The organism is Paenibacillus plantarum (assembly GCF_013141695.1).
GTDB classification, from domain to species: Bacteria; Bacillota; Bacilli; order Paenibacillales; family NBRC-103111; genus Paenibacillus_E; species Paenibacillus_E plantarum.
In genome coordinates, this window is record NZ_WHNY01000082.1 from 115,343 (window position 1) to 214,609 (window position 99,267).

Annotated in this window: 80 protein-coding genes, 1 riboswitch and 1 other annotated feature (1 of these 82 running past the window's edge); of the genes, 13 read left to right on the forward strand and 67 right to left on the reverse strand. The window is 44.7% G+C overall.

Going from position 1 to position 99,267, the window contains the following annotated elements; all coding sequences use genetic code 11:
* From GC096_RS33795 to GC096_RS33850, 12 genes are all read right to left on the reverse strand, one after another.
* On the reverse strand, positions 1-158 hold the 5' portion of the coding sequence (locus tag GC096_RS33795; protein WP_171636748.1) for a VOC family protein. It extends 199 nt beyond the left edge of the window; only the first 158 of its 357 coding nucleotides appear in the window; it begins with the start codon at positions 156-158; its stop codon lies beyond the left edge, outside the window.
* A gap of 136 nt (positions 159-294) precedes the next feature.
* Positions 295-849 carry a dihydrofolate reductase family protein gene (locus tag GC096_RS33800; protein ID WP_171636750.1) on the reverse strand — a complete coding sequence of 185 codons (555 nt, stop codon included), beginning with the start codon at positions 847-849 and terminating at the stop codon, positions 295-297.
* 122 nt (positions 850-971) lie between these two features.
* On the reverse strand, positions 972-1,133 hold the full coding sequence (locus GC096_RS33805; protein WP_171636752.1) for a hypothetical protein: 162 nt from the start codon (positions 1,131-1,133) through the stop codon (positions 972-974).
* 504 nt (positions 1,134-1,637) lie between these two features.
* Positions 1,638-2,381, reverse strand: coding sequence for an LbetaH domain-containing protein (locus tag GC096_RS33810; RefSeq protein WP_312886402.1), 744 nt, complete (start codon positions 2,379-2,381; stop codon positions 1,638-1,640).
* 167 nt (positions 2,382-2,548) lie between these two features.
* Complete coding sequence (locus GC096_RS33815) at positions 2,549-3,532, reverse strand: SGNH/GDSL hydrolase family protein (RefSeq protein ID WP_171636754.1); 984 nt, start codon at positions 3,530-3,532, stop codon at positions 2,549-2,551.
* A gap of 19 nt (positions 3,533-3,551) precedes the next feature.
* Complete coding sequence (locus GC096_RS33820) at positions 3,552-4,952, reverse strand: sulfatase family protein (RefSeq protein ID WP_171636756.1); 1,401 nt, start codon at positions 4,950-4,952, stop codon at positions 3,552-3,554.
* An 80-nt stretch (positions 4,953-5,032) separates the two neighbouring features.
* Positions 5,033-6,679 carry an ABC transporter substrate-binding protein gene (locus GC096_RS33825; protein WP_171636765.1) on the reverse strand — a complete coding sequence of 549 codons (1,647 nt, stop codon included), beginning with the start codon at positions 6,677-6,679 and terminating at the stop codon, positions 5,033-5,035.
* A gap of 14 nt (positions 6,680-6,693) precedes the next feature.
* Positions 6,694-7,587, reverse strand: a complete 894-nt coding sequence (locus GC096_RS33830) for a carbohydrate ABC transporter permease (RefSeq protein ID WP_171636767.1) — start codon at positions 7,585-7,587, stop codon at positions 6,694-6,696.
* A gap of 13 nt (positions 7,588-7,600) precedes the next feature.
* Positions 7,601-8,575, reverse strand: coding sequence for an ABC transporter permease (locus GC096_RS33835; protein ID WP_171636769.1), 975 nt, complete (start codon positions 8,573-8,575; stop codon positions 7,601-7,603).
* A 95-nt stretch (positions 8,576-8,670) separates the two neighbouring features.
* Positions 8,671-10,476: a cache domain-containing sensor histidine kinase gene (locus GC096_RS33840; RefSeq protein ID WP_171636771.1), complete on the reverse strand. Its 1,806-nt coding sequence runs from the start codon at positions 10,474-10,476 to the stop codon at positions 8,671-8,673.
* Complete coding sequence (locus GC096_RS33845; RefSeq protein ID WP_171636773.1) at positions 10,476-11,498, reverse strand: response regulator transcription factor; 1,023 nt, start codon at positions 11,496-11,498, stop codon at positions 10,476-10,478. Before GC096_RS33845 ends, GC096_RS33840 begins: the two co-directional genes overlap by 1 nt.
* Positions 11,499-11,757: 259 nt before the next feature.
* Entirely contained in the window at positions 11,758-12,678 is a 921-nt protein-coding gene (locus GC096_RS33850; RefSeq protein ID WP_171636775.1) for an NHL repeat-containing protein, read from the reverse strand.
* A 207-nt stretch (positions 12,679-12,885) separates the two neighbouring features.
* On the opposite strand from GC096_RS33850, the gene GC096_RS33855 reads away from it, so the two are divergent.
* Positions 12,886-13,941, forward strand: a complete 1,056-nt coding sequence (locus GC096_RS33855; RefSeq protein WP_171636777.1) for an LLM class flavin-dependent oxidoreductase — start codon at positions 12,886-12,888, stop codon at positions 13,939-13,941.
* 368 nt (positions 13,942-14,309) lie between these two features.
* Here the strand turns inward: GC096_RS33855 and GC096_RS33860 are convergent, their stop codons facing one another.
* The 10 genes from GC096_RS33860 to GC096_RS33905 form a co-directional block, all read right to left on the reverse strand.
* Complete coding sequence (locus tag GC096_RS33860) at positions 14,310-17,534, reverse strand: ATP-binding protein (RefSeq protein WP_171636779.1); 3,225 nt, start codon at positions 17,532-17,534, stop codon at positions 14,310-14,312.
* On the reverse strand, positions 17,531-18,202 hold the full coding sequence (locus GC096_RS39410; protein ID WP_312886404.1) for a response regulator: 672 nt from the start codon (positions 18,200-18,202) through the stop codon (positions 17,531-17,533). Before GC096_RS39410 ends, GC096_RS33860 begins: the two co-directional genes overlap by 4 nt.
* Before the next feature lie 138 nt (positions 18,203-18,340).
* Positions 18,341-27,031: a fibronectin type III domain-containing protein gene (locus tag GC096_RS33870; protein WP_171636781.1), complete on the reverse strand. Its 8,691-nt coding sequence runs from the start codon at positions 27,029-27,031 to the stop codon at positions 18,341-18,343.
* 253 nt (positions 27,032-27,284) lie between these two features.
* Positions 27,285-28,217, reverse strand: a complete 933-nt coding sequence (locus GC096_RS33875) for a D-2-hydroxyacid dehydrogenase (protein WP_171636783.1) — start codon at positions 28,215-28,217, stop codon at positions 27,285-27,287.
* Positions 28,218-28,606: 389 nt separating this feature from the next.
* The gene (locus GC096_RS33880; protein ID WP_171636785.1) at positions 28,607-29,674 is read right to left on the reverse strand and encodes a metallophosphoesterase family protein; all 1,068 of its coding nucleotides are present in this window, start codon (positions 29,672-29,674) and stop codon (positions 28,607-28,609) included.
* 94 nt (positions 29,675-29,768) lie between these two features.
* On the reverse strand, positions 29,769-30,368 hold the full coding sequence (locus GC096_RS33885) for an ABC transporter ATP-binding protein (RefSeq protein WP_171636787.1): 600 nt from the start codon (positions 30,366-30,368) through the stop codon (positions 29,769-29,771).
* The gene (locus GC096_RS33890) at positions 30,358-31,275 is read right to left on the reverse strand and encodes an oligopeptide/dipeptide ABC transporter ATP-binding protein (RefSeq protein ID WP_171636790.1); all 918 of its coding nucleotides are present in this window, start codon (positions 31,273-31,275) and stop codon (positions 30,358-30,360) included. Before GC096_RS33890 ends, GC096_RS33885 begins: the two co-directional genes overlap by 11 nt.
* Positions 31,276-31,306: 31 nt before the next feature.
* Positions 31,307-32,164 carry an ABC transporter permease gene (locus tag GC096_RS33895; protein WP_171636792.1) on the reverse strand — a complete coding sequence of 286 codons (858 nt, stop codon included), beginning with the start codon at positions 32,162-32,164 and terminating at the stop codon, positions 31,307-31,309.
* Positions 32,161-33,153, reverse strand: coding sequence for an ABC transporter permease (locus tag GC096_RS33900; protein ID WP_171636794.1), 993 nt, complete (start codon positions 33,151-33,153; stop codon positions 32,161-32,163). Before GC096_RS33900 ends, GC096_RS33895 begins: the two co-directional genes overlap by 4 nt.
* Complete coding sequence (locus tag GC096_RS33905) at positions 33,141-34,718, reverse strand: ABC transporter substrate-binding protein (protein WP_171636923.1); 1,578 nt, start codon at positions 34,716-34,718, stop codon at positions 33,141-33,143. Before GC096_RS33905 ends, GC096_RS33900 begins: the two co-directional genes overlap by 13 nt.
* A gap of 217 nt (positions 34,719-34,935) precedes the next feature.
* Between GC096_RS33905 and GC096_RS33910 the strand changes: the two genes are divergently transcribed.
* A complete protein-coding gene (locus GC096_RS33910) occupies positions 34,936-35,373 on the forward strand; it encodes a DUF6376 family protein (RefSeq protein WP_171636796.1) in 438 nt (145 codons plus the stop codon).
* A 115-nt stretch (positions 35,374-35,488) separates the two neighbouring features.
* Here GC096_RS33910 and GC096_RS33915 read toward each other — a convergent pair whose 3' ends face one another.
* From GC096_RS33915 to GC096_RS33945, 7 genes are all read right to left on the reverse strand, one after another.
* Complete coding sequence (locus GC096_RS33915; protein WP_171636798.1) at positions 35,489-35,926, reverse strand: SRPBCC family protein; 438 nt, start codon at positions 35,924-35,926, stop codon at positions 35,489-35,491.
* Between the two features lie 5 nt (positions 35,927-35,931).
* On the reverse strand, positions 35,932-36,429 hold the full coding sequence (locus GC096_RS33920) for a MerR family transcriptional regulator (protein ID WP_171636800.1): 498 nt from the start codon (positions 36,427-36,429) through the stop codon (positions 35,932-35,934).
* A gap of 139 nt (positions 36,430-36,568) precedes the next feature.
* On the reverse strand, positions 36,569-37,087 hold the full coding sequence (locus tag GC096_RS33925) for an SRPBCC family protein (RefSeq protein ID WP_171636802.1): 519 nt from the start codon (positions 37,085-37,087) through the stop codon (positions 36,569-36,571).
* A gap of 52 nt (positions 37,088-37,139) precedes the next feature.
* Entirely contained in the window at positions 37,140-37,478 is a 339-nt protein-coding gene (locus GC096_RS33930; protein ID WP_171636925.1) for an ArsR/SmtB family transcription factor, read from the reverse strand.
* Between the two features lie 157 nt (positions 37,479-37,635).
* On the reverse strand, positions 37,636-40,803 hold the full coding sequence (locus GC096_RS33935) for an ATP-binding cassette domain-containing protein (RefSeq protein ID WP_171636811.1): 3,168 nt from the start codon (positions 40,801-40,803) through the stop codon (positions 37,636-37,638).
* Between the two features lie 124 nt (positions 40,804-40,927).
* Entirely contained in the window at positions 40,928-41,455 is a 528-nt protein-coding gene (locus GC096_RS33940) for a DinB family protein (protein WP_171636813.1), read from the reverse strand.
* 16 nt (positions 41,456-41,471) lie between these two features.
* On the reverse strand, positions 41,472-42,206 hold the full coding sequence (locus GC096_RS33945; protein WP_171636815.1) for an MBL fold metallo-hydrolase: 735 nt from the start codon (positions 42,204-42,206) through the stop codon (positions 41,472-41,474).
* Between the two features lie 250 nt (positions 42,207-42,456).
* On the opposite strand from GC096_RS33945, the gene GC096_RS33950 reads away from it, so the two are divergent.
* Genes GC096_RS33950 through GC096_RS33960 form a run of 3 tightly spaced genes read left to right on the forward strand, consistent with a single transcriptional unit; the run spans position 42,457 to position 46,312 of the window.
* Positions 42,457-44,055 (forward strand): spore germination protein, encoded by a 1,599-nt coding sequence (locus GC096_RS33950; RefSeq protein WP_376769547.1) that lies wholly within the window; start codon positions 42,457-42,459, stop codon positions 44,053-44,055.
* Positions 44,052-45,230, forward strand: coding sequence for a Ger(x)C family spore germination protein (locus GC096_RS33955; RefSeq protein ID WP_171636817.1), 1,179 nt, complete (start codon positions 44,052-44,054; stop codon positions 45,228-45,230). Before GC096_RS33950 ends, GC096_RS33955 begins: the two co-directional genes overlap by 4 nt.
* Complete coding sequence (locus tag GC096_RS33960) at positions 45,227-46,312, forward strand: GerAB/ArcD/ProY family transporter (RefSeq protein WP_171636819.1); 1,086 nt, start codon at positions 45,227-45,229, stop codon at positions 46,310-46,312. Before GC096_RS33955 ends, GC096_RS33960 begins: the two co-directional genes overlap by 4 nt.
* 33 nt (positions 46,313-46,345) lie before the next feature.
* On the opposite strand, the gene GC096_RS33965 is transcribed toward GC096_RS33960, so the two are convergent.
* The 10 genes from GC096_RS33965 to GC096_RS34010 form a co-directional block, all read right to left on the reverse strand.
* Positions 46,346-46,951: a class I SAM-dependent methyltransferase gene (locus GC096_RS33965; protein WP_216626348.1), complete on the reverse strand. Its 606-nt coding sequence runs from the start codon at positions 46,949-46,951 to the stop codon at positions 46,346-46,348.
* Between the two features lie 180 nt (positions 46,952-47,131).
* Positions 47,132-47,839, reverse strand: a complete 708-nt coding sequence (locus tag GC096_RS33970) for a DNA alkylation repair protein (protein ID WP_171636929.1) — start codon at positions 47,837-47,839, stop codon at positions 47,132-47,134.
* 103 nt (positions 47,840-47,942) lie between these two features.
* Complete coding sequence (locus GC096_RS33975) at positions 47,943-48,416, reverse strand: MarR family winged helix-turn-helix transcriptional regulator (RefSeq protein ID WP_171636823.1); 474 nt, start codon at positions 48,414-48,416, stop codon at positions 47,943-47,945.
* 12 nt (positions 48,417-48,428) lie between these two features.
* A complete protein-coding gene (locus GC096_RS33980; RefSeq protein ID WP_171636832.1) occupies positions 48,429-49,202 on the reverse strand; it encodes a pirin family protein in 774 nt (257 codons plus the stop codon).
* Between the two features lie 157 nt (positions 49,203-49,359).
* Positions 49,360-50,496 (reverse strand): NAD(P)H-dependent flavin oxidoreductase, encoded by a 1,137-nt coding sequence (locus GC096_RS33985; protein ID WP_246303154.1) that lies wholly within the window; start codon positions 50,494-50,496, stop codon positions 49,360-49,362.
* Positions 50,462-50,695, reverse strand: coding sequence for a tautomerase family protein (locus GC096_RS33990; RefSeq protein ID WP_171636836.1), 234 nt, complete (start codon positions 50,693-50,695; stop codon positions 50,462-50,464). Before GC096_RS33990 ends, GC096_RS33985 begins: the two co-directional genes overlap by 35 nt.
* 112 nt (positions 50,696-50,807) lie before the next feature.
* Positions 50,808-51,350 (reverse strand): NAD(P)H-dependent oxidoreductase, encoded by a 543-nt coding sequence (locus GC096_RS33995; protein ID WP_171636838.1) that lies wholly within the window; start codon positions 51,348-51,350, stop codon positions 50,808-50,810.
* A 58-nt stretch (positions 51,351-51,408) separates the two neighbouring features.
* Positions 51,409-51,732: an NIPSNAP family protein gene (locus GC096_RS34000; RefSeq protein WP_171636840.1), complete on the reverse strand. Its 324-nt coding sequence runs from the start codon at positions 51,730-51,732 to the stop codon at positions 51,409-51,411.
* A gap of 98 nt (positions 51,733-51,830) precedes the next feature.
* Complete coding sequence (locus GC096_RS34005) at positions 51,831-51,995, reverse strand: hypothetical protein (RefSeq protein ID WP_171636842.1); 165 nt, start codon at positions 51,993-51,995, stop codon at positions 51,831-51,833.
* A 106-nt stretch (positions 51,996-52,101) separates the two neighbouring features.
* Positions 52,102-52,680: a TetR/AcrR family transcriptional regulator gene (locus GC096_RS34010; protein ID WP_171636844.1), complete on the reverse strand. Its 579-nt coding sequence runs from the start codon at positions 52,678-52,680 to the stop codon at positions 52,102-52,104.
* Positions 52,681-52,819: 139 nt separating this feature from the next.
* Here GC096_RS34010 and GC096_RS34015 point away from each other — a divergent pair, with 139 nt between their 5' ends.
* Together GC096_RS34015 and GC096_RS34020 are read left to right on the forward strand one after the other, a co-directional pair.
* The gene (locus tag GC096_RS34015) at positions 52,820-54,205 is read left to right on the forward strand and encodes a catalase (protein ID WP_171636846.1); all 1,386 of its coding nucleotides are present in this window, start codon (positions 52,820-52,822) and stop codon (positions 54,203-54,205) included.
* Positions 54,206-54,473: 268 nt separating this feature from the next.
* Entirely contained in the window at positions 54,474-55,568 is a 1,095-nt protein-coding gene (locus GC096_RS34020) for a phosphodiester glycosidase family protein (protein WP_216626349.1), read from the forward strand.
* Between the two features lie 61 nt (positions 55,569-55,629).
* On the opposite strand, the gene GC096_RS34025 is transcribed toward GC096_RS34020, so the two are convergent.
* The 3 genes from GC096_RS34025 to GC096_RS34035 all read right to left on the reverse strand — a co-directional run bounded on the left by GC096_RS34025 (position 55,630) and on the right by GC096_RS34035 (position 60,636).
* Entirely contained in the window at positions 55,630-56,073 is a 444-nt protein-coding gene (locus tag GC096_RS34025) for a cell wall hydrolase (protein WP_171636849.1), read from the reverse strand.
* 86 nt (positions 56,074-56,159) lie between these two features.
* Positions 56,160-59,240, reverse strand: coding sequence for an isoleucine--tRNA ligase (ileS, locus tag GC096_RS34030; RefSeq protein ID WP_171636851.1), 3,081 nt, complete (start codon positions 59,238-59,240; stop codon positions 56,160-56,162).
* 83 nt (positions 59,241-59,323) lie between these two features.
* Positions 59,324-59,580: a binding site (T-box leader), on the reverse strand.
* Positions 59,581-59,634: 54 nt separating this feature from the next.
* On the reverse strand, positions 59,635-60,636 hold the full coding sequence (locus GC096_RS34035; RefSeq protein ID WP_171636853.1) for a glycoside hydrolase family 130 protein: 1,002 nt from the start codon (positions 60,634-60,636) through the stop codon (positions 59,635-59,637).
* A gap of 108 nt (positions 60,637-60,744) precedes the next feature.
* Here GC096_RS34035 and GC096_RS34040 point away from each other — a divergent pair, with 108 nt between their 5' ends.
* Positions 60,745-61,611 carry an AraC family transcriptional regulator gene (locus GC096_RS34040; protein ID WP_171636854.1) on the forward strand — a complete coding sequence of 289 codons (867 nt, stop codon included), beginning with the start codon at positions 60,745-60,747 and terminating at the stop codon, positions 61,609-61,611.
* A 401-nt stretch (positions 61,612-62,012) separates the two neighbouring features.
* Here the strand turns inward: GC096_RS34040 and GC096_RS34045 are convergent, their stop codons facing one another.
* The 12 genes from GC096_RS34045 to GC096_RS34100 all read right to left on the reverse strand — a co-directional run bounded on the left by GC096_RS34045 (position 62,013) and on the right by GC096_RS34100 (position 74,467).
* Positions 62,013-63,224, reverse strand: coding sequence for a VWA domain-containing protein (locus tag GC096_RS34045; protein ID WP_171636856.1), 1,212 nt, complete (start codon positions 63,222-63,224; stop codon positions 62,013-62,015).
* A gap of 3 nt (positions 63,225-63,227) precedes the next feature.
* Positions 63,228-65,594 (reverse strand): DUF5682 family protein, encoded by a 2,367-nt coding sequence (locus GC096_RS34050; protein ID WP_171636858.1) that lies wholly within the window; start codon positions 65,592-65,594, stop codon positions 63,228-63,230.
* A complete protein-coding gene (locus GC096_RS34055; protein ID WP_171636933.1) occupies positions 65,552-66,643 on the reverse strand; it encodes an ATP-binding protein in 1,092 nt (363 codons plus the stop codon). The genes GC096_RS34050 and GC096_RS34055 overlap by 43 nt, the downstream gene beginning before the upstream one ends.
* Complete coding sequence (locus tag GC096_RS34060; protein ID WP_171636860.1) at positions 66,619-67,308, reverse strand: hypothetical protein; 690 nt, start codon at positions 67,306-67,308, stop codon at positions 66,619-66,621. The genes GC096_RS34055 and GC096_RS34060 overlap by 25 nt, the downstream gene beginning before the upstream one ends.
* Positions 67,232-68,458 (reverse strand): HEAT repeat domain-containing protein, encoded by a 1,227-nt coding sequence (locus tag GC096_RS34065; RefSeq protein WP_171636862.1) that lies wholly within the window; start codon positions 68,456-68,458, stop codon positions 67,232-67,234. Before GC096_RS34065 ends, GC096_RS34060 begins: the two co-directional genes overlap by 77 nt.
* A 24-nt stretch (positions 68,459-68,482) precedes the next feature.
* Positions 68,483-69,919, reverse strand: coding sequence for an SWIM zinc finger family protein (locus GC096_RS34070; RefSeq protein ID WP_171636864.1), 1,437 nt, complete (start codon positions 69,917-69,919; stop codon positions 68,483-68,485).
* Between the two features lie 151 nt (positions 69,920-70,070).
* A complete protein-coding gene (locus tag GC096_RS34075) occupies positions 70,071-70,601 on the reverse strand; it encodes a hypothetical protein (RefSeq protein WP_171636866.1) in 531 nt (176 codons plus the stop codon).
* Positions 70,602-70,679: 78 nt separating this feature from the next.
* Entirely contained in the window at positions 70,680-71,639 is a 960-nt protein-coding gene (locus tag GC096_RS34080; RefSeq protein WP_246303156.1) for a D-2-hydroxyacid dehydrogenase family protein, read from the reverse strand.
* 18 nt (positions 71,640-71,657) lie between these two features.
* On the reverse strand, positions 71,658-72,641 hold the full coding sequence (locus GC096_RS34085; protein ID WP_171636868.1) for a glycoside hydrolase family 43 protein: 984 nt from the start codon (positions 72,639-72,641) through the stop codon (positions 71,658-71,660).
* A gap of 6 nt (positions 72,642-72,647) precedes the next feature.
* Positions 72,648-73,157, reverse strand: a complete 510-nt coding sequence (locus tag GC096_RS34090) for a GrpB family protein (protein ID WP_171636870.1) — start codon at positions 73,155-73,157, stop codon at positions 72,648-72,650.
* 43 nt (positions 73,158-73,200) lie between these two features.
* A complete protein-coding gene (locus tag GC096_RS34095; RefSeq protein WP_171636872.1) occupies positions 73,201-73,995 on the reverse strand; it encodes a Nif3-like dinuclear metal center hexameric protein in 795 nt (264 codons plus the stop codon).
* A gap of 43 nt (positions 73,996-74,038) precedes the next feature.
* Positions 74,039-74,467, reverse strand: a complete 429-nt coding sequence (locus GC096_RS34100) for a GNAT family N-acetyltransferase (RefSeq protein ID WP_171636874.1) — start codon at positions 74,465-74,467, stop codon at positions 74,039-74,041.
* A gap of 257 nt (positions 74,468-74,724) precedes the next feature.
* Here GC096_RS34100 and GC096_RS34105 point away from each other — a divergent pair, with 257 nt between their 5' ends.
* Complete coding sequence (locus tag GC096_RS34105) at positions 74,725-75,774, forward strand: rod shape-determining protein (protein ID WP_171636875.1); 1,050 nt, start codon at positions 74,725-74,727, stop codon at positions 75,772-75,774.
* 80 nt (positions 75,775-75,854) lie between these two features.
* Here GC096_RS34105 and GC096_RS34110 read toward each other — a convergent pair whose 3' ends face one another.
* The 6 genes from GC096_RS34110 to icmF all read right to left on the reverse strand — a co-directional run bounded on the left by GC096_RS34110 (position 75,855) and on the right by icmF (position 86,176).
* Positions 75,855-77,249 carry a sensor histidine kinase gene (locus tag GC096_RS34110; protein ID WP_171636877.1) on the reverse strand — a complete coding sequence of 465 codons (1,395 nt, stop codon included), beginning with the start codon at positions 77,247-77,249 and terminating at the stop codon, positions 75,855-75,857.
* 223 nt (positions 77,250-77,472) lie between these two features.
* Positions 77,473-78,453 carry a sensor domain-containing protein gene (locus GC096_RS34115; RefSeq protein ID WP_312886408.1) on the reverse strand — a complete coding sequence of 327 codons (981 nt, stop codon included), beginning with the start codon at positions 78,451-78,453 and terminating at the stop codon, positions 77,473-77,475.
* 120 nt (positions 78,454-78,573) lie between these two features.
* A complete protein-coding gene (locus GC096_RS34120; RefSeq protein ID WP_171636879.1) occupies positions 78,574-80,262 on the reverse strand; it encodes a methyl-accepting chemotaxis protein in 1,689 nt (562 codons plus the stop codon).
* 68 nt (positions 80,263-80,330) lie between these two features.
* Positions 80,331-80,428: riboswitch (guanidine-I (ykkC/yxkD leader) on the reverse strand.
* Between the two features lie 90 nt (positions 80,429-80,518).
* On the reverse strand, positions 80,519-81,418 hold the full coding sequence (locus GC096_RS34125; RefSeq protein ID WP_171636881.1) for a polysaccharide deacetylase family protein: 900 nt from the start codon (positions 81,416-81,418) through the stop codon (positions 80,519-80,521).
* A 624-nt stretch (positions 81,419-82,042) separates the two neighbouring features.
* Positions 82,043-82,810, reverse strand: a complete 768-nt coding sequence (locus GC096_RS34130; RefSeq protein ID WP_216626351.1) for a sugar phosphate isomerase/epimerase family protein — start codon at positions 82,808-82,810, stop codon at positions 82,043-82,045.
* Positions 82,811-82,900: 90 nt separating this feature from the next.
* Positions 82,901-86,176 (reverse strand): fused isobutyryl-CoA mutase/GTPase IcmF, encoded by a 3,276-nt coding sequence (gene icmF / locus GC096_RS34135; protein WP_171636883.1) that lies wholly within the window; start codon positions 86,174-86,176, stop codon positions 82,901-82,903.
* Positions 86,177-86,351: 175 nt separating this feature from the next.
* On the opposite strand from icmF, the gene GC096_RS34140 reads away from it, so the two are divergent.
* A complete protein-coding gene (locus GC096_RS34140; RefSeq protein ID WP_171636885.1) occupies positions 86,352-87,791 on the forward strand; it encodes a sigma-54 interaction domain-containing protein in 1,440 nt (479 codons plus the stop codon).
* 121 nt (positions 87,792-87,912) lie between these two features.
* The gene (gene kamA, locus GC096_RS34145) at positions 87,913-89,310 is read left to right on the forward strand and encodes a lysine 2,3-aminomutase (RefSeq protein ID WP_171636887.1); all 1,398 of its coding nucleotides are present in this window, start codon (positions 87,913-87,915) and stop codon (positions 89,308-89,310) included.
* Positions 89,311-89,677: 367 nt separating this feature from the next.
* On the opposite strand, the gene GC096_RS34150 is transcribed toward kamA, so the two are convergent.
* From GC096_RS34150 to GC096_RS34170, 5 genes are read right to left on the reverse strand one after another with little or no spacing between them, the layout of a single operon-like run.
* Positions 89,678-90,946: a peptidase gene (locus GC096_RS34150; protein ID WP_171636944.1), complete on the reverse strand. Its 1,269-nt coding sequence runs from the start codon at positions 90,944-90,946 to the stop codon at positions 89,678-89,680.
* A 55-nt stretch (positions 90,947-91,001) separates the two neighbouring features.
* Positions 91,002-91,664 carry a 3-oxoacid CoA-transferase subunit B gene (locus GC096_RS34155; protein ID WP_171636889.1) on the reverse strand — a complete coding sequence of 221 codons (663 nt, stop codon included), beginning with the start codon at positions 91,662-91,664 and terminating at the stop codon, positions 91,002-91,004.
* Complete coding sequence (locus GC096_RS34160; RefSeq protein WP_171636946.1) at positions 91,631-92,362, reverse strand: CoA transferase subunit A; 732 nt, start codon at positions 92,360-92,362, stop codon at positions 91,631-91,633. Before GC096_RS34160 ends, GC096_RS34155 begins: the two co-directional genes overlap by 34 nt.
* Positions 92,362-93,714, reverse strand: coding sequence for an aspartate aminotransferase family protein (locus tag GC096_RS34165; protein ID WP_171636891.1), 1,353 nt, complete (start codon positions 93,712-93,714; stop codon positions 92,362-92,364). Before GC096_RS34165 ends, GC096_RS34160 begins: the two co-directional genes overlap by 1 nt.
* Positions 93,715-93,746: 32 nt before the next feature.
* A complete protein-coding gene (locus GC096_RS34170) occupies positions 93,747-94,010 on the reverse strand; it encodes a YokU family protein (protein ID WP_171636893.1) in 264 nt (87 codons plus the stop codon).
* A gap of 186 nt (positions 94,011-94,196) precedes the next feature.
* Here GC096_RS34170 and ablB point away from each other — a divergent pair, with 186 nt between their 5' ends.
* Positions 94,197-95,054, forward strand: a complete 858-nt coding sequence (gene ablB / locus GC096_RS34175; protein WP_171636895.1) for a putative beta-lysine N-acetyltransferase — start codon at positions 94,197-94,199, stop codon at positions 95,052-95,054.
* Positions 95,055-95,082: 28 nt separating this feature from the next.
* Here the strand turns inward: ablB and rpoN are convergent, their stop codons facing one another.
* A complete protein-coding gene (rpoN, locus tag GC096_RS34180; RefSeq protein ID WP_171636897.1) occupies positions 95,083-96,408 on the reverse strand; it encodes an RNA polymerase factor sigma-54 in 1,326 nt (441 codons plus the stop codon).
* A gap of 455 nt (positions 96,409-96,863) precedes the next feature.
* Between rpoN and GC096_RS34185 the strand changes: the two genes are divergently transcribed.
* Positions 96,864-97,901, forward strand: coding sequence for a stalk domain-containing protein (locus GC096_RS34185; RefSeq protein WP_171636899.1), 1,038 nt, complete (start codon positions 96,864-96,866; stop codon positions 97,899-97,901).
* 369 nt (positions 97,902-98,270) lie between these two features.
* Here GC096_RS34185 and GC096_RS34190 read toward each other — a convergent pair whose 3' ends face one another.
* The gene (locus GC096_RS34190; protein WP_171636901.1) at positions 98,271-98,981 is read right to left on the reverse strand and encodes an AAA family ATPase; all 711 of its coding nucleotides are present in this window, start codon (positions 98,979-98,981) and stop codon (positions 98,271-98,273) included.
* Positions 98,982-99,267 lie beyond the last annotated feature (286 nt).

Here is a 99,267-nt window from a genome sequence, read left to right on the forward strand (position 1 = left end):
CCCTTTCCTTCGATTAATAAGTAACTATTCCCAAATTCTAAAAATGACAAATCATCTTTTTGTAATCGTAATGTTAATCCAATTTGATGTACATAATAATCCACTGCCTTCTCATAATTCTCAGTAAATAAAATGATACCCGATTCTTTGATTTTCATTGGTTTTTCCTCCTTTAAAATAGGGCTGTTCACAATTATTATACTTACTATACGTTTATGTTTATAAAGTAGCAAGTAAATTCTAGAAAATAGAAAATAGACCCTCAGAAATAACTGAGAGTCTACATTTTTTTAATTATTTTTCATTCCAATGATAGATGAGATTCACAACGCCAGATGAGAACGTTCTTGTATTCACTAGTTGTAAATTCAACCTCTGTTTAATATCAACGAATAACGGCTTACCTTCTCCCAGAATAACGGGATGAACAGACAATCTAAACTCATCAACAAGTCCTAATTGGATAAAAGTTGTAATGAGACTTGCTCCGCCATATAGCCAAATATCTTTGCCAGGCTTATTCTTTAAATTCATTACTTCTTCTAAAATATTATCATTGATGTAGATAGCTTTATGATCAGTACCTTTATGTGTCTTGGAAAACACATATTTATGTTTACTATGAACTAAGCTCCACAATTCTTTATCAGCATCCGCATGATCTAAATCTGGGCTATATTGTCCCCATAAATCATAGCTTTTCCGGCCATACAAGATGGTATCAATTTGGTTTAGGAAATCGACAAACCCCATTTCAGGATCCATCACGCACCAATCAACTTCTCCATTTTTCCCTTCGATAAACCCATCTAACGTTACTGCCAAATCTAAAATTATTTTCCGTTTCAAGAGTAGTTGCTCCTTTCGTCGATCTACAACAAGTATAAACCTTGAATATGTCACCTTATGTCATAATAAAAAAGCCACGTTATCCGCGGCTTTGATTGAGATATTGTTATTCTGAAAAATCGTTAAACTTTCTTTATGCTGTAAAAACCAAAACGTTCAATTTCCTCAAGAGCTTTACGACCAAATGACTCGACTAGCTCATCGGCTCGGATTTTGGTTCCTCCCAGTGTTATCCCGTCCCAGCGTACAATTCGACCGTCTTTAACTAAAAAATAATCATCCATAGTAGTACCTCCAGAATTAAGATTTTGGGATTTGCTGTATGCTTAGATATGTAGAGCAAGAAGTTGCCTATCCATATTTTAGCACAAATTCATAAGGAATCATAAATAACATTCAGGGAGCCAGAAACTCTGCGTTTACTATGAGCGTGAACACTTCTTACTTATTTTACCACATATGAATAGATGGATTTTATGCAGTTAAATTTCAGGATATTTCGATCAAACACAAAATAAATGGATAACCTGAAGTTAATTTTAACCATTCAACCTAATTTGAACAAAATAAACAGTTTTACCTACATGTTTTACAGTTAAATCGAATCTTCGAGGAAATTCCGCTTAAATAGCTGTACCTTTTCCAGTTAATTGAAGATTCTTACCACGCGAACAGGCCAATCCAAACTTCACTTACAACGTATGATCAAAGACTAACTGCCGAGCACTTAGGTAGCTCTACCCAATTAGAAAAGAGCTGCCAACGGGCAGCCCTTTCGCTATTTAGCATCATTTTTTCAACAAAAAATTCCGCTCAAAGGCGACGCCACAGGAACACCGCTCTGTACCAAATAGTAGATGGTAAGAATGAGGGAACTCCCCATTTACACGTTGTACTTCACGAGCGAATTCAACTTGATCTTTCGGCACTCTGCGCAGAGAGTCAGCTTTAGCTTGCGTATCCACATGCGCTCCAGGTGGAACGAATCGATTAGGCGCAATCTTCACTCCGCCGGTAACTACGGAATCCATTGATATCACTGACCCATGCCCTATAGAGGCATTAAATATGATAGATTTGAATCCTACGAATACCTTTTCCCCAATATAACTAGGACCATGAATGAGGGCCCCATGAGCAATGGAGACGCTGTTAGCGATATAGATCGAATACTTTTTGTTATCGACCAAGATATATTCGTGAGCGAGTCCGTGCAGGACGACCCCGTCTTGAATATTCGTATTCTCGCCGACATAAAAAGGCGTACCTTCATCTGCACGTAAAGTGGCATTTGGTGCGATGTAGACATTTTTACTAAGCGTTACATCGCCAACAACACTGGAATACTGGCTAATAAAAGCCGTGTTATTAATGATCGGGAACCGTTGTTCGGGGGTGAAGGTCGTAATTGGATTCGGACTGATGAAGCGAGCAAATAAGTTTACGGGTCCGCGAGGTAAATCGCCGGTAGATTTCTTAATTTTAATCTTATTCATGAATACAGGTTTCCAAAGATTTTTGACCTTAGTCATATGCTCACTCCTAGGAGAATTATCCGTGTCTTACATTACACTATTCAGGATATAGGCGAACGTCACAGTTCCGTACAATTACGTTACAAAAAAATCCCTTAATGCCGGGTAACGTGCATCCGGTTCATTAAGGGATATTTGAATACATGTATATGCAGCTATCTTACTTACATACGCCTATCTTTTAATTTTCCTAGTACATGATTAGCCATTATTTTATAGCCTTCTGCATTCGGATGCAGCTGGTCTGGAAGGTGGTCGACAAAAGCTTCTCCCATGATTTCCAAGCCGTCTACATACGTAAGGTTTGAGTCCCCATAAGAAGTTAGGATATTCACCGCTTCTTGGATCTCCTTCCTCATTGTAACCAAGTTCATCCCAACTACGTTGTCGTCAGTTTCCCTATGAGGACAATAAATAGGAGAAAATAAATAAATAGGCGTATAGAGATGCTTTTCCCTAATGATCGACACCATGCCAAAGATCGCAGAACGAAAAGTCCGGATATTTAAACTGTTGCCACCCATCACATTAATACCGAGACACAAGGAAATGACGTCAGCTGGAAGGTCACGAATGACGCGAGCAACCATGGGTTCCAAATGACATTGTCCAGCGAATCCCAAGCAGGTCAGATCCCAGCTTCTATGGCGTGCAACGATGGCCGGCCACGTATGAGCTGGACTTTCAGCAGTGGTGCATTGTGTGATGGAGCTGCCGTATGTAACCCACCTTGGTTGATTGCTAGGTGCGAGCTCAGCCGTTGCCCCCACATCAATCTTGAGTGATTTCACAGTGACGACAGCATATTGCGGAAAATATAAGTCAACTCGCTTCATACTGCCTGGTAAGTTTGAAAATAAACAGAGGTCATCACCAGCTAGGAGAGTCTTGGTTCCGATGTATTCATCGTCAATGACGATGTCAAATTGTCTATCTTGATCCGTAGATGCGACGTGCAACTCCACTGACGTGGAGTCGGTTAGAAAAGCAAGTCTTACACCCGCTGCTTCTCCTGCTTTCTCCACTAATTTAGAAGCAAATAAGCGGAGCTGATCGTGAGGTAAACGCCAAGGTTGAAGTCCGTTTTCATTCGTTTCAATGGAAACAGCACCCCGAAACCAAGCGTTATTGATTTCAATTGTTTGCATGTTCATTTCACCTTTCAATTTATACGAGAACTGGAATCACGGGCTTATTTTGCAAAATATCACTGGAAGCATGCATCCAATCTCCTAATTCAGAGGCAAGCCGTTCGATGTGCTCGGCATACTGAGGCTCTGCCGACAAGTCATGCATTTCCCATGGATCGTCTTGTAGATCGAACAATTGGATTCGTTCCGTCCCTGTGTTGGTAATTGGCGAGCGATAATATCGGATCAACTTCCATCGACCATCCGTTACCATTCGCTGCAAATCTCGATAAACGGAGCCTACGATTCCGCGAACACCAACGCTTTCTCCAGAGAAGATGGGATGCAGACTTATGCCTTCGGTTTCCTCTGGTAGATCGACCTCACATAGTCCGGCAACTGTCGGGAAAATATCGATATTACTGGCCAGCGCATGCACTTGGTTGCCTTGCGGCACACCTGGGCCTCGGAAAAGAAGCGGGATGCGCACGCTATGTTCGTAAAGGTTCTGTTTGCCCATCAGTCCGTGTTGCCCGACTGCCAAGCCATGGTCCGCTGTATACACGATGAGCGTATTGTCATAGATGCCCTTCGTTTTCAACGCTTCGATGACCCTACCAATTTGCGCGTCCATGTGGCTAATCATCGCGTAATAATCGGCCATATGCTGCCGAATTTCGTCCTCGTCCCTCGGCCACCCCGCAAGCTTCTCGTCCCGTACGACCATATCCCCTGTATCGAATGGATGTTCTCGCATAAAGTTCGGAGGCAACGTTATATCAGACTTATCGTACATACTTGCATACGGCTCAGGCGCGGTTCGCGGATCATGCGGTGCTGTATAAGCGACATACAGGAAAAATGGCTGCTTTTCCTCATAATCCTCGATAAAGTTGACGGCTGCGTTGGTAAACAACTCAGTAGAGAATGTATCTTCCATGTATTCCTGTTCCTTCAGATACATCCCAGTCGGGTCATAATCAAACACAGGAACATGGGTATGATCGCTCATCCCGTGAAAGTGCAGCTTATCTCCCCCTTCGAAACTCCGTGCAAGGCTTGCCTTGTCGTTGTGCCATTTGCCGACCGCATGTGTACGATACCCGGCATCGCGCATTGTCTGCGGCATGAGCCGAACATCCGAGCGAATTACGCTCGAATGTTCACGGTTTGTCATATCCTTGCCAATCGTCGCCCGGAAGAGCGGAATACCGGTATGAACGCATGCTCTGCTCGGCGCGCAAACCGCTCCGGTTAGAGCACCGAATATATGTGTATTCCGACATGCTGTCCCGCTGGCTACCAGCGAATCCAGCACAGGCGTCTGCACGGCTTCATTGCCGTAGGCTCCGATAGCTTCACCACGATGATCGTCCGCTATAAGAAATACGACATGAGGTCGTTCAGCTAAATCCGTCTTAATCTTTTTCTCTTTCATGTTAAACACGCTCTCCCTTGCCACATCATTCTGTATGATCTGGATGTGATCTATTTCTATTTCTATTTCTATTTCTATTTCTATTTCTTAGCTTTAAATTGGGTATAAGCTTGTTGGTAAATTTCCAAGTAGCGTTTAATATTCATTTTGTCCAACGTGCTTAAGTAGTTGTTCCACTCTTTCTCAACGTCTAGTGAGCCTGTAACTGTTTTGGCAAAAAATTCAGTTCTGTAATCGGTCAATGTCTTCTCAAGCGTAGAAAGTTCCTCGGCTTGTTCGTTGGTGAAGAACAATGGCGGTACAATCTTGCTCGGATTCATTCCAAAAGGTTCGTATTTCTTCGTTTCATTATATAAAATAAGTTCAAGTGAATTTTTCGGATCCGCCGCCACGCTCAAGCGTAACTCGTTCGTACGCAGTGAAGGTCCTGCTTGCGCCCAATGTATGTTTTGCAGCTTGCCAAACGATACGATCGGTTTCCATACCGCTTGCTTCCCGTTAACGCCAAGCTCACCTTGAGCAGGACGCACCCACTCTTGATCAGGACGTCCCTGAGTACTGCGGAGTGTCGCTTCTTCCGAAAGCAGCAAGTCAGCCATACGGAATGCGGCAGCCGGATTTTTCGCTTTATTCGTAATGACGTATTGTCCTGCAGAAACCGCATAAGGATTGTAGGCCGTAGAACGTATCCCCGTCGGCCCTTTGAGCGGAGGAACGGAGACGTAATCTTTGAATCTCGCGTTATCGACTTCGACGAATACCGTCTGATTTTGTGATGCAATGGCTCCCAGAATTGGAATTTCCGGGTTCATCCCCATTTGTTTCAGCTGATTTCTATCTTGCGTAAACGTTTGCGGGGAAATTAAGCCCTCGGCGAACATTTTATTCATATACTTCAAAGCTTCTTTCCATTCCGGTTGATTATAGGCAACTTGGACCTTGCCATCCTTCACAAAGCGCAGGTTGAAATCCTTCTCGATAAAAGCGCTGGGTAGAAATAAATCTAACGTAGAGGATGGTCCATTCGTTGCACCAACAAGTGGAATCTCATCTGCTTTACCGTTTCCATTCGGATCTTTTTCTTTAAAAGCTTTGAGTACTTGATAAAACTCTTCCGTCGTTTCTGGCATTTTTAATCCAAGTTTATCAAGCCAAGGTTTATAAATCCACATTTTCTGACCAAGTGAGCAATGGTAACAATCATTGACCTGTGGAACCGAATAAATTTTACCGTCAGGCATCGTAATCAGATCTTTCACATAGGTAACTTGTTCGAACATCTTTTTCATTTCAACACCATATTTGTCGATGTAGGGATTCAGCGGAATAAAGACACCGTCCTTCCCATAAATCGATTGCTGAATCGGCGATACACTCATGTTAAGCAGCACGTCTGGGTAATCACCACTTGCGAGTGAAACGTTGAGCTTCTCTGCAAATGTTTTTTCCGGAGCCACTTCCCAATCAATATGAATGTTCGTTTTCTCTTCTAACCACTTGGTGAACTCGTTTGTTGCGAAGTTTTCGACAATGCTGGAGCCTTTGACCATCACTTTGAGTGTTGTCTTTTCTTTCGTGATCGGGAATTGGCCCGCTGGTGTTACTTGATCATCGACGATGGCTTCCGTCTGCTTGGCAGCCTCCTTCGATCCGCTGTCCGAACATGCGCTTAGAAGTACTAATGACGTTGCCGTAATTGCTACTAAAGCTTTTAACCCTCTTTTCATGTAAAAACCTCCCTTTAGCCTTTTAATGAACCAATCATCATGCCTTTGACAAAATGCCTTTGTATGAATGGATAGATGATGAGCACGGGCAGCGTAGACACGACGATAAGGGAAAACTTCAACAACTCCCGCAGTCCATCTTTTGCAGCCTGATCTGCAAGGTCGGTTATCATCGACGCATCGACCTCGTTTTGCACCAAAATATCCCTTAACACCAATTGAATCGGGTACAACTCTTGATGTTTCAAATAGAGCAATGCGTTAAAGTATTGGTTCCAATGCCCTACAGCATAGAACAAGGAAATGACTGCTATGATAGGGCCTGACAAGGGAAGTACGATCTTTCGTACAAATGTAAAATCACTACAGCCATCCATTTGAGAGGCTTCAAGCAATTCTTCGGGAATGGTCGTTTGAAAATACGTGCGGGCAATGATCATATTCATCACACCGAGCGCTCCTGGAATAATTAATGACCACCTTGTGTCGATCATACCAAGCTCTTTCACAACCAGATAAGACGGGATCAATCCCCCTGAAAACATCATGGTGAATACGAACAACGCCATGACGGCATTACGTGGCATAAAATCTTTTCGCGAAAGCGGATATGCCGCAATGAGTGTAAACAGGACATTGATGGTTGTTCCCACCACGGTATAAAATACGGAATTCAAGAAGCTCGACATGATCAAGCGATGCTTAAATACTGCTTCATAACCCGCTAGCGTCGGCTCAATCGGATACAACCAGACTTTGCCGGAAATAACCGCGGTGGATGAGCTGAAGGAAGCACTGACAATGTAAATCAACGGATAAAGTATCGTAATAGTAAAAATAAATAGGATGATGTAATTCAGAATTGTAAAAAGTCTGTCATCTGCACTTTCCTTAATGCTTCCCGTCATTGACGCGCCTCCTTTACCACAGACTGGTTTGCCCTAATTGTCTAGCTATTCGATTAACGAGAACGAGCAGGATCAAATTAATGACCGATTTAAACAACCCAATGGCAGATGAATAGGAATAATTGATTGCGGTTGATGCCAAACCGACTTTGTACACAAAAGTATCGATGACCTCCGATGAGCTCATATTCAGCGGATTCTGCAACAGCAACACTTTTTCGAAGCCGATGTCTAACACATGGCCGGTGTTCATGATGAGCAGAATGACCGCAACCGGCAGAATACCGGGCAAGTCGACGTGCCACATTCGCCGTACTTTATTGGCGCCATCTACAACAGCTGCCTCATGGAGCGAAGGATCGACGGCTGCAAGCGCTGCCAAGTAAATGATGCAGGAGAATCCAACATTTTGCCAAATACCGGACCAGACAAATACATGTGAAAACCACTCGGGTATACCCATGAAATTGATGGTAGGTAGTCCGAAATACTTCATAATCTTCTGGATCAGGCCAACTCGAGGATCCATCATTTGCAAAATGATACCTACCATGACAACGACAGAGATAAAATGCGGCGCATAGGTGATCATTTGTACGGATTTTTTAAAGAAACGAGAATTAACGTAATTCAAGGAAAGCGCGAGTATGATGGGGAACGGAAACCCTGCAAGTAAACTATAGAGGCTGAGAACGACCGTGTTTTTCATAATCCGCACAAATTCATACGAATGAAAAAAACGATCAAAATGCTTCAGCCCAACCCAATCACTGCCCCATACCCCTTTTGTCGGAATATAATTTTTGAACGCAATCAAAGCACCATACATCGGCACGTATTTGAAAATGATCAAATAAATAATCGGCAGCAGCATTAGCACGTAGAGCTGCCAATGGTTGGATGCATTTTTTTTAAGCCTAAACAAGTAATTTTCCTTTTTCAAGACAACCGTAGATCGTGTGTCACTTTTACTAGCCGATATGTCCATAAATCCCTCCCTATTCGATGACCATAACTCGGTATGTGTAATGTACTTCTGTATACAGCATACAAAAAGCAAGGTGCGCCAAGCATTGTGTTGATTTACACTGCTATGACTTTTTTTGCACTGGAGGTTGGCATGTGAATCGTAACTTTCGTGCCGCTCCCCTGCTCGCTTTGTACAGAAAGTCCATACTGCTGCCCGAAAACCATCTGAATTCGGTTATGCACATTGAGCAGTCCGATGCTGCCTTCGGATATGGGTTGCGTATCCACCAGCTTCTCCTGTCGGCTATTCAGGAGTCGTGTGTTTAATTGCAGTAGGGATTCGGCTTCGATACCGCAGCCATTATCTTGAACGATGACATAAAAATCCCTATCATTCTTCCAAGCGTCAATAATGATTGTGTGCTTATCCTCGATCCCATAGGGGAACGCATGCTTAAATACATTTTCGACCAAGGGTTGCAGCGTCAAGCGAACCATGCTGTCCAGTAAATAATCCGTAGAGATCCGAACATCAATCTCGAATTCGCGCTGATTGCGATATTTCATAATCGACATGAAGTACAGAATGTGTTTGAGCTCATTCGCTACCGTAATTTCCTCCAAGTCAGTACGGATAGAATATCGCAGCATATACGACAGAGAACGAACAATGTCTTTGATTTCGCTGGATTTTTGGATGACAGCATAGCAAATAATAATTTCCAACGTGTTGTACAAAAAATGCGGGTTAATCTGTAATTGCAGGGATTGAAACTCAGCCTGCTGCCGTTTCATCATATTGTCTTGATTGCGCAGTTCGGTCTCGTAAACCCGCTCAACCAACTCTTCCAGCCGAGAGACCATCGTATTATAGCTGATGATTAGCTGGTCCATTTCATCTAAGCTCCCAGTGAGAGGTACTCGTGTCCATAGACCTTTTGCCGTCTGGCGCATGCCATTCTCCAGTAGTCGAACAGGACGAACAATCGATTGACCGAATCGATAAGCTAGGAATGTGGCCAAAAACAAAGTAATGATACCTACAATTAATATCGTTTGCCGCAGGTCGGAAATGGGCTGTCGCTGTTCAGAAATGGACATGCTTGCCACTAACGTCCAACCGGAGTAGTCGGATTTTCTGCTGAAGAAAACTCGCCCCGGTTCCCCGGGCAATTCAAATACTTGATCTGTTTTGGCTTCAACCGTATTGAAATGCATACCATCGAGCTGTTTCCCGATTCGGTTCGAATCCGGATGATACAGTATTTTCCCACGATCGTTAACGATAAAAAAATACCCCGAGTTCCCGAGTTTAATACCCTTCCAGAGCGTGTTTAACTCCCCAATTTTGAGCTCAAAACCCATGATTCCTTTAAATAAGGTAGATGAGGTTCGATCTGCCAATTTGCGAATGAGTGTGAGATGACCGTCTAGAAATCCGGAATCTTTGATCGTCAGCTTCCCGTTAATCGTATCGTCATCCTTCATCTGTTCCACATATTCATCAAAACCCTTGTAATTAAAAGGAACAATGTGAGCATTGAAATCCGTTGCTTGGAACCCGTTATAACCGACGATGTATGTCATCGAGATTTCTGGATTGTTAATGAGGACGGGTTGAAATACTCCCTTCATCGCTATTTCGGAAGAATAAAACCCTGAAGTAGCATGGTAGGGAAGATCTAGTGCTTCTTTCACTACAGGTGAGATTAAAATTGAAAGTGTAGCCCTCTCATAGCTTTTCAGAAATAGATCGGTTTCATGTAGGACATTATCAACGATTTGAGTCAACAGCCCTTCATACTGGTTCTCCAGTTCGTTGGACGATCGCCAATAGCCGGTAACCCCCACCGTCACCAAAGCTAACGTGATAATAATGACGAAGTAGATGTAAACCTTGCGAACAAGTCTGCTATTCATTACTTGATCCCGAGCAGTCCGCGATATTCGGTGGGGGAATATCCAGTTGCCTTTTTGAATACGCGTGTAAAATGTGGGTAGCTCTCATATCCGACCTCGGCTACAATGTCGATAATTTTGTAATGGGGTACGGCTAGAAGTTGTTTGGCTCGATCAATTCGTTTGCGCATCCGGTGTTGCACGAAAGTTTCATTCGTATGTTTCTTAAAATAATGGCTGAAATAGGTCGGCGTTAGTCCTAACTTCCCTGCAACTTTCTCCAGTGAAAGCTCATCCTCGAATAGATGCTCATCAATATATTGAATCGCTGCCTCTAGTACATCAATTCTCTCATGATTGCGATATTCGCTCAGCCGCTGAATCCAGCTTCTTATTTCCGCCTGAAACCTTTCGTACGTAATCGTGATGACTGTATGCTCCTCTACAAACGGTTTCACTTCAACCCTGTATGCCCCTCTGGCATTCAGTTTCTTGTGAAGTAACTTCACAGCGTCGGATACCCGTAAGTGTTGTTGGAGCTCCGTATCAACATCGAACAACCCCCGTTTGCCCTCATCAAGCAATTCATCGACCCTTATTTTGTCCATCATCCAAATCGCTTCTTCTAATTGATCGATCCATTGTTCAAAATGAGTAAAGGAAATAAGTGCAGCTTCCCGCATGGAAAGCATTTTATCCAATATTGGAAAAAGCTCGATTTCAGTAATTGGCTTCAACAAATATTCTTGTACACCGTAGGACATGCATTTTTGCGCATAGGCAAAATCTCCATATCCAGAAAGCACGACTACTTTGGTTGATAACTTTAGTTGCTGTATATGTCGGCATAGCTCTAGCCCGTCCATCCGAGGCATTCGTATATCTGTTAACACTACATCAGGAGGGTTAGCCATAATTTTCGACAAGGCGGACTCGCCATCCGTAAATATGTCGATTTCATTAAATCGTTTATATTCCTCAATCAACGTTTTGAGGCCAACTCCGATAATTGGTTCATCGTCAACAATGCAGATTCTAGCCATTCGATTGCCCCCTCGTGTTTCATAAATGAAAACCCTCGATCGCCTCTGACAAGAGGGCACTAGTTAATTATGTTCCGATATCCTATTGTCTGAATACCCATCAAAATATGAACAGCATCATCAAAATCGAAACTTTGAACCTTTACTTATCCGATTGGGTAAGCAAAATACAGACTGACGTCACCATTTGATGGTTCTGCAAATAGAAAAAAAGACTGCCTCAATCCAGGCAGCCTTACTTAAATTCTGTTATATGTCGTTATACACGACGCAACTTCGTTATACGACCATCGATAATCCACTCGGCCACATAGACATCTCCCAGTGAATCTACACAGACGCCATGAGGTGAACTAAAGCGGTTATCCCGATAATATTCCTTGGGTAAATTAGGCCAACCTTGCTGTTTGTAGGCTAATTGATCTTCTCCAAGATGAGCGACAAGTGAATCATCCTCCGAGTTGAAGACAGTCACCCTACTATGTAAGTCGGGGAAGAACATGAGACCCTCATGAAAATAGAAGGAGCAAGGCATATCCATATCGTTGTCGATAAAACGCTTGAAATCTCCACTCAGTGTGAATACTTGAATGCGATGATTCCCTCGATCCGCAACATAGAGCTCAGGTTCGCTGCCCGTGAGTTTAACGGAAATGCCATGCGGGCATTTCATTAAACCAGGTTCACTTCCTGTTCCACCCCAAGAGTGGATATGGTCTCCTTGGGCATTATACTGATGAATCCAATGCTGACCGTAGCCGTCCGTCACATAAATGTCGCCATTTGGTGCAACAGCCAGATCAGTTGGCTTGTATTTTTTTTCATCAGAGTAAACGTCACCTAGATCAGGCGGAGTCAAACGAAGTACGACTTCACCGTTAAGTGTTGTTTTTACTACTGTCCCAAGTCCACAATCCGTCATGTACAAATATTCAGCGTCATGCTCTTTATGGAGGTATAAACCGTGTGCATTGTCCTCTATACCTTCAACAGTCCACGATTTGACCCATTCGCCTGAACGACTGAATACCGACATATTCGGCACGCCTGTATGAAGTACGTAAATATTGTCTTCCGAATCGGCAACAATGCCATGCGTATAACCAAAAGTCTGACCTTCTGGAAGACGTCCCCACCCATTTACCACTTCTGTTCGAAACATGCGATTTCCTGTTTGCATACTTAACCTCCTGAGCGATACGTGAATTTGATAGACAACAAGTATAATCAGACATCACTTTGTGTCTTTTGTAAAGCTTTTTCGAGTTTACGGTAAGAAAGCGATGAGAGAAGATTGAATTTGAAGCGCTTTGTAACTTGCTTACTTTTCTTGAGTTACATTATATATTATAGTATAATAGAGTTAACCTGAAAGGAGCGATTTAATATGTCCAACCAAACAACTTCAACTTTTGAAATAGGAATAAGCACATTTCTCGAGGCTGCTCCAAGAGCTAATGGCATCACACATGCGGAAAGGCTCCGTCAAGCGGTAGAGGAAATAAATTTGGCCGATCAAGTTGGCCTAGACGTTTATGCCATTGGTGAACATCATCGAGCAGATTATGCGAGCTCAGCACCGGCCGTTATTCTGGCGGCAGCTGCTTCAACAACCAAACGAATTCGTCTTTCGAGCGCCGTAACCGTGTTATCTTCGGATGATCCAGTTCGTGTTTATCAGGCGTTCTCCACCTTGGACGGATTATCCAACGGACGTGCAGAAATTATGGCGGGCCGCGGATCTTTTATCGAATCTTTCCCGCTTTTTGGATACGACTTGAACCACTATGACAGCTTATTTGAGGAAAAACTGGAGCTTTTGCTCGCAATCCGCGAATCAGAGAAAGTAAACTGGAAAGGCGGTCATCGCGCTGGTATCAATAACTTAGGCGTTTACCCGCGAGCTGTACAAGAGCCGTTACCCGTATGGATCGGAACTGGAGGTAATCCAGATTCCGCGATTCGCGCTGGCATATTAGGACTGCCTGTCGTCTTTGCGATTATTGGCGGCATGCCGGAGAGGTTCGCTTCGCTAGTCAACCTGTACAAGGAATCGGCTGCTAAAGCAGGTCACGATGTAAGCAATCTGCAAATCGCGACGCATTCGCATGGCTTCATTTCTGATACAAGTGAGAAAGCGGCCGACTTGTTCTACCCAGCAACGGAAGCCATGATGAACACGATTGGCCGTGAGCGCGGCTGGTCGCCCTACACGCGTGACACGTTCGATGCCGCACGAAGCCTTCGCGGTGCACTGTACGTCGGCGATCCCGAGTATGTAGCGGAGAAAATCATATTGCTCCGCAAGAACCTCGGTATAACGCGCTTCCTCTTGCATGCGGACGTCAGCACCCTGCCGCATCATGAATTGCTGCGCACGATTGAGCTGCTGGGCACGAAAGTCGCGCCTATCGTTCGTAAGGAACTAGAGCGCGAGGTATAAGTATAACAAATAGGATTCCCAAAGCCATGTATGTGGCGGGGAATCCTTTTTTTTGCTTGATGCCGATTTCTAGTGAGCTATTCGATTATTTAGACTAGCTCGCCCCCGCAGGCGCCAGTTTCTTGCGAGATAGTCGATTTTTTCGACTATCTCCCACCGCAGGCGCCGTTTTCCACCGAGTTAGTCGATTTTTTCGACTATCTCCCCCCCGCCGGTGCCGTTTTCCACCGAGTTAGTCGATTTTTTCGACTATCTCACCCCCGCAGGCGCTGTTTTCTCTTGAGATAGTCGATTTTTTCGACTATCTCCCCCAGCAGGCGCAGTTTTCTCTCGAGATAGTCGATTTTTTCGACTATCTCACTTCCCTTCTACTTGACTCCTACAACTGGCAACTCAATGACTAACAAACACCCGCCTGTACCCTGCTCCTCATCCCCGGATATCCGTAGACTGCCCCCCAATTGCGTGATTCGCTCCATCATCGACTGCAGACCGAAGCCCAAGGCAGTCGCCTCATAGCGCTCTCCGTCGTTCCATAGCGAGAAGATCAGCTTGTCATCACTAGTATTCAGCTTAAACTGGAAACTAGTACAGCGGCCGTGGCGAATTCCGTTGGTGAGTCCTTCTTTGAGCGCGTGGTAGATCGCTTTCTTGTGCATGGAGCTTAGCGGCGGAAGCGGTGAAATGGCATGATCGACTTTCATCCCAGCCACGTCCTCCGTTTGTGCTAGCAACTGCTTAAGCGCAGGTTCCAGCTGGAAATCCGCTCCTTGCTGCTTCAAAGTACGGACAGACTCACGAATATCGTCCAGCCCTTTACGGACCAGCTGCTGTGAAAGCGCCAGCTTATCGTTGCCGCGGGGATCGCCGCGTTCGAGCAGCATTTTGGCAGCCTCCATCTGTACGATGGAGGTGGTTAGCGTGTGTCCGACATGATCATGAATTTCTTGGGCGAGCAGGTTCCGCTCTTCCATTAGCGTCAATTCATTTAGCGTCTCAGCCGTTTCGCGGACGGACTCACGAAGGCGATTCGTCGTAAACTCCAGTTCGGAGGTACGCTCCTGAACCATCCGTTCTAACTCTAACGTGAAGCGTGACAGCTTCAGTTGAATCCCAACACGAGCCAGCAACTCATGACGCGTAAACGGTTTGACGATGTAATCATTTGCCCCGGCATCAAAACCTTCCAGTAGATCGACCAGTCGTCCTTTGGCCGTTAGCAGGATGATCGGCAAGGTGCTTTCGTCATATCGTTCGCGAAGACTACGACAAATGTCATAACCGTTCATATCAGGCAGCAGCACATCCAGCAGCAGGAGATCAGGCACCTGCTGTTCGATAAGCGCCAACGCCTCTTCCCCATTGGCCGCCTTCAGCAATCGTAGAGTAGATCCGCTCAAATAATTGTCCAACACCTGAAGATTAACAGGCTCGTCATCCACAAGCAGCACCGTAGCGGAAGGCAACGGGTTTCGCAGCAGTGGCACTGGGAAATTCCCTGCCTCATTCGGAGACCACTCCACAGCAGCGGCTGCTGCCACCTCCCATGCGGGCGACGAATCGAGTACGGGCAGCAGGAAGCGACTTTCTGAAACAGCAATTTCCGATTCTTGCCGCCAAATTGGAATTGTAAAGCTGGCTGTCGTTCCGCTCCCTTCCACCGCATCCAAGTGAAACTGCCCGCCATGCATGGTGATTAATTTATGCGAGATGGTCAGTCCAAGTCCCGTCCCTCCCCTTCTTGCGCCAGATTCTGCCTGTTCAAAAGGAGCAAGAACGGTAGTCAGTTTGGCTTTGGGAATACCAATGCCTGTATCTATGATCGAAACTTCTACAAACTCACCTACTTGTTTCGCGGTTACAGACACCTCGCCGGTATCTGTAAATTTCACTGCGTTTCCGATCAAGTTGTACAATATTTGCTGCAACCGATTCGCGTCAGCACTTACGAGAGGAAGATCCGCTGGAAATTCTCTCACGAGCTGAATTCCTTTCGTTGCTGCTTGCGGCTCGAAAGCAGCAAGAACGAGCGAAACCGTGTCCGGCAATGGCAGGGAAACCAAGTCTAATGCGATATCCTGATGGTTAAGTTTGGACAAGTCGAGTAAATCATGAATAAGTCTCGACAGTCGTTTGCCGCTGGACACGACGAGCTCCAGGTTTGTTTGAACCTTGGGTTGCAGATCACCCGCAACACCATCGAGCAGGGATTCCGTCAGTCCGATAATGCCCTGCAACGGTGTTCGGAGCTCATGGGACGTATTAGCCAGAAAGTCGTCCTTCAACCGATCGAGTTCTTGAAGCCGGCTATTTTGAACTTGAAGGCGTTCAGAAATAACTTGATTTTGCACAAAAACGCTTCGTAATCTTGTAATAAAAACCATGCCTAAGGATAGGACAAAAATGAATACGCCGAAAATCCCGATATTTTCAATCCAATAAATATAATAATAAGGAGCATGCTCATAAGCAAATTTACCGAATAGCGGGAAGATGTACGTAGCGTAATTCAAACACAATCCTAGCGTTATCGCACCTATCCCCATGATTAGCCACGCGGCTTCCCCATCCCGCTGTTTATAGAAAATACGCATCATAGGAATGGCAAGAAATGGGATAATGATGGCCAGAACGATAAGGTACATAAGGCTGAATCTGGAAACCCACGGTTCATGTACATAAGCAATAAGGATACAAACCATAGCAAAAAGCGTTAGCAGATAACGGCTTATACGGAAACGTCTATGAAGGCTAGCTTCTGTCAATCTTTCGAAAATACCGACAACAGCGACCATTCCGACTGGGATACAGACACTGTAATAGTAGGTGATGTGTGACCAGTCCCCGTAGATCTGCAGTGTATAGGTAAGCGCTAGGCAAGCAAACCCACAAGTGAAATTAAGCAGTGAGAAATAGGCGTACAACACATCGCGGTGCATGACGAAAACACCCAAGGAGACCACGCTTAGAAATAAAAAACACGCAATAAGTGCCCATTTTATTGTATCAATTCGTATAAGTTCTATTAGGTTATCCTGGGCCTCCACAATTCTCATAGGTAGATACATGCCCATTGCCATAGTTCCGTAGGAATTTCCTTGGGGGATAATCCGAATTTGCAGCCATTTGCCAGTTGCATCATCAGGCAGCGGAACCTGCTTCCAGATGAAGATGGATTTCGTCTTGGTCTCCTGGAGATCTGCATTGATGGAGGCAATTTTGTGTTGATCCACGAAGGCTTCAAAAGACTTCGTATCTTGAATATTCAACTGAGCATCGCGCAGCGACGCAACGGCACTTGGAAGTCGCACACGAACCCAGAATTCAGCCATATTCGTTTGTCCTTCTGGGGTCGATGCTAGCTGTAAATAAGATTTCCAGTCGGATTCTGCATCCTGTAGTTGATTATCCACAATCGGCAGCTCCCCCAAATGAGCCTGCCATTGGCTCATACCTGGCAATACTTTCGGAGGGAGTACCTGCAGGCGTGAGAATCCGTCATTCACAAAGTAAGTGGCGCCAACCGAGCAAAGTATACTTAACAACAAGAATAGGAGGACACCTGTGAAACGGTTCGGAGAACGCCTATTCAACTATCCCCACCACCCAGCAACTGGCGTAAAGTCAATATGGCCACAGTCCGGTCATTCGTTCCAATTTTGGCATAGATGGCACTCACATAGTTCTTGATCGTTCCTTCACTCATGAACATCCCTGCCGCTATTTCCCGGTTCGTTTTGCCCTCCAACATCCAACGCGCAACTTCCTGTTCCTTGTCGGATAAGGTGATACCATCTGCGATCGCACGTACCGAATGCTTCATGCCTTGAATCGAAGCCGAAGCGGAAGACAAACGTGCCGCTAATTTGCCTGCAATGACGGAAGGCAGCAGAAAGTGGCCCAACACCGCATCGCGTATAGATTGTGCAAGCTTCTCACCAGGGATGTCCTTGAGCAAGAAGCCTGTAGCTCCCCCAGCAAGCGCTTCAATAATATAATCGTCATCGGCAAAAGTGGTAAGTATCAGCACCAATGTATCTGGATGTTCGGCTCGGATGTGCCGGGTGCACGCAATACCATTCATCACCGGCATCTGAATATCCATGAGCACGACGTTCGGGGATAACGTTTTGACAAGTTGAAGCGCTTCTGCGCCATCTTTGGCCATACCTACCACATGGATATCTTCTTGCAGGCTGAGAATGGTTTGCAACCCATCCCGCATTAATGTTTGATCATCGGCTATTACGACTGATATCACTGGATCTACTCCCTGCCTTGTTGGAATCTGCTTTCTTATCGAGTGAACCACACAAATCCATATTTTTCAATAAAAAGGTTGTTTAATTGTTCGGAGAGAAAAAACCGTCAAGGCCAGCAGCCCTAACGGTTTCTTAGATCACCATTTATATTGCAAGCATTGCTTTACTTTGGCCGCAGCTTCAAGCTTAACGGATGGTTTGAATAGATCTTTCAAGTTTTTACGCAAATCATCAAATTTGCCTTTAATGGCTGACTTAGAAAGATCGGTGAAATCGAGCTGTACCGGTCCTGCACCTAGCTTGGCTATGAGGGATCCTTCCCCTTCTTTGCATGGATCCCATGCTTTGAAATATTTGGCCCCTAACTCACCCTTGATAGGGCCATATTGTGCTTTAGCAGCAGCTTCGAATGAAGAGCCGCCTTTGGAGAGGTCCTCGAACGGATCAACTTCCAATCCGCCGCCTGCACCAACACCGGCTTCCACACAGGCGGATACGCCATCTTCTGTCGCACATACCTTGCCGCCAATGCCAACACCGGCATATGCGGATGCTCCGATACAGAATAAACCACAAGGATCACGCAATACGATCGGGTTGTTACTGACATAGGCGTAGACGTTCGACTCCCCGCTGTCCAGCAGAATCGGATCACGTGCTGTCCACCTAGCGGAGACAGGGTCATAATCTCTGGCTCCGAAGTGCACAAGCCCGACAGCTCGATCCTCGAGTCCTCCTGCGAAGCCAATCTTCAGCTCGAAGCCGGGATTAGAGTCACTTAGCAATACACCGAAGGAGCTATAATGAAGTTTTTTGACAGAATCACCTTCCTCATTCAAAACTTCTCTCGGTGTGCCTACATTGTCCGTCATCACATAGTAGCGCTGACTGTCATGTTCCAAGCCGATGAGTAAACCCTCATCGTTATAGAAATAAGTCGTTAATACACCATTCTTATCAATGGAACCCGTCAGCATATGGATGAATTCTGGATGGCCATACAAGTATTTCTCCGTATCGCCGCCACCTTCCCGCGCTGTCCGTCGACCTATTGCATCATAAGCATAGCGGTACGTATTGCCAGTGACAGTCGCTTCCAAGAGTTCCCCACGTATACCATAACGATAGGTGTCCCCTCCTCGATTCGTCAGGAAACCGTCGGTATCAAAAGCATACCCAACTGAGCCTACGGTCTGGAGCTGCCCAATTGTATCATAACTACTCATTTCTAATGCCGAGCCATTCACCTGTTTACTAATACGATTCTTACTGATGTCGTAAGAGTAAACTTCGTTATAGGTACCGTCTGTACCGGTTTTGAGTGAAGCCAACATTTGTCCGTCCGCATCGTAGTCATAATGGGTTTGATTCGCTGCACCTCCGGTGAAAGTTTGCTTTTCATCAGAGAGAAGTCCTCGTGTGTCATACGTAAACTCGCTGCTAGAGTGGAGCTGCCCTCTCCATAAATAGCTGCGTTGCTCAAGTTTTCCTAGGTCATCGTAGCTATTCAGAATCTGGAATGAGCCGTCTGTGATTGAACTTATAAGGCCGCTGGTTTCATGAGTAAATTGGAACGGACCGAACTTGGTCATCTGTTCATCGCGATCCCAGCCGATCTGGGTATTTTGAACGACCGTCTTCGGCTGTCCGTAGACCTCCTCCGTAACCGTAGTGCGGATGTTCGTGATGTTCGTCACATTGGCACCAGTATCAAAGCTATAATCGAAGGTGGCGTTCGCTACGCCTTGCAGCACCATTTGCAAAACCTCACCCCCACCATACGTGTAGCCGACAGATTGCCTCAGATCGGGATCCCCTGCCTGCTCGCTGACCATCTGTGTGACGCGGTCGGTTGCGTCTCCGTACACAAAAGATCGGTTCAAATCAGGATCATTCATGCTCTGGATTCGCTTGCTGCCACCAGACTCAAATCCATAATCTAGCGCGCGCCCGCTGGCAAGAATCGCCTTGTCAACGAAACCAGCTGCATCGTGTGTCAGTGTAAGCCAAGGCTGCCCACCTTCCGGTGTAAACGTGTTGAATTGATTCAAATTATTATACTGTTGCTTGTAAATGGTTCCGTCAGGCAGCGTCGTTTGCGCAGGATTACCATTCTTATCATAATCTTTGTAATATGTCTTACCACTAGGTTGTTTGATCATCGTTAGGAAGCCAGCCTCATTATACCCATATTCTTTCCGATTGCCTGTTTCATCTGTCTCCGAAACCAGCTCTCCGCCAGGATTATAGGCATACGTGATGGAATGGGTGCCTTGCGAGATCGTCTGAAAGCGTCCATGCTCATCATACGTGTAAATGACCGACAACAATGACTGATTCGGATAGTCAACTCGATCAATTGTACCTGTGTCGTTCAAATGAGATACCTTCACTAGACCTTCCGCAGATGTCTCCACATAAGTTCTTGCTGTCGCATCATATTTCACGGAAGACGACGCACCATTGACCACATAAGTTTGTGTTAAGGAAGTAAAACGTCCTTGATTGTCTCTCTCCACAGCTCGCGTCTCCGAATAGGTTACAACGCGCCCATCTGGTGTGGTAATTTTCATCTGATTGAGTATGGGTGCATCCATGCCGTAACGAGGATCACTTTCGAGCTTTTGCGTGACCTTCGTGCCATCCGTATAGGTCATTTCCTTGGATCCGTCAGCTTTATTAACCACAACAGACTTGGCACCGCCAGGCTCGGTTATCGTACGAGTGGTTTGGCTGCCAACTCTGCGGGTCTCATAAACGGTCTGGCGGTTCGCAGCATCGGTGAATGTGACGGAAAGTCCGTCGCTTAGTTCTGTGCGTGTTAAGGTTTTTACCCCTCCAGTAGGTGTATTCGCCTGAATAAGGTAACCTTTGTCATCATAGAGATAGTCAGATTTATGCCGGTTCGGATCAGTAAATGAAGTCAGCAATCCTTTCGTGGTATACGTCATATCATATTGATAGCCCAGCTTTCCACTTACAGTTATTAGTTGACCTAGCCCATTGACCGTCAGTTCCGTACGCTGCCCGCCTGGTGCAACAATTGCAGTAGGTTTGCCAGAAGCATCCCTCACGATCGTCGTCCGATTTCCGCTGCCGTCATCTAGCTGTATCAATCGCCCCTCTGTATCATAGCCGAAGCTTTGCATCACTTTGCCTGTTAAGGCATGAACAGTCTCCGTATGACGACCGTTCACGGTATCAATCTGGGTCAACGTTATTCCGTCATCGTTAGGAATGCTGGTCTTATTCACGTCAGCTCCAATTCGGAAGAAGTTAGGTGTGATTCCACGTTGGTCATACGTTCTAAACATCGGATTCCCCTTCTGGTCCACACCAATTAACTTCACGTTAGTAAGCGAAAGGTTATTTCTTTTCACAAAGGCCATAGCATCCGTCTGATCAACAAGATGAACAATTTTGTCTGGCGTTATTTGGAAAAGGGGACCTAATGTCGTGCCGACGCCATCTACCTGCATGTAGATGTTTTCCTGTCCGTCTACAAATATCTCTCGTGTTAAGAATCGCGAGTCGGTTGCGGACCTGCCATCTGAGATGACGGGATCGAACTTGCCCATGCTTGCATCTCCGGCGATCAGCTCCAGCGATCCGTCTTTGGTTATTTTGCGAATACGGCTCTTTACTCCCCAGTAGTCATACATGTGATCTAGCACATAGAGCGTGCCATTTGGACTCGAAATCAACCTTCCGTACCCGATATTCGCTGGTGTAGCCGGACCGGTGTCAGGGCCATATCCCGTCCTGCCTGCGTGGTATACATAACCACTTGCGTCGAGCTTATAGTATTGAATTGTCGTGATAGTACTGCTTGGATGGCTGCCTTCAAAATACAAATTACCTTCGCTATCCGTCGCAAATGCGCTAAAGTCCCCGCCTCCAGTTTCGGTTCCCTTGGTTCCGTCTGGAATAACGGCTGAACCATAAGATCCCTTGCCGACAACACGCTTCCAATCGGAATCGTTAGGTCCTTTTTTATATATGCCTTCATACAAATAGGACAGATATAAGGTGCCATCCGGGCTCACTGTAAAAGCTTTGGGAAAGCCCTGTGAGGGGAACGTTGCCACTTTGAGCGATACATTGTCTGGTGTTACTCGTACAATCGACAATTCATTCAGTACACTATTGTTTCTTACTAAAAAATAAAAATCCGAACCAACAATGGCATACAAAGATTGATCTACATAGTATTGTTGCTGCCCCATCTGTGGGGAGAGCGGATTGAATTGACCGCTGTCCTTCTTCTCGGTTTGCCCATCTCCATTAAGCAGTTTCTTCGTTGTATTATCAAAAATATGATGCGTATCCAAACTCCAGCCAGCAACACCTTGCTGTTCGTAAGGATTTATAGGCGAGCTTATTATCCCTTCATACGATCTCGTGACCATAATTTCCGAACTGCTTCGAGAACCGATACCCCCTCCAACAGATGGAAGTCTTGCCCAGCTCATTGCAAAGCCTTCAGCTGTTGGGTAATAAACAGCTTTATAGCGGTAACTCACCGTTACTTGATAAGGATGATCTCCGATAAGCTTGCGCCCGTATCCATCGACTCCGTCCCATTTGAACGTATACCACTGATTGAGTGTTAATGGCAGCGACTCATAGACTGATTTGCCCGCCACTTGGATGCTGACCGAAATGCCTTGTATGGATGCCGGCATCGGTGTTGATCCTGTCACTGGGAATTGGATCGTTGAACGCTCCTCATAACCTTCCGTCCGTTCACTTTGGTAACGGAGCGTATATGGCGTCCCGGGTATGGCTATCGTCTCTCCAAGTGATTGATCCTGACAACCGATGATAGAGCCAGGTTGCTTGCAGGGCTCTTCTCTTGGATCGGGTTGAGACGATTTCTTAGGTATCGGATTCGGCGGAGCGATTGCGTCACCAGGAGGTCCATAAGGCCAGTTATGATCCCATGGTGTGAAATGAGGAATGGGTACGCGCCATAAACTTTGACCTTCCGTGTATAAAGTGGCTAGCTTCTGCAATTCTTCTGCCGTGATCTTGAAGGTACTTAGCTTCGTCACATTATCAGCAGCACCATCCCCGTCCGTATCAACCTGCGCACTGCCTGCTTCAATTCCAACAATCTGAATAATAACACCGTTCTGTGCTGGCACCCAGATCCCCGCCTTGCGATCATAATACGCATTAGGAACGGAAGTACCTACAGGGAACTCAAGAAAATTATCAACGTAGTGATACAAAGGTTGGTTAAAAGTAACCTCGGTCGCCCCCGCCGCCACGGCTTCGTCCGCTGACAGCTCGACCGCATAGGTGTAGCCGACATTCTGCGGCAGAACGCCCGGCATCGCTTCCAGTCCTCTGTTGCCGACCGTATATTCCGTCGCTCGGAAATGGATCTGCGGAAGTGGTTGAACCGTTCCATCCGGCAGTGTCATCGTGGCTGTTGTACCCTTCGGCACAACAATTGTCGATGTTCGCTCGCCATCTTCATCTTGGACCGTAGTCCCACGAGCTACTTGGGTGTCAGTCGCGTTCGTAAGGTTTAATTCCGTCACTTTGTCATCGTAGGCAAGCAGCACCACATCGTCCAAACTGGTATAGGTGCCCCATGTCAGTTGCTCCGGACGTTGGGCTAGCAGATAACTGGGCTTGCTGAACTGGACTGTAAGCAAGCCTGTTCCGTTGACAACTAAATCATAGGCGCCATCTACTCGGCTTAACGTTTGACCATATTCTGGGTGATTCAGGATGCTCACTTTCACTCCGCTTAGTGGGAGACCATCCGCATCAAGTACTTTACCGCGCAACACAGCCGAAACATCGGAACGAATCGCACCTGGGATAACCCCTGCTTGCACGGCATTGTTGCCTGTATACAGAAATTGTGTTTGCTCAGCGAAAGAAGGTAATCTCGTCAGCGGAATATCTGGAGCTGCGGAAGCAGGATCCTCAGGAACGGCTTGCTTATTCGGCGTAAGGTTGATCGCTGCCGATTTGGCGGATTCATTGCCATTGCTATCATAGGAGGAAACGGCGAAGTTGTAAGTCGTTCCGTCCGTTAAACCTGTAACGGTAAAGACAGTCAACTTCTTGGCATCGCCTCTCATCTGCCAAGTATCGCCGTTGTCCGTTGATGAATAGATCTTGTAGCCCGCTAAATCGTTCTCACTGTTCGCATGCCAGATGAGTGATGTACTGCCGTCGACAGCGCTACCATTCAGACCGACGGGTGCAGCAGGTGCTGACTGATCAGCGCTGATTGGCGTGGCCGTCACAAATGCGGATTTGGCCGATTCATTGCCTGCATAGTCGAGTGCTGTTACAGCAAACGTGTATGCTTTACGGTTGGTTAACCCTGTCGCTTGATAGGTTGTTGCATATCCAGTTGAGACACCGCTACGCCAAGTCGCTGCGCCATCCTCGGAAACATAAAGCTTATACCCCGCCAAATCTTCTTCCTCATTCGGTGACCATGTCAGTTGAATTTTGGTATCACCAACGGATGCAGTGAGCCCCACAGGTGGAGCGGGAAATTCGGTATCGGGCTCCTCTTGTGGCGTGAGTGAGACGATATTGGATTTCTCTGACTCATTATCGTGAACATCATAAGCAGTAATGGCAAAGCTGTACGTGACGCCATAGCTTAAGTTCGTGAACGTGTACGAAGACAGATACGGATAAATTTGACCTTCATGAATCCAGTTACTCCCATCATCATCTGAAACGTAGAGGTTATATCCAGCAAGATCAACTTCGGTATTCGTTTGCCAAACTAAGTCCACCCGATCTTGACTAGTCGCACCTGCAAAACCTGCTGGTACAGCAGGAGGCGTCGTATCAGGCGTTTCCGCTCCTCCTGGGGTCAGTTCAAGAAATGTGCCTTCCGATTCTTGGCCGTCACGGTTATAAGCAGTTAGCTTAAATTGATAGGGCTGACCATTGGTTAAGCCTCCCCAAGTTAACGTCGTATTGTTCGTCGCATCCCACTCTTCGTAATAGGATGCTCCTTCATCGTCGGCCGATGTGATTACGATCTTATAGCCTACGGTAACTGAATCGGTATTGGGATGCCAGGTTAAGTAAACTTCGCTATCGCCAGCCGTGCCCACAAATCCTGCTGGCTTTGAAGGATTCTGTAGGCTGGGCTGCACGGCGTGTGGCATTGATTTTGCCGACTCATTTCCAGTCTTGTCATATGAGGATACAGCATAAGTATACACGGTACCATTTACTAAGCCTGTCGCTACATAGGATGCCGTAGTAATGGCATTAGCTGCAAGTGACCACGTTACTCCCGCATCTAAGGAGACATAAACCTTATAGCCTGCTAGATCAGATTCCGTATTCGCTATCCAACTTAGCGTAGCCTGCTGGTCGCTCGGCACTACTTGAAAGCCTGTTGGTATGGCCGGTGCTGTCACATCTGTTGATCCACCACCCTGAGAGACGCCACCACCACCTGGGCTGCCGCCTGAGTAGCCTCCTACTGGACTAACAGTTCCGTCCAGTGCAGATAACCGGCCAATTTCAGCTAGTTGGCCTACGCCTGGCGCATTTACCTCTTGTTGTACATGGACGAGACGGCAAGCACATTCGTGTTTCTCGGTGTCTTCCTTCCCTTGATCAAGGACCTTCAAGATATCTTGAAGTGCGCCATTTGTGAGAAGAGAATTCGCTGTTCCAGCTTGATCCGTGTATGATTTCCAATCTTCCAACGTGAGCAAAGATAATTGGTATGTACGATTTGGCTGCACGTAAGCTTTGAAAGTCCCATCTGTTCCCGTTACTGCGAAGAATGTAGGGTTCGTTGTGAAAGTCACGATAACCCCCTGTAGAGGTTCAGCGTTCTTCCCCACTACCTTGCCCGAAAGGCTTGCAGCCTGAGCTGTTTGCACATCAACGAGTTGGCTTGGTGTGTTTAGATCCACAACTTGATAGGCTACCTCGCCGCTATCGCTAGTCGCGTTGATATCGTATGCTCCGAAAGGCAGCTTAACATCGAATACGCCAGAAGTGTTCGTCGTTCCGGCTGCTAGAAGAGCTCGCTTGCCTTTGGCATGAATCTGAACAAGGGCTCCTTGGAGGAGCTTTCCATCAGGTTTTTTTACCGAAAGTTTTAATATACCAACAGGTTTAACCTCCAACAGTTTCCAAGCGCGATGCAGCATGACAGCTGCTTCAGCTCTCGTTACCTGATTGTAAGGACGAAAAGTATGATCTTCATATCCTCTAACAATGGCCGCCTTGCTCATGGCCCCAACAGCTAGCGTAGCCCATGCAGGGATAATTGACTGATCAGCAAAATCTGATGCATACGTCGCATCTAACTTTAATACGCGCTGCAACATAGCGGCAATTTCAATCCGGGAGATCGACGCTTTAGGACGGAATGTACCATCCTCATACCCCTCGATCAGTCCGAATCCGGCTGCTTTGACAATCTCTTTGCGATGTACTTGATCTTCAATGTCCTTGAAAATCGGATTATCGTTCTTCTGTGTAGTATCCAAACCACTGAACTCGGCAACATGCAGAAGCCAGACAGCTGCATCAGCACGTGTTAGCGGTGTACTTGACTCGAAGGCACTGCTTCCGGATTGTTTATCCACTATGCCTTTACTAAGAAGCTCCTCTATCTCTGCTTTGGCCCACACCGGAAGAAGATCTTCATCTGGGGGAGTTAGAGGCGTTGGGGTTGCATCTGTAGATGTGGTTGCAGCCTGCAGCACCTCATCCCCCATTTCAGCGTGCATCACGCCAGGCAAAGTCGTTTGAAGCAGAACAAACAAGCTGAGCACCATCGCCCAATTTCGATACCACTTACGCATTCTCATTTGAAACCTCCTGACCTTGTATCACTTCTCCCTTCATTATGAAGTTGCATACAGGCACGGAGTAGAGACTAATTACATAAAAATCCCAGTGACTCGTCATCATTCTACGAATGACAAGTCATACGTTCTGCCTCTACGCGTCATGTTGCTTCTCGACTCAAGTAACTGGAGACCCCAACTATATATAGGAATTCTTTTCCCGCCAACGGCAAAAAGAGCCCTAAATGGGCTCTATAACGTGTTGCATAAAAAACTAATAACCTCGTTGTACATCCACCGATTGGCTAACTCGTTTTTGTCCACTATCCATTTCACCAAGCACGGCGAGCAATCCCTCAATTGCTTCATCCACCCCAGTAACCGCAGAAATATGAGGCGTAATGACCACGTTCGGATGAGCCCACAACGGCGATTGTAGGGACAGAGGTTCCTCCCTAAATACATCAAGAACAGCTCTACGCACCTGTCCCAGTTCAATCGCTTCCAGTAGTGCGTTCTCATCCACCGAAGCGCCCCTACCAACATTAATAAAGCCAGTATCCTGCATGAAGGAAAATAAGCGTCTTTCAAATAATCGTTCCGTGCTTGGGGTTAAGGGTAACGTGTTTATGACCCAATCGGCCTGAGGTAACACATGGTCCACTTCGGTAATCGGAAGGACATTGTTAAAATGACGGTTCGCTGCGCCGCTTCGAGATATTCCATATACGTTTACTCCAAAATTGCTAAGCATCCGCGCCACTTCCTCGCCAATCGTACCTGTTCCGAAAATGACGATATTCAATTCACACAGCAGCTTCTGCTGTGAAGGCAGCCATTGCCTTTGGGACTGAGCATGCTGGAATGTATCATGACGTTGTAAATCGGCAAGTAGATAGCTTAAGCAATATTCCCCTATTTTCCGCCCAAAACTGCCGACCGTACGCGTTAACACGACATCTTTTTTCCATTCGCGATCCAATAAAAAAGCATCAACGCCAGCTCCAAGCGCATGAATCCACTGCAATTTACCGAAATGAAACGACTCCGTCGGTTTAAAGGCCACATAACCATCCGCCCAGTCGAAGTGATTCGGACATACTTCCGTCTCTGGAAGAAATAGATACTCCCTCTTCGTGTCCATTGAAGCAAGCGTTTCAAGCTCTTTATACATTCGCCCGGTCACTAATATTCGTTTGATATCCAACTACAATGCCTCCTCAGAATCCGTAAAACTACGCGATAGTAACTAATTGTACCACGGTAGATAAATAAGTTGAAAATGTCGTTTCGTATTCACTGGCGCTTTTAGCCTGTTTATTTGGATTAACTGGAAAACATACATCTATTTAAAGGGAATTCCCTCTGAAATTTGATTTAGCTGTAAAATATGTAGTTAAAACTTCCACTTTTGTGCCTTTCGAGTAAAATGTATAAAATTACCTGTAGCTTATCCATCTAATCTGATTTCCGACGAGAAATCCCCAAATTTAAGTGTAGGAAATCCATCTATTCGCGCGGAGCACGGGATAATATAAAAAGACATGCCCCATGTGCATGTCCTTTCCCCTAAATGTCATTTATATGGTCATACAACTATGCTTGTTTGGCATGAACCATAGGTACGGTGTATGTTGCCGATTCGATCCAGGTCTTATCGGAAAATTCCCGGCCACGAACCACCACTTCGTTGTTGTAGATTTGAACATACATGCCTTGCGCACAATTGGGATTGTCCGCGCTGCGCGTTTTGCCGACAGAGGCATTATTGAACCAATGAAAGGTGTTCTGTGTATTATAGTGATTTTCCGTTGCAAAGTTACGATGAGTATGCCCGGACAAAACAAAAACATTCTTATAAGGTGCTAAGATTGCCCGGAACTCTTTGGCTCGGAGTAATTGAGGTGGTTTCCCTTCCGTATCCGGTGCTGGCAGCGGTTGATGGATGAAGACGAAAGCTGGCTTTCCATCTTCATGCGTTTTCATAATATTGTCGAGCCAGGCAAGCTGCTCATCCGAATACCATGCGCCTTCTCCTACCTCAGGTTTCTCCTGCACATAGGTCTCTTGGGACATCATAATCAGATGTACATCATTCATCCAAACATCCTTGTAAGGCTTATCTTTGTAACCGAAAAACTTCATGAAGCGTTCACGGGACACCGCATCCGTTTTCCCGTTGGGCACGGTTTCAGCGGACCAATCTCCCTTACTGCTTATCCAAATGTCGTAATAGTCGTGGTTGCCCATATTCGCGTAGAGTGCCGGTAATTTGTAGTTGTCTAATACTTTTCGGAAAAGCTTGTAATCTTGATCCCGGCCTACATCCGTGATATCTCCGCCGAAAACGATCGTATCTACGGGCGACTCAAAGTGAGTGATATCTTTCAATGCCGAATGAAGCTTATCGATAATCGTAGTGGTGCCATTGTTGGAAATATGCACATCGCTAAGTAGGAAAAATGAGAGCAATAAACGATTATTACTGGAGTCCACCGAAACTGGATGTGCGGATACTTGCGGGATTATATGCTCCTGCGAGACATCCGTCACCGCTACTTTCGTATCAGATCCCTTTAATGATTGTTTGAGCAGTGCACCGACACCCGTTAATGCGAATGCGGTTGCAAGCAATCTTTTAATAAACTGTCTACGCGATAACATGAACCTTCCCCCCAGAGGATAAATCATCTATGTCATTTACTAATTTAATTTTATCATATTGTCGTCATAAATTTAGTAAAACATTAGAGATTTTTTAACTCTGCCACTCCACTACTCTACTGCATAATCTATTCACTAATTGATGCTCATGACTAATGACCAGTATACTTGTATGATTTCGCTCAGCCCATTTCAGCACCGACTGCCAAATTTGTGCTTGCGTAATGGCATCGAGCATGGTAGTCATTTCATCTGCGATCAAATAACGAGTGCCGGATCCGAGCGCCCTAGCAACGCATATTCTCTGCAATTCTCCACCCGATAGTTCGCTAGGGTAGCGATTTAACCACGCATCCTCAATGGCTAGCTCCGATAACATATGTTCGTCAATTTTGCCCGACTCTTCTAATGTTCTCCGCAGCTTCCATTTGGGGTTCACCGCCTGTTCAGGATGCTGAAGAACTACTTGCACAGGATTTCGTACACCAGAATGTATCGAACCGCCGTCTAGAAGAACATGACCTTCCGTGGGTTGAAGGTGTCCCGCAAGTAATTTACCAAGCGTAGATTTGCCGCAACCACTTGGCCCGACAAGTCCGACAACCTCGCCAGCTTCCATACGAATAGTCATTTGCTGCAAAACCCATGCCCCTTTGTTATAACGATAGCCAAGTGATTTCCCCTCAAGTGGCATGCAAGCACCTCACTTCTCCGTTCCTCAGTGTACGCGGCTCTGGTGAAGACTCTTCACATTCGATTGTTGCTGACGAACAACGCGGAGCAAACACGCACCCCTTCGGTAATGCATCCGGTAATGGTTGAGAGCCAGGGATAGCAACAAATTGTTGACCTGGGAGTGCTTTCCATAACGCCTTTGTATAGGGATGTCGCAGTCTCTCCCCGTTTTCCGTAAAATCGCTGCGCTGCGCAATTTCCACAACCGTTCCCGCATATAACACGGCAATTCTATCCGCTACAGTTAAAGCAGCCTCGATATCATGTGTGATCAGCATCATCGCGCAGCCGTCCTCCGCCAATTGACGGAAACGATTCAATGTCTCCGTCATTGCAAAAGTATCAAGTCCAGGTGTTGGCTCATCGGCGATGAACAATCTAGCTCCGCTAACCGTTGCGGTTGAGACAAGAATTTTACGAGCCATGCCACCGGATAACTGGAAAGGAAACCATTTTGCCACATAATCAGCGAGGTTATACTTGTTAAAAGCCTTCCGCCTAAGTGCTACCGGGTCACCTTGACGAACGGATTGCTCCACCTGCTCGCCGACGCGTATCAATGGATCCAAATACTGAACAGATTGCGGGATGAGCGCGATTTCTTTCCCACGTATCCGTCTCTGTCTATCTGGGGTCAATTCTTCTCCCTTAAATTGGATGGTACCAGATACCTGGGCATTATTTGGAAGAATGCCTAATATGGCATGTGCGAGTAGACTTTTACCAGAACCGCTGGAACCTACAACGGCTAGAATCTCATACGCTGCAACAGATAGATGAAGATTATGTATCGTTTCAGTGTGCACCTGTCGCAGGCGGCGATCAAGCCGATTAAATCGGATAGAAAGCTTGCTAATTTCTAGCATAAGCGACCTCCTCTCACGTCGATGTCCGTGCTTATTTATCATGCGTCTGTTGTGGGTTCACGAATTGTTTTAAATTTTCGCCTAGCATAGCAAATGTCCGTACCATTATTAATAAGCACAAGCCAGGAAACAAGGCTAACCACCACAGACCTGAAGATAAATAACGCATGGATTCTGATAAAATGATACCAATTGCAGGCTCATGGGGCGATAGCCCCATCCCGAGAAAGGTAATCGAGGCTTCATGTAGGATGGCATGTGGAACAACTAGAATGATTCCCACCAATATTTGTGGAACTAGATGAGGAATGATATGCCTTGTTGCGATCCACCACCGGGATTTGCCGAAATTACGAGAGATAACAACATAAGGAGCCGTTTGAATCTGCATAACCTCAGCGCGAATAACCCTCGACAAGGCTGGCCAATGCGTCAATGCGACGCCAATGATAATGCCTTTGGCCCCTCCACCTAGCACAAATGAAATCAAGAGCAGTGTTACTAAATGAGGCACACTAAGGAATAAATCAGTCACCCAATTAATGAAACGATTCACAACTTGACCCAAGACGGCTGCTGCAATTCCCATCATACTGGCAATCACAACACTTGAAATACCGGCAGTTAGCCCTACTTTCAGACTGAGGAGTAATCCTTTCATAGTCCGGGTAAACATATCCCTGCCTAGCCAGTCCGTCCCGAAAAGGTGCGTGGTGGATGGCTCTAAATTACGCTGCGTCAAATTAGTGGCTAAACCCGAGGCATCAAGCCACATTGACATAGCGATCAAAGTTAGTAATAGGAACACAGCAATCATCGTTGAAATGTATAATCTCAGTCGATGATGAAGCTTGGGAAGCACCATTCCGACGCGCATAAGTTGCTTCATGAACGACTTCCCTCCTTCATCCTCGGATCAATAAAACGATAACTTAGGTCAGCCATTGCATTTCCACAGTACACAAATAGTGCACTAAATAATACAACGCCCATTAACAAAGGGATGTCTCCTCGAAGCCCTGCTTCTACAGCAGCCTGTCCCAATCCAGGATAAGAAAATACTTGTTCAGCTAAGACAGCTCCACCGAATAGCTCGCTGAATGACGCAAATTGCAGTGTAATAGCTGGCAAAGCCACATTCCTTAGCCCATGCCTCCAAAAGATGGTGAATCCCTGCTCTCCGCGGGCTCTGGCAAACAACCAGTATTCCTTTTCCGTGACATCGATTAGCTTTTCTCTTGTATGCAGTGCAATTGCTGCGATCCCTGTCACGCTAAGTGTCAGCACAGGCAGGATCATATGTCGAATTCGATCTATGAATTGAACCTGATCTGCTGTGGTGCCAGCAGGAACGGCAAGTCCTACGGGTAGGATGCCGAGCCATACCGCAAACACAAGCATAAATAGCAAGCCAACCCAGAACGTTGGTGTCGAGGAAAGTGTGTAGCAGTACCATCGGATACCTTTATCAACCCATGTATTCCGATTCATTGCGGCTAATACGCCAGATACGAATCCGATCAGTCCAGACAACAGCCATGCTGCCCCCATGAGTGCGAGAGATGCGGCGAACCGTTCACCGATCACCTCCAGCACTGGCCGACGGTAAATCATAGATGTGCCTAAATCACCACTCACCACAGCGCTCAACCAATGCCAATACCGTAGGAGTGGCGGATCATTTAGCCCCCAATATTGCACAATGGCTTCACGCTGTTCTGCACTAACCTTCATCATATCCGCGCCAACATACGCTTGAATGGGATCAATGGGAGAGAAGTGAACGAGCATAAATGAAATGGCGCTCACAGCAAGCAACAGCAGTAATAAACCTAGTCCTTTACGAAGGATAAATGGAAAAAGTTTTAAGAGTTCCATCGCCATTCCTCAATGTTATCGGTAACAGGCCAACCATGACCATGCGGATGAATCTTTTGTTTACCGATATCGAGACCAGTTTTAACCAAATAGAGATGATCTAGATTCACTAACCATGCCCATGGTGCATCGCCGTTGGCGCTCAAACCCGTTTCACCATCCCATTGTGCCTTTTTCCAAAATGCCCACGCATCCTTCTCGTTCGTTGCCCGTAATGCTTGTGTCATATAGTTTTCAACCTTCGGATTGTTGTAATATCCAGGATTGTAGTATTCTACACCGCCAAATTTATTACTGTATACATTGTACATTTCGAGAGGATCATGGCTGCCCCAGCCAAAAAGCACTGGACTCGCATGCATTTGTTTCTCCATCTCGTCCCAGCTTTTCCCTTCTGCTTTAACCTGAATACCTAATGGTTTCAACATATCGGCAGCAGCAATGGCAAGCGATTGACGAGTCACATCACTAGATGGGTAAAGCAGATTGAAAGTTGCCTTTAATGCCCCTTTTTCAACAATGCCATCATTGTCCGTATCTTTCCATCCGTTATCAGCAAGCAGCTTTTTCGCTGCATTCATGTCTGCATCTGCGATAACTGACTCTTGGTTGAACCATGGAAGACCGTCGTTCAGCGTATAGGCTGGTGTACCATGACCCTCTAGGATACCTTGTACTAGGCTTTTTCTGTCAATCGCGATATTAATAGCCTTACGTATGGCTGAATCGGCCGTAACATCATTACCAATTGGATAGCCTTCTTTCGTTTTACCGCCTGATTTCACATAAGGAAACATAATGCCACGATTGTCGACAGTTCTGGCAGCTTTCAATTCCATTCCGCTTACTGCCTGTTTGCTAAATGCTGCTGGAATGGCAGCCATGTCAACGGTTCCCGCCTTCGCAGCAGCGAAAGCAGCATCCTCACCGAGGAATAAGAACGTGATTTTCTGGAAAAATGGTTTGTTCCCGTAATAATCTGGATTGGCTTCAACGATTAATTGCTGACCTTTATCCCATTGAATTAATTTGTACGGCCCTGAGCCAATCGGTTTAAGTGCATAATCCTTACCATGTGCATGTTTCGGGACGATACCTGTTGCAACAAGCATTTGTGCAAATGTGGATTGAGGTTCTTTGAGCATAAACGTAACTGTCGTTTCATCGGAAACTTCTACAGTCTTTAAGTTACTCAAATCGATGGACGAACCGCTTGCTGAAGCCGCTTGGTACGTATATTGCACATCTGCTGCTGTCAAAGGTTTACCATCGCTGAACTTGGCGTCTTTACGCAACTTAACCGTCCAAACCATGCCATCCTGACTTACCTCATACCCTGTAGCCAAATCATTGACAATATTCAAATCTTTGTCTCGTTTGAGCAGGGTGCTTTGGAATAAAGGTGATCCGTAACGCCCCCACCCTGTAGTCGGATCAAATCCTGCCTCGGGCTCCCCCCCAATGGCTAGAACAATCTCTTTCTTGGCCCTTTCAGCCACTGGCTGAGGCTTTTGTTTCGTACAAGCAGTTACCAAAGTTAATACGGTTAATACAATCAGAATCATGGATAAACGATGCTTCAAATGAGTCACTCCCTCAATGTTCACGTGTGCAGTGTTACGATTTGGTAAAATTGTAACACACATTACGTTGAAAATGAACTTATTTTTCCAATATTCTTATACGCCCATTTAAGCTTGAAACCCGCTTTCTAGAAAAACGTAATAAACAACAAGAGTAGTTGATTTATCCATATAACGAACCGTAAGGGAGAGCAAAAAGATGAAGAAATTGATGTTACTAATTTTAGTTGTATCCACCCTTCAATTGAGTGCCTGTACATTCGTAGAAAAAGTAAATAGTTCCGTGGATTACGCAAATCAAGCTACTGAACACATCAATAAATTAAGTACTTTTGCCCAACAAGCACCTCAAATGATGAAAGATGCGGCTCTGAATCCAGAGACGAAGCAAGCACTCGAAAATCAATTAATCGGGATAAAAACAGACATCGAACAATTTAATCTGAAGAGTGTCCCAACGATAGCAAAGGATATTCATCAACAATTGGTTGATAAGAATAAAGTGTTGCTGGATGAGATCAATAACGTGTTAGTCAATGGTCATCTGGCACTTGATAAACTTCAAAATTCACAAATACTCTCGACGATTAGTGATATAAGCATTTTTATCAATCGAATTCAAAATTTAGTTTCGTAAGAACTTCACACTTGTGTGAAGTTTTTTCTTTATGAATGAACGCAATAAAACCGGCCTCTCGGCCGGTCTGTGTCATCGTTGAATGCAATTTATGGCGTAACATAATGCTAGTCTATTAATTTTCCAACTGCTTGCCCAGATTGTCCAACATGATTGCTGTCCCATGTTCGCGTTGTTCAGGTGTATCATGGCCATCTAGGAAGACGCCTTGTTCAGTGAATATCAACTTGGTCCCCGTACCTTCAGGCTTGAACTCGACAGTTGTCACAGAAATCGACATCCGCTTCTCCCCCATATCCAATGTGTAACTATAAACAATGCGCTCGTTCGGAACAATGTCTTGATACGTCGCATCGAAGGTGAATATGGGGCCACCTGGAGGACCTCCCTGACTCATTTCCTTACCACCAACCCGGAAGTCAAATTCATCCGCTTTGGAAAACCACAACTCTTTCAGTTTGGGATCCTCCCAAGTAGCAAAAACACGTGTCGGCGAGGCTTTATAGATGCGTTCGACGACGAAGGTGTTATGTATGGCAATTCGTTCGTTCATGCTTGTCAGCTCCCTTGTTTTGATTCATCGGATTTTCCGTCTAAGAGTTCGCCTAGCAGATCTAGGCGGCGTTCCCACGACAACCGACGCTCAATGATCACTTTTTCATGACTCTTCTTCATGGTTTCCAGTAATTTGGTAAAAGCATCTACCGTCACAGGTTCTTTCAACGACATGAGATTGGATACGTACTCCAGTTCGAGCAACAGATTCTGTTCCATCCGAATATTTTCTTTCAGTCGGGCGATTTGTAGCGAAACAATCTCCAGCGGACTGAATTGCTCGCCTGTTAGCACGGACTTAACCTCATCTAATGATAATCCGAGCTCTTTTAACGATAAAATTTGCTGCAGCCGCGACAGATCAGCCTCATTGTACAATCGATGTCCCGATTCGGAATGTGCCGAAGGCGAGAACAAACTAATCTGATCGTAAAATCGCAATGTTCGTATCGTGAGTCCTGTTAGTTTCGCAAGCTCTCCCACTTTCCAAAGCTGCTTCATAATCATCTCCTTTAGGCTGTGCTAGCTCTTTACCGGTAACTATACTATAAAACATGACGTAACGTCATGTTCAAGTGTTATAGACATTTTTTTCACAACCACAAAGAAAAGGCCGCAAATTAGCGGCCTCACCCATTAATTATGCATTTTTTTGAATGGACTCCAGATGTTCACCAAGTCTGTTCCAAGTATCCGTGATCCCTTCCATCATACCCATATCCAGCACCTGTTGTAGGCTTTCAGCTGATGCGTATTCTCCGCGGTTGATGAGCTTAGTACCTGTTTCTGTTTCGATGAAGGTCAATGTTACGCGCGTTGATGGCATATTTTCCGCTTCATTGCCTTCCGCATCGGAGAAAAAGTCCACGTACACAATTTTCTCTGGTACAACGATCTCGCTGTAAACTGCCTTGCCCCATGATTCCATACCATAGTAATCGCCTTGATTCTTGTCTTCACACTTCATGCAATAATGCCAAACCCCACCGACACGGAAATCAACATGACATACCGGAAGTGCCCAACCTCTCGGACCCCACCAATGCTTCAGATGTTCTGCTTGTGTGAACGCCTGGAATACCAGCTCACGAGGGGCATTGAATTCACGCTCAAGAATTAGAACTTTGTCCTCTACCGTGGAAACCATTTGATTTGTCATTTTTAACTTCCTCCTTGAAATTTCTTTATTAGTTTAAAATAATCCCGATCAATCAGTCTTGCTGTTCATTCTGCAAATTCTTGTCCTGAAGCTTCTGTAAATAGTCATCTAGTCGGTTATACCGCTCCTCCCAGATGACGCGGTAGTTCTCCAGCCAGTCGTTCAGCTCTCGAAATGGATCAGGCAGCAGCTTGTAAATACGACGATTTGCATCCACCCTTACCTCGACGATGGCAGCCTCACTAAGTACACGCAAATGCTTGGATACTTGAGGCTGACGCAGTTGAAGCCGTTCCGCGATTTCACCTACAGTGAGTGGCCGTTCACGCAAAAGATCAACAATCCTCATGCGGTTAGGCTCTGCCAATGCACTCATGACGTTAGGATCCATGCTCATCATCCGTCCTCTTGCTGTAAATACATGCGTTTCTTGTTCGTGTGTAACAGTTATTGTCTTCCTGAATTCAATATACCACATGAGGAATATTCTCGCAAGTGAATATTGAAATTTAATGAAAAGCGCTAACCCGAAGGTCAGCGCATATTACTCACTTCAAGCTATGATACACAGCCATCATATCTTGTTTGTTCAATTCACGAATACGATTGTAGATCGGTATATCTGCAACGGACTCTGTCACTTTACTTGCATCAACAACATCACTTACTTTGCCAGTAAGCCATGTTTGCACGGTTATGCCCTCGACGACTTCTTTGCGTCCCTCATCATTGATGCCACTTACATAACAACTCACACAAGGTACCGACAATTTCTGTACGCCATCATGGAGACCATCTTCGGAAATGACTCGCTTACCGCCACAGAATGCGCATGGATGACTGGCTTTGATCTTATTAATTTGAGTAACAATCTTATTATAACCAAAGGCTTCATAGACATAAGTCAGTTTTTTATATTTTCCATTGGTGAAATATTTATCAATGATGGTTTCTTTTGTTTCCGTAATATCGGCAAAATCACAGATGGTTATCAAGTTTTTGGAGCTGATCGCATCAAGATTACCTTTAATCTTGTCCCAGAAAGGCACTGCATTTTGTAAAACCACTTCATATCCCACAAAGCTAGCAAGCTCCAGCTCGTACATTTTAAGCGCAACTTGCGTTTCTCTAGGCAGTAAAGAGACATCTTCTGAAAGTGCAAGGTCACCGCCAACAATGGATTTTAACTTTTCTAATTCAGGCAAATTGCCTACGCTTTGTATAACCTGGTCCAGCGGCTGCTGAATAATTTCGCGAATATCCGCGCCATTAAATTTCAATTTTTTATGATGATTTAATACGGTTCCATGACATACGGGGCAGGTAATCATTTCTCTAGAGGCTTTCATTGCCTCTTTAATCGTAAGATTTTTCGAAATAACCATATAACGTCCAAGGATAAGATTAAAACCTTCCCATGTTCTCGATGCCTTACCCGCTTTATCATAAAATGACTTTTCCCAATATCCATACAGGAATGTATTCTTTTCGGCTTCTGTCATCTCATTATAGCTTTTACTTATATCTTGACCGAGTTCATTCTTGATCTCTTCGAAAAGGAAGTGCAGCTTCGCATGCTGATAATATTTCAGGACATCCATCACTTCAGGTAATAATAAGCCATCCCAGAATGGTACTGTTTTATCTTGAATGAGAACATCTAAATCGAATCTTTCGATCACACGACGACCCGAGCAGCATGGACAATGATTGTCTTGATAATAGAAATCAAAGCTTCTAGTATCTTTATTGGTCGGATGAGAAGCTACGATATGGTTGATCAGCCCGCCGATTTCATAGAGAAAGCTATACTGACTATACAGGTGTCGTTCAAGATCAATCGCGATCACAGGGGCAATTTTGTCAGATTCGTATTCACCATAGATTAAGCGAGCCATGGAAGATAGGCTTTTCAGGATACCACCTTTATAGATGTTTTCTGCCTGTTTAAAATAGTTAATCTGATTTTCTTGTAGGTATTGAATACCTTGTTGCTGCTTCAGAACGGAAGAAATATGCAAAGAGGCTGCATGATCTTCCCTATTTTTAAGACGATAGTATTCCTCATGTGGGACAACATCAAGGTATCTAATCGGTTCTGGTAGTCTTTTGCCAAAATCAACGATAAAATCCGAACTTTCCATCATATAGGCGTTATGTTCGATCATCAGGATGGAGACAGATTCATCTTCCAGAATGACCCTCACACTGTCGATGAATTGGTTTAATATATTTTGAGATAAACCTTTCGAAGGTTCGTCAAAAATAAACAGCGTATGTGGGTTTCTTGAATTCGCAAACAACTCCGATACTAAATGAACACATTGAAATTCACCTGTAGATAACGATTGTGTTTTTCTTTCTAATGTCAGATAGCCAAGTCCGAGTTTATTCAATAAGCTCAATCGTTTGCGAGCGATATCTTCGTTTGGCAGTTCTTCAATAATATCTTCGATCGAACGTTGGAAAATATCATCCTCTGTCTCTTCGTTATATTTGGTGAGTTTCTTCTTGATATCAAGGAACGTAGCAACGGTTGACCGGCTCGTGATCGATTGGTTGCGATCTTGCCCGACCATAACCAGTTTATCTTTGGGATAACGTTTCTGAAAATCTTTGGACATGCACTCATGCACAAGTGTTGATTTCCCGCAACCTGACTCGCCAGTAAAAGTGACTAATCTGTTCTTAGGAATTTGAATTTCGGCCATTTGAATATTCCGACAGTGCAGGTCCTGAAACTGATAATAATCAGTTGGCACTGCCTGATTTTGTTCCCATAGGATTGGTTTTGGACGAGGTGATTCTTCGACGATTTTCCCGCCATATTTCCCACTACCCGGTCCAAAGAACAATTGCTCATCTGTTGTATCTAGCACCGTATCAGAATGATCAATGAGCCAAATTTGATTCTTATAACCTAATTGCTTAATTTGCTCTAAAATTTTCAAAAGCGTTTCATGGTCAAGACCAACGGAGATTTCATCAATAATAATGACGGTATTTTCACTGGTAGCCATGAATTCAGCCAAATAATGACGTGTTAATTCACCGCCTGATAATGTCCCCATAATGCGATTTAATGTTAAGTATCCGATATTCATATTGATCAAATTTTGGAGAATATGTTGTTTTGCTTCACTAATATGTAGTTCCTCGGCTAGAGAAAGGATGGTTTCGATGCTTAAGCTATTGATATCAGAGATGCTATGTGGTTGATTCCTTAACTCTAATTTATGTTGCTCAACTTCTGAGCTGTAGCGCTTCCCCTTACACCTGGAACACTCCACATTTTGTGTTGTGCTGCGCCCTTTGCAATCCGGGCACCACCCTAAAGGGTTATTAAAGGAAAAAACTTCTGGAGATAGATTGAATTGTTCGGCCATACGATCGCGAATCTCTTTGAAAACGCCCGTATGTGTGCCAATGGTTGAACGAGGATTGGATGAAATCGATGATTTTCCGAGAAAAAGGACTAATGGCATGTCCTCCATCTTGATGGCGCTGAAATTCGTTTCCATAATCTCTGGAAATAAATACTGATATTCAGCTTTCGGCAATAAGGAAACGAGACGTTTCTTGGATTCTTCCCCGATGGTCTGACAGAAAGTTGTTTTACCCGATCCAGATAAACCAGCAATTCCTAATGATTTGTCTACGGGTATTGTTGCATCTAATTTGTTAATGTTGTTCGAAATTAATTGATTGATTTGCATGAGTACATCCTTTCTCTTGGTTATGCGTATTGCTTCCATATTAGCACATTCCCTGTATTGTGATGCAACTACTGAGCTGTATCTGTCCGCGGCTCTCTATCCCAAATAAAAAAATCCGCCATCATCAGCGGATTACTCTTTTCTTGATCAAATTAATCTGACCTCTATGATTGATTTCATCTTCGAACACATGAAACCACATAAAATAATGATTCGCTTGTTTCTTATACCAGAACTCTTCTTCTTGGTATAACCAATCGTCATCCACCGTTTTAAATAATTCGAATGTGCGATTTCTGACTTCATTTAGCTTATCTACATAATAGGCCAACTCATTTCCTTTAATCTTTTCCCGCCCTTCTGCACCTAGATTCACAGCGGGTCCCCAGATGGCCATATCTTCATCATTCAATTCTCTTTTTTCAAAGGTTTCCAATTGATAGGCGTATTCGACCGCCGCGAAATGCAGTAACAAAGCACCAATTGAATTACTTTCCTCATCTAAAAGAAAATCCAATTCCTGTACGGTTAAATTTTTGACGGATTGTAGTGTCGTATGTCTGGCATAGTTCATCATTGACAATAAGCGGCTAATCTGCGGCGTATAACCAGGTATGTCCGTAATGAGATAAATCTGATTCAAATTTAACATGCGTTTCCTCCTAATTTTATAAGACGACTTGTAAGCCGAGATCAGCTAAAACAACTTCACCTTTATACATCAAAGCTGCTTCTTCTCTCAGTACCTGAATATCTCCGAAGTGAGGCAAGTGGGTTAAAAGTAATTTCTTTACGCCAGCCTTCGTTGCAAGTTCCCCTGCTTCAACTGCATTCATATGACCATACTTAGCAGCATCAAAATTGGCATAGAATGAAGCTTCTGTGATAAGTAGATCCGCATCTTTCAAGTATGGGACTAATGTTTCATCGTAACGTGTGTCGGCCGTATACACCAAACTTTTCCCCTTATAGGAAATTTTCACGCCTAAGCAATATACATCATGATCCGTTCGAAAGAAAGTCAATGTTAAGCCATCGTCGAATGTTACGATCGTATCTTGGTTAATTTCTTGTTCAATTGTTCCTTTCATTACAGGAATTGTCCATTTGTCGTTTGAATCCTTAGCAACGAATAAACGCAAGGGTGTATCACGTTGTTTTAAATCCATATCAATTAAACAAGCATACTGAAGAGAACCTAAGTCTGCCATGTGATCGAAATGATTATGTGAAACAAATACAGCTGTTAATTCATGAAGTCCCATGTAATTCTGTAAGACGGACAATACACCGCTGCCACAATCGAGCAAGATTTTATGATTACCTATTTCTAAAAGAAAGCCTGCAGTTGCTTCTCCACGCTTCGGATAAGCGCCCCATCTACCAATAACTCTAATTTTCATTGGTGATTCCTCCACTTTTTCATTACTGTTAACCCATGAAAAAGGATCTGCTTAATGTAGCAACTCCTTTAACACTCAACTTGTTCGATAGGAAGAACTGTTTTTCCTGCATAGCTAGTAATCACCTAATTTCACTGCAGAACTTCGAGCGGGATTTAAGTCGCTACGCTAATTCACCTTTTCCATAATATGCATAATCCGATATCGATTGCGGGAAGATACTAATGATAGCCTGTATAATCCCCTGCTCATCGTGAAGCAAATGTTGTTAAGGAGATGGAATGACATATCTACTGCACCTAACTCAAATTCTAACCTTACATCTCCTGAACATGCACAAAATGAAGCAATTAGTAAATCTCTAGAAACAAATGAACGCCTCATCCGACATATATTTAAAAATTGTTATGATATTGTGTTTCGTCATGTGCAAATCTTCGGGAAAGTCCCTGTTTTATGCGTATATTTGGATGGTTTGGTAGATACCAAATCGTTGGATAGCAATTTGCTAAAACCATGGATGCTAGAAAATCTGCCACCAGAATTAGAGGAATTGAATCCAGTAGATTGGATACTCGAACAACAGTTGGTTTCCATCGCCAAAACAAAGACAACAATGACAATGGACGATATTGTTCAAGGTATCTTATCCGCGAGTGTAGTCATTCTGTCAGATGGACAAGACAAAGCTGTTATTGCTGAGTTGGCAGGTTTTGAGAAGAGAGCGATTGAGGAGCCCACAGGGGAGACTACCCTCCGGGGGCCTAGAGAAGGCTTTACAGAAACTATTTCTGTGAACACAAGCCTTCTTCGAAGAAAAATTCATAGCACCAAGCTAAAAATGGAGTCCTTGACGGTTGGCAATCTTTCCAAAACCACGATTGTCATTGCTTACATTGAAGGTATCGCACTGGAATCAATTATTGAAGAGGTTCGTAACCGAATCGCTCAAATTGATATTGATACCGTCCTTGGTGGGAATTTTATTGAGGAGTTTATTGAAGACCACCCTTTCACCTTATTCCCACAAGTGCAGAATACCGAACGCCCAGATATTGTAGCCGCCTGTCTAGCAGAAAGAAAAGTTGCAATTTTCATTGATGGCTCGCCTTTTGTACTGATTGTTCCCTGTACCTTATGGAATGCCTTTCAGTCCGCCGATGATTATTACGAGCGATTTATTTACGCTACTCTCATCCGTTGGTTACGCATGTTGTTGATTATAACATCCATGTTCTTACCTTCTATTTATGTAGCCATCACAACGTTTCATCCACAATTGTTACCTACTAACTTCTTACTCAGTATCACTTCTGCTCGTGAAGGGGTGCCCTTTCCTGCTGTCATTGAAGCTTTGTTGATGGAATTATTATTTGAGGGATTACGCGAAGCTGGTATTCGAATGCCGAGGCCGGTTGGTTCAGCAGTTAGTATCGTTGGAGCGCTAGTTATTGGTCAAGCCGCCGTTCAGGCAGGGATTGTTTCAGCTCCGATGGTCATTGTTGTTTCGCTGACGGGGATTGCCTCTCTAATTACCCCAAGATACAGTATGGGAATGCCATTTCGAGTGCTGCGCTTTCCTATGCTCATTTCCTCAGGGATCCTAGGACTATACGGCGTTACCATGGCGTCTGTCTTCCTGCTTATTCATCTTACAAATCTGGAGTCATTCGGCATCCCTTACTTAAGCCCGATAGCTCCTTTAACGAAGAGTGAATTAATAGATGTTTTGATCCGCGCACCAAGATGGCGCATGAATACATTACCCATGTCCAATTCAACGACAACTAAATTGCGATTTCGCAAAGGTCAACGAAGAAACGGGAACCAAGGAGATGAAGTGAAATGAAAGTTCGCCTGTCAACTCGCTTTATGTTGGTGCTTGTTATCCCTCTTACTACAGGGTGTTGGGACCGTGAGGAGCTTTCAGACAGAGCTTTCAATCTTGCAGCATCGGCTGATATTACCAAAGACGGGACATATTTAACGGCCGGTCAATTCATTGTTCCCTCCAGAGTAGGCCAAGGTACAACAGGCGGCAGCGGTGGTGATAAACCGTTCTTTATCGAGACTGGTACAGGTAAAAGTACGATGGAAGCTATTCAAAAAACACGGCAAAAGCTTTCTCGCATCATTACTCGAGGGCATCGACATAATTATTACATCGGGGAGGATCTGGCGAAGAATGGTATCCATGACATGCTGGATGCGTTTTCTCGCGATCCTAGTAATCGCATTCGTTTAGACATTTGGGTGGTCAAAGGTAATACAGGCTTGGAAGCTTTGCAAGTTCCCTATCCCCTTGAGAAAATTCCATCCGTCTCATCTGTCAAAATACATAAAGCAGTTGGCGGTACAACCGGTACGTCATATCTCGATTTTATGAAAGCTGCAAGTACCGAAGGAAGCAGCCCCACTTTGCCAGTAGTAGATATCGTACAGGGAACTTCTCCTCAAAAAACGATTCGATTTTATGGTCGCGCCATTTTTAACCACGATTATAAATTAGTTGGTTATTTAAATTTTGTCGAGGGCGCATATCGGCAGTGGATTCGCAGGCGAATTTCTTACTTTGATTTAACGGAAGATATCCCCGAAGCGAATGGGAATGTGGGGGTCATTCTTACCAAGTTTGGAAGTAGCATGAAGAGCAGTGTATTGCCGAATAACAAGGTGAAGATGGACATAGAGCTAACTGGCGTAGGCCATGTTGGTGAGAATAATACAAATTGGGACCTTAGTGAGCAGCACAATCTGATGCTTGTTCAGCAAACAATTAATATGAAAACCAGTGATCATGTCCGGGATATGATCACGAAAGTTCAAAAACAATTTGGTACAGATGTATTAGACTTTAATCAAACCTTGAATCGTCAGCATCCCCGTGAATGGAACCAATTAAGGGGACAATGGGATACTATTTTTCCCGATATAGAAGTCAATGTTCATGTACGTATAAGGCTAAAATACATTGGTTTAGTTGGTCCATCACTCCAATTGAAGGAAAGTGAAATTAAGAAATGAAAATCTCCGGATATCAACTATTTTGGCTGATTTTCTCCATGGAATTTGGGATGACTGCACTTTTTACGATCTCGACCCCTGTGTTTCTTGCCAAACAAGATGCCTGGATTTCAATGATCATCGCAACTTTGATTTGTTTATTTACGACATTCATTGCTGTCAAATTAAGCCTCCTTTACCCTGAGCAAACCTTTATTCAGTACACACAGACGATTCTTGGAAAATGGTTAGGAAAAATCATACTGCTTCCTTACTTTGTCATGTGGATATCCGTAACCGGAATCATACTTAGAGAGTATGCGGATTTTGTATACCTTGCCTTGTTTAGCAGCACCCCTCTTTGGATTGTTATTCTCATCATGCTAGGTGCTATTGTATATGTGACTTATAGTGGTGGTCTTAGAAGTATTAGTCGTAGCGCTGAAATCATCGGTCCGATTAGTGCGTTAGGCTGTATAGTCATCCTCCTATTTAGCTTTAAGGACTGGGACTGGTATAATCTGCTGCCAGTGTATGCCAACTCGGGAGTTATCCCCATTGTGAAAGCAAGCTTTACACCTGCCTCCTTCCTTAGTGAATCTTTTATGGTGGTTATGTTAATAGCCTTTATGACCAAGCCTAAGCGAGCAATGATCTCATCTTTGTTGGGAGTTGCAGCTGCTTCTATCGCCGTTCTTGCCATGGTCTTGGTTGTGATTCTAGTCTTTGGTCCACATTTATCGGCTAAATTTATTTATCCGCTCTATTCCGCTATGTCCTATATTTCAGTCATGGATTTCATTCAGAACGTTGATGTTTTGGCTGTTTTATTATGGATTGTCGGAATTTTCATTAAACTATCCCTCTATGTATTCATAACCAGTTATGGTACCGCGCAATTATTTCATATGAAAAAATGGCAACATGCCATTTGGTGGATTGCGCCGATTGTATTTGTAATTTCCCTGCTGCCGCGAAACACGAACGACTCCATGCATTATGCGAAGTTTTGGCTTGCCGTGATATTTCCTATTAATCTTATTGGGATGCCCTTGCTATTATGGTTTATTGGCATCATACGAAAGAAAAGTACGCTGAGGTAGTGAACGGTGATTGTAAGTCGATTATTTCGAGTTCTACTCCAGTGGTTTGTCCCAAGAAAGACTATAACGGAAGTAGAAACGTCGTCGCACCCTCGCTCCAGGAAGTATCTCCTGTGCAACTTGGCGAATCTCCTTAATGGTTTCTTTAGGAGCGGTAATTCGAACATTAGGGTTGCTGGCCCCGCCATGAAATCGATCCATGATACGGATAGGAAGCAGCACTAGTCCTGAGACAACCAAATCCATTAGTGATTTGTCATCTGCTAAACCGATAATGAGAAGTCGTCCTCCGGGTGCGAGAACTTGGCGCATTTGTTGCAGTGCGCTTCTCAGATCCATATGATGCAAAGTCGCAACACAGATAACAGTAGCATATCGTTCCTCTTGATAAGGGGCTGACAAAGCAAGGAAGTCACCGTTCATGAGCACCACATTCTCGATCGCAGCAAGTCGCGTTTGTGCAAGTTCGATCGCCGTATTATCGGGGTCGATTCCAATAACTTGTTGTACGAATGGCGCGAGGCGTTGAAGCAATAATCCGTCACCACACCCGATGTCGAGAACACGTCCTCCACGTAGCTTTGCGTCTGTAATCAACTCATCATGAAAAGCTGTATTGTGATTCCAATAAGTATCCATTGCTAGCTTCACTCCCATATACGATCGTCCGTAGACTCCAATAGTTTACCTAATGGGTTTGGTAAATCTCCCCATAATAATAGACGAATATTCGGTCATTCTGTTCAAAAACTAAAAAAGCCCGTGAGTTACACGGACTTGTCCCTATACTTAAAATGTAAATTTACATTTTCGCACTCTTTAACACCTTACATGCTTACGTTTAAATCCAATTCGAGTTTTATCTAAAGCTTTTTGAATATTTTCCGAAGCACTCAGAAATTTACTTTTCGTCTTGTCCTGAATGATTTCAACAGGTCCAACTGCCTTTGCAGTTTCAAACGCCTTATCATGCAACGGGATATAGGATACTGCAACTGTGTACAGGAAATTATTCATCGCATATTTCGCTCTTTCAGGTGCAGTATGAATCGTATTTTTCACCAAGTCAAGCATATCGGATATTTTAGTTTCGTCGAATTCAGTGTCTTTTCGATTCCCCAGAAGCCAACAGTAGCAACTCCATCCCGCTGACATTCTCAATTCCTCGCCGCTCGCGATCCATGTATCCGCAACTTCCTGCGCAATATCTGCTTCAGACAACGTTACAGCCACGACATAATCAGACAACATATAGAAATATGCTGCATCGATCCAACGATCATAATCTGCTACGGTCATTGCTTTGGGGTCTGCGATGATGCCGGCAAAGTACATAGCGTCGTAATTCCCAGTTGCGTAGAGTTCTTCCGCTAATGGTTGATTGATTTTGATTTGCTTGAAGAGCGGCTTCATCGCACCTGTTGCTACGCCAAATACCGGCTCATGAGCACCATTCGATACGTACATTTTTTTCATACGTTCCTTACCCAGAGCTTCAAGCTCTTGCATAACTACTTCTGTATTCATAATGGTTGCTGTCATAATGACTCCTCCCATATTCATCATTTATGTTGTAATCATAACTATTCTTTGGGCATCGAGCAAGGATCGCTTAGTTATCCGAAGTTACTCAGCATTTTTTCGTTTGTCCGTCTTGCGCATTCTTAATCCCATACCCTATCTTCTTAAGCAACTCAATAAGTTGGAGCTTTTCTTCATCCGTTACATATGACAAATTGTTGGAAATAGTTTGTACATGCTTAGGGAAAATCGTATCAAAGTACTCGCGTCCATCCTCAGTTAATACCACATTCGTTTTACGTCGATCGCCTGGAATAGGAAGTCGTTCCACGAACCTCTTCTTTTCCAACTTATCTACCACATACGTAATACTTCCGCTTGGAATTGAGAAAGTATCACTTATTTTCTGAATGGGGTGCGGACCTTTATTGTAGAGAAACTCAAGAATTTGAAAGGTTTCCCTACTGAGGCCATAGCTGTCTATGTCGCTTTCTAGGCTACCATACAGTACGTTCACCATGTTTTTCAGTACGCGAGTAACCCTTAAATCAAGTGCTATACCTTCAGCGTCGCGCTCAGTCATTCTTCAACCACCTTATCTAGCTTTGTTATACAAAGGATAATCGACTTCGGTAGGAACTTCAATTAGAATTATCCGAAGTGTCTCTCCAACCGCTTGAATATTGATGTCCTCTTCTTGGTCCGTTTTAACTATAGCAAAGTCTTTATTCACAAATTGGATGGACTCTTGTCCCGGTATGATAAAGGAGCCACCGTTCCCTCTAATAGACAGACCACCAAGCGTACGGTTCGGTAAAAGCCGGTGAACATACGTCGCACCTGCCTCCACTTCAACATCAAACATACGTGCATCTGCAACGAGTTGGTTGACAGGTGATCCTTCACCCAGAATGAATTTCACCTTAACGCCATCCTGCTCTGTTTGAGTGAACTCCGCGTGCTTGAACAATGAATAGGTTGGCTCTCTTCGCACTGCTTCATTCAAGAAAGGCTCAAGCCATATTTGAAAGCTTTCAAATCCTGCTTCGACGCTCTCAGCATGATGCATTCCCGAGCCCGCTTGCATGAGTTGAATATCACCTGGTTGAAGTATGCTCTCCGTACCAAGTGTGTCTCGGTGAAAGCCTTGACCAGAAATGCCATAAGAAAGAATCTCAAATCCTTGGTGAGGATGGAAACCAATCCCTCCTGCCGACTCTGCCTTTCCCCAAGCCCAATAGAATAGCGGACCCAATCTAACCGTAACAGCCCCTTGGCCCGAGAAACCTATTGGTTTCTGTGCCATTATTTTTCCTCCATCAAATTCTTCTTTCCCTTGTTGTTCTGGTCCTAATATTTGTATATTCATATGAATTGCTCCTTACCTCTTAGGTATAATTTTAAATAGATATAATATCCTATAATTATTCAATCTAATAATATTTAATATAATCCTATTGCAATTATCAGTCAACAGTAAAAAATAAGCAGAAATACCTCTTATGAGGATTCCTGCCTACTTACATTCAAGAATTTTTGATTTGGGAGAGAATCGTTTGCGCCTGCTGAATGGTTTCAAGTAAGATACTCCCCGCACTTTGTCCTGCAGTAAGCAACCGCAAACCTTGCCCTGCCCATAATGACATATACTCGGAATTATGTTGCTTTGCAGCAGAATTTCGAATATCTCTTGTAGCCGTATTTTGGGTCGGAAAAGGAAGCGGTTCTACCCCGTTCTGATCCCAAACTTTAATAAATTCGTTCGTGACACCTCTTGCAGGTCGACCTGAAAATACCTTCGTGATTACGGTGCTTTCCTCCGTACTAGCAAGCAGTTTGTTTTGATAAGCGATATGGGCTCCCGATTCCATCGAAGTCAAGAATCGCGTACCCATCTGAACCCCCTGTGCTCCGAGCACCAGCGCGGCAACTAATCCACGACCATCCATAATCCCGCCTGCCGCAATTACGGGTACCTGAACATGTGTAACAATTTGCGGCACTAACGCCATAGTGCCTATGTTCGCGCCCATGGGGCGATTCGCAATCTCAAATGTACCGCGGTGACCACCAGCTTCACTTCCCTGAGCCACAATCGCATCACATCCGGCTTGTTCAGCAAGAATCGCTTCATCGACGGTAGTCACCATCGTCACGATTCGAATCCCTGCCGCTTTAGCTTGCTCTGTCATATGAGGTGGAAGTACGCCGAAAGCCGTACTGATCACTGGCACTTTTTCTTCTAGCAGAACGGCGAATTGCTGCTCAAAATGATCGGGTGTCTTCACCTCTTCTGCCACAACCTGCGGTATGCCGAGTTTAGCTCTCATCACATTCAGTTCCTGTTGAACTTCCGGTATTCTCGTATTATCATCTTGAGCACGAGTAACAAATAAATTTACGCCGAATGGCGAGTTCGTTAACTTCCGAATGTCTTGAATGGCCGTACGAATCGCTTCAGGCTCCATATAGGCGGCACCGAGTGTCCCCAATCCACCTGCGTTCGATACGGCAGCTGTTAAGCTGACCGTACCTGGCCCACCTGCCATGCCGGCTAAGAAGATGGGATAACGAATATCAAATATGCGGCAAAGTGCTGTATTCAGATAAATGATCTTCTGCCTCCTATCACTTGTGAGAGGATCGCTGATTGCGGTATTCAAGTGCTGGTAATCCGCCCCATCCCCAATTGTCCAACTCAACTTCTTCAATAATAACATGAGTTGATTCCAATGGCTTGTTAAGCACGTTTAGGAGAAGCTCACTGACACCTTTAATAAGTGCCGCTTTTTCTTCAGCCGTAACAGACGATTGCTCTGGGGTGGTTCCCTCACGGGTTACTTTAATCGTAACAACTGGCATAGAGATTGACCTCCTTGGAATAAGTATTCCACATCGTTTATCTATCTATTGAAAGGTAAACTATTGACGCTAGTGCACGTCACATCCATAAATACGTCAATTAGTAAATCACTCATTGGGTAACTAGAACCGGCTTTACAGTTTGAATATGATGAATGTAATCCTTGCTGCTTTGTGCTAACCGCTCATCGGTAACCGTTGAAGTATCGTTTAGTGCAAAGTGAGGCAGATAGGAAGCGCTGATAAATTGGGCAAGTGCTTCCATCGGACGTAATATTTCTTGTAGTGTAAAACGATTAGAGCCTGTAGGCTGATATGAAGCTTCCGTGCCGTATGTCGAAATCGCTACACCGATTTCTTTGCCTGCTGTTTTACTGCCATCTGGACCATAAGCCCACCCATATTGTAGGACGTTATCGAACCACTTTTTAAGTAAAGAAGGCGTACTGTACCAATAAAGCGGATATTGGAAAATAACCCGGTCATGTGCTTCAATTAGCTGTTGTTCTTTGGCAACATCGATATTTTCGTCTGGATATTCTTTATATAATTCATGAATTGTGAACTCACCTTGTTTTTGTAAAGCTTCCAGCCAAGCTTTATTCCAGTTAGATTCCTCGATATTTGGATGAGTAATGATGACTAATGTTTTCATAGTTAGTTTGCTCCATTTCTAATTATATTCGTATTTGCTGACAGCGTTTTGTCCTGGTTCATTTGTTTTCGAAAAAAGCTGCGGTTTTCATAAATATACTCTCTTGATTGTTAAGATAAGGCCCATCCAGTTCTGAAATCCGTTTCACTTTAATCCATTCCGGATCGTTGCGGAAACGTTCATAGTTATCATTGCGGGTTTCCATATTGTCATGTTCAACAACATAATAGAGCCGATTATTAGCGTCATTGATATCTTCCCAATACTGCGTAATCTTCATGCCATGTTTCAAAAATAATTCGATCACATGATCTCTGAATCTTTCATGAAGAACCTGCATTTTGCCGGGATTAACATGATAAATTCGCAGTTCATACAACATGTTTTCTCACCTCCTCACTAAAGTAATAGCCTACAAACATCAAAATTCTTACCATTGTCCAGCGTTTTGGCCGCCATCGACATGCAGAATCTCTCCGGTTACGAAGTTGGCAGATTCCAGATAAACAATCGCGTCAACAATTTCTCCTGGTGCAACTGGCCAGTGCCTGCCTTCAGCATTTCGGTCACAGCCACTGAGTTACATGGAAGAATCCAGTCATGCCAATCCGATAGCAACGGCTCTTCCAATACCGCTACTTGCACCTCTAATGACGACTGCTTTATTTTGAAAACTCATATCAACAACTCCTCTTATTAATTCTACCTACTAAAAGGTAGATAATTATCAAAAAATAATCCGCCTTCTTTTTCAAGTTAAAGCGGATATTAGACCATCGGCAATCTTATCATACTTGCTTACATCTTGAAAACTTCTCGACAATAATTGTGCCCCTTGAAGTGCTGCCAGAAATTGGTGAGCTTGTGCATCCGCGGCGCCTTCAAAATTCAACTGATCTTCACGTCGCCCTTCATCAAGCACGCGTTCCAACCACTCTAGATTGGCAGCGAAGAATTGGGTTAACCCGCTCTGCACTCTGCCTGATAAAGTTGCCAGATCAGTCGATAGCATGACACTTAGGCAAGCACAGTAATCTTGAACTGGACCACTGTAGAGTAAGATGAATTTGCGCAACTTCTCTACATTGTTCGGCGTCTCAGCATCTATTCCAGCAACAAATACTTTGAAATTTTGGAGATAACGTGCAATCAGAGCTTCTCCCAGGTCCTCCTTATTCGGGAAGTAGTAATGAATACTGGCATTGCGTATGCCTACTTTTTCTGCAATATGCGAATAGCTGAATCCGTTAAACCCATATTGCTGAACAAACGCTTGGGCTGTGTCCAGAATAAGTTCTGAAGTGTTTTTATTGTTGTTGGTTTTGGTCATGTCGCCATTCTACCTTTTAGTAGATAGTATGTCAACCTAGGAATTTTACAGTTTGATCTTCCCAAGTGGTGTTTGGCATAATTGTTGGTTTTCCAGCATAACGATCTAAATCAGTGATATGTGTTCAGGAGGTTGAATCATGGAAGATAATCGAGGATTGCCCCAGAAGCCTAATCATCAGAACGGTGTTTCTCAATGGTCAGAAGACGCACCTGCGAAATTTCATTCCCAAACCGTAGGTAATCAAGGACCTGTCCTGGAACAAGATAGTGTCTTACATGAAACTTTAGAGACTTTCATACATACTAAGATTCTTGAAAGACCTGTCCATGTGAAAGGTTGTGGAGCTTTTGGCTACTTTCAGACCGTGAATTCAATGGCTCCCTATACGAAGCTTCACTTTCTACAAAAACCGGGCCAACAAGTTCCTGTCACGGTCCGATTTTCCCTGGCTGTAAGTAATAAAGGTACCCCGGATACGTCCCGAAATGTGCGCGGTTTCTCAACGAAATTTTACACTGATCAAGGGGTATTCGATTTGTTATGTAATCATATCCCTGTCTTCTCTGTTCGGGATGCCATTCGATTTCCAGAGTCGATTAAAGCCTTTCTGCCATCACCAGTTAACAATCTGATCGATCCTGAACGCTTCTGGAGCTTCATCGCCCGTGCGCCAGAAGCCACTCATTTCCTTGTTCAATTATACTCGGATGCTGGAACCATCAAGAGTCTTCGTCATATTCCAGGTCATAGCGTTAATACATATGTCTGGCGAAACGAGCAAGGCATTCGTACGTTTGTGAAATATCATTGGTACCCATTAGCAGGTATACAAGTTATTGATAGCCGCGAAGCAGCGCAATTAGCTAGTGAAAATCCTGATTATGCGAGTAAGGACCTCTTTGATACGCTGGCAGCAGGCAAAACTGTCGAATACGGGCTGTATGTTCAGTTGATGGATCCGAGTGAAGGTGCCAATCTCCCCTACGATGCACTAGACGATACTAAAGTTTGGGATGAAAGGCAATTTCCGATGATGCCAGTTGGCAGGCTCGTATTAAACCGCAATCCAGATAACTTTATGGAGCAAGTCGAGAAAATCGCCTTTTCTCCAGCGAATCTTCTGGAAGGTGCCGAACTATCGGACGATAAAATGCTCCAAGGTCGTACGAATATTTATTGGGATTCACAGCGGCATCGCTTAGGATCTGATTTCCGAAAGATCCCCATTAATCATCAGCAGAACTGGACGCCACGTTCACTTGAGACCAGTGGCGAAGGTAGATTTGTTGAAGGCCGACTTGTTCGATCCGATATACCTAATCCAGATAATTTCTCGCAAGCGGGACAGTATTATAATGCCCTCCCTCCTATCCAACAGGAACATTTGGTGGAGAACCTTGCTGCCGATCTAGCTACTATTTCTACTGACATACAACGTATTGTTCTTACATACCTATTCCAAGCGTCTCAAGAAATGGCAAACAAGGTTTCTCAGCGAATTCAGTTTCTTAACAAAGGTTAATTCTACGAATTTGGCTGCCCTTCCGGGTGGCCATTTGTGTTTCCACTTCTCAAATTGATGAATAATTTGGTAGGTTTGGTTCTATTTACACGATATAAAAATGAAGATTTTAAGCTTATTTTCATCTTTGCTACAGATTCATTTTGTATACTTATACTAGCTTTGTACTATATACGAGGATGCTTCAATACCTTAATTTTCAGATCGTCACGCAAGGAATATAGGTTTAATCGTATTTAAAATTATTAGAAAGTAGGCACTTATTATCATGAAGCTAGCGGGTATTACTTACAAACATGAACAAAGCGTGAGCTGGCTGAAACGTTCCATATTCATTTGTATAATTATTGTATTTCTATCTGTAAGCTTTCTGTTCTTAACTCCCCCAGGATCGAAAATTCGCCTGTTTCTTGCGGATACCTTTATTGCTACCCAACATCGGGAGTGGGCATGGATTTTTGTAGGTGTGAAGAAACGGGATGAAATGATTCAAAATGTCCAGCAAATGAGTGAAAATAACGCCATTGAGAAGCAAGATTTGAATGCTATCACGATTCAGAAACAGGATGGCAAGGTCATAGATGTTGAAGATATCGCAGGACGTGGCTGGGTCGGCAAAAAAATGGTGGTATACGATCCGAGAGCAATTCGTGTCGTTGTGCCAAGTAAAGTGGGTCAAGGGGAAACGATTAGTTCGATGGTGAATCGTACAGGGGCGCTTGCAGGTATTAATGGTGGAGGCTTCGATGACCCCCAAGGCCTAGGAAATGGGTTCGCTCCCATTGGGGTTATTATGTCTGGAGGTAAGATTCTGTATACAAGCGTTGATGGTACTGTACCTCAACAAGTCGTCGCGTTTGACCATACGGGGAAATTAATTATTGGAAAATATTCGATTGATGAGCTCTTAGCCTTGCATGTGACGGACGCTGTTTCTTTCTATCCGCGCATCATTGCAAATGGTAAAGCACTCCCCATCGTTGGAGATGGTCTGAACCCGCGGACAGCCATTGGTCAACGCGCAGATGGCGTTATTGTAATGATCGTCATTGATGGACGTCAGACCAAAAGTATCGGCGCTTCTTTAAAAGATGTCCAAGACCTTTTACTGAAAGAAGGTTGTGTTAATGCCGGTTTCTTAGACGGAGGTGCTTCCTCTGAAATGGTCGTCGGGCGTGATCTCATCACGCATCCATCAAGCCGATATGGCGAAAGAAGGCTGCCTTCAGGACTCCTTATTTTTGAACACCCGGATCAGGTGAATGTTGTAAATGTATGGGAAGGTGTGAGCGATATTGATCCTGGTGGTGCTTATGATAATCCAGGTTACCTTGCGGAACACAATCAATTAAATAATAAATAACAATAAAAAGAGCTGCCCATTGGCAGCTCTTTCTTCTCGTTTAACGATTCTATTCGTACTATTAAAACGTATTGTAAACATTTTGACATTCTTTGGCGGTCGGCTCATAAAAACAGTGCTTCTTGTAGCGGCCTGCTATCGGCTGATTATACCAGGTATCTGGACAAGGTCCAGGATTGTCGAACGTTCCCGGTCGAAAATACCAAAGTGAAAATTTACCTGGCCAAGCCCGCTCCCCATCCACAGCTCTTTGTGCAATGCGACGCTCTCTTTCTCTTGCATTTTGATAATACAACCCGTGCTGCAACGCTTCAAACGCATGCGGTTGGTTGATCATTTGGGGAATTGTCCGGAGATTTTTGAAATCGGAGCAATTCGCTCTTATTCGATTAATGCCAACATTTCCAACAAGAAACATACCCGTTTCGCCTTCGGTCTCAGCTTCAGCCCGAAGCAACCTTGCCAACATGTCGATATCCTGCTTTCTAGCTTTCACGACTGCCATTCGCTCACCTCAATTGAGTATATGTCTAGACCCATCATATTGTAGGTGAAGTGGAAATGTGACACTTAACTATTCATACATTCTTTTTACACGATAAGTAAACTGAACTTGCTCTCTCCATACGAAACGGTTTCCATGTTGGGCTCAGTTGCATATCGAACACTATTTAGCAGCACATGTTCATGTAGAACATGGTCAAACCGTTCTAAAGCAGTTTGTAACTCTGCGTCTACAGCTAGAACCAGATCGATGCGTTTTTCGATCGGGAGTCCTATCTTTTTGCGATAATCTTGAATTGCTCGAATGACCTCTCTAACTAACCCTTCCTGTTCTAACTCTTCCGTCATTGTCGTGTTTAAGGCAACCGTCATTTGGTAACCTGATACGGAAGCATAACCTTCATTCGCTTGTTTCTCGATAAGTAAATCCTCAAGCAGAATGTGCAGCTCTTCGCCATCAATCATCATATCCAGGAAGCCGTTGTCCATCACTGCTTTTGCTTCTAGAGCTGATAGCTGCTTCAACTGAGCTTGCACGGGTCCCACGAATTTCCCGAACTTTTTACCTGCAGCTTTCAAGTTTAACTTGAAAGTAAACCGTACGAAGCCGACATCACTCGATACGATATGGATCGATTTCACATTGATCTCATCTTGGATGATATCTTCAAAACCGCCAATATTACGCGCACCGTCAAACGAAACGTATAACTCCGAAAGCGGCATCCGAGTCTTGATTCCCGTTTCATTCCGGATATTGCGAGCCAATTCCACGATTTGCCTCACGGTTTCCATCTCATTCTCCAATGATACATCGTATAACGTTTCGTCCATTTTCGGATAATCGGTAAGATGCACACTCCCCTTGCCTCCCAAATTCGCATAGAGATCATCTGCAATAAGTGGTGTGTAGGGAGCAATCAGTTGTGCGAGTGTTAGCAGAACATGACGTAAGGTTTGATAAGCAGCAATTTTATCTTCGGTCCATTCGCTTCCCCAGAACCGATCTCGCGAGCGTCGGATATACCAATTGCTCAGTTCATCTACGAACGTTTCAATTTGCTTCGCCGGGTTTAAGAAATCATTGATTTCTAGTCCTTTTACAACATGTTGCAAAGTACTGTTCAATCTAGATAGAATCCATCGATCTAACACATTCACGGAAGTTATCTGCGGATGGTTATCTGGTTGATATTGATCAATTTGTGCATACAACGCATAGAAAGCATGTGTATTGTTGATCGTATCAATGACTTTGGATTTAGCCTCGGCGACAATCTGCTTAGAAAATTTCTTGCTGCTCCAGGGTGCGCTATCGGATAACAAGGCCCATCGGAATGCATCGGTGCCGAATTCGTTGATGATTTCCCAAGGATCTATCCCATTGCCCTTGCTCTTGGACATTTTTTGTCCATTCTCATCCAGAACATGCCCTGTAGATAAGACGGATTTATACGGGATTTGCCCATTATAAAGGGTAGAGACTGCCAGCAAGCTGAAAAACCAGCCGCGCGTCTGATCGATCCCCTCGCAGATCATATCCGCGGGATACTGCTCTTGAAACAGTTCTTTGTTCTCAAATGGCTGATGATACTGGGCAAATGGCATGGAGCCGCTATCGAACCAGACGTCAATGACTTCCGAGGTTCTATGCATGGTACCGCCGCAAGCGCAGCGCAGCTTCACCTGATCCACGTACGGCTTATGCAGCTCAAGGCTTTCCTCGATCTGATCAATTGATTTATCACGTAGGTCCTTGTGGCTGTGAGGTGCATATTCTGCTTTGCATTCTTCGCAGATCCAAACGTTGAGTGGCGTACCCCAATAGCGATTCCTGCTGATATTCCAATCGACAAGTTCTTCTAAGAATTTCCCAAACCGACCTTCCCGCAGATGCGAAGGATACCATGTGATTTGACTGTTGTTCGCAATTAACTGATCTTTAATAGCCGTTGTTTGGATGAACCAACTCTCCGTCGCATAATAGAGAAGCGGCGATTTACAGCGCCAGCAGAATGGATAGCTATGCTCATAACGTTCCTTCGAAAACAACAGACCACGCTCAGATAAGTTTTTAACGATATCAATATCGCAATCCTTCACAAAACGACCGGCAAAATCGATGACCTGATCGACGTAACGACCTCTAGCATCCACCACATTTACGAAATCCAATTCATGTTGGCGTACGGTGCGATAATCATCTTCTCCGTGAGCTGGTGCAATATGGACGATCCCCGTACCGCTAGTGTCGCTAACATAGTCTGCGTCTACGACGATATGTCCTTTCGTAACTTGTGAATAATCAAAAGGTGCCATATAAGGTGTTCCTACAAATTCGGCACCTTTATGCGTGGATAGGAGTTCATACTCCCCTTTCATGATCTTATCAACAAGGTTGTGTGCTACGATGTACACTTCACCATGCTGTTTGACTTTGACATAATCGACATCTTTATTGACAGCTAAAGCGACATTGGCAGGCAATGTCCATGGCGTAGTCGTCCATGCCAGGAAATGTTCATCTGCGTTCTTACTTGTGAATTTCACAGTGGCACTCAGATCTTTCACATCTTCATAACCTTGGGCAACTTCGTGTGAGCTGAGTGTTGTTTGGCAATCTGGGCAATATGGGCTTACGCGATGACCTTTGTATAGATGCCCTTTCGCATGAATCGTGGATAAAATATGCCAAACACTTTCGATATAATCATTAGTTAGTGTGACATAGGGGTTCTCCATGTCCGTCCAGTAGGCGATCGCTTCGGTCATTTCACGCCACTGCTTCTCATATTCGAAAACGCTGAGCTTACACGCCTCCACGAATTTGGCGACTCCATAGGATTCGATTTCCTGTTTGCCAGAAATACCTAGCTTCTTCTCTACGCCTAGCTCAACAGGAAGCCCATGTGTATCCCACCCTGCTTTGCGTATGACGCGGAAGCCTGACATCGTTTTGTAGCGACCGATGAAATCTTTAATTACTCGTCCCAGCACATGTCCGATATGCGGCTCACCATTCGCTGTTGGGGGACCTTCATAAAAAACAAAGTTGGGTTGTCCCTCTCTGTTTTCAATTGATTTGCGAAATGTGTCATTCTGTTTCCACTGTTCAAGAACACGGAGCTCTCGCGTCCTTGCCTTTTCTTTTACATCCACTTTTCTCATAGGTCTCATCCTCTCAATTCATCCAACTTAACGTTCGTTCCTTGACGAAAAGGTTATTTGAAAAACACAAAAAATCCCGTCCCATAAGGGACGAGATTTCATCTCGCGATACCACCCTAGTTCCGTAAGGATTATGATTATCATAATCTTACGACACCTCTAACTACGTACCATCATACGCATCCTTAGTAACGGCTGGAACCCGGGTTAGCTTACTCACATGCTTCAGCTTTCCTTCTCGGAGAGGATTTTCTACGAAGTCTTGAACATTGGCTCTCAGCAACTGCCAACTCTCTGTGGATCAAGGGCTCCTTATACTCTTTCTCGTCAATGAATTTATTCGAACATTTAGTTAACTCATTCTTGCATCTTCATCAGCAAATGTCAACAGGCGCTATTTATTTCCTTCCAAACATAACTTCACCAAATCATCCACATGAGCAGTTGCCAAACATTCAACTGTATCTGCTGCTCCATAGTAGATTTTCACTTCACCATCATCTTCAAGAATCATGCCGCCTGGGAAAATGACATCATTACGGAAGCCCCCATCTGTTTCGTAACTAACTTCGGGTGCTAATAATGGCTCCTTATAAAGTCCGATAACCTTCTTCGGGTTTTCCAAATCAAGCAGCATTAAACCTGCTGTATAACGCTTTTTCCACGATGCCTCCCAGCCATTTTTACCACGGTTTGAATCGATATCAACGGCATGGATCGTCGTTAACCAACCCTTGGACGTACGAATTGGCGGTGCGGCAGGTCCAATTTTATCATTCGCATATGGAACATGTTCTACACCTAGTAGGAGATCCGTATCTCCCCAGTATTTGAGATCAGGCGACTGCGAAATCCAAATATCAAATTGATCTTTCCCGCGGCTGTAAACCGGGAAAGGACGTTCCAGACGTACATAATTACCATTAATTTTCTCAGGAAAAAGAACCATATTCCGGTTGTCTGGTGCTGACATGGACAAAATTTCAAATTTATCAAAATCATCCGTTACCGCAATCCCACCTCTAACACCATGGCGTGTATCTACCGCGAAGCACATGTAAACACGTCCGTCCATCACGGTAAGTCGAGGGTCATAGACGCGTGTGATTTCCTCGTCATACAACTTCCAACAAGGTTTCGACTGTACATCCCAATGAATGCCGTCTTTGCTGTAGGCAAGGCCTAGATCGGTTGTATGCGAAGGCTCTAACGTTTGATCCTTGACAGAGCCGTGGTCATTACGGAACACCATAATATATTGGCCTTGGAATTTGGTAACGCCAGCATTGAATGTAAGCGCTGTAGGATAGGGCACGGAATCTGCCGTGAGGATCGGGTTAGCAGGATGTCTTGTAATAACAGAACTGGATGTTAATGAACCAATGGTTAAAGTCATGAGAGTTCCTCCTTCATTCTTATCTATCAATAGGTTACAATAAGTATGCTTACTATACCTATCAATCCTTGAACAAACCTCTCATTTCTTGAATAGGCAGTGATTCTCATGACATTTCCCATCAATAAGCAATTATCGGATTATCCTAATATCGGGACATTCCCTTTTCATTTATCCATTAATCGAGTTGACCAGCATTTTCCCAGCCATCGTCATGATTTCTTGGAATTCTCTTTGGTTGTTGAGGGCTACGGTTACGAAACCGTTAACGGGCAAGTACATCCTATGCAACCTGGAACCTTTACCCTACTGCTTCCTTATCAAGTGCATGAAATCACTGCGAATCCTGGCAGTCCACTCATTCTGTTCAACTGTATGTTTGGATTGGAGCTACTTGGGGATCCAGCGGAGCGCTTGCTTCTCTCGGATAACAATCCATTCTTAACTCACTATGACTTGAGTGCTGAACAAAGTGAGCTCGTAAGACAGAAATTGCAAGGAATGCTTCGTGAATATGAGCAATCCGTTGATATCTGGCAGCCTCTTCTCTTGAAAGGGGAGCTCCAACGTATACTTGCATTTCTGTACAGGCTCCATCCTAGCAGCTCAGACGTACAGCCGAATGTATCCGAATTGTCGTCCAAAACCGCCTTACCATGGGCCATACTTCGCTATATTCATACGCACTATCGTGACCCGCTAACGTTGGAGTTGATCGGCGCTCATTTCCATTGTCATCCTTCAAGGGTGACGCAAATCTTATCTCAACATCTTGGCGTGACCTTTGTAACCCTGCTTCAGGAAACGCGTATTCGACACGCTTGTAGTTTGTTAGCAACAACCGAAATGAAGGTAACAGATATCGCGTTTGAAGTCGGCTACGAATCGTTCGCTAGCTTTAGTCGTAATTTCCTAAAACATGTAGAGATTTCACCTACCCAGTATAGGGCCTCTATGAGGATACAGCTGAAGTGAGACTGAAATAGAAATACCCGACTGAGCTGGCGCTCGGTCGGGTATTTCTGCATGCTAGAGGCGGGGATTTCGTATTTCTCCTGTGTGATGTGAGTGCGCTTGGTGAATAGATGGATTTTATCCAGTTAAATGGTGGGATTTTCTGAACAAACACAGAATAGATGGAAAACCTGTAGTTAATTTTGGGGATTATAGCCAATCCGAACAAAAACGGAAGTTTTACCTACATGTTTTACAGTTAATTCAATTTCCCAAGGAAATCCATCGGAAATAGCTGTATATTTTCCAGTTAAAACAGATGCGTGACCTGGGAACCCCTCCAAAACCAAGCGCAACCAACGCATCCGATCGGCGAGATCTCGCGTCCGCTTCCTGAGCGTTCCTACCCAGCACCACCTACGCTACTTCTGCCCCTGCTTCACACGCTCAGCAAGTACCGAGAGGTCTTGCCCTTTCAACGCACCTTCAATCAACTCAGGCAGCTTATCTGGTGAACAGCCAAAACATGGGATGCCCTGCTGAGCTAGCTTTTTCGCAACAGCATCGTCGTAAGAAGGCACACCTTGGTCTGTTAAAGCAAGTAAACAGATGGTTTTCACACCAGATTGATGCATGTCGAGCAATCGTTGTATCATCTCTGTTCGGTTGCCGCCTTCATAGAGATCCGAGACCAAGATAAACAACGTTTTCTTCGGCTCTGCGATAAAAGATGAGCAATACGCGAGGGATTTGTTAATATCCGTCCCCCCGCCAAGCTGAATCCCAAACAACATGTCAACGGGATCCGTTGCACATTGTTCGCTTAAATCCACAACCTCCGTATCAAAGGCCACCACTCGCGTATCCAAAGCGGGCATGCTGGCGAAGATCGAACCGATGATCGAAGCGTAAATGACTGAGCCCGCCATGGAACCGCTCTGGTCGATATCTAGAATGACGGTCCACTCCTTGCTCCGCCTAGCGCGATCGAAGAAATAAACCTTATCTGGCAGCAAGAGTCCCCTCTCTTGGTTGTAGTTCTTCAAATTCTTACGGATCGTTGTGTTCCAGTCCAAACCCGATGCAGATGGCAGTGGTGAATGCTGCCTGCGGTTGAGTGCGCCAGTAACTGCACGTCGTAAATCCTGTGATAGTCGTTTCACGATTTCGTCGACAACCGCTTTGACGAGTTGCCTCGCGGTATCTTTCGTTTTCTCTGGTATTTTCCCTTTGAGCGCCATTAATGTCGCCACCATCTGAATGTCAGGCTTAACTTGAGAAAGCAGTTCTGGCTCAAAGAGCAACTGCTTCAAGCCCTTGCGCTCGATGGCATCGGACTGGATAACAGACACGACATCTGGAGGGAAAAAGGTACGGATATCGCCAAGCCACTTGGCTAGCTTGGGTGACGATGGCCCCAGTCCGGCTGCTTTACGTGAATGGCCGGTCTGGGTGGCATCGTCAGTGATGACGCCGCCTGTATCATCATAAATGGCTGCAAGCGCCTCATCCATGAGACGAGACTCTTCGTCGAGCATAGCTTCTCCTGTACCATACGACTGCAACTTCTCTTCAGAAGCTGCGCCTAATATCAACCGCCAACGTTTCATTTGCTCTGGATTGATCGTTGTCATAGGCTACAAATCCCCAAAATCAAATTCATTGAGCTCATCCAGCTTCTCCTTCTCTTCCTCGCTTAAAGGTTGCTGTAAAGCAGCACCTGCTGTATCTGCACCAACACCCCAAATGTCACCTATCATTTCAGCCACTGCCGCCTTCTCCCTAGGCTCGAATGAGCTGAAAGATCGACGCAGAAAGACAAGCGAGCGATGGAAGGCGTCCTTCTGCAACGAACCGATATACGCATCGAGTTGCTGCCATAGCGTTACCCTTGATAATAGAGCATATCGGTTGCGCATGGACATTCCTTCAAACCACCCTGCACCTAGGTCGACGGGAATCCCAGGAGACAGCCGGCGTGAAACCTCCCGTTCAACCTGTTCATCCGCTATCTCATTACGTTCAAGCAGAATCGCGAAGGCGAAGCCTGACAACTTCGCATTCCGATCATCTCGCGAAGCCAAATCCTGCAGTTTGTTGAACCATAAGCCTTCATCGACTTGGTTATAATGTTCTTGGGCAACGGTATGGAGCGACTGAATCCCGCGCACCATCCCCCCAGCCGCATCGTCGTTGCAGCCAGCAGCATCGACAAGCAACAGCGTTCCCCGAAGAAATAGCTGCTGGAGCAGCGGAACTAGCGATTCCGTTTCAATGCGGCGAATTGATCCATATCGGATCAGAACAGATAGTTCATAAGCCGCGACAGCTATCTGTTCAAAGTTGCCCGCGTCAACGGCAAGACCTTGCAGCGTGGTTATGGCTTGATCCATGAGCTCCGTTAAATGGCAATCGCAAGCGATACGAATCATGCGCGAAGCTTCCGCGATGTCTGCGCAAGTCTCCAGCTTCTCCTTCAGTACGAAAGCCGCTGCCAACTCGATGGTCTCCCCCTTCAAGGTGGACTCCACCGCCTGGATCTCGGATTCTGGCGTCCAGCGAAGCACCCAATTCTCAGCCCAGGAGGCGGAATCTTGATGGACACGTTCTTTCCTGGCAAACTGAATACCTAACAGTTCCAATCGCTGTAAAAGAATAGAACGCTTTAAGTGCATATACGCCGCTTCCTCGGACTTCACTCTACGATTCTCCCGCAGGTCCAACTCGAGCGTCGTGGCTACCGCAGTTTTATACTTATCCAGCTTAAGTCTCTTAAGCTCTCTATTCAAATCATCTTGAATGGGCGTTTGACTAACGCCTTCGGGCAAACGACCAATGGCTGTGCCAACATCCGTTCTTGCCAATGCCTCGGCAATCGTCGAAAGTTCGCCATTACCAAGGCATACAATCGCCGCGTCGCGCAAATCTTTCCAGGTCGGTAAGTTTCCGTCGTGCATGGAGGCAAGCGCCTCTGCAAGCCTAACAGCCTCGATAAGCGAAGCTGTCGACCGATAAGTGCCATGCGCTCTTAAATGAGCCGCTACTTGTGAGAAATAAAGAGCAGGAAGCTTATTAAGATCGCCGCTTTGCAGACACTGCCAAAACAACTCGTAGTACGCAGGAGCTTGATTCCCAGCACCATACCCGGAATGCGAAGATAGCTTATAGAATGAGTATGGCATCAGCGTCAGTTTGGTTGTTGTTTTTGGCAAAACTTTTAACTCTGCATCCGTCATTGCCGGGGCTTGCAAATTCATCGCTGAGGCATGATGTGCACCTGTGACGACAACAATTTTATCTGGGGTATGACCATCAGCTATAGCATCTTGAATTTTACGCCTCATATACGATTCACGGATTTCATTGTAAGCAGCTTCCTGAGGGGCAAGCAGCAGCTCCTGACTTGAAGTAAGCTCCCGCATTTGCTTGGAAAACTGATGAATACTTTGCCGATAGGCATCCGGATTCAAATTATGCTCAAAATGCCGCTCCCAATACGCCTCATAGTCAGGCTCCTCCGAAAGTTCAGCGATCCGTTGATAGAGCGTGCTTTGTTCCGTAGCATACATGGTAAAGTCTTCTGGCTCTTGTGATTGAGAATCGGTTGCAATTCGCTTAAGATGCCGCTGTTCATATAACGCCAAAGCATGAACAGACGGCAAATCTATAAATGCAGCTTGCGCTTGGTTCTGGCTAGCCCACACAAAAGCCTGATACTCCGGTGAATAATTAGCATACGGATATAAGAGTGTTCTTACAGGCAACCCGTCCGTGTAGGCCAAAATGGCAATCGGCGGTACAACGCCCAGTGATGTCAGCTCGCGAATCAAATGACTTGCATCGCTAGGACCTTCGATGAGCACAATCGTAGGCTGGATCTCTTCTAAAAAAGCTAGAAGGTGATGCGCCCCTGCAGGCGATAGATGTCGAATTCCGAAAACATGAAACCCCTGACTAGTGTCTACTTGTTCATCTCCGAACACGCGAAGTACAGATTTCTCCATGTCGATCCCCGCTTTTTCATCACATTTTCAAGATATTCCTTCCAGACGAGGCGATCCTTCTCTTCGTCCTTGACAATCGCACCTTGAAGCCCTGCTGCGATATCTTCCTCACTGATGCGACCACTGCCGAAGCTTCCAGCAAGAGCCATACTGCCTGTAAGCAGTGAAATTGCTTCTGCTGTCGAAATAACACCGCTCGGCCCTTTCACCTTTTCTTTGCCGTCAAGCGTCATTCCGCTTCGCAGCTCGCGGAAAATCGTCACAACCTTCAACACCGCCTCCTCGTCTGGAAGCGTCGCTTTCAGTTCATAGCTGGCTGAGATTTCGCTGACCCGCTTGCGAACAATCTCTACTTCCGTCTCAATCTCTGTTGGTGACGGAAGCACAATGATGTTAAAGCGGCGCTTCAATGCCGCTGACATCTCATTCACGCCACGGTCACGCGTATTGGCTGTCGCGATGATCGAGAAACCTCTAGTTGCGAACAGTTCTCTACCCAACTCCGGAATCGAAATGGTTTTCTCTGATAGAATCGAAATCAGAGCGTCTTGTACCTCTGACGCGCAGCGGGAAATCTCTTCGAATCGTGCAATTTGGCCAGATTCCATCGCGCGGAAGATAGGGCTTTTAATGATCGCCTGATCAGAAGGTCCTTGTGCCAGCAGCATCGCATAATTCCACGAATATCGGATATGCTCCTCGCTCGTACCCGCTGTACCTTGGATGACCTTGCCGGAATCCCCCGTTATTGCAGCGGTCAAATTCTCCGAAAGCCAAGACTTCGCTGTCCCTGGCTCCCCAATTAACATCAAAGCTCGATCCGTTAATAGCGTAGCGATAGCCATTTCTACTAATCTTTTATTCCCAATATATTTAGGTGTGATGGTAATTCCTTTTACTTGTCCGCCTGTTAGAAAAGTAAGCACGGCTTTCGGAGAGAGCTGCCAGCCAGCAGGCTTGGCATCCTGATCTAGCGTTTTCAAAGCCTCTAATTCTTCAGCATACAACCTCTCGGAGGGCAATCTTACGACATCTTGCTTTTGATCCATCCCCATAATCCCTGTCCCTTCTCTGCATAAATTAAACGATCTTCAGGTCCATTTTCTGGTTCAAATTCCTGTTTTGCCGCAATCGAATCAGCGATGTCCAGCAATTGACTTTTCATACCCTGATAGGATAAACCTTCTGCGAACTGTCGCAATCTATCCGCATATGGCTTAGGCAACAGCGTAAGCAGCAAAAGTTGGATGCGATCCAAGTAGTAGAACTGCTTATTTCCGCCTTTCTCCAGAAGATTCATGAGAAGTTTAGGTGCTTCTGGACTGTTTTGACGGAATAAGATCAGCAAGGAATGTGATGTTTTCGCGTGCGTAAAGTTAGGATGTTCTTCACACTTCTTAATAAGATAAGCTGTCACTTTCGGGTCTGATTCTTGAGCAAATCTGCCCACCAGCTCTTCTTCATCCAATTGTATGAAGAGGTAAATCCATCTAGGATCCCATTGCGATAGATCGGAAGAAGCGACAGCGTCATTGGCATACAATTGGGCATGCAACGATGGCGTCACCTCGTACAGAACACGAAGTAAATCCTTAGCTGCTGTTGATTTTTTATCTATGAGATCATGGCAATAACGTTCATAAACATCCGACTGGTGGAAGTATTCGCAACGCTGCTCGGAAGCTATACGCAATGAATTTACGGTTGTAGGCAACGTGCAAGGATACTGCGAATTGATTCGCCTCCGGCAGATCCAATTCCAACAATAGATTTGCAGCTGCCTCCTGTAACGCTTCCGTTTCTGGAACGATAAAGCTGGGCGAAGTCAGCATGAGTTCTAACAAGGCAGCGACTTCAGGCACTCTTTTGCCATGTAAACTGCGGATATCGGCCATCAATTGTTGCTTGGACTCGACGACATTGGTGCGATTGTTAATGTGGTTAATCATCGTTGTAGCGTGATCAACAATGCTTCGAGTCAGCTCATTGGCTTGACACAATTGGATCGGCTCAATGGCTATATCCTGATCCTTGGAATTAAGCGCTTGATATAAGCGGGCAATGGCTTCCGCTGTTCCAAGACGAGACAAGGCGAACAGTGCGGCTCTACGGATCTCCTTCTTCTTGTCATCAACCTGCTCCAAAATGAAAGCTTCCTGTTCTGGGAAGTCACTCAACAGCTCAATGGCCGTAGAACGGACTTCTGTCGATCCATCCTTGGCAGCTAGCAGAACCAGTTCTATATCTGCTACAGGTAGCAAACGATGAAGAAGCTCCAGCCTTCTGGCGTCCCCTTTGCCACCGTCCAACTTAAATTGCTGCTTCAGAGCAGGAATCGCTGCTGCTCCAAGTGCTGGTATGACCTTATTTTGAAGGAAATCAGGGATCTCCGCATAGCTGTCTTCTAAAGCAGTAACGGCCGCTGGTATTACGCGCAAATCATGAAACAGCTGTTCTTCATGCCCAAGGCGCAGCTGCTCCATACGTCCTTGACCCTTCTGCGTCAACGCTTCGATCAGCGGATACACTTTGCGATAAGGAATCGAAGTGGGAGGTGTACATGTACTATCAATTGCTGCTACAGGGGTGAGCACATCTGGGGACTCCGTCTTCCCTTGTGTGTACAGCACCGAGTTCAGCAGCGTCCCAAGCTCCAACAGCTTCTCAGCTGAATGACTTGTTCCTGTTTCCAAGACTTGACTAACGGACTGTGCGATCCGCTTAAAAACCGGTGCTGATTCGCCCAGCTTGTTTAATTGGGGCAGCATCTTCTGCAACCGTAAATCACCGGCAGCCATCCCGCTCCCTGCGATAAACAAACGCCGCACTTCATGCTGCAGCTCGAACAATATGTCTATACTCATGGAATCGTCTCCTAGTTCTATTCATCAATACAGCAGGCGAATGACTTCATTTGCAGCAATAATACTCAGTGGCTGCGCCTCAAGCCGATTATTCGCCCAATTATGTTCAAACATGACAAGCATCACCTGATTCGCTAGGTGCGGCTTCGCTAACATGGATAACAAAGAGGTTGTTGACTCCTGAAGATACGAAATGTTAGCTAGGGGGAGTTGCTTGCCCTGTTCATCTAGTAAGATATAGCAAGTTTCAGTCTGTTTGATTTCTGCATAATGAAGCAATACAACCGGATGCTTATCAGAAAGTGGGTTTTTGATGAGATTTTTCACTTGTTTGATAACATCTGGGTATGATTTCGAAGCGAATTGTTGGATGTTCTGAAAATCCTCCGCTCCCGCCTCGCGGTATGTCGCGTCCTCGAATCGCACCCTTGTGTTCAGTTCACCAGGGTAAACTGCAAGTTCTTTCGCATGTACGACCTGAAAAACAGAGTCTTCTTCACGAATATATTTGGCTGCCCGAAAGGGTCTGTACGTTCGTGTGATGTGGATTTGACTACTTGGAAGCTCAGCCCAATATCCTTCATCGATGAACTCCCCTCTCGCAGAGTTCGAGTAAGATCGGAACGATAATTGCAATAGCTCAATGTCGTTGCGCACACGGGAAAGTTCTCTTAACTCGGCGATTTGCCAAGCATGCCCGATCCATTCTTCCAAGGTTGTTGCTGTATCGATAGGCAGATCTGGATTTTCCAATCTGCTGGTCAGGTACTCTTTACTTTTCTTAAGCAACGTATGTAGGGTAGTAAGTTGTTCAATGCTGACAGGATATACGTTTTCTCGCGCTTGCTCGCTTCTGAATAACAGTATGAACTCTCTAAGTGCGGATTGGATGCCCGGGATGAAGTAATTACCTAACTGTTTCGCCTGCTCTTCAGCCGTTTGAAGTGCTTTTTTATCCAAGCTGCCAAGCCCAGAAGTAACCAATTGAAGAATCAATTTCTCAGCTATACTTATTCCCTCTAATTGTGCTGTTATTTTTTTGATTAGTGCCGACTTGTTCGGTTTACGCTTAGGAGCAGGAGCATCTGTGGCGGTAGCTTCCTTCTGCTTCTCTTCCCGTTTTTCAGCTTTTTCTCTTTTGTCAGCAATATCTTGCGGAATGGGAGCAATCGTAAAAGTCTTACCTGAAGTGAAGGCATACATCAATCCGAGATTGTGTTTGCAAGGGAATTGACGGCTTGGACATGTACACCTGAAGACTGGATTGCCTTCCTTGATGACATCGACAGAACATTGATAGGGATCCTTGCCACTTCCCTTGCATTCTCCAAAAATGATCGTTCCATCTTCTGATTGACAGAGCTGCGGAAAGCTGTTTTTCTTCACCAAATCTTTGCCATTCTTGATCGCACTGCTATTGAGTGCCAGACTGTCTACATAGGCTTCGGTTAAATGATTCATTTTGTACTCCTTATAACTTGGTCATACAATCCATTTCCACACAATCCCTAAATTTCCTTTTTCATGGGCAAATCTATGCCATAATGCATGTGTATGTAAAAAACCTGAGACATAGTCTCAGGTTCCATTTTCTGTTTCTTTTAACAACACACTACACCGACATAAATCGAATCAACCCTAATATCGCGTAGCCGAACAACACCGTACCAGCTCCAATGCCCGTTATCGCACTATTCGCCACTCGGAGCTTAGGAGCTACTCGCACCGCTATAATCGAAACGGCTACCTTTAGCGCGGCAAGTAACCATAAGCTTGGATCATCAAATACACTTTTCAAACTAATGAAATGTATACCAACGATAAAAGCGATCCAGGGAGCGACATAGGCTTTAAGTTTCTTACGGATCAGTACAAACGCACCTGTACCACCCAAAACAAATTCTGCATAAAACGAAATCAGATAGTTCCGGAAGGCAGAGGATTCCGCTAAAGCCGAGGGTTCCTCCCAATTCTTCACGCTTAAATAAACACCAATCAAACAAATGATAAGAGCAATCCCAGAAGCAAGACCAAGATATAATCGCCAGCTAGCCCTCGGATTTTCTTGCGCCCAGCCGAACCAGATAAAGCTGAACAACCCAAAAACAGAAGCGTACATGGCATAATCCCTCACGTATTCCACTTGCACACCTCCTAGTTTCGTTAGTTGTCGAGCCTATCTGTGCACCTGTCATGCCAATGGTTAGGTTAATGTGATTAATTAATTCAACCTTCGAACTGACGTTCCCGATAAATAGGCTTCAATATCTTCAACTACTTGTTTGTAAAAGGCTTCATAATTCGCTTTCGCTACATAGCCAATATGCGGTGTCGTGAGTAGATTCGGGAGTGATCGATAGATATCGTCCTTGGGCAAAGGTTCAACTTCGAAAACATCCACAGCCGCTCCAGCAATCCAGCCGCCCTGCAAAGCTTCGGCAAGAGCAGCTTGATCTACGATCGGAGCTCGTGACGTGTTGATCAAATAGGCCGAAGACCTCATTCGCTTAAGATCTTCCGCTTGAATCAACCCTCTTGTCCGGTCACTTAGAACTAGATGAATCGATACAAAATCACTGTTCGCCAGCAGCTCCTCTTTGGAAGGGGCAAGTCGCACACCGACCTCGTCAGCCCGCTCTTTCGTTAAATTCTGACTCCATGCCATAACATCCATGCCAAAAGCTTGGCCAAATTTGGCAATCTTCTTACCGAGATTACCAAGTCCAATTACGCCAAGCGTCTTCCCGTACAAATCCGAGCCAACTGTGCTTTGCCATTGACCATTGCGAACCGCATTGTGTTCAGTGACAATGTTTCGAGCAAGGCCTAATAACAGCGCCCATGTGAGTTCGGCTGTTGCATTGCCAGCTCCTCCCGTACCGCAGACGACAATACCTTGCGACGCAGCGGCGGCCATATCGACAGAAGCATTGCGCATACCAGTCGTGATGAGCAACTTTAGCTTAGGAAGCCTTGCTAGTAATGCCGCGCGGAAAGGCGTCCTTTCGCGCATAATGACGATAATCTCGCAGTCTGCAATCTTTTCAACCAATTCCTCGATTTGGTCGATATGCCGATCGATCCGCTTGACCTCCACCTTATCCAAAATCTGCGACCAATCCGCAGAAGTCAAAGCTACTTGCTGGTAATCATCTAATATAGCACAGCGTAGTTTCATCATAACGATATCTCCTTCGTATTAATCTATTTGGCGAACCACTTGGAAGCTATCTCCCGTGTCTACCATTTCGAACAATTTACACCTCGATTTGGGCATTTGAAAAGGTTGATGAAGGATCAGCATCCAGGTTCCTTCAAATGTCCGGAACATCATCCCATGACCACTGTCATCTTTCACTAGTGGAGGAAGCTGTTCCCACGGACCTTGCACATTGCCAGTAGTTGACCTGGCGATCGTCTGCACATAACTGCCTGCCTGATAACTGGACCACAGCATAATCAGATGACCACCTGACGTTCGATACAATTGGCAACCGTCCGTGACATAAACACGAATATCGCCTTCAGCGAGTGCTTCTTCGTTATCCCACAGCGCTTCCGAGCCGCTGAACAAATGAATCGGTTCACCAACCGCTTCGGTTAAATCTTCCTTCAAACGTACAGCTTCGATTGTACCATCAATGGTCTGAATCCACTCATGACAGTAAACCATCCAAGGTATTTCATTTTCGTCCACATATAAAGTGCCGTCAAGTGTCATCATCGTTTCAGGAAGAACATGGGACTCATTGTTCAATAATTGAAACGGTCCTTCCAGTGAATCGCTAACAGCTATAACGGACCCTCTCCAATGCTTGGAAAACCCTTGAATCGGTTCCCCTTCTAATCGCTTTTCATTATTATGTAAGGTGACGAACAGATAGAAATTCCCCTTATACGCATGTACTTCTGGTGCCCAAGCACCATGCTGCGGATGAGCCCAACATCCTTCAGGAACAGTGAATACGATATAAGGACCTTCCCATTCAGTTAAATTCGTGCTTTTATACGTGAGGACGCCGTAACTTTCCATCCCATGTAACTTTGGTGAGCCTCCCGTGTACAAATAATAAACGCCACTATGGCTATCGGCAAAAACAAAAGGGTCGTGTGCAGGGATGTCAGCCAGCAAATGGCCTTTTTGTGGATTATTTACATCACAAGCGGAATTATAAACAGGCATATGAAATCAACTCCTTTGGGCTAATTCAATAATCGATTGAATGAAAGGTGCTTTCATTTGCGTATACGTAGCTCTATCTTCAACATACATGGAAGCAAGGTGCTTTTTAAGCTCGGCATACGCTTCTGCTTGCTTTGGATGGCTTCTTAGATAATTACGGAAGAGTAGGTTATTGTTCCATTCGTCACTGCTTTGTTCATAAACATGAAGGTGATGTGTGCCCTTCTTCCGCTCTCCCTTCCGAAAAAACCTACGATTAGGAAATTCCATTTTAGGAACATATTCATAGCCTAGTGTACTTAAGGGTTCAATAAACATATCAGCTTCGTCGAGATTATTCACACTTACAGCGATATCTAGGATCGGCTTGGACGGCATCCCACTGATTGAGGTGCTTCCGATATGCTCGATTTGGATTGCATTGCTCGGTAACACTTGAGATAGTTTCTTTTTTTCATTTTCGAATTCTCGGATCCAATCTGAATGATAAGCTTCGATGACAACTTCTTGTACCACAGGCATCCCCCTTTCATTTTCGGAACAAAAGACTTCACTCTGCTTATAATACGTGAAAAATCGCTCTTTCTTTCACGTAGTGAACAGGAATCTCGGGAAATATGCTTCTAAGTTTATTTGCCAGAAATTCCATTCCAGGCTCTTCACTCTCCGCATGACCAAGCACGATTAATGCCTTATGTCTTCCTTGATAGACAGCATCCCTTACATACTCAGGCGTTTCCCATTCTGGACCCTCCCCATAAATAATTAGGTCCAGTTGCTCTCTTTCGAATAGCGGAAGCGCATTCTGACCACCACCACGATAACCTGCGAGAAGGCCGATCTTTGAACACGCGAGTTCACGGTCACCATGTGCGCGTACGAAGGTAATTCCAAGGCGTTTCTTCACATGCTCTGCGATATTGAACACGGTTTCAGTTGGAATTTGCACGATAGAGTATGCAGGATGATGCTCCTGTACGTAAGGTATCCAATCGAGAGTCTGAAGCAATCCCTCCATGACACCATCTGGTGTATAACGGTGCAAGTAATCGTGGAATCGAAATAACGCAATCCCCGATGTTTCCAGAAGTCGTCGCTTTTCCTCATAGACAGGATCATCTTTTAGTTTTGTTGTATCATCATGATGTGAAAAAAAGGGTGCTTCGTGTGCAATTATAAGATTCGCTCCCAGGCTAATCGCTTGCTCAATAACAAATTGTGTCGGCATGAAGGCGATCACAATACCGGTCACTTCAGTGTCAGGATTGCCGAACATTAGCGTATCGACCGTGTGCTCGAGTCTCGCGACCGGGGAGATCAACGCCTCGATAACTGTTTGTATGTTTACACGCATTGTTAGTCCCTCATCTTATTCATGTATTTACTGATTCTTAATTTTATAAATATTTTTTGAATCCCTTGCTAACTGATCCGTTATAACCTTCCTTTTCGAAAAACATGTGAGCTTTCTCACGCTTAGCGTTACTAAGTAGCATTATTTTATGGCAATCTATGGATACACAGTACGCTTCAACATGCTGTAAAAGTGCACTGCCAATATGCTTACCACGATGATTTTCATGAACAATAATATTTTCAACCAAACCATATGGTCTTAAGCCATGTAGGGCTTGAAGACATATGTTTAATGTGAGGGTTCCTAAAAGTTCTCCCTCTTCCTCATAAACGAATAAAAAATTTGTAGGATCCATTCTGATTTTTTCGATTTGTTCTTCAAACACATTCATTTTCTTGCTATTCGGAACTAACATTCGATAGAGTCCGAATAATTGATCTCGATCTGTTTTTTCTGCTTCACGAATCAAATGTATCCGACGCTCCTTTATCCTTCGATTTTCGGCTCGTTCCCATCATCAGTTTGTTCCATATATATCGTTGTTTTCATACAATCACCTTGGTCTGGAAGATTTCCTTCTAGTTGGGTTAGTTAACAATTCGTCATCTTATAAATATTTCCTTTGTCTTCAGCCCCCTTAAAACTGCAAATGAACAAGAATACTATACAGACGTGAATGCCACCTCCCCACTAGGCCTGATTACAATTCAAAGGAGGAAACAAGTAATGTTCAAACAGTTCGATAAGTTATTTGGGATTGATTTAGGTACGTCCAACACAGTTATTTTTGAAAAAGGTAAAGGAATTGTGCTAAATGAACCTTCTGTCGTCGCATTTGATCAACATACAGGTGAATTATTAGCTGCAGGATCAGAAGCGCAAGCGATGATTGGACGAGCCCCCGCGCATGTGGATATCACGTATCCTTTAATACATGGTGTCATTGCAAATTTTGACAAGACCAGCTCGATGCTGAACCATTTTATAAAAAAAATTCAAGGTAGACCCTCTTTTCTTCGTAGTTCGCAAATTTACATTACGGTGCCGTGCGGCATTACGAACGTCCAAAAACGAGCGATTGAAGAAACCATCGTTCATCGTGGAGCCAAAAAAGCAATTGCTATCGAAGAACCCATTGCAGCGGCGCTTGGAGCTGGACTTATGCTCGACGAACCCATTGGTCACTTAGTTCTCGATATTGGTGGGGGGACTTGTCAAGTAGCTGTATTGTCACTTGGTGGTATCGTCGCAAGTCATACGATCAACCGAGGTGGTCTTTCGATCGATCGCGATATTATGGATTATGTGAAACGTCAATATAACATGGAAATCGGTGAACGCACCGCAGAGCTTATTAAAATCCAAATCGGAACGGCTATCCGTTCAACGGAGGAACGCTCGATAGAGATCCGCGGACGTGATTTGGTACTTGGTTTACCTCGATCCATCCGATTGGTTTCAAGTGAAATATTCACGGTGGTTAATGAGTTCTTGGATGCTTTGATCGAAGCAATTCGAGCAACGTTAGAGCTTTGTCCGCCAGAACTGGCAGGCGATGTCATGGAACAAGGCATATTGCTCTGTGGAGGCGGCGCGTTACTGGAAGGAATTGATGAACGTATTCGTGCTGATACTGGAGTTGCCGTTCATATCGCTGAACATCCACTCGAGTGTACGGCACTAGGCACAGGTTTAATGCTTGGTGTGTACAGATCGAAAAGCAAACCTCTTATGCAGGAAAACTCGAGGGAAGAACAAATCGCTGTTAGTCAATAATAAAAAGCTTAGTCTGTGAGGGAATGTCAAATGTCCCGTAGACTAAGCTTTTTGGTCATGAATTACGTTGTATGTCTATGTTATTCGGACCAGAGTGGCATGATCACCTTCAGTTCCGTACCTTCTTCCGAACTAGTTACGATTTCAATATAACCGCCATGGGAGTTGATGATGCGTTGCGAAATCGACAAGCCGAGTCCCATACCTGTTTTCTTGGTTGTATGAAAAGGTGTGAAAATGTGCTCCATTTCATCTGGATGAATACCAGTCCCAGAGTCTGTTAATAGGATATGAATCTCATTGTTCTTCGCATAGTAATCAATCTTAAGAACTTTACGAGCTGACTTCTCCATCGCATCAATACTATTATTGATTAAATTGATGAAGACTTGTCTGACTTTATCTCGATCTACCGAAACGATGATACTTTTATGTTGATGGAATTCGATGCTTACATTCTTTTCTTGCGTTTGGATGGAAGTCAAGGCAATGGATTCTTTCAGAACATCCAGAATGTCAGCTTCCTCCGTTTGGATTTTGCCACTTTTGATAAAATGATTATAATTCGTAAGGATGCTGTTCATATGGTCGCCAGCAATCCCAATATGATTAACCATCCCTTTGGCGTTGCCATCCAGCTCCTCGTTTCGTGATAAGAGGTCGGAATATCCTTTCACAACCGTAAGCGGATTATTAATTTCATGAATGAGTCCAGAAGTCGATATCTCAATTTGTTCTTCTTTCTCTTTCCTTTTCAAAATTTGCGAGGTGTCTCTTATCATTCTTGTACTCATATGAACAAAAATAAAGAAGATAATGATAGAAAACATCATGACCGCAATTTGGCTTGAATAAATGAAAGTGCCTGCCTGTAAATTCAATACGCCGATCATATACGTTAATAGGAAAGTAAGACTAAATAAAGTCAGGAAATTTCTTACATATTTATCCGTTACTTTTCTACTTGCGACTAATGTTAATAGAATACTTACGACTAATAATTTAATGTGGTTAACAAATAAGCTTCCCCATTCACCATAGATCGGGTACAAAATGGTAATCTGGTTACCGATGCCTTGGATCGACTTTAACCCTAGTACACCAAAATCTGTCCAATTGATGATATAAATAAATAGAGACCACAAAGCATAAATGGAAAGCGTATATTTATTTATGATTAGATTCATCCACTTCGCTTCATCTTTGGATAGATGTTTTAAAGAGATATAACCAACATACAAAAATGCAGGAGGCAGCATAATCGACCCAATTCGCAAGAGTTGGAACAGAAATAAGATCGTATCCGTTTTCATCACGTCGTTGCTATATAACACACTGACATCTAATTGCCATATGCTCATGAAGAACATGAAAAGTACCATGGCGTTTGTTAGTTTCGTTTTAAACAGCATTTTGCAAGACATACCCAAAAATAGAGGTACCAAAGACATAGCAGCCATTAGAATAAAATTCATAAATGAACCTACTTTCAATATCACAATTGTTTGATAATTTCCGCATACGCCTAAGTTGTTTTGCGATATCTAGCACATTCCTGAAAAAAAGACCTACAACCATAGGTGGTTGTAAGCCAGGTATTATGACTCCGTGAATTATAGCATATATCTTACACTGCGTGGAATAGTAGTAATTACACATATTTATGGAAAAAGATACAGACAAGAATGACTTGCCTTTTTAGAAAAATTGGTATCCGTTCTTTCCGTTTGCTTTAGCCCGATATAAGGCATTATCCGCATTTTTAAGTAAAATTTTCAACAAGTTGTTTTCATCTGGGGGATAAAGCACAATGCCAATGCTAACGGACAAATTGAACGCTTCTAATTGGGTATCCCAAGTTGATAATCGCTTAAGCAAATAATCAGCTAGTTTACTAATTTCTTCTCGGCTAGTGAGACCAATCAAATTAACAATGAATTCATCTCCTCCTAATCTAACCGCAAAACCATGATGCAGCTGTACGAAATTCTCAAGTCTTAAAGCGACTTCCCTCAAAACTAAATCCCCAGTATCATGACCGTATAAATCATTTATCTTCTTAAAACCATCCAAATCTAGAAACAACAATGCGCCTCCGATGGTGGAGCTTTCATCGAAATATTTATAAAGAAACTGCCGATTATAGAGTCCTGTTAAGGAATCCCTATAAGCAAGTCGTTCCAAATCCAAGTAATAGGAGAATAACTTAGCTATTCTTTGGAGCATGACTATGCTCTTCTTGTTCATTTTTTTGGCATTTGTATGAACCGCACATAGAGTCCCAAATGTATCTCCATTTGACAGAATAATAGGAATCCCTAGATAGGAATTAATATTGGCCGCAACAAGCGCTTGCCTTAAATCATCTAGATTCGCTTCTTTACTCATATCTTCAAAAACTAAAGGTGCTTTGTTTTCAAAATCAATACGGTTACAAACCGTCTCGTTAATCTCAATAACCATACCTTCATGAATACCGATATTTTCGTTAGATTCGGAAAGTTTTAATATGATTTGCTGTCTCTTTGTAAAATTAGTCAAATAAATTAAACGGTCAGGCATCGTTTCTTTTGCCATCTCTAGAATATCTTGAGCAAGTTCATCAAAGTTTTTATAAAATTGCAATTCATTTAGTGCTATTAGCATCGCAATCACACTCCATAATTTGAAATTAAGCACGTATCCGATACTTCCTTGTATTCAACAGAAAAAGATGAGACTCCTGCTTGGAACAAGCTTGCTTTACAATCGGATATGAAGAAACGAGCCAACGCAATATGCGTTAGCTCGTATTCTTCTTTAAATATGAAAACGTTGAATCTGTGTATGCAATTCATTCGCAACCTGGGTTAGTGTTGCCGCATGTTCTGTTGCGATTTCTACTATTTCTAATTGTTTTTGCACCATATCAGACACAAACTTCGTGTCTCTTCCGGTGTACTTACTAATCTCAGCTGCTTCGCTGAATGATGCATAGATTTGCTCTGAGCCCGCGGCCATCTGCTGCGACACGCCGGACACTTCCAGTGTATTTTGAAAGATGAGCTGGATATCATTTCGAATTTTCACAAACATGTCACCCGCATGCTCCATGCTGGCCAGCCCCACACCAACCTCTACCCCGCCTTGATCCATTGCAACATCTGCTTCTGTTAAGTCCGCTTGAATTTGCCCAATCAACTGCGTGATATGTTCAGCCGATTGTGCGCTCTGACTAGCAAGCTTTCTAACCTCGTCAGCTACAACAGCGAAGCCTCTACCGTGCTCTCCAGCATGGGCAGCTTCTATAGCTGCATTAAGTGCCAACAGATTCGTCTGGTCGGCGACCTCTCGCATCCATGCAATCACCTGATAGATGGCTTGTGATTTCGCATTTACTTTCTTTACTGCTTGATTCGCGTGCTGCACCGATTCCGTAAGTGCATACATACCAGCTACTGCAGATTCAATGGACTTACTCCCCAACGTTGCTAGTGTAACGGATTGTTCCGATTGCATGGCCATCGTCGACATATGATCAGCTACTCGTTGGATGTCTGAGGCAATTTCCCCCATGGCAAATGAGCTCTCTTCGATCCCTTTGGCTTGCGAATTCGCCCCTTCCGCCATATCCACGGCTTTCTGATCAATATCACGCGTAATCTTTGAAGTTTGTTCGGAAGACGAGACTAGATACTTTGTTGCTAGGTTAACTCTGTCGGCTGATTCCCTAACTTGATGAATGAGTCCTTGAATCATATCCATCATTTTATTAAAAGATTGCGCTAACTGGGCAATTTCATCCTTGCCTTGGATTTGAATTCGTTCACGTAAATCTCCTGAACTTCCAGACAGCTCGTCCAGCTTCGATTTCACTTGGCGCACCCGAGAAAGAATATGCCTGGTTACCCATAATGCGATAAGTACCGCAGCTACAATAGAACATGCAAGCACCACCAGTGCAATTGCGGATCGTTGCTTCACGAGCGTAGCTGTTTGAAGGGAACGTTCCTCGATATGCTGCTCCTGCAACAGTTGAAATCGGTTTAATAATTCAGCAAAATGTATTCGAAGTTCCGCATAATCACCTGCAAAAATACGTAACGTCTGCGCTTTGTCGCTAGCTGCGAGTTCCTTCATTTTGGTTTCCAACTCAACCAATTTCACATTACCTACATCCAAATCACGGAAGATTTGTTTCTCTTCTTCAGTCTGTAAGAGACTGACCGTTTCTTTGATGTGATTATCGATTTGTACCGCATAATTGTTATAAGTATCGCTTTCTGATTTGTTCCCAGGATCAATAATAATCCCTCTCACCGAATCCGTTAACCGAATATCTTCGTATCGTATTTGATTAGCCAGGTTAAGTAAATGAACATCATCATGCGCAAATCGTTCAAATGAGGAAGACGTCTGACGAAGTGACGCATATAGAATGGAAAGCGAAATTAAAAATAAACCAACAATAACGCCAAAACCTAACAAAAGCTTTCTTCTAATCGTCATCTGAACCCCTCCAATAAGTCACTTTATCCAAAGATAAAATAAAAGCCCGAAAGGTATCAGAATCGATAACCTCCCGGGCTTTTATCCCTCCGTGAACACAGCGCGCTGTGTGTTTTCTCTCGGACCTGACCGACGTTTAGGTCGCGGAACCCTAGAAAACTTTTATATGTTAGATAATATAACACAATTTTCGACGATATTAAACAAAAAGTTTATTAAATAATGAACGAGTGATGAAACCTGACATGTTAATAGACTATTTCTGATCGTACATTTGCATCTTTTTAAGTAAAATATCGGAAGAGACATAGGGCATGCCTGCACTAATTCGTGAAATTTCTTCACTGTTCCCTGTGTTAATGTCTTCTTTCGTCGTAAAAAACAAAGAAAATCCTTGCAGTTTCGCTTCCTCAACTACTGACTGATTATATTCCCCTAACGGGAAACAAAGGAATGAGAACTGATTGTGAAGCTTTGTCTTCAGAAACAACTCACCCAACCACAAATCTTCTCTCACGCGCTGCTTCCTCTCTTCTTCCGTCTCTGATCGTTTCTCTTTAGTCAACCAGATTCGATTCGACAGAGGAGGAACTAGGTTACCAGACTCATCCCGTTTTTTCTGATGCAGATCATAGGTATGTGAGTAAAAGCTATAGCCATCACGTCTCATTTCTAAGATTTGACTCCAGGTCAGAAAGGGCAAAGATGGATTATCGGAATCTACATCGCTCAAGATAAGGAAATTCGTCGCTGTATATCCCATCTGCTTCAGTAGAGGATAGGCTTTGTCATAAAAAGATCGGTAGCCATCGTCAAACGTAATCACCACGGCGTTCGGAGGTAATGGGGTCCGATGTGCTTGGAAACAAGCGTAGTCCTCGATGGAAACAACATTATAATGCTTATCTTTAAGTGCCTGCAGATGCTGCTTAAACTTGGCTGGTGTAATGGTGATGAAAGACTCCTGATCATCGAGATGATGATAGGTTAGAAACAATGCTTTATTTCTATAATGAATGGATTTGGTGTCTATGTTGACCGTTGTGGCTGCGTTTATTTGTGAAGCTGAGCATAGAGAATCCAATGGATCTGCATGTTGTTCCGTGTGTGTCCAACCCCCTGTGAGCAGCAGCATGAGCATGAAATATACAGGCAAATATAATCGACCTCCCTGACGGCTCCTGTACTATCCCTACAATATACTCACGGAGATAACAGTTAGAACGTTAAGGCAACAAGTCTAGAAGAGCCATATTAGCTGCATTAGCTACTTCACCTCATTGCAACTCTGCTGATCACGCTTGGATTTGGCCGAGAGTAGCTTTAGTTCGATTTTGCCGACTTAAAATGAGAAATACTCGGAGGAAATGACCAATAGTCCGATTATGCCGAACTAAATCCCCATTTTCAGTGTGCGAGCGTTGATTTGGTCAATTTAGTTGTGCAAAGTCGGACTAATTATGATTTATAGTCGCGTACAGTAAAATTAATTCGGCAAATTCGTACTAATTGGTGCTGGGCAGGACCTCGGGGATGTGTAAGTCGATTTTTTCGACTTACAGCTCCTTAGCCCGGCCCTTGGCAGCCTGTAAGTCGATTTTTTCGACTTACAGCTGCGCTGCTCAGCCTTTGGCGGCCTGTAAGTCGATTTTTTCGACTTACAGATCCACTGCCCAGCCCTTGGCGGTGTCCCCCCTCCTACCCCCGCGCCCAAAAACACAGCACAAACAAAGGAGCCAAGCGCGCACAGGCGCCTAGCTCCTTTGTCATTCAATCAAATTTATCCCTTCATCCCTAGTCGAGCAAGATTAGCGTAGCTAATCTCCAAGCTTTCGAACGGATTACGTCCGTAGCAGTCGTCCTGCTCGACCGCGGCCCACTCCACGCCAATTTCCTCGCAGGCTTGAATAATGCCTTTGAAGTTCATGTTGCCTTCCCCGATTTCGGCGAAACGCTGTTTCCGATCTGGCGTTATGCACATATCTTTGAAATGGACGACTTTCATTCGTCCGTCGACTTTGCGAATCCACTCAATGGGATCGGCTCCGCCAGCTTGCACCCAATAAACGTCCAGCTCGAAATCTACGGCTTCGGGATCAGACTCGTCAAATAAGATCTCCATACCTGTTTTTCCATCATATTTAGCAAATTCAAAATCATGATTATGATAAATGAACTGTAATCCAGCACTTTTCAATTGTCTGCCAAAATCGGAAGCTTGCTTGGCAAAAGTTGCATAACCTTGGCTTGTTTCGCGGAATTCCGGTGGAAGTCCACCCAATCCAACATATTTGCAATCCCAGGCCAAATGTTTCTCAATGACCGAATCCATATCGTTTAACAAATCGTTATACCCGATATGCGTAGCACAAATGCTCAAGCCTTCTTGATCCGTAAGCGCTTTAAACTCATGAATACCAATTGGACCAACACCTGACGCTTGCACGGAGTTGTACCCCATTTGCTTCACTTTCTTCAAGCTGTCGCTAATGTCCTGTGGGGTTTGCAGAAAGTTACGAACTGTATACAATTGCGTGGCGATTTTCATTCATCTCACTCCATTCAACATATTTGGCTCTTTACATATATATCATGGAATGGACGGATGAGCTATATAAATCTATTAACTTTTTCCATTTTACATATTTCTGCGATACTGTCCGCCTACTTCATATAAGGCATTTGTGATTTGCCCGAGCGATGCTACTTTAACCGTTTCCATGAGTTCTTCAAAAAGGTTCCCATTATTGCGAGCTGTCTGCTTTAAACGTTCAAGAGCCGCAGGACAAACTAACTTGTGCTGTTCATGAAAAGCTTGAAGCCCAGCAATTTGAGTTTCTTTCTCCTCAACGGTTGAACGTGCCAGTTCGATGTCAACGACAGGCTGATGATCACTCTGTTTAATAAACGTATTCACACCGATAATCGGGAGCTCTCCGGCATGCTTTTTATGTTCATACAAAAGAGACTCTTCTTGAATCTTCCCGCGTTGATATTGCGTCTCCATTGCCCCTAACACGCCGCCGCGTTCATGAATTCGATCGAATTCAGCTAACACAGCTTCTTCCACAAGATCCGTTAAATCATCCACGATAAAGGCACCTTGCAGTGGATTCTCGTTCTTCGTCAAGCCCAATTCCTTATTGATGATCAATTGAATCGCCATCGCCCTGCGGACGGAATTCTCTGTCGGAGTCGTAATCGCTTCATCATAGGCGTTCGTATGCAACGAATTGCAATTATCATAGATCGCCATGAGTGCCTGCAGGCTGGTACGAATATCATTGAAGTCCATTTCCTGAGCATGTAAAGAGCGGCCTGATGTTTGAATATGATACTTCAACTTCTGACTGCGCTCATTGCCACCATATTGATCTCGAATGACCGTTGACCAGATGCGACGCGCAACTCTACCCATGACGGTATACTCAGGATCGAGTCCATTGCTGAAAAAATAAGATAAATTCGGTGCAAAATCGTCAATATGCATACCGCGACTCAAATAATATTCCAGAAACGTGAAGCCATTTGCTAATGTAAAAGCCAACTGCGTAATGGGATTTGCTCCCGCTTCCGCAATATGATAGCCGCTTATACTAACGGAATAATAGTTTCGCACCTTATGATCAATGAAATATTGCTGCATGTCACCCATCATTTTCAACGCAAATTCAGTTGAGAAAATGCAAGTGTTCTGCCCCTGATCCTCCTTCAAAATATCCGCTTGCACGGTTCCCCGTACCGTTTGAAGCGTCCATGCTTTCATTTGCGCATACTCTTCTTCCGTAGGTTGCCTCCCAGTGTTCTGAATAAATTTCTCGACTTGCTGTTGAATCGCCGTGTTCATGAACATGGCCAAGATCATTGGCGCAGGTCCATTAATGGTCATGGAAACGCTTGTAGATGGATGGCACAAATCGAATCCAGCATAGAGCTTATTCATATCAGCTAATGTACACACATTTACGCCACTGTTCCCTATTTTTCCATATATATCGGGCCGATAGTCCGGATCATGGCCGTACAAGGTCACACTGTCAAATGCCGTCGACAATCGTTTCGCTTCCTCATTTTGGCATAAATAGTGGAATCGTCGGTTGGTACGCTCTGGTGTTCCTTCTCCGGCAAATTGGCGCTTCGGCTCTTCATTCGTTCGCTTAAAAGGAAACACACCTGCGGTGTAAGGAAAGTAACCCGGCAAATTTTCTTTCAACAGCCATTGAAGGATTTCCCCATCATCCTCGTATCTCGGCAAACTGATCTTGGGTATCTTACTTCCAGACAACGATTCCGTATATAGAGCGGATCTGATCTCTCGATCGCGAACGCGAGTGACGAGTTCATCTTGTGCGTAGACTTCACGAATTGCAGGCCAATCTTCAAGAAGCTTGAGACTTGTTGGGTGAAGATTCGCCAGATAATGTGCGATCATATCATCGATTTTGCCTATTATCGCATCTGTTTCTTCCTTGGAGTTAAACAAACTAGGATGCTCCGACAGCATCATCGTTTTTGTCCCCCGAAGTTGATATAGCTTACGCGCGATCCCGACTTGCTCACAAGTGAATCGCTTATACCGTCGGATCGTTTGCACAATGTCGCCGAGGTAACCGATACGGTTTGGTGGAATGATCGCATTCTTAGTCGTTTCGGGCAGCAAATCCATCTCTTCAATAAGCCAATCTCCACCTGTTTTCTCCGCAATGAGCTTCATAACCTTGCCGAATAGAACATTTGTTCTACCATCATTAAATTGACTAGCACTCGTGCCATAAACCGGCATTTCCTGGACAGGTGTATCAAATAAACCATGACTTCTTTGGAATTGTTTACGCACATCACGTAAAGCATCCTCGGAGCCACGTCGATCAAACTTGTTGATGACGACAATGTCGGCGTAATCGATCATGTCTATTTTCTCCAGCTGAGTTGCTGCGCCAAATTCACTTGTCATCACATACATCGCCACATCACATAGCTTTACGATCGCAGAGTCGCCTTGTCCAATCCCACTTGTCTCCACAATCACTAACTGATAGCCAGCCGCTTGAACCACTTGTATGGCTTCCTTGGTCGCAAGGCTCAGTTCAGACTTCGCCCCCCGTGTCGCTAAGCTGCGCATATAGACATTAGGGCTATTGATGGCATTCATTCGGATCCGATCCCCGAGGAGTGCACCGCCTGTTTTCATTTTGGAAGGGTCGATTGAAATGATTGCGATGCTTCTATCTGGATATTGAGAGAGAAATCGCCTGACCAACTCATCCGTTAGCGTACTCTTTCCAGCTCCCCCTGTTCCCGTGATACCAAGTACCGGTGCCTGACAAGCTTGTTTTTTAGCTAAAATAGGTACTACTTGCTCCCATTGTTCGCTTCCAGCGACTTCTTCGGCTACAGTTATCATGCTCGCCACTAAGCTCCAATGGTTTTCTTTTGAAATGTGCAGGTCATCTAAGTCATTTGGAAGCTTCCTTGGCGTAGGGTAGTCAACTTCTCGAATCATATGATTGATCATGCCTTGTAACCCAAGCTCGCGTCCATCGTCTGGCGAAAAGATTTTGGCAATACCATATTGGTGTAATTGATGGATCTCGGAAGGAACAATTACGCCGCCACCGCCAGCGAATATTCGAATGTGCCCGGCTCCTTTTTGCTGAAGAAGATCAAACATGTAGGTCAAATATTCAATATGTCCCCCTTGATAGGTGGTTATTGCAATGGCTTGCACATCTTCTTGGATAGCAGCATGGACGACTTCCCGGGCGGATCGGTTATGACCCAGATGGATCACTTCAACTCCCGATGCTTGCAAAATCCTTCGAATAATATGAATGGTCGCATCATGTCCATCAAACAAAGCTGCCGCCGTAACAAATCGTACTGGATTCTTGGGCCGATAGACTTGTGTGTTCACAGGAAACCCACCTTTTTATGATAGTCGTCGTAGAATCATCCAAGCATTGTTATCGCGTTTCACTCGATTTCTATGCAGATAAGCCGCAAATCATGTCCGCGTCATGTTTCAATGCCTTCCATCATAGGCTATTAATTGAACCACTGAACCATTCTTCGTGAGGCGGGTGAACCCAATGTCCGAGCAGAACGATCATGGATCGAAATATTTTGAGCAGATGCTGACGATCATTGATGTCGGTGTTCACCTGATTGATAACAAGGGAATCACGATTTTTTATAATGAGAAGATGGCGGAGACGGATGGTTTGAAAAGGGAACAGGTTGTGGGAAAAAACTTCTTCGAACTCTTCCCTTCCCTTACGAATGAAACGAGTACTTTCATGAAAGTACTGCAAACCGGGATTGAAATCCGCGAGAAAATTCAAACGTACGTGAATGTTACGGGGAAAAGGATCACAACTATTAATAGTACGTACCCACTCATGGAAAATGGTGAAATTATCGGTGCCTTAGAAGTTGCCAAAGACATTACGAGTATCGTTCATCTGCATGATCAAATTCTGGATCTCAGGCATCAAATCTATGAATCACCGTCCAAGGATAAAAAAAATGCGAGCTCCGCACGTTACCATTTCAGTGATTTAATTGGAAAAAGTGAAACCTTCTTGCAAACCATCGCCTTTGCCAAAAAGGCATCGCGCACGAGTTCACCCGTTCTGATCTCAGGACCTACCGGTACGGGAAAGGAATTGTTCGCCCAAAGCATTCACAATGCAGGAGCCCGTAGGAACCGACTGTTTATTGCTCAGAATTGTGCAGCAGTCCCCAATGAGTTGATGGAAGGGATCATGTTCGGAACCGCGAGAGGCGCGTTTACTGGCGCGATTGATCGCGCAGGATTATTCGAGCAAGCTAACGGTGGAACGCTTTTTCTAGATGAGTTAAATAGCCTGGATTTATTTCTGCAGGCCAAATTATTGCGAGTCCTTCAAGACGGTATCGTTCGTCGCGTCGGTGGCACACATGAGCAACAAGTCGACGTTCGCATTATTACAGCCATGAATATCGATCCGAAAGAAGCATTAGGCAAAGGTTTGCTTAGAAGCGATCTGTATTACCGGCTCAATGTCGTGAATTTGCATCTACCACCTCTCGCGCAAAGAATAGACGATATCCCTCTTCTCACTTCCCATTTTATTGACAAATTCAATCACCTATTCGGCATGAAAATAAATGGCGTATCCCCATCCGCTTTGGCGGCCTTAGTGAACTACCATTGGCCCGGCAATATACGTGAATTAAGTCATGCGATCGAATCCACCTATAATATGATGGAGCTGGAGTGTGAAAGGATTGAAGATCATCATCTACCCGCGTATCTCTTGGGACATACACGCACAACAACGCTTCGATCCAGTCCTCGGAGTGACCATATTGAAGATTTCTCGACCGGTAGATTAACCGACAAAGTGAAGCAACTGGAAAAAGAAACGATCACGGATGCACTAGCTTTTCATCAATATAACATCACGCTCACCGCACAAGCGCTTGGGATCAAGCGTCAAGCTTTACAGTATAAGCTGAACCGCTATGGCATTGTTAGAAAGCCATAAGTTCTAAGGATTTGCACGACTCCGAGAGGGGTCTTTTTTTCTTTTATTAATTGAAAAGTGAAAAGTTGGCATCCTTCTTGCATCTTACTATTGGTGAGAAGACATCCATGCTGGAGGTGCAATGATGGAACGACGTGACTGGAAACAAGTTGAGTTATGGAAGCATGTGACAGATGAGCAATGGAATGATTGGCTGTGGCAGCTGACACATACCATTCGAACGTTAGATGATCTGAAGAAGGTCGTGAATTTAACTCCCGAGGAAGAAGAAGGCGTTCGCATATCAACGCAAACCATTCCTTTAAATATTACGCCTTATTATGCCTCTTTAATGAATCCTGATGACCCGCGATGCCCGATTCGTATGCAATCTGTTCCCATTTCTGCTGAGTTATTGAAAACCAAATACGATCTTGAAGATCCTCTTTTCGAAGATGAAGACTCCCCTACTCCCGGATTAACACATCGATACCCGGACAGAGTGCTATTCTTGGTAACGAATCAGTGCTCCATGTACTGCAGATACTGCACACGCCGCCGTTTCTCTGGTCAGGTAGGTATGGGCGTACCGAAAAAACAGTTGGACGATGCGATTGCTTATATTCGAAATACGCCGGAAGTACGAGACGTGCTGCTATCTGGTGGGGATGGTTTATTAATTAACGACAATATTTTGGAGTATATTTTGAAAAATTTGAGGGCGATTCCCCACGTGGAAATCATTCGTATCGGGACTAGGGCTCCTGTTGTTTTCCCGCAGCGAATTACCGAGCATCTGTGCAATATTATCCGCAAATATCACCCCGTATGGTTGAATACACACTTTAATCATCCATTGGAAATAACGGAAGAAGCGAAAAAGTCCTGCGAAATGCTTGCGAACGCTGGCGTTCCGCTTGGCAATCAATCCGTGATTCTTGCGGGCATCAACGATAGCACCTACATCATGAAGAAGCTCATGCATGATCTGGTGAAAATACGTGTGCGTCCCTACTACATTTATCAGTGTGATTTATCCGAGGGCATCGGTCATTTCCGTGCTCCTGTGTCCAAGGGACTTGAAATTATTGAATCCCTTCGCGGTCACACTTCGGGGTATGCTGTGCCTACCTTCGTCGTTGATGCACCTGGCGGTGGTGGGAAAATCGCACTTCAACCCAACTATCTCATCTCACAAAGTCAGGATAAGGTGATTCTGCGCAATTACGAAGGTGTTATCGTGGGTTACCCCGAGCCGAAAAACTATATACCTGGCCGTGCAGATGAATATTTCAACGAAATCTATGGCATCCAAAAACAACCGGAAAGCACTGGCATCATTGCCCTCATGAAAGATGAAAAATTTACCTTAGTGCCAGAAAATTTGCGCAGAATTGGTAGACGGAAGACGTATCAGGAAACACCAGATCACCTGTCGCTGAAGGATAAACGACCGATGCGGGATGAGATGAAGGACAAATTGATGAAGGCTCAGCAGAAGGAGAAGAAAGTGAGTGTAACAGAGGCGCCAGGAGAATAGTTGGAATTTCTTTAGCCGAACAGAATAGACAGTAGCTCTACAGAACAGACAAGTGAATAACTGGATTTCCTGTAGCTAATTTGGCGAAAATGGCACTCTAGAGGTAAATAACTGGATTTCCTGCAGGTAATTCAGTGATATTTCCGCAGAATGCCTCAACTTGGCTGAAATAACTGGAGGTTTTCCAGCTAAACTCGAATTTGGCGGAATCGGGCTGAAATTAGCTGTATGTTTTCCAGTTATTGTGTCAGAGTGCACAAGGAGCACCTGCTAGGAGCGGGTAAAACATCCATTTATACAAGAAAAGCACCAATCAGAGGTGCTTTTTTGTGTTGCTAAACCTCCTCTGCCATCGAACACAGCATCCCTATGCCTCCGAATTATCCAATCCACACCACTGAATGATGGTCAATGCGATAATCTCAGCAGCCTCGAACACATGCTCCAGCACGATGTGCTCGTTCGGATAATGGGCAACTTGCGTGATCCCTGGGCCGAAAACGATACAAGGAGTATCACCAACTTGGGTGAGCAATCCTCCGTCTGTCCCCCATGGTGAGGCTTCAATCACGGGTTCATCCTGTTTAACCGCACGAAATTGCTGCATAAGCACCTGCATGAAAGCATGATCGGGATCGACGTTGCCTGGCACCCATTGCGCGCCGAACCATTCGACCGTTGGCGGATGTGCTGCGAACCATGGATCTTTCACGCTCAGCTTCGCCATCCACTGACGCATTTCCTCCTTAGCGTCATCAAGCGTTTCCGCTGGCGCGACACCCATTCGCCCCTCCAACTTAACCGTATCGGCAACGGACGACGGCCAATTGCCTCCCTGAATAACGCCGATGTTAATGGGGATCGGAATTGGGTTATTGGCATACAACGGATCTGAGATCCGTGCATTTCGATCCACCTCAAGCTCCCTAATATGCTGAATGACTGCGATGCTTTTCTCAATCGCGCTAACACCCTCATACCGTGTTCCACCATGAGCCGAACGCCCTTTCACCTCCATACGGAACCACATAGAGCCTTGCTGCTTCGGAAAAATGCGCATATTCGTAGGCTCAGGAATGAGCGCTGCATCGGCCTTATACCCTTTTACAATGGCCGCTAAGGTCCCTGCTCCTCCACTTTCTTCTTCAATGACACTTTCAAAAATAATATCGCCTTTCAACTTTATTCCGAGACTCTGAACTGCCTCGATTGCCATAAGCAGTGAGATGTTCCCGCCTTTCATATCCGTCGCACCACGACCATACAGCTTACCGTCCACCACATTGCCGCTGAATGGATCATCCTGCCATTGAGCTCGATTTCCTTCTGGAACGACATCCATGTGACCATTAAGTAAGAGTGATCGTCCTCCTCCAACACCTTTCAAAACACCAACCACATTCGGACTCCCGATAAACGTGTTTCTTGGGGAACAAAAATATGGATGTAACGCCAATGCCTCACCATCAGGTTCCCATAGATCAACATCGAGCGATAGCTCTAACAATTTGTCAGCGATGAGGAATTGAGCCCTCTGCTCATTCCCTTGTGTACTGGGTATTCTTACCAACTTCTGAAGAAACGCTGTACTTTCCTCACGATGAAGATGTATCCATTCATGAATGTGCTTTTGCAACTCAACTTGATGATTAGGCAAAGGAATTCCCTCCTTCAAGCCTTTCTTTGACAGATTACGGGATGTACGCAATGTTTTCAGGAATAAGCAAGGCAGCTTCCGTATGCCGAACAACCTCTTCTACCGTATAGGGCAGCATGACTTCTTTTAAAATCAACCCTTGCTCTGAAACCTCCATGACAGCCATTTCCGTAATGATCAGCTTCACACAGGCCACTGCCGTTAGGGGCAAGTCGCATTGTTTTTTAACCTTAGACTCCCCGTTTCGGTTGACATGGTTCATCAGAACGATGACTTTTTTGGCTTTTTGCGCAAGCTCCATCGCCCCACCGATTCCCGCGACACGTTTCCCAGGTACGATCCAATTCGCGAGATCCCCTCGCTCACTTACCTCTAGTGCCCCAAGGATCGTGATATCTATACAGCCTCTTCGTATCATGGCAAAAGCAATTGCACTATCACAGTAGGAAGCACCCCGATGAATCGTTATGGGATATCCGCCTGCGTTGCACAGAAAAGCATCTTCCTCGCCCGGAATCGGCGCGCCACCAGCGCTTAAAATCCCATTCTCTGCATGAAAAACGACCTGGATGCCCTCAGGTACATAATCCGCCACCTTCGTCGGAATACCGATACCTAAATTGACAGCCATGCCATTCTTCAATTCTTGAGCAGCCCGCTTTGCTATTCGGTCGCGGGTTTCTTTTCCCATACCCATTCCCAAGTCACCCCCCTGCTCAAGATCACCATATCCACGAAAATACCTGGCGTGACTATACTTTCAGGGTCCAGCTCGCCGAGTGGTACAATCTCATCGACTTCGGCGATTGTAATTTGGCCAGCCATGGCAACGAGCGGATTCAGATTTCTACCGCTTTTATCGTAGATGAGATTTCCATATGGATCGGCTTTTTTCGCATGTACGATGGCAACATCTGCTGTCAATGCCGGCTCTACCAGATATGTTTTCTCTCCGATGGACACCGTGTCCTTTCCCTGCTCCATGATCGTTCCGACGCCGACATCCACCAAGATCCCGCCTAGCCCTACACCGCCGGCACGAATTTTTTCGCATAAAGTTCCTTGCGGGTAAAACACAACTTCCATGGTGCCCTGCTCCATCATTTGACCAGCGTTAGGATTAGAGCCGATATGAGAAGCGATGACTTTCTTCACACGTCCTGCCGTGACCAAACGTCCGATGCCGATGTGGGGAAATCCCGTATCATTCCCAATAATGGTTAAGTCTTCAACGCCTTTTTGAAGGATGCCTTCGACTAATGTTGGCGGCGTTCCAATTCCTCCAAATCCACCGAACATCAACGTACAACCATTCGATATCGTTTGAAGCGCTTCTTCCAAGCTTCTTACTTTACCTTCGCCTTCGTTCACACGTGAATTCTCACTTGGCACCATCATATCTCCTCCGATGTGGATGGGGTAATCTCCGCCATGACTTCCTGTATGGATTCAGCTAATATCCGCACAAGTTGGTCCATTTCCTCTTCGGAAATAATCAAAGGCGGCGCGATGATAATCGCATCCCCCTCCCCGTCGATCGCACCAGCTGCAGGATATACAAGCAACCCTTTCTGAAAAGCATTCTCGATGATCCGAGACGTAACACCTAATCCAGGTGGAAATGGTCGCTTGTCAGTCCGATCCGCAACAAATTCAATAGCTAGAAGTAGCCCTTTGCCTCTCACATCACCGATCATCTCGATCCCATCAGCCAATTGACTCAGCCCGTTCATCAAATAACTGCCTTTGTTTGCTGCTGCGCTGACTAATTGATGCTTTTCAATATACGTAAGTACTGCTAACGATACAGCCGCCGATTGCGGATTTGCGCTGTACGTATGACCAGACATGATACTTTTGGTGCCATTCAGAATAGGCTCCATCACATGATCTTTGACAAGTGTAGCTGCCATTGGCGTATAGCCAGCACTCATCCCTTTGCCTAAAGCCATGAGATCCGGCTCAACCTCATCATGCTGCATACCAAACATCGCACCCGTTCGGGCAATGCCTGTCATGACTTCATCCGCGATAAATAAGATATCATGCTGTTCGCAAATTGCTTTGATCTTCTTGTAGTAGCCTGCTGGCGGAACAATGGCTCCCCCTGCAGCTCCAATGATCGGCTCCGCGATGAACGCGGCGATATGTTCGGCACCGATCCGCTTGATCGCTGTCGCCAAATCGTCTGCACAGGCTAACTGGCAATTACCTACCGTTTTGCCTAATGGACAGCGATAGCAATAGGGCGGCATGACTACCGGGAAATCTTCTAATAAGGGGATGAATCTCCTTCTTCTGAGCACGTGGCCTGACATCGAAAGTGCACCTAGCGTGATACCGTGATAGCTCATTCGCCTAGAGATCACTTTATTTTTACCCCATCTCCCTTTCTCCTGCCAATGTTGAATGGCAATCTTCATCGCCGTTTCCGTGGCTTCCGATCCGCTGTTCACAAAGAAGGTCCAGTAATCGTTGCCAGGTGCTAGATCGCTTAGCTTCTCTGCCAGTTGCTCAGCGGGCTTACTTGTAAACTGTGAACGATAAACGAAGGACACTTTGTTTGCTTGTTCCATCATCGCATCGATGATTTCTTGCACCCCGTGCCCTAGACCAGCTGTCACAGCTCCCGAGCAACCGTCGATATAAGCTTTGCCTTGTTCATCGTAGAGATAAATACCTTTCCCATATTGAATCGTGGGATAATGGTGATCCAAAACCGGCTTGATGACATGCTCCCGCTTCATAGGGCACCCCCACAGATTTTGCTTATACTATTCTATTTCAGAAACATATTCTTTACCCGCGGAGCCTTTAACAGATCTTCATAGCGAAATGCCGTTCCAAGTGCAGAAACATCATGCCAATACAAGGTCTCTTCAATTTGCTGGGCGGTGCTTTCTAGGACATAGGTACGGCAGTTCGCACATTCAAGCGCAGGAATTTCAAGTATTTGCACCGCTAAACGCCCATCAGGCATAATCCAGTAGCAATCTTTCACACTTTCACGGATATCTTCTGTTTCACACCACATGCAATTCATATGCTTGCAACCTCCTTCATATGGTATAGAACATTCTTGCGCCATACTGGTAATCATGCAAAAAGGATGCCAACTTTCCGCAGTGGGTATTTGACCACTTTATAGGATGCGAATGTGGATTAAGCCGCAAAAATGTTGGCAGTTATTATTATTTTGCAGCAAATTAAGGGTTAAGGGGGATGCTGGATGCCAAGTGATCTGCCAACCTATTTGAATCAAGTTGAGAACGGTACCGATTATACGATTATGTTTTGCCTTGATTTTACGAATAAAAGGTTGCGGGTGGATGACTATTCGGGAAATGTAGATGTCATTTACAGGCGAGTGGTTGAAATGGCCAAATCGCATGCTTTGACCAAAGTGTTTATCAAATCACGAGAAGTAGATTGGCAGACTTTTTTATCGAAGGGATGTATGCTGGAAGGTATTTACAAAGGATACTTCAATGGAGACGATGCTTACTGTATGGCCATGTATGATGATCTCGCACGCAGGACTAGCGACTATTGGTTGGAAGAAGATCTAATTCTGCAGCAGGTTCTTTCTCTCCCCCTTAAGTCCGATCGCCCCTTGGTTCCGAGCAACATGACGATGCGTCTCGCTCGATTGGAGGATGCGGAACAGCTCTCCCTGTTATACAGCCACATTTTCCAAACCTACCCGACGCCTATGAATGATGCCATGTATGTGGAGAAAACCATGCGGGAAGGAACGATTTATTATCTCGTCGAATCACAGGATCAACTCATAAGCGCCGCTTCCTCAGAGATCAATTCCGTCTACGCGAATGCCGAAATGACAGATTGCGCTACGCTCCCAACCTATCGCAATCAAGGTCTCATGCGTCTGCTTATACATGCCCTAGAAGCTGAGTTAGTTACTCGGCAAATCACATGCGCTTATTCGTTATCGAGGGCCCTTTCATTCGGTATGAATGCCGTTTTCTATCAAATGGGGTACGGATATTACGGCAGACTTACGAAAAATTGCGACATTTATGATAAGTTTGAGGACATGAATTTATGGGCCAAATCGTTAACATGAAGTGATTATGAATCCCCCTCCATTCAATCTATATGCGTTTTCTTCTTACAGAAGAAGAAATACCGAGTTCTTCCCGATACTTGGTAATGGTACGGCGGGAAATGGAGATACCTTCCTCCTTCAACAAATCTGCCAACTTTTGATCAGAGTATGGTTTTCTAGGATTCTCTTCACTAATCCATGTCTTGATTCTTGTTTTCACATGTTCTGAAGAAGCAGAATCGCCTATGTCCATTTGAAGACCGGAGGGAAAGAAATACTTCAGTTCAAATATGCCCCAAGGGGTTTGAGCGTATTTCCCAGCTGTAGCTCGGCTTACCGTTGATTCATGTACGCCTAATTTCTCAGCAATCTGCTTTAAGGTCATAGGTTTGAGATGGGCATAACCATGCCAGAAGAAATCTCTTTGCTCCTCTACAATGGCTTGTGTAACTCGGAAAATCGTTCTTCGTCTCTGTTCCAAGCACTTCAGGAAGAACTTCGCGGCATGTAATTTACCAGAGAGAAACCTGTTTAACTCGTTATTGTCACTATTCTCGCTGGCCATTCGTTCGTAATAACCACTAACCGAAAGTCCAGACGAAGCAGCTTGAGGCAGCATCACGACGAGCTGTTCACCTGCTTTCTCAATAATGACTTCCGGAATGATATAATGAACCGTTTCTATATGAAAGGCTGCGCCAGGTCTAGGGTTCAAACTTTTGATGACATCGATCGCAGCCTGAATTTCTTGTGTGGACACTTGGAGCAACGTTGATAATTTATGAAGATGGTAATTGGCAATATCCTTCAAATGTTTCCTAATTAATAAGGAGACTAGAGGAAAGCAATCCGCGAGCGACTGGACTTGAAGAAGCAAACATTCCCTCAAATCTCTTGCCCCGATGCCGCGGGGTTCAAAGCTCTGCAAAATCCTTAACGCACGCTCCACTTGAGCAAGCTCGAGCTTACGCACTTCCGAAATTTCAGGCAAGGTGGATCTTAAGTAGCCATTATGGTCTAGATTTCCAATCATAAATGAGACGGTACATCGAATGGATGGTGGTATTTTTTTTATAAAACCTAATTGCTCCTTCAAGTGCCTCTCAAGGGACACCTCATTCGATGCGATGTTAAGTAAGGGGTCATTGTCGTGATCAGTTCTTCTAGCTCCATGGAAAAAGGTTGGTGTGAGGTTGTGAGCGTCCCCTTTATTTCCGGCTATTTCCAATACCGGATTTTCAGTTACCTCTTGTTGAATAACTTCCAGTAATTCTGGTGTCGTGAGCTTGAGGATCGTAATCGCTTTGCGTAGTTGAGGTGTTATCTGCATCTTGGTTGTTTGCTGTTGGAACATTCCGTAGCCTGGGCGCATGTGCATCACCCCTTTTCCTTGTTGCTTCTATATGTATTCATGACGGGCAACTTTTACCCAAATCTGTGTATAGAGACTGAGGGGAGCGGACATACTATTTTATGACGGTGACGCAGTGGTGAGGTGTTGTGTCGCAGACAATTTACACAAGGGAATTTGTTATTGAATCCATATGGAGGCGAGGAGATGTGCCGCATACCACTTACTGTAGTATCTTTACTGCAATGATGTGATGAGGTAGTTACCTAGCGAAGTAAGGTTCAAGGCAAGAGCTCCATCAATTATCGCACCGTCAAAGAGGCTGTCCACAAGTAGATTCGTCTACTCTAGGGCAGTCTTCTTTATTTTAATACCGATGGACTACTCCCATTCTTTACCTCCGTCCCATACGGACTCAAGGAAATCTCGCTTAACGAAATATATAGGCATTAACAGAAAGTATGAGGACTACAAGTATGAGAATTAGAAAACAACTCTTTCGAGGTGCCCATATTGCGTTACTGAGCATGATGCTGCTTCATACAACTTCTATAAAGGCTGCGGAGAATGCATCGCCTACTGTGTTTTTGGACGGGCTTCCGCTGTCCTTTCAGACACCTCCTGTCATTGAAGAAGGCTATAGCCTCGTGCCGATGCGAGCCCTTTTTGAAGCGGAAGGTGCTACAATTACATGGGATGAGAACACGCGAACGGTAACAGCTGTCAAAGTTGGCTCTACAGTAACTTATCAAATTGGAGACTCATTTGCCTATAAAAATAAAGAACGGCTGGAGCTGCCCATAGCTGGCAAAATTATTGATGGCTTCACGATGATGCCATTGCGATTTATTAGTGAGACGCTAGGTAATATCGTAAAATGGCATGACTACTCCCGCTCGATTACAATCTCATCTGTACACGACAATGAAACCACAATCCAATATGGTGTCAATTTGCGCGACACGCCAGTTAAAGATGACGATACCCACATTCTTCGAATGCTTGCCAAAACCGAAAAAATCCACGTCATTCGTGAAGTCAACCCAGACTGGTTAGAGGTACAAACACAAGACGGCACCATCGGTTTCATCTCTTCTGCTCCGATGTATTCGGATTACACGAACACGTCGATAGCGATGAAGCAAGCGGATGCTTTAATTACTTTCGGGTCTACGTTTATTGGAACACCTTATGAGTTCGGTGCTGCATCAGGGCAAACGAATACGTTCGATTGCTCTTCGTTCGTTCAGTACCTTTTTGACCAAGTATTGTCGAAGCATTTGCCGCGCGTTTCCTACGATCAAGCACTACAAGGGAAAGAAGTCGGAATTAACGACCTTCGCAAAGGAGATCTCCTCTTTTTCACGGCACGCGGGCTCGATATCGGTCATGTAGGGATTTATGCAGGTAATGGTCGGATCCTTCAAACGTATTCCAAGGAACTTGGTGTTCACTTCACTGCGTTCGATGAGAAATGGAAGAAGCGTTTTGTCACGGCGAGACGATTGTTCTAGATAATAGCGCCCTTTTTGGGCGCTATTGTTCATTCGCGAGCGGCTCTGGATGACGATAAGGCCCTTTTCGGGCCTTAAGTCGGGCGAAACCGCCGCATTGGCAGCGCTCCCACGGAAATAGCGCCCTTTTTGGGCGCTATTGTCCGTTCGCGAGCGGCTCCGGATGACGATAAAGCCCTTTTCGGGCCTTAAGTCGGGCGAAACCGCCGCATTGGCAGCGAACCCACGGAAATAGCGCCCTTTTGAGGCGCTATTGTTCATCCGCGAGCGGCCGCTTAAACATCGAAGCTTCAAGTTCGCCATATGTCTGTCCTAATTTTGAACTACTGACAAACCTAAAGTAGTAAAATGACAATGAGCTGATCAAATTCAATCTTTGAACAGCTCATCTAAAATCATTTTTCTATTATCTAGAAACCGTTTGGTAATCATATAATGGAGCGTTTCCTCGTATTGAATCTCACTAATGGGTTGATCATCAAAAGTAAGAATCTGCGCATCGGGATATCCAAGCAGAATGGGAGAATGCGTAGCGATAATGAACTGTGCTTCCTTCTCCAAATCTTTGATAACACGCATTAAAGCTAATTGTCTTGCTGGCGATAAAGCTGCTTCTGGTTCATCTAGAAGGTAAATGGCTTTTTTCCCGAATCGATGCTTAAAAAGAGAAAGAAAAGCTTCACCATGCGATTGCTCGTGTAAGGATCGACCACCGTAATAGGGTAAACTTTCAGGCATCGTATCTAAATAGCTAGCAAAGTTATAAAAAGTCTCTGCTCGGAGAAAGAAACCATTCGTAATCTTCGGCATCCAAGAAAGACGTAAATGTTCACCCAGAATGGAGTGCGCTGCGTCGACGTCATACACATTGTTTCTCCCGCCACTTGCTGTATTAAACCCACATTGGTAGGCGATGGCTTCAAGAATCGTTGATTTACCTGAACCATTCTCTCCGACCAGGAAAGTGACGTTCTTCTCGAAAGTAATGGAAGTCAATGATTGGATGGATGGGATGGTAAACGGATATTTCTCGGCATCGATATTCCCTTGCTTTTGAATTTCCAGTCTTCTCAGATACATGATTGCTCAACTCCAAATGAAATTTCCAAGCCTATCTTCTATTCTACGGTTTTCTAACTCGAAGTAAAGAAATGCGCTATCTCTATAATTAATATCATTAATAATTCATAGCATTAATTACGAGTGAGAGTTTGGTGCTTTTCGTGGCGCGAAAGGCGTGAGAGGTGTAAATAGGAGTGTGTAGAACACGCTACTCCCACATTAGATCACGTTTCGTCTCCTAATAGTCCGAAATTACCGAATTAATCTAAGCTTCTGTACCATCCTCACGTAATTAGTCCGAAAC

Coding starts and splice junctions, on each gene's coding strand:
- GC096_RS33805 (WP_171636752.1), bottom strand. CDS start 1,133: ATGGATGATTATTTTTTAGTTAAAGACGGTCGAATTGTACGCTGGGAC.
- GC096_RS33925 (WP_171636802.1), bottom strand. CDS start 37,087: ATGACAAATCAAATGGTTTCCACGGTAGAGGACAAAGTTCTAATTCTT.
- GC096_RS34190 (WP_171636901.1), bottom strand. CDS start 98,981: ATGTATCTGAGAAGACTGGAAATTCAAAAGCAAGGGAATATCGATGCC.
- GC096_RS34110 (WP_171636877.1), bottom strand. CDS start 77,249: ATGAATTTTATTCTAATGGCTGCTATGTCTTTGGTACCTCTATTTTTG.
- GC096_RS33905 (WP_171636923.1), bottom strand. CDS start 34,718: ATGATTCTGATTGTATTAACCGTATTAACTTTGGTAACTGCTTGTACG.
- GC096_RS34170 (WP_171636893.1), bottom strand. CDS start 94,010: ATGAATTGCATGTGGTGTGAAACAGAAGATATCCGTGAAAGTGTGAAA.
- GC096_RS33895 (WP_171636792.1), bottom strand. CDS start 32,164: ATGAAGCAACTTATGCGCGTCGGAATGGTGCTTCCCAAGCTTCATCAT.
- GC096_RS34185 (WP_171636899.1), top strand. CDS start 96,864: ATGAGAATTAGAAAACAACTCTTTCGAGGTGCCCATATTGCGTTACTG.
- GC096_RS33820 (WP_171636756.1), bottom strand. CDS start 4,952: ATGAAAGAGAAAAAGATTAAGACGGATTTAGCTGAACGACCTCATGTC.
- GC096_RS33850 (WP_171636775.1), bottom strand. CDS start 12,678: ATGCAAACAGGAAATCGCATGTTTCGAACAGAAGTGGTAAATGGGTGG.
- ablB (WP_171636895.1), top strand. CDS start 94,197: ATGCCAAGTGATCTGCCAACCTATTTGAATCAAGTTGAGAACGGTACC.
- GC096_RS34010 (WP_171636844.1), bottom strand. CDS start 52,680: ATGACCAAAACCAACAACAATAAAAACACTTCAGAACTTATTCTGGAC.
- GC096_RS34070 (WP_171636864.1), bottom strand. CDS start 69,919: ATGAATCATTTAACCGAAGCCTATGTAGACAGTCTGGCACTCAATAGC.
- GC096_RS33995 (WP_171636838.1), bottom strand. CDS start 51,350: ATGAAAACATTAGTCATCATTACTCATCCAAATATCGAGGAATCTAAC.
- GC096_RS33940 (WP_171636813.1), bottom strand. CDS start 41,455: ATGTTAAATTTGAATCAGATTTATCTCATTACGGACATACCTGGTTAT.
- GC096_RS33970 (WP_171636929.1), bottom strand. CDS start 47,839: ATGAATACAGAAGTAGTTATGCAAGAGCTTGAAGCTCTGGGTAAGGAA.
- GC096_RS33855 (WP_171636777.1), top strand. CDS start 12,886: ATGTCCAACCAAACAACTTCAACTTTTGAAATAGGAATAAGCACATTT.
- GC096_RS34105 (WP_171636875.1), top strand. CDS start 74,725: ATGTTCAAACAGTTCGATAAGTTATTTGGGATTGATTTAGGTACGTCC.
- GC096_RS33815 (WP_171636754.1), bottom strand. CDS start 3,532: ATGCAAACAATTGAAATCAATAACGCTTGGTTTCGGGGTGCTGTTTCC.
- GC096_RS33885 (WP_171636787.1), bottom strand. CDS start 30,368: ATGCCACTTGAGGGGAAATCACTTGGCTATCGTTATAACAAAGGGGCA.
- GC096_RS34025 (WP_171636849.1), bottom strand. CDS start 56,073: ATGGCAGTCGTGAAAGCTAGAAAGCAGGATATCGACATGTTGGCAAGG.
- GC096_RS34085 (WP_171636868.1), bottom strand. CDS start 72,641: ATGCCTGTTTATAATTCCGCTTGTGATGTAAATAATCCACAAAAAGGC.
- GC096_RS33920 (WP_171636800.1), bottom strand. CDS start 36,429: ATGAAGCAGCTTTGGAAAGTGGGAGAGCTTGCGAAACTAACAGGACTC.
- GC096_RS33960 (WP_171636819.1), top strand. CDS start 45,227: ATGAAAATCTCCGGATATCAACTATTTTGGCTGATTTTCTCCATGGAA.
- GC096_RS34040 (WP_171636854.1), top strand. CDS start 60,745: ATGACATTTCCCATCAATAAGCAATTATCGGATTATCCTAATATCGGG.
- GC096_RS33825 (WP_171636765.1), bottom strand. CDS start 6,679: ATGAAAAGAGGGTTAAAAGCTTTAGTAGCAATTACGGCAACGTCATTA.
- GC096_RS34155 (WP_171636889.1), bottom strand. CDS start 91,664: ATGGGTATGGGAAAAGAAACCCGCGACCGAATAGCAAAGCGGGCTGCT.
- GC096_RS33835 (WP_171636769.1), bottom strand. CDS start 8,575: ATGGACATATCGGCTAGTAAAAGTGACACACGATCTACGGTTGTCTTG.
- GC096_RS34120 (WP_171636879.1), bottom strand. CDS start 80,262: ATGACGATTAGAAGAAAGCTTTTGTTAGGTTTTGGCGTTATTGTTGGT.
- rpoN (WP_171636897.1), bottom strand. CDS start 96,408: ATGCGCCCAGGCTACGGAATGTTCCAACAGCAAACAACCAAGATGCAG.
- GC096_RS33810 (WP_312886402.1), bottom strand. CDS start 2,381: ATGACTAAGGTCAAAAATCTTTGGAAACCTGTATTCATGAATAAGATT.
- GC096_RS33845 (WP_171636773.1), bottom strand. CDS start 11,498: ATGGCTAGAATCTGCATTGTTGACGATGAACCAATTATCGGAGTTGGC.
- GC096_RS34050 (WP_171636858.1), bottom strand. CDS start 65,594: ATGGAGAAATCTGTACTTCGCGTGTTCGGAGATGAACAAGTAGACACT.
- GC096_RS33900 (WP_171636794.1), bottom strand. CDS start 33,153: ATGGAACTCTTAAAACTTTTTCCATTTATCCTTCGTAAAGGACTAGGT.
- GC096_RS33870 (WP_171636781.1), bottom strand. CDS start 27,031: ATGAGAATGCGTAAGTGGTATCGAAATTGGGCGATGGTGCTCAGCTTG.
- GC096_RS34035 (WP_171636853.1), bottom strand. CDS start 60,636: ATGACTTTAACCATTGGTTCATTAACATCCAGTTCTGTTATTACAAGA.
- GC096_RS34015 (WP_171636846.1), top strand. CDS start 52,820: ATGGAAGATAATCGAGGATTGCCCCAGAAGCCTAATCATCAGAACGGT.
- GC096_RS34130 (WP_216626351.1), bottom strand. CDS start 82,810: ATGAAAATCGCCACGCAATTGTATACAGTTCGTAACTTTCTGCAAACC.
- GC096_RS34065 (WP_171636862.1), bottom strand. CDS start 68,458: ATGAGTATAGACATATTGTTCGAGCTGCAGCATGAAGTGCGGCGTTTG.
- GC096_RS33890 (WP_171636790.1), bottom strand. CDS start 31,275: ATGCTAGAAATTAGCAAGCTTTCTATCCGATTTAATCGGCTTGATCGC.
- GC096_RS34000 (WP_171636840.1), bottom strand. CDS start 51,732: ATGTTGTATGAACTGCGAATTTATCATGTTAATCCCGGCAAAATGCAG.
- GC096_RS33955 (WP_171636817.1), top strand. CDS start 44,052: ATGAAAGTTCGCCTGTCAACTCGCTTTATGTTGGTGCTTGTTATCCCT.
- GC096_RS34160 (WP_171636946.1), bottom strand. CDS start 92,362: ATGGTGCCAAGTGAGAATTCACGTGTGAACGAAGGCGAAGGTAAAGTA.
- ileS (WP_171636851.1), bottom strand. CDS start 59,240: ATGAGAAAAGTGGATGTAAAAGAAAAGGCAAGGACGCGAGAGCTCCGT.
- GC096_RS33840 (WP_171636771.1), bottom strand. CDS start 10,476: ATGAATAGCAGACTTGTTCGCAAGGTTTACATCTACTTCGTCATTATT.
- GC096_RS33980 (WP_171636832.1), bottom strand. CDS start 49,202: ATGAATATACAAATATTAGGACCAGAACAACAAGGGAAAGAAGAATTT.
- GC096_RS33830 (WP_171636767.1), bottom strand. CDS start 7,587: ATGACGGGAAGCATTAAGGAAAGTGCAGATGACAGACTTTTTACAATT.
- GC096_RS34165 (WP_171636891.1), bottom strand. CDS start 93,714: ATGAAGCGGGAGCATGTCATCAAGCCGGTTTTGGATCACCATTATCCC.
- GC096_RS34020 (WP_216626349.1), top strand. CDS start 54,474: ATGAAGCTAGCGGGTATTACTTACAAACATGAACAAAGCGTGAGCTGG.
- GC096_RS33935 (WP_171636811.1), bottom strand. CDS start 40,803: ATGCAAATCAATCAATTAATTTCGAACAACATTAACAAATTAGATGCA.
- GC096_RS33945 (WP_171636815.1), bottom strand. CDS start 42,206: ATGAAAATTAGAGTTATTGGTAGATGGGGCGCTTATCCGAAGCGTGGA.
- GC096_RS33975 (WP_171636823.1), bottom strand. CDS start 48,416: ATGACTGAGCGCGACGCTGAAGGTATAGCACTTGATTTAAGGGTTACT.
- GC096_RS34045 (WP_171636856.1), bottom strand. CDS start 63,224: ATGACAACGATCAATCCAGAGCAAATGAAACGTTGGCGGTTGATATTA.
- GC096_RS33915 (WP_171636798.1), bottom strand. CDS start 35,926: ATGAACGAACGAATTGCCATACATAACACCTTCGTCGTCGAACGCATC.
- GC096_RS33965 (WP_216626348.1), bottom strand. CDS start 46,951: ATGGATACTTATTGGAATCACAATACAGCTTTTCATGATGAGTTGATT.
- GC096_RS34055 (WP_171636933.1), bottom strand. CDS start 66,643: ATGGATCAAAAGCAAGATGTCGTAAGATTGCCCTCCGAGAGGTTGTAT.
- GC096_RS34140 (WP_171636885.1), top strand. CDS start 86,352: ATGTCCGAGCAGAACGATCATGGATCGAAATATTTTGAGCAGATGCTG.
- kamA (WP_171636887.1), top strand. CDS start 87,913: ATGATGGAACGACGTGACTGGAAACAAGTTGAGTTATGGAAGCATGTG.
- GC096_RS34095 (WP_171636872.1), bottom strand. CDS start 73,995: ATGCGTGTAAACATACAAACAGTTATCGAGGCGTTGATCTCCCCGGTC.
- GC096_RS33930 (WP_171636925.1), bottom strand. CDS start 37,478: ATGGATCCTAACGTCATGAGTGCATTGGCAGAGCCTAACCGCATGAGG.
- GC096_RS33910 (WP_171636796.1), top strand. CDS start 34,936: ATGAAGAAATTGATGTTACTAATTTTAGTTGTATCCACCCTTCAATTG.
- GC096_RS33990 (WP_171636836.1), bottom strand. CDS start 50,695: ATGCCAGTTGTTACGATTAAAGTAACCCGTGAGGGAACCACCCCAGAG.
- GC096_RS33880 (WP_171636785.1), bottom strand. CDS start 29,674: ATGTTATCGCGTAGACAGTTTATTAAAAGATTGCTTGCAACCGCATTC.
- GC096_RS34080 (WP_246303156.1), bottom strand. CDS start 71,639: ATGATGAAACTACGCTGTGCTATATTAGATGATTACCAGCAAGTAGCT.